This is a genomic window from Pantoea sp. R13S299, assembly GCF_048515925.1.
Lineage (GTDB): Bacteria > Pseudomonadota > Gammaproteobacteria > Enterobacterales > Enterobacteriaceae > Pantoea.
This window is the reverse complement of the sequence record NZ_JBLYEF010000006.1, coordinates 114,572-228,254: the sequence shown is the minus strand read 5'-3', so window position 1 is coordinate 228,254 and position 113,683 is coordinate 114,572. Positions and strand designations below refer to the sequence as shown.

The window sequence follows — 113,683 nt, the reverse complement described above, 5'->3', positions numbered from 1 at the left end:
ACCACGAAATGACTGACTCAAACGTTATCGATAAAGTTGCTCTGGTCTATGGCCAGATGAACGAGCCGCCGGGTAACCGTCTGCGCGTCGCACTGACCGGTCTGACCATGGCGGAAAAATTCCGTGATGAAGGCCGCGACGTTCTGCTGTTCATCGATAACATCTACCGTTATACCCTGGCCGGTACAGAAGTTTCTGCACTGCTGGGTCGTATGCCATCTGCGGTAGGTTACCAGCCAACGCTGGCAGAAGAGATGGGTGTGTTGCAGGAGCGTATTACCTCCACTAAGACTGGTTCAATCACCTCCGTACAGGCCGTTTACGTCCCTGCGGATGACCTGACTGACCCATCACCAGCAACCACCTTTGCGCACTTAGACTCAACGGTAACGCTGAGCCGTCAGATCGCCTCTCTGGGTATCTACCCGGCCGTTGACCCGCTGGACTCTACCAGCCGTCAGCTGGATCCGCTGGTTGTCGGTCAGGAACACTATGATGTTGCGCGTGGCGTTCAGTCACTGCTGCAGCGTTATCAGGAACTGAAAGACATCATCGCCATCCTCGGTATGGATGAGCTGTCTGAAGAAGACAAACTGCTGGTGGCACGTGCGCGTAAGATTCAGCGCTTCCTGTCTCAGCCGTTCTTCGTTGCGGAAGTATTCACCGGTTCACCGGGCAAATACGTTACGCTGAAAGACACTATCCGTGGCTTTAAAGGCATCATGGAAGGTGAGTTTGACCACCTGCCAGAGCAGGCCTTCTACATGGTTGGCGCCATCGAAGAAGCCGTGGAAAAAGCGAAGAAACTGTAATAACGGTTTCCCGGGAGGAAGATTATGGCTATGACTTATCACCTGGATGTGGTCAGCGCAGAGGAGCAGTTGTTCTCTGGTCTGGTACAGAAAATTCAGGTGTCAGGCAGCGAAGGTGAGCTGGGGATTTTCCCTGGCCATGCGCCGCTGCTGACTGCCATTAAGCCTGGAATGATCCGTATCGTGAAACAGCACGGCGAAGAGGAGTATATCTACCTCTCTGGCGGCGTGCTGGAAGTGCAACCAGGCAGCAGCACCGTTCTGGCCGATACCGCGATTCGCGGTACCGATCTGGACGAAGCGCGTGCTCTGGAAGCAAAACGCAAAGCAGAAGAGCACATGAACAGCAGCCACGGCGACGTGGACTATGCTCAGGCCTCTGCCGAGCTGGCGAAAGCCATTGCTAAACTGCGCGTGATCGAACTGACCAAAAAAGCGATGTAATCCAGCTTTATGCGTCACGAAATGCCAGCCCTCGGGCTGGCATTTTTTTTGTCTGCCACGCCCGATCTGCCTGTCCGCCTAATTTCGGCCTGAGAAAAATGTAGTAATCTCAACCTCAAACCGTTTTACTTTCACCCGTAAAAATTCACTCAGGATAGTTATGTCTAACAGTGCGATGAGTGTGGTGATCCTTGCTGCTGGCAAGGGCACCCGTATGTATTCCGATCTGCCTAAAGTTCTGCATACGCTGGCAGGCAAACCGATGGTTCAGCACGTGATCGATGCCGCCAAAGGGCTGGGCGCACAACAGGTGCATCTGGTTTACGGACACGGCGGCGATCGCCTGAAAGCGACCCTCACTGATAGCACGCTTAACTGGGTGCTGCAGGCTGAACAGCTCGGCACTGGCCATGCGATGCAGCAGGCCGCGCCTGCCTTCGCCGATGATGAAGATATCATGATGCTCTATGGCGACGTGCCGCTGATCACTCAGGCGACATTACAGCGCCTGCGTGAAGCAAAACCGCAGGGCGGCATTGGCTTACTCACCGTGGTACTGGATGACCCTACCGGCTATGGCCGTATTGTGCGTGAGAATGACACCATCACCGGCATTATCGAACAGAAAGATGCCAGCCCGGCGCAGCTCACCATTAAAGAGATCAATACCGGCATCCTGATCGCCAACGGCGGCGATTTAAAACGCTGGCTGGCGCAGCTCACCAACAACAATGCGCAGGGTGAGTATTACATCACCGATATTATCGCGCTGGCGCATCAGGAAGGACAGGTGATCAACGCGGTCCATCCGGCTCGCATCAGTGAAACCGATGGCGTGAATAACCGGCTGCAGCTGGCGACATTGGAGCGCACTTACCAGTCTGAACAGGCGGAAAAACTGCTGCTGGCCGGCGTGATGCTGCGCGATCCGGCGCGTTTTGACCTGCGCGGGACGCTGACGCATGGACGGGATGTCGAAATCGACACTAATGTCATTATTGAAGGCCAGGTCACGCTGGGTTCGCGTGTCAAAATCGGCGCGGGCTGCATCATCAAAAACAGTGTGATTGGCGATGATTGTGAAATCAGCCCGTATACGGTGATCGAGGATGCTAATCTCGCCACCGCCTGCACCGTCGGGCCATTTGCCCGTCTGCGTCCTGGCAGCGAGCTGGCACACGCCGCCCACGTGGGCAATTTCGTCGAAATGAAGAAAGCGCGTCTGGGTAAGGGATCGAAAGCGGGTCACCTCTCCTATCTGGGTGATGCGGAGATTGGCGACAACGTGAACATTGGTGCAGGCACGATCACCTGCAACTACGACGGCGCGAACAAATTCAAAACCGTGATTGGCGATGACGTGTTTGTCGGCTCAGATACGCAGCTGGTGGCCCCGGTGAGCGTTGCGTCAGGCACCACCATTGCGGCGGGCACCACCATCATGAAGGATGTGACTGAGGCCGGTCTGGTCTATAACCGTAAAGAGCAGAATCACAAAGCGGACTGGCAGCGTTCGGTGAAGAAAAAATAAATTTTTTAACGGCCCGCTTTATGCGGGCCGATGCAGTGCAGTGCCAAAACTATAATCCCCACTCTCTACAAGGCTCGGGGAACCGGCAAAGCCGGATATCAGGTCGCATGACAACAGAAGTGGCGAAAAGCCATGTAGTCAGGAAAACATCATTATGTGTGGAATTGTTGGTGCAGTAGCGCAACGCGATATCGCAGAGATTCTGCTGGAAGGTCTGCGTCGTCTTGAATATCGCGGATATGATTCGGCCGGTCTGGCCGTGGTCGATCGTCAGGGGCACGTCACGCGCCTGCGGCGGTTAGGAAAAGTGCAGAAACTGGCGGAAGCCGCTGAACAGCAGCCGCTGATCGGTGGCACCGGCATCGCGCACACGCGCTGGGCAACCCATGGTGAGCCGTCGGAAGCGAATGCGCATCCGCACATCTCTGAGCACATCATCATCGTGCACAACGGCATCATTGAAAACCATGAGCCGTTGCGCGCAGAGCTGATTGAACGCGGCTACGTCTTTGCCTCTGAGACCGACACCGAAGTGGTCGCGCATCTGGTTCACTGGGAGCAGAAGCAGGGCGGTTCGCTGCGTGAAGTCGTGCTGCGTGTGATCCCACAGCTGCGCGGTGCCTATGGCATGGTGATCATGGACAGCCGCGATCCGTCACTGCTGGTGGCGGCCCGTTCCGGCAGCCCGCTGGTGATTGGCCGTGGGATGGGTGAAAACTTTATCGCCTCGGATCAGCTAGCCCTGCTGCCGGTGACCCGTCGGTTCATCTATCTGGAAGAGGGTGATATCGCCGAGATCAGTCGTCGTGATGTCACGATTATTGACCGTGAAGGCAACACCGTGACGCGTGCCGAAATCGAATCGAACCTGCAATATGATGCCGGTGATAAAGGCATTTACCGTCATTACATGCAGAAAGAGATCTACGAGCAGCCGATGGCGCTGAAAAGCACTCTCAGCGGCCGGTTCAGCCAGGGACAGGTTGACCTCAGCGAACTGGGCGCGGGCGCAGAAGCGTTGCTGAGCCAGGTAGAGCATATCCAGATTATCGCCTGCGGTACCTCCTACAACTCCGGCATGGTGTCACGCTACTGGTTTGAGTCGCTGGCCAACCTGCCTTGTGATGTGGAGATCGCCTCGGAGTTCCGCTATCGCAAGTCAGCGGTGCGCAAAAATAGCCTGCTGATCACTCTGTCACAGTCGGGTGAAACGGCAGATACCCTGGCGGCGCTGCGCCTCTCTAAAGAACTGGGCTACCTGGGTTCGCTGGCGGTCTGTAATGTGGCCGGTTCGTCACTGGTGCGGGAATCTGACCTGGCACTGATGACCAAAGCGGGCACCGAAATCGGCGTCGCCTCTACTAAAGCGTTCACCACCCAGTTAGCGGTGCTGCTGATGCTGGTGGCGAAACTGGGCCGTCTGAAAGGCATGTCTGCCGAGAAGGAGCATGAGATCGTTCATGCCCTGCAGGCGTTGCCGAACCGTATTGAGCAGATGCTGGCGCAGGATAAGCTGATTGAGAATCTGGCAGAAGGCTTCTCTGACAAGCATCACGCGCTGTTCCTGGGCCGTGGCGATCAATACCCGATTGCTATGGAAGGGGCGCTGAAGCTCAAGGAGATCTCCTATATTCATGCGGAAGCCTACGCCGCAGGCGAGCTGAAACATGGCCCGCTGGCGCTGATTGATGCTGACATGCCGGTGATCGTGGTGGCGCCTAACAACGAACTGCTGGAGAAGCTCAAATCCAACATCGAAGAGGTGCGCGCACGCGGCGGTCTGCTCTATGTGTTTGCCGATCAGGATGCAGGCTTCAGCGACAGTGACGGCATGAAGATTATTCCGTTGCCGCATGTCGAAGAGGTGATTGCACCTATCTTCTACACCGTACCATTGCAGCTACTCTCCTATCACGTCGCCCTGATCAAAGGCACCGACGTCGATCAGCCTCGTAACCTGGCAAAATCGGTTACCGTAGAATAACCTGGTGGGCCCCGTCGCGGGCCCACTTCATTCTGGCCCTCTGTCATATAACTGTCATATTTCGTACATTTCACTGTCATCAAACTGTCCTATTTTCCCTCCTGCAGCAATCACAGACTCTTACTAAAACGGCCCCGAGCCTGACTTTTCTCCCCTGGAGGGAACATGACACTGATGCGTAGCACCGTAGCCCGAATCCTCGCCACCACCTTCGCCGTAAGCGCGGTATCTGCTTTTGCGGCCACCGATCTGACTGGCGCAGGCGGGACGTTCCCGGCGCCGGTTTATGCCAAGTGGGCAGCAGAGTATCAGCAAGCCACCGGTAGCAAAATTAACTACCAGGGCATCGGTTCATCTGGCGGCGTGAAACAGATCATCGCCAAAACTGTTGATTTCGGTGCGTCCGATGCGCCAATGAAAGATGAAGATCTGCAGAAAAATGGCCTGTTCCAGTTCCCTACCGTGATCGGTGGCGTGGTACTCGCGGTTAACCTGCCAGGCATCAAGTCAGGCCAGCTGACGCTGGATGGCAAAACCGTCGGTGATATCTACCTCGGCACCATCAAAAAGTGGAATGACCCGGCGATCGCCAAACTTAACCCGGGCGTAAAACTGCCAGAGACCAACATCAACGTGGTACGTCGCGCGGATGGTTCAGGCACCTCATTCGTCTTCACCAGTTATCTGGCGAAAGTGAACCCGGACTGGAACAGCAAAATTGGTAAAGGCAACACCGTTAACTGGCCAGTGGGTCTGGGCGGTAAAGGCAACGACGGCGTCGCCGCGTTTGTTCAGCGTCTGCCAGGTTCAATCGGCTACGTGGAATATGCCTACGCCAAACAGAACAACCTGACCTACACCAAACTGGTTGATGCCGATGGTAAAGCGGTCGCACCAAGCGAGACCAGCTTCAGTAATGCCGCGAAAGGCGCTGACTGGAGCAAATCGTTCGCACAGGATCTGACCTTCCAGAAGGGCGCGGATGCCTGGCCAATCTCCTCAACCACCTTCATTCTGATCTACAAAGATCAGGCGAATGCGGCCAAAGGCGCTGAAGTGCTGAAGTTCTTCGACTGGGCTTACAAGAAAGGCAGCAAAACCGCCACTGCGCTGGATTATGCTGCGCTGCCAGAGAGCGTGACCGAGCAGATTCGCGCCGCCTGGAAAGCCAATATCAAAGACAGTTCTGGTAAAGCGCTTTATCAGTAATTGACCGACCCTGACCGGACAGCGGTCCGGTCAGACCCAACGGGCGGCTCATGCCGCCCTGATAACTTCTGAAGACTGAGACTTCTATGGCTGCAACGAAGCCGGCATTCAAAGCCCCAGGTAAACAAGGTGACAAGATTTTTGGCGCGCTGGTCAGGCTGGCTGCGCTGATTGTGCTGTTACTGATGGGCGGCATTATTGTCTCCCTGATCATCTCCTCGTGGCCCAGCATCCAGAAGTTTGGTTTCGCCTTTTTGTGGACCAAAACCTGGGATGCGCCCAACGAACAATTTGGCGCACTGGTACCGATCTACGGCACCCTTGTGACCTCTATCATCGCCCTGATTATCGCCGTGCCGGTGAGTTTTGGTATCGCGCTGTTCCTGACCGAACTCTCACCCGCCTGGCTGCGTCGCCCGCTGGGTACCGCCATTGAGCTGCTGGCGGCTATCCCGAGTATCGTTTACGGCATGTGGGGGCTGTTTGTCTTCGCGCCGCTGTTTGCCGAATATTTTCAGACGCCGGTTAACGACGTGATGTCGGGCATTCCGATTGTCGGCGAACTCTTCTCCGGCCCCGCTTTCGGTATCGGTATTCTCGCGGCGGGTGTGATTCTGGCAATCATGATCATCCCGTACATTGCCTCGGTCATGCGCGACGTATTTGAGCAGACCCCAGTGATGATGAAAGAGTCAGCCTACGGTATCGGCTGCACCACCTGGGAAGTGATCTGGCGCGTCGTACTGCCCTTCACCAAAAATGGCGTGATTGGCGGCGTGATGCTGGGACTGGGTCGTGCGCTGGGTGAGACCATGGCGGTGACCTTTATCATCGGCAACACCTACCAGCTCGACAGCCCGTCGCTGTTTATGCCGGGTAACAGCATTACCTCCGCGCTGGCCAACGAATTCGCTGAAGCGGAGTCAGGCGTGCATGTTGCCGCGCTGATGGAGCTGGGACTGATCCTGTTTGTGATTACCTTTATCGTGCTGGCAATTTCAAAGCTGATGATTATGCGACTGCAGAAAAGTGAAGGAGCGCGCTCATGACCACCATTGAAATTCAGGCGCGCGCCGAACTGGACGCATCACGCCGTAAAATGCAGTCCTGGCGCAGCACTAAAAATAAAATTGCGCTGTCGCTGTCGCTGCTGACCATGGCGTTTGGCCTGTTCTGGCTGGTGTGGATCCTGTTCACCACCGTTACGCGCGGCGTGGATGGGCTTTCCTGGTCCCTGTTCACCGAATCAACGCCACCGCCGAATACGGCGGGTGGCGGTCTGGCGAACGCCCTGGCCGGCAGTGGATTACTGATTTTCTGGTCTACTTTCTTTGGCACACCACTGGGCATTATGGCGGGCATCTACCTGGCGGAGTATGGGCGCAAATCGGCCCTGTCAGAAATCATCCGCTTTATTAACGACATTCTGCTTTCGGCCCCCTCCATTGTGGTCGGCCTGTTCGTCTACACACTGGTGGTGGCGAAGATGCAGCACTTCTCCGGCTGGGCCGGGGTGATTGCGCTGGCGCTGCTGCAGGTGCCGATTGTGATTCGTACCACCGAAAACATGCTGCGTCTGGTGCCCGACAGCATGCGTGAAGCGGCTTATGCGCTCGGCACGCCCAAGTGGAAGATGATCTCGGCCATCACCCTGAAAGCCTCCGTCTCAGGAATCATCACCGGCGTGCTGCTGGCGATTGCCCGCATCGCAGGTGAAACGGCCCCGCTGCTGTTTACGGCACTGTCGAACCAGTTCTGGAGCACCGACATGATGCAGCCGCTGGCGAACCTGCCAGTCACCATCTTCAAGTTCGCCATGAGCCCGTTCGCCGAATGGCAGAGCCTGGCCTGGGCAGGCGTGTTGATTATTACCCTCTGCGTGCTGCTGCTGAACATTGTGGCGCGGGTGATTTTCTCCAAAGGTAAACACGGTTAACTTCCGGCGCGGCCCTGTGCGGCGCCGTATAAGAGAGATGAATTATGAGTATCGTGACAGCATCAGCCGATAAAATTCAGGTCCGTAATCTGAACTTCTATTACGGCAAGTTTCATGCGCTGAAGAACATCAATCTGGATATCGCTAAGAATCAGGTCACCGCGTTTATCGGGCCATCGGGCTGTGGTAAGTCGACCCTGCTGCGTACCTTCAATAAAATGTACTCACTTTATCCGGAGCAGCGGGCTGAAGGTGACATTCTGCTGGATGGCGAAAACATTCTGGCGACCCAGCAGGATATCGCGCTGCTGCGCGCCCGCGTCGGCATGGTGTTCCAGAAGCCGACGCCGTTCCCGATGTCGATCTATGACAATATCGCCTTTGGCGTACGCCTGTTTGAAAAGCTGTCGCGTGCCGATATGGATGAGCGCGTACAGTGGGCGCTGACCAAAGCGGCGCTGTGGAATGAAACCAAAGACAAGCTGCATCAGAGCGGTTACAGTCTCTCCGGCGGCCAGCAGCAGCGTCTGTGCATTGCGCGCGGTATCGCCATTCGCCCGGAAGTGTTGTTGCTGGATGAGCCCTGCTCCGCGCTGGATCCTATCTCGACCGGCCGTATTGAAGAGCTGATCACCGAGCTGAAGCAGGATTACACCGTGGTGATTGTGACGCACAACATGCAGCAGGCGGCACGCTGCTCTGACCATACCGCTTTCATGTACCTGGGCGAGCTGATTGAGTTCAGCGACACCGACACGCTGTTCACCAAGCCCGCGCAGAAGCAAACCGAAGACTACATTACTGGCCGCTACGGCTGATCTGACAGGAGATCGACATGGATAATCTGAATCTGAATAAGCACATCTCCGGTCAGTTCAATGCCGAACTGGAGCATATCCGTACCCAGGTGATGATCATGGGCGGCATGGTCGAGCAACAGCTGACCGATGCCATTACTGCGATGCATAATCTGGATGGTGAACTGGCGCAGCGGGTGATCGACGGCGACCAGAAGGTCAATATGATGGAAGTGGAGATTGATGAAGCCTGCGTGCGCATCATCGCCAAACGTCAGCCGACCGCAATCGATTTGCGACTGGTGATGGCGATCATCAAAACCATTTCCGAGCTGGAGCGAATTGGTGACGTGGCCGAGAAGATCAGCCGCACGGCGCTGGAGAAGTTTGGTCAGCAGCATCTTCCGCTGCTGGTGAGTCTCGAGTCGCTGGGGCGTCACACCGTGCAGATGCTGCATGATGTGCTGGATGCCTTTGCCCGCATGGATCTCAATGAAGCGATCACTATCTACCGTGAAGATAAAAAGGTGGATAAAGAGTATGAAGGCATTGTGCGTCAGCTGATGACCTACATGATGGAAGATCCGCGCACGATTCCCAGCGTGCTGACGGCACTGTTCTGTGCTCGCGCCATTGAGCGCATCGGCGATCGTTGCCAGAACATCTGCGAAATCATCTTCTATTTCGTCAAAGGTCAGGATTTCCGTCACGTTGGCGGTGACCGTCTTGATGAATTACTGTCGGGCGACGACGGCAGCAACAAACCTTCCTGATCCCTGGCTTTCCTGCGCCTGATTGGCGCAGGGATAAGCCTTTTCAATTGGTCACATCCTGAACTCTCTTTATAATTGCGGCACTTTACTCTCTGAGGTGCGCAATGATGTCCCCTTCTCCCCAATCTAAGCCGGGCGTAACGCCGGGCAAAGCGATGCTGGCTGCGGTCAGCGGTTATGCCATGGATGGATTTGACCTGCTGATACTTGGCTTTATGCTGCCGGCTATCAGTGTTTCGCTGGCGCTCAATCCATCACAGGCGGGATCGCTGGTGACCTGGACGCTGATTGGCGCGGTTATCGGTGGCATCGTCTTTGGCCATCTCAGTGACCGTTATGGCCGCATCCGTATGCTGACCGTCACGATTCTGGTCTTCTCGGTCTTTACCGGCCTGTGCGCAGTGGCGCAGGGTTACTGGGATCTGCTCGCCTGGCGCACGCTGGCAGGTGTGGGTCTGGGTGGCGAATTTGGTATCGGCATGGCGCTGATTGCCGAGGCCTGGCCTGCGGAAAAGCGTAATCGCGCGTCAGCGTGGGTCGGTATCGGCTGGCAGCTTGGGGTGCTGATGGCAGCCTTTATCACGCCACCGCTGCTGAATATCATCGGCTGGCGCGGCATGTTCCTGGTCGGTTTGTTGCCTGCGCTGGTCTCGTTCGCCATTCGTCGCGGCATGGGCGAACCGGAGGCCTTTCAGCGGCAGGTTAAACATGTGCCGTCACTCTCGTTTCCGGCACGCCTGAAGCTGCTGGTGCGCGATCGCGCCACTGCCAAAGCCAGTCTGGGTATTTTCATCCTCTGCTCAGTGCAGAACTTTGGTTACTACGGGCTGATGATCTGGATGCCAAGCTACCTCTCTTCCAGCTTTGGCTTCAGCCTGACGAAGTCCGGCCTCTGGACAGCGGTAACGGTGGTGGGGATGACTTTTGGCATCTGGCTGTTTGGCGTGCTGGCCGACCGCTTTGCGCGCTGGAAAATCTTCCTGCTCTATCAGTTTGGTGCGGTGGTGATGGTCGTGGTTTATGCTCAGCTGCGCGACCCGAACATCATGCTGTTTACCGGCGCAATCATGGGGATGTTTGTTAACGGCATGATTGGCGGCTACGGTGCATTGATTTCCGATACCTTCCCGCCGCAGGTGCGAGCCACCGCGCAAAACGTCCTGTTCAACCTGGGTCGTGGCGTGGGCGGCTTCGGTCCGGTAGTGATTGGTCTGCTGGCGAGCCAGTTCTCGTTCACGGCGGCGATTACCCTGCTGGCGCTGATTTATCTGCTGGATATTGCGGCGACGCTGTTCCTGCTGCCGAAGAAACAGAGTCAGGAAGATACGCTGGGCGCAATTGGCTGATGCTGTAATAAGAGTGGCGCTGGGATGCGTGTGATCCCAGCGTTTACGAATCTGAAACCCTCTCCACTTACTTTATTGATCACATCAATGCCTGACATAATGTGCCCGATAAGCATCAGCTATGAATTTAACCTGAAAAGTTATGCTTTAACGCGATGACGTTCAGAGGAATTGTATTGCGAATTACTGCTCTAGAATGGAGCAGAGGATAAATGCTTTTAATTCACAGATATCAGTAAAAGGAGAGTTTAAATGAGGAGTGAAATTATTATGAGGGTTGAATCAGGTTGTTATAGTCAGCCTATAACAACCTTAATTATCAGTATTATCACTCAGGAAATACTGATGATTTCTTTATTGTGCTGCTGTGTTAAATGAAGACAGGAAATTATACAGACCTGTCATATGACCAGAAGCGATGTTCAGGCCAAATTGCTTATGGCTCAGGCCGATGGTCTGACCGGTGCTGGTTGAAGCCTCAAGCGCTGTGGTGGTGTCAGTCAGTGCAGTGTCAACATGGCTAATCGCCTTATTAAGACCAGCCAGAAACTCAGTCAGACCTGCGCCGCTTACCATTTCGATTTCATTTGTATTTAAAGTTTTCATTGTTACGTCCTTATTTACGTTAACTCCCCTGTGTGGGGTGGCTTATTTATAGCGCAATGAGAAAATAAGTAAACAGTAAATAAATAAAGCTTAAGGACGTCAGCATGAATTGCTAATTAATCAGAGGTGAATTGGTAAAAAGTTCCTTTTTAAAGGTCGCGCTGCACAGATATTTTAAATTAAGTCAATCTTTCTTGCCTGACACATTTAGCCCTGAGTACAGAACTGTGAAAATGTTAACGCTTTCTTAGAAGGAAAGGAATTATTTAATTTTATTTTTTCAATTCTCATAAATAAACGAATTACCTGTTTACGACAGGCTTTTTTCAACAGAACAAGCTGCAAGAGCCGGACGCTATGCCACGCAAAGCCTGTTATCATGCAGAGCATCCGGGCCTCTTTACTTCATCAGCGGCAGCAGCTGCTGATACAGGGTCGCAAAGGTCGCCCGACGCGACTGGTAATGCGCCAGCCTGGCCGGATCCGGCTGATGTCGCTGCACCAGAACCGGCGTCGGGACAGTAACTGCGGGATCCAGCGCCTGCTGCGCCAGCCTTGCAGCCCCCAGTGCCGGACCCACTTCACCGCCATGGCAATAATCCAGCGTCTGGCCACTGATATCCGCCAGCATCTGACGCCACAACGCGCTGCGTGCGCCGCCACCGATCAACATAATGCTCTCCGGCTGAACGCCACAGTCATGCAGCACGTCCATGCCCTGTGCCAGAGCAAAACCCACGCCTTCCAGCACCGATCGTGCCAGTTCGGGACGGCCATGCTGGTGGGTGAAGCCAAAGAAAGCGCCCACAGCATTGGGGTTGTTATGCGGCGTGCGCTCACCGGAAAGATAGGGCAGAAACCACAGGTCGGGCACGTCATCGCGCGCACGCTCGGCTTCAGCCAGCAGCTCAGGAACATCTTTGCAACCGGTCAGCGTTGCAGCCCAGTCGAGACAGGAGGCCGCGCTGAGCATCACCGACATCAGATGCCAGCGCTGCGGCAACGCATGGCAGAAGCTATGCACCGCGCGTTCCGGATTGCTGAGATAGCCGTCGCTCACCACGAAATAGACGCCCGACGTTCCCAGCGACAGCATTCCCTGGCCCGGTTCAGTCATGCCGACACCAATCGCACCCGCAGCATTGTCGCCTCCGCCCGCCGCCAGCGGCACCGCGTTCATCTTCCAGCGTGCGGCCAGTCCGGCATGTAAAGTACCGGTCAGGGCATTGCCTTCATAGAGTTGCGGCATCTGATCGCGGCTGAGGTCGCAGGCCTGGAGCATCACATCGCTCCAGTCGCGCTGCGCCACATCCAGCCACATTGTGCCTGCGGCATCTGACATATCGGTGGCGAAGTCGCCACTCAATCGCCAGCGCAGATAATCCTTGGGCAGCAGCACGTGCGCAATCTGACTGAAGATGGCCGGTTCATGCTGCTGCACCCACAGCAGTTTGGGGGCCGTGAAGCCCGGCATCATCAGGTTACCGGTGATCGACCGTGAATCGGGCACCTTCTGCTCCAGCTCACGGCACTGCGCCTCGCTGCGTCCATCATTCCAGAGCATGGCCGGACGTAAGACCTGGTTAGCGCTGTCGAGCAGCGTAGCACCGTGCATCTGTCCGCTCAGCCCGATGGCCTGCACCGCGCGCAGATCCTGCTGCGCGCTCAGCGCCTGCATGGACAAATCCAGCGCCTGCCACCAGCTTTCGGGATCCTGCTCACTCCACAAGGGCTGCGGACGCGAAACCTGCAGTGGCGACGTCTCTGTCGCCACCACGTTGCCTTGTGCATCCATCAGCACCACTTTGACGCCAGAGGTGCCTAAATCGATCCCGATAAACATGCTCTGCTCCTGAAGGGTTAGAAATCAAACAGGTAGTGATTCACCAGATTTTCCAGCTGCTCCTGACGTCCGCTCTGATGCTTCGGATTGAGCTGCTGCTGCTGAGCATGCGCCGCAAGGGCTTCCAGTGAAAACTCACCTTTCAAAATTTGCTGGCCGAACTCACCATTCCAGCCGCTGTAGCGCTGCGCCACACGCTTATCGAGTTCCCCATCGCTGATCATGCGGGCCGCCACTTTCAGTGCCAGCGCCATGGTGTCCATCGCACCAATATGGCCGTAGAAGAGATCATATTTATCGGTGCTCTGACGACGTACTTTGGCATCAAAGTTTAAGCCGCCGGTGGTAAAGCCGCCCGCCTTGAGGATTTCGTACATCACCAGCGCATTCTCTTCCACGCTGACCGGGAACTGATCGGTATCCCAGCCGCACTGCGGATCGCCACGGTTGGCATCCACGGAACCGAAAATACCCAGCGCGATGGCGGTCGCAATTTCATGATGGAAAGAGTGGCCGGCCAGCGTGGCGTGGTTCGCCTCAACGTTAACCTTGATCTCTTTCTCCAGCCCGAACTGTTTCAGGAAGCCATAAACTGTCGCGACATCATAGTCATACTGATGTTTGGTCGGCTCCTGCGGTTTGGGTTCGATCAGCAGCGTTCCCTGGAAGCCAATTTTGTGTTTGTGCTCGACCACCATCTGCATAAAGCGGCCAATCTGCTCGCGTTCCTGGCGCAGGTCGGTATTCAGCAGGGTTTCATAGCCTTCGCGCCCGCCCCACAACACATAGTTCTCGCCGCCCAGGGTTTTGGTCGCCTGCATTGCGCTGCAGACCTGCGTCGCGGCCCAGGCAAAGACCTCTGGATCGGGATTGGTAGCAGCGCCCGCACCGTAGCGCGGATGGGTAAAGCAGTTTGCCGTGCCCCAAAGCAGTTTCACGCCGGTTTCCTGCTGTTTCTCCAGCAGTTTATCGGTCATGACAGCTAAGTTTTCTTTGTAGCTGTGCAGCGAATCGCCTTCCGGTGAGACATCAACGTCATGGAAGCAGTACCACGGCACATTCAGCTTGTGGAAAAACTCAAAGGCCACATCCGCCTTCAGTTTTGCCTGCTGCAGCGCATCTCCGCTTTTCTGCCACGGACGATCAAAGGCGCCAACACCAAACATATCCGCGCCATTCCAGCAGAAGGTGTGCCAGTAACAGGCAGCAAAGCGCAGATGCTCCGCCATGGTCTTGCCGAGGATGACCTCATCAGGATTGTAGTGGCGGAAAGCGAGAGGATGAGTCGACTGGGTGCCTTCATAACGAACCCGATCGATCTGATCGAAATAAGCGTGCATGGTTTGCTCCTTAGCATCAGTACCCGAATGGTCTGCGTAGAAGCAATATTCAATATGGGCTGCTGCCTCAGCTCAATTACGATATTTCATTCCGGGTATCAGATAATTATTATTTGTGCGCTAGCTCGCAAAATAATGTTATTTGCGGGGCGGTTTATCATTATCACTCTCTTGTCCTAAAAAGATGAAAGCTCGATCGCGCTCATAAAAAATGAAATAAACCAAAAAACGTAATAGCCGGATAAAAATCAGTAATTGCTGTAATACGAAAAGAAGGGCAACAATTCATCCGCCTGGTTTATCGGCCTGCGATAACAATAGCCTCAACCTACAGGATGATCACAATGAAGATGAAACATGCACTGTTAGCCGCCTGCGCGGCGCTGGCGCTGTTCAGCCAGACCAGCGTGGCAAAAGAAGTGAAGATCGGCATGGCGATTGACGATTTGCGCCTTGAGCGCTGGCAGAAAGACCGCGATATTTTCGTTAAACAGGCGGAAACACTGGGCGCTAAGGTGTTTGTTCAGTCAGCCAACGGCAACGAAGAGACTCAGATGTCGCAGATCGAAAATATGATCAACCGCGGTGTCGATGTGCTGGTGATAATTCCCTACAACGGTCAGGTATTGAGTAACGTTGTCGCTGAAGCGAAACGGGAAGGCATTAAAGTGCTGGCTTATGACCGAATGATAAATAATGCCGATATCGACTTTTATATCTCTTTCGATAATGAAAAAGTGGGCGAGCAGCAGGCTGAAAGCATTGTAAAACAGGTGCCTAAGGGCAACTATTTTTTAATGGGCGGATCGCCAGTGGATAATAACGCTCGTCTGTTCCGCGCCGGACAGATGAAAGTGTTAAAACCTTATATTGATAATGGCAGCATTAAAATTGTCGGCGATCAGTGGGTCGATGCCTGGCTGCCAGAAAATGCCCTGAAAATTATGGAAAACGCCCTGACCGCTAACAGCAACCACATCGATGCGGTCGTCGCCTCTAACGATGCCACGGCAGGCGGCGCGATTCAGGCGCTGAGTGCGCAGGGGCTGGCCGGAAAAGTGGCGATCTCCGGACAGGACGCCGATCTGGCCGCGATTAAACGTATCAAAGCGGGCACGCAGACCATGACGGTTTACAAACCGATCACTGAGCTGGCCACCGAAGCGGCGAAAATTGCCGTCGAACTGGGCGAGGGCAAAACGCCTGCCAGCAACAGCAAGCTGAATAATGGCCTGAAAGATGTGCCGTCCCGACTGCTGAAGCCGATTCCGGTCAACAAAGACAATATCGAAAGCACCGTGGTGAAAGACGGTTTCCACAAACAGAGCGAACTCTGACCGCGCACAGCGTGAGGGAGAACAGTCGATGCTGCTGGAAATGAAAAACATCACCAAGCGTTTCGGTGCGGTGAAGGCGCTGAATGATGTCAGCCTGCAACTTGAGGCGGGCGAAGTGATGTCGCTGTGCGGTGAGAATGGATCGGGCAAATCGACGCTGATGAAAATCCTGTGCGGACTTTATCCGCACGGTGATTTTGAGGGGCAGATTCACTTCTCTGGCGACGACATTCAGGCGCAGACCATTCGCGATACGGAGCGTAAAGGCATTGTGATTATCCATCAGGAGCTGGCGCTGGTGCGGCAACTGACGGTGATGGAGAACATCTTCCTCGGTGCCGAACTGAGCCGTTTCGGTATGGTGGATGATGAAACCATGACCCTGCGCTGCCAGCAGCTACTGGCGCGGGTCGGGCTGAACGTCTCTCCCGCAACCCGCGTGGGTGAGCTAGGCCTGGGCCAGCAGCAGCTGGTGGAGATTGCCCGCGCCCTGAACAAACAGGTCCGGCTGCTGATTCTGGACGAGCCGACCTCTTCCCTGACGGAGCAGGAGACGGATGTGCTGCTGGGCATCATCCGTAATCTGCGCGAACACGGTATCGCCTGCATCTATATCTCGCACAAGCTGAATGAGGTTAAGGCGATCTCCGACACCATCTGCGTAATCCGTGACGGTCAGCATATTGCCACCCGTCCGGCGGCAGGCCTGAGCGAAGATGACATCATCACCATGATGGTGGGACGCGAGCTGACCGCGCTCTATCCCCACGCGCCGCATCAGATTGGCGATGTGATACTCAAAGTGGAGAACCTCACCGCCTGGCATCCGGTTAACCGCCACATCCGCCGCGTCAACAATGTCTCATTCACGCTCAGACGCGGTGAAATCCTTGGCATCGCCGGGCTGGTGGGCGCAGGCAGGACTGAAACGGTGCAGTGTCTGTTTGGCGTCTGGCCAGGACGCTGGCAGGGCGATATCTGGATCAATGGCAAACAGGTCAACATCATCGATTGCCGCGCCGCCATTGCGCACGGCATCGCGATGGTGCCGGAAGATCGCAAAAAGGATGGCATCGTGCCACTGATGGCGGTGGGTAAAAACATTACCCTGGCGGCGCTGGACCAGTTCAGCCATCGCCTCTCTACGCTGGATGAAGCGCAGGAGCAGCAGGCGATCAACGACGCAATTAGCCGGCTGCGGGTGAAAACCTCCTCATCGGAACTGCCGATTGGCCGCTTAAGCGGTGGCAACCAGCAGAAAGCGATTCTGGCGAAGTGCCTGCTGCTCAATCCAAAAATCCTGATTCTGGATGAACCGACGCGCGGCATCGATGTGGGTGCCCGTCAGGAGATCTACCTGCTGATCAATGCGCTGGTTCAGCAGGGTATCGCGGTGATTGTGATTTCATCTGAGCTGCCGGAAGTGCTGGGCCTGAGCGATCGGGTGCTGGTGATGCACGAAGGGCAGATCAAAGCCGACTTGATTAACGATAACCTGACTCAGGAGCAGGTGATGGAAGCTGCCCTGCGGAGTGAACATTATGCTTAAAAGTGAAAGTACCCAAAGCCGCCTCTCCGGCACGCCGGGCAAACCCTCACCGGGCAGGTTCACGCTGCCTAATCTGCAGGTGCTGGTGATGCTGGGCGCGATTGTACTGATTGCGCTGTTCTTTACCTGGACCACCGATGGTTCGTGGCTCAGTGCGCGTAATGTCTCCAACCTGCTGCGCCAGACCGCCATCACCGGCATTCTGGCCGTGGGTATGGTGTTCGTGATTATCTCGGCGGAGATCGACCTGTCAGTGGGTTCTATGATGGGCCTGCTGGGTGGTGCGGCGGCAATATTCGACGTCTGGCTCGGCTGGCCGCTGCCGCTGACCATCGTGGTGACGCTGGTGATGGGGCTGCTGCTCGGCACCTGGAATGGCTGGTGGGTGGCCTATCGTAAAGTGCCATCGTTTATTGTGACGCTGGCGGGGATGCTGGCGTTTCGCGGCATTCTGGTCGGGATTACGGATGGCACCACAGTTGCGCCAATCACGCCTGGCATGTCGCAGATTGGACAGAGTTATCTGCCGGGCGGCGTCGGTTTCGGCTTTGGCGTTGTCGGTCTGGCGCTGTTTACCCTGTGGCAGTGGCGGCTGCGGCTGCGTCGTCAGCAGCTCGGTCTGCCTCAGGGTGCCGCCAGCGGCACCGTGGGACGTCAGGCGATCACCGCAATCATAGTGCTCGGTGCCATCTGGTTACTCAACGATTATCGCGGCGTGCCGACCCCGGTGTTACTGCTGGCCGTGCTGTTGCTGGCGGGCATGTTTATGGCAACCCGCACCGCATTTGGCCGTCGTATCTACGCCATCGGCGGCAATATTGATGCTGCCCGCCTGTCTGGCATAAACGTGGCACGCACCAAGCTGGCGGTGTTTGCCATCAACGGCGTGATGGTGGCGATTGCCGGGCTGATACTCAGCTCACGTCTTGGTGCAGGTTCGCCGTCGGCGGGTAATATTGCGGAACTCGACGCTATCGCCGCCTGCGTGATCGGCGGTACCAGCCTGGCAGGCGGTGTGGGTTCGGTTGCGGGTGCGGTAATGGGAGCCTTTATCATGGCCTCGCTGGATAACGGCATGAGCATGATGGATGTGCCGACTTTCTGGCAGTACATCGTCAAAGGCGCAATTCTGCTGCTAGCGGTGTGGATGGATACCGCAACGCGGCGTCGGGTGTAATCGCGCGGGCGATCACATTGTGGCGCACACAATTTTTTTGCCCCTTTCAGCCGTGTTATGCAATGCGCTGAGGATTTAAGGGAACGCGCCACCATGCATGAGAAACGTTATCGCATTACGCTGTTGTTTAACGCCAACAAAGTCTATGACCGTCAGGTTGTGGAGGGCGTCGGTGAGTATTTACAGGCGTCGCAGACTGACTGGGATATCTTCATCGAAGAAGATTTCCGCTGCCGCATCGACAACATCCGTGAGTGGCTGGGCGATGGGGTGATCGCCGATTACGACGATCGCTCCATCGAGACCCTGCTGTCGAATGTTTCTGTCCCGATTGTCGGCGTTGGCGGCTCCTACCATCGGCAGGAAGATTATCCCCCGGTACATTACATCGCTACGGACAACGCCGCGCTGGTGGAAAAAGCTTTTCTGCATCTGAAAGAGAAGGGCATCAACCGCTTCGCCTTTTATGGTTTACCGGCTTCCAGCGGCAAGCGCTGGGCGCAGGAGCGGGAACAAGCGTTCCGCCAGCTGGTGGGGCGTGAACGCTATCAGGGCGTGGTCTATCAGGGCATGGAAACCGCGCCAGAAAACTGGCAGCACGCCCAGAACCGACTTGCCGACTGGCTGCAGACGCTGCCGCCGCAAACCGGCATCATCGCCGTGACGGATTCGCGGGCGCGACATCTGCTGCAGGCGTGCGAACACCTGAAAATACCGGTGCCTGAGAAGCTTACGGTGATCGGGATTGATAATGAGGAGCTGACCCGCTATCTGTCACGCGTGGCGCTCTCGTCCGTGGCGCAGGGCTCCCGACAGATGGGCTATCAGGCAGCCAAACTGCTGCACAGGCTGCTGGATAAGCAGCCCCTGCCGCTTCAGCGCATTCTGGTGCCGCCGGTGAAAGTTATCGCCCGACGCTCTACCGACTTCCGCTCGCTGCGCGATCCGGCAGTGATTCAGGCGATGCACTACATCCGCTTCAATGCCTGCAAAGGGATTAAAGTGGAGCAGGTGCTGGATGCGGTCGGGCTGTCGCGCTCTAACCTGGAGAAACGCTTCCGGGATGAGACCGGCGACACTCTTCATGCGATGATCCACCGCGAAAAACTCGAAAAAGCCCGCGAACTACTGGCTTCTTCGTCGCTCAACATCAATGAGATCTCGCAGATGTGCGGCTATCCTTCGCTGCAGTACTTCTATTCCGTCTTCCGCAAAAGCTACGACACCACACCGAAAGAGTATCGCCAGCATTTTGGGGAGAATTTGTTGTAGGGGGAAAGGTTGAGTCTGGCGTGGAGTGAGACCGGATGACCCTGTGCGCCTGACCGGCTAGATCATCCGCTGCTCACTCTGCTCCAGCACCGCCAGCGCCAGCCCGTTAGCCGGGTCAATGCGGTTCTCCGGGAAGTGCAGCTGGGTATGTGCGGCGGTAAAGGCCAGCGCGTTGCCGTGAGCCGTATCGCGTACCGCCTTGCAGAAGACCTCACTGGCGCTCCACGGGCAATCAATAATGATGGTAGCGGGATTGAGCAGCAGCATAATCTGACTCAATGCTGCACCCAGATAGCCACCCGCCTGCGCCATCACCTCATCCACTATGCGGGGCGCGCTATCGCGATTCTCCCAGCTCAGGCCAGGCTGGCGCTGCGCCAGTTGCTGCTTAATCGCAGGCTGGCTGACCAGCACTTCCAGGCAACCCCGGCGGCCGCAGCTGCAACGCGGTCCTTCGGGCTGCACAACCAGATGTCCCGCTTCGCCCGCTGTCCAGCTGTGCCCGGTAAACACTTCGCCATGCTGTACCAGCGCGCCGCCAATTCCTTCTGAAATTCGCAGATAAAAGTGGCCGCTCTCCACGGATAATCCACGCTGCTCCACAGCCAGCAGCGCAGCGGCTTTAACATTGTTCATAATGCGAATGGGCAGACGGACGTGTTTGCGTAGCGCGCTCAGCAGGTCAACATCCTGCCATTCAAGTGGCAATGAAATGTGCATCCAGCCGCGGCGGGGATCGACGATACCGGGGAAGCCCAGGCCAATGCCGAGCAGATCGGGATAGTGTTCTATCAGTTCCCGGCACAGCATGGCCAGCTCAGCCAGCAGTCGCGTTGGGTTACTGGTATCGGTGCGCAGCGTCGCTTCAGCCAGCACCTGAGAAAAGTAGTCGCAGACCCGCCAGTGGATAACGTTACGTTCCACCATGATACCTGCGCTCTTGAGTTTTTCCGGCCGAAGAGTAATCCCGATTTTAGGCCGTCCGGCGGCCGCGACGCTGACCGGCCCCAGCTCCACTATCAGGCCCTGTTCCAGCAGGTCATCAATGATTAACGAGACGGTGTTTTTGCTGAGTGTCAGCGCTTCTGCCAGATCCTGACGCGACGTCACGCGCAGCTTACGCAGCTGAGTCATCACCCGTTTCTGGTTATTCAGTCTCAGTAGTGCAGGGCCTTTGCCGTTTGTTTTCATCACGGGTTCACTCAACAGAGGAGTAAGAATTGAGTGTATCAGGCCACACGTTTTCCACATCCCACACTTTGCGTGCTGTTTCACACAACCCGATCGACTGTGTCTGAGATCGTGACGGCGATCAGATCGCCGGATTAACGCCGGGTTTTCCGCAACACCGGCGGCCCGATGAGCGCAATGACCTGGCGTTGCCTCTGATTAATATTCGTCGCCGCGAACCCGGCTGCGATAGCTTTCCCAGTCGAAACGCACCCACAGGCTGTTGCCGAGGCGCATACGATCCATAACGCGTTCGCCCAGCAGCGTATTCATGCCCGCATGGTCGAGGTTGGATAACATGCCGGTCGGGCGCTTCGACGAAGAGCGGCGATCGACAATCTGGTTGATGATCACTTTTTCGTACCGCGATTCGCTCTGCATACCGATCTCATCAATCACCAGCAGATCAACACTGCTGAGATCCTGAATCAGCCGCTCTTCGGTAATACCGCTGCTGCCGCTGAATGTGCCTTTCATGCTCGACATCAGATCGGCGACCGTCACGATCAGCACGCTTTTACCGCGCAGGATCAGGTCATTGCCAATCGCGGCGGCCAGATGGTTTTTACCGGTGCCAGGGCGGCCTGAAAAGACAAAGCTGGCGATGCTGCCATCAAACTCAGCAGCGTATTGACGTGCCAGCTCCAGCGCTTTGCGCTGTCCCTCGTTCTCAACCCGGTAATTATCAAATGAGCAGTTCATGTGCAGCTCGCGAATGCCGGAACGGCCCATCACGCGCTGCATTTTCATTGCGCGGTTCTCACGCACAATCGCCTCTGAACGCAGGCGACCCTGCTCCTGATTCCACGCCAGCAGCTCTTCACCATTGGCAAATTTTGGACGGGTGCCCGCAGGCATCATTCTTTTCAGACGGTTAAAGAGATCATCTGGCGTTTTCATCATTCACCTCGGAAACCATCGGGAATGGTACGGTCAGGATCAGGCAACTGCGTGATATCACGCTTCGGTTGCCCGCCATTTGCGGCGCGGTTCATCTGAATGCTGCGCGCCAGCTTCTGTTGCCACTGCACATGATGGAACATCCGGCCTTCTGCCTGCCAGTAAGCCACAAAGGCCGCCAGCTCGCTGGGAGTCACCGGTTCACTCAGCGCCACGCCCCAGATAGCGGCCTGACGCGTAAAGTCGGCATCCGGCTGCCAGCCCTGATACATGGCGAACTTGCCTGCCGGTGTATGAATCGCGGCGGGCGCATCATCATAGAGGCTGTCATCCAGCGCCACATCATTTGGCTGCCGGGCGGCGGCTTCCAGCGCCAGCAGCTCAGCCAGACGCGCCGGCGTGATGGCGTACATCACCGGCGCATAATTATCTAACACCGCCAGCGTGCCCTTTTCCGCCTGCTGCAGGGCAGTCAGCGGATCCTGTCGGAAGGCATCCAGGCCAATGAGCGTTGAAGTTAAGATTTTAGCTGACATGAAAAGACCTGAGGTTAACGAACACCTTGCGTCGGGAACCCGTCGCCGACGCAGAAGTGTTTATTGTACCTGTTTTAAGGGTGCGGATCGCTTAAAAAGGGTCGCCTGGAAGGACCCGGATAGCGATGTAATGATTAGTACCATCAATAACCTGCTTAACCGCCAGGTGACAACATTTTCGTATATGGAATGGCTTAGGCGCTGCCAGAGCATAAACAGGTAGTAAGTGGTACACCTTAAAGGAGAAATTACAGAGTTAAAATCATCTCTTTAAAACATTAAATAACCACTAATACAGGCAGTTAAGAAAAATTAATAACTATAAAACGACGAAAAACACCTCGTCATGTCGCTGGTTGAGTATTTATCAGTACCATTAATAAATATGAATTTTTGGGTTAAGTCATGATTAAGGTATGATGCGCTTACTTAATAGCCATAAAGTTCATGAGGGATTATGACTGAAGGATTCTTTTTATATCACCTGGATAAAACCACCTGCGGCGGACGGATTCTTAGCGGCGCGTCTGATGAAACGTACACTATCGGCGGCATCGAGCGCCAGCAGGTCCGGGAGGGCGATCCGGTGACCTGCGGAAAACATGAAGGGCGGTTTCGCGTCTGTGGGGGGATGGGGGACACCTATGAGGTGAATGGTGTCCTGAAAGAGTGGGCGGGTTCTCTTCACAGTTACAGCTCCTGCCCCTGTCGTGCCCGTTTTACTCCCTCCGTCAGCACGCACACTTACGAGATCGACTGCAACGCTGGCCGTGCAGCCGAACGGGCTGAGGCTGCTGAGAGAAAAGCACAGCAGTCAGAGCCAGAACAGCGTGCACAGGCAGTGAAGAAGAAACAGGAAATCACGCTCACCATCGGTGTGTTCTTTGATGGAACGGGCAACAATGCGAATAACAGCGGCGCTCGGCAGGCCGCTTGTTCCGGTGAACATTTCGGGATGAATGATGCGGAGGCTACGTCTGGATTAGAGCAGTGCCTGAGACTGAATCAAGGAGTCAGCGGTACCGCAGCTGGAAGCTATCTTAGCTATTACAGCAACGTATACTGGCTCAATTCGCTTTATAGCCCGGATGTGAGGCCCGATACGGGAACAGGCCAGTATGCCATTTATATTGAAGGTATCGGTACAGAGGACGGCACGGGCGACAGCACTTACGGTATGGGTACCGGTCGGGGTGATACCGGCGTAGTGAGAAAAACAGATAAAGCTGTTGCCATACTGGCTGCCGCGATTCAGGGGTATTTCAACAGACATGCCGCTGCGCGTACCTGTGTCATTAAAGAGCTGCAGTTTGATATTTTTGGCTTCAGCCGTGGAGCCGCGGCGGCGCGGCATTTTGCCAACCGGGTATTCAGCCAGGACAGGACCATTGTCTCGGCAATTAAGATCGGGCTGGGTGATGTCGAGTTCTCCGGTACGCCCGGCGGTAAAACCCGATTTCTGGGGATTTTCGATACCGTGGCGGCCATCGGAACGCCGGTTAATGGCATGAACCCGCATAGCGCAGATACAGGTGAGGTGAATCTGGTACTGCGTCCGGGCGTGGCGGAAAAGGTATTTCATATCACCGCGCAACACGAATGCCGCTTTAACTTTGCGCTGAACAGTGTCAAACCGGCATGGCCTGAGCTGGCTCTTCCCGGTGCGCACTCCGACATTGGCGGAGGTTACAATCCTGAAGAACACGAAGCCTGTTTCCTTACCCGGCCAGAGTTTGAAACCGTACCAATCTCAACTCCCGATACAGAAACGCGGATTTATCGGCAGACCTGCGCGCAGCTTAAAACGATGGATGGCTATCCGGCGATAGCGCCGCTGCTGAATGCGGTGGAGGTCAATGCAGATGTCTGGCATGACGACAGAATGCCAGCCGATCATTACGGAACACTACAAAAGCGCAGTGGAGCGGCGCTGGTTATTGACAGACTAACCCGCAATGACTGGTCTAAGGTGGTGCTCCGGGTGATGCTTGATGCGGCACAGGATGCCGGTGTGATCTTCGATCCTATCAGGGACACTAATAAAGAGTTAAGAGTTCGCTCAGAACTCAATAGCTTGTGTGAAAAAGCGATAATAATGGGACGGGCCACAAGAAGTGGAATTCCTGGAACTGTCTTTACTACATCGGAAATTCTGATGCTGGCCGGGAAGTATATCCACTGCTCGGCTAACTGGAACAGCGTACTTAGAGACAGTGAGGGAAGGGTCAGCGGTGCGGTCAGACCGGCGAAGCTGATGACCTTCACTAACCGGCCGGACGAATGCTGGCAGCGTACGGTTTACGATATGGACGGGAATAAAATATGGAAATAAAATGTATGGCAGGGCTCCTTACTATTCTGCTATTGACTGGCTGTCAGGGAGAAGCACACACAAATGATTCTCCTCAGAATGGTGCACCGGCAGAATGGACGTTTGATTTTTTCACGCCTAAAGCATTACCCGCATTGGTGACGTATGTAGTAGTTCAGGATACCGATAATAAAGTTTATGAGTTTAACACTCTGAACCGTACATCTGCTCTGCCTGGCGTTATCGGGCAGTGGAATGACAAAGATCGTGCTTCCGGTGGCTACTGGAATCACGTTGAGCGCCCGCCAAGGCATATTATTTTCTGCTGGGACTCAATTATCGATAAAAAAGTGTATCAGACCACTCTGACTATTCCTAAAGCCATTCTGGAGAAAATGCTCAGGCCGGCCGGGCAGAAAGACTATTGGGGGAGAACAGCATATTACGACAGAGTACAGATAGGTCTGGCTCCGGAGGGAAAGGTAGCTGTCTGGCTGCAGGGGATCCGCTCTGAGCCTAATTATCGTGTTACGCCCTCAATTCTGAAAACCGTCTCAGGAGATAAACTAGATATCTGTAAAGGAATAACGAAAAGTGACTTTAATTATGGATATGACCAGGACATAAAAGATTTTATCAAAGGAAAAAAATACCCTTACGGCCGATGGTAACGATCCCGCTATTTAATTAATTGGCTGAAAGATATTCATTCCAGCCATTTTAAAAGGGTGATTAGTGAAACTGTTAAAGAAGAATCAGCAGTGCAGTCAAACCGGCAAAGCTTGTGACATTTACTAACCGGCCGGACGAACGCTGGCAGCGTACGGTTTACGATATGGGCGGGAATAAAATATGGAAATAAAACGCGTGGCAGGGCTTCTTACTATTCTGGTATTGACTGGCTGTCAGGGAGAAGCACACACAAATGATTCTCCTCAGAACGGTGCACCGGCAGAATGGACCTTTGATTTTTTCACCCCAAATTCGCTACCGGCATTAGTGACGTTCGCTGTTGTACAAGATGCGGAAGGTACGATTTATCGCTTTAACACGCTGAACAGCACACCCGATCTGCCTAAAGTTATCGGTGGATGGAACGACAAAGATCGTGCGCCTGGCGGCTACTGGAATCACGTTGAGCGCCCGCCAATGCATATTATTTTCTGCTGGGACTCAATTATCGATAAAAAAGTGTATCAGACCACTCTGACTATTCCTAAAGCCGATCTGGAAAAAATGCTCAGGCCAGCCGGGCAGAAAGACTATTGGGGGAAAACAGCATATTACGACAGAGTACAGATAGGTCTGGCTCCGGGGGGAAAGGTAGCTGTCTGGTTGCAGGGGATTCGATCTGAGCCTAATTATCGTATCACGCCGTCAATTCTGAAAACCGTCTCAGGAGATAACCTGGATATCTGTAAAGGAGTAACCAAGCATCCAAATGGATATAAATATTATGGAGATACACCTGATTTTATCAAAGGAAAAAAATACCCTTACGGCCAATGGTAACGATCCCGATATATTTAGTAACTGGCTGAAAAGATATTCAATTCAGCCATTTTAAAAAGGTGGTTAGTGAAACTGTTAAATAAGAATCAGCAGTGCAGTCAAGCCGGCTAAGCTGATGACATTCACCAACCGGCCGGACGAACGCTGGCAGCGTACGGTTTACGATATGGACGGGAATAAAATATGGAAATAAAACGCGTTGCAGGACTTCTTACAGTGCTGGCGTTGACAGCCTGTCAGCGAGAAACAGACTACAGCAACGCTTCTCAGAACGGCGCACCGGTAGAATGGACGTTTGATTTCTTCACGCCTAAAGCATTACCCGCATTGGTGACATATGTAGTAGTTCAGGACGCAGATGATAAAGTTTATGAGTTTAACACTCTGAACCGTACATCTGCTCTGCCTGGCGTTATCGGGCAGTGGAATGACAAAGATCGTGCTTCTGGTGGCTACTGGAATCATGTTGAGCACCCGCCAAGACATATTATTTTCTGTTGGGACTCGATAATCGATAAAAAAGTGTATCAGACCACTCTGACTATTCCTAAAGCCGATCTGGAGAAAATGCTCAGGCCGGCCGGGCAGAAAGACTATTGGGGGAAAACAGCATATTACGACAGAGTACAGATAGGTCTGGCTCCGGGGGGAAAGGTAGCTGTCTGGTTACAGGGGATTCGATCTGAGCCTAATTATCGTATCACGCCGTCAATTCTGAAAACCGTCTCAGGAGATAACCTGGATATCTGTAAAGGAATAACCAAGCATCCAAATGGATATAAATATTATGGAGATACACCTGATTTTATCAAAGGAAAAAAATACCCTTACGGCCAATGGTAACGATCCCGATATGTTTAGTAACTGGCTGAAAAGATATTCATTTCAGCCATTTTAAAAAGGTGGTTAGTGAAACTGTTAAATAAGAATCAGCAGTGCAGTCAAACCGGCTAAGCTGATGACATTCACCAACCGGCCAGACGAGCGCTGGCAGCGTACGGTTTACGATATGGACGGAAATAAAATATGGCAATAAAACGTATGGCAGGGCTTCTTGCAATGCTGGCGTTGACAGCCTGTCAGGGAGAAACACACTCCATTAACGCTCCTCAGAACGATGAGCCAACAGAATGGTGGTTTAATTTTTTCACGCCTAAAGCGTTACCGGCATTAGTGACCTTCGCGGGTGTTCAGGATGCGGAAGGTAAAGTTTATGAGTTCAATAGACTGGATAGTACAAGAGCGCTCAATGGTGTAGTCGGTCAGTGGAACGATAATGCACGAACGCTTAACGGTCACTGGAATCACGTTAAACGGCCTCCCAGACATATTATTTTTTGCTGGGACTCAATTATCGATAAGAGGGTATATCAGACCACTCTGACCATTCCTGAACCCGTTGTGGATAAAATGCTCCGGCCCGGGGTAAATCAAGACTATCCGGGGAAAGGGAAGTATTACAACACTATACAAATTGGTCTGGCTCCGGAGGGAGAGGTAGCTGTCTGGTTAAGTGGCGTTGCCCGGGGCGAACCTGGTTACCGTATAACGCCGTCCGTCCTGAAAACTTTATCCGGAGATAAGATGGATATCTGTAAAGGGATTACACGTTTTTCACACGGCTATGAACATGGTAAAGATACTGAGATTTTTATCAAAGGAAAAAAATATCCATATGGCCAATGGTAGCGCTCCTGATACTTTTAATACGGATTGAAGATATATTCATTTCAGCCAACCTGAATAGCGTATTTATAGGAAATCAGGGAAGTGTCAGCAGTGCGGCCAGACCGGCGAAGCTGATGACCTTCACTAACCGGCCGGACGAACGCTGGCAGCGTACGGTTTACGATATGGACGGGAATAAAATATGGAAATAAGACGCACGGCGGGATTTATTACACTCCTGATACTGACTGGCTGTCACGGTGCAGGCCAGACGGCTCCGGCAGTGGTCAAAACTGATGTTCCTTCAGAATGGAAATTCAATTTCTTCACGCCCAAAGGGTTACCTGCTCTGGTGACATTTGCCGTCATTCAGGGTGCTGATGGGACGATTTATCGCTTTAATACACTGAACAGTACTTCTGCACTGCCTGAGGTTATCGGTAAGTGGAATGATAAAGATCGTGCTTCGGGTGGATACTGGAATCATGTTGATCGCCCCCCTAAACATTTTATCTTTTGCTGGGACTCGGTAATTGATAAGAAAGTGTATGAGACCCATCTGACTGTCCCTGATGTCATTGTAAAAAAGATGAACAGTGCCAGTGGGAAAACGGATCCTTATAATAATACCTATGACACCATTCAGATTGGCCTGGCTCCGGAGGGGAAGGTAGCGGTATGGCTAAAAGGTATCGGGTTTGAGCCTAATTATCGCATTACACCGTCCGTCCTGAAAACTTTATCCGGAGATAAGCTGGATATCTGTAAAGGGATTACACGTTTCTCTGACGGCTATGAATACGGCAAAGATACTGAGATTTTTATCAAAGGAAAAAAATACCCATACGGAATCTGGTAGCCAGAATTTTAAGCTCTAAAGGATCTTCCTGAATCCTTAAGAGCCTATTTATCATTTAAAAATCCTCAATATAAGACAGGTTAAAGCCAGGAATTGCCAACGTCTCCTTTCTCCGAACTAACCACTTAAAAAGCAAGACTGCAGGTCAGTGCGACGTGACCGGAGAAGAGGCGTGGCGGGTTGATGCCGATTCGGTGGCGCGTACGCTGACAGTGGCAGCGGCCGGACGGGTCTGCCATAAATAGCGCACCGAGGCGAGCCAGCAGAGGCTGTATCCCAGAAGCTCGGTACCCTCTTCAGCCATGTTTTTCACCACGCGGTTGTAATCCCCCAGCATCAGATGCTGCCACAGCGCATGCACACCAAACAGTCGGGAGAAGACCAGCACCACTAAAAAGCCGGAGGCCATCACCGGCCAGCTGCGGTGCAGCAGCAGATTAGCCAGCGCATGCAGGGTTTTCTTCGGCGTCCGCAGCGCAACGGCCAGCGAGCCCGCCGTAACCGCCAGTGCAAACCAGACCCAGCTGCCGTGCTGGATGGTATCAAACACGAAGTCGAGTTCGCGGATCAGCATGCAGCTGTAAAAGCCCGCCACCAGGGTCAGCGCCCCGCGCTGGGCGGGACGGCGTTGAGCCGCAATGAAAAACAGCGCGGCGATCATCGCCAGCATGCATTCCTGGGTGGTTTCAGTAAAAGAGGTTTCGTGAAGTGCATCGTTCATCCAGGCCACATCAATGTAGACCGGAACGATAGTCAAAGCGAGAACCAGGGCTGCCAGGAGGAAGACCGCTATTTCGCGGCCAATAATTGTCAAATCGTTGCGCATAGTGTTACCAGTATAATGATTAGCGGACTCATTATATTTTAAACGCCCGATTCCCTTTCTCTTTTTATGCCCCGCTAGAAGCTGGCGCTGAAGCCAAAGGTATAAAGTTGCTGATCCTGATTATTCAGCGCTTCGCTTTGTGAAAACGAGGCAAAAGCCGCCAGATTATCGTTCAGTGGCATTTGCGCACCGATGCTCACATCGATGCCGTTGGACTGATCTGTGCCGTTCGTCGTCTCATGGCGTGGATTCTGCGGCGAATCTGCCATCAGATAGTGGTAACTCAGCTGCGCCCAGGGCGATATCCATCCCTGCTGCGAATCGATGCGCCAGCCAACGCTGGCGCTCTGCTCCCGGCTCTGCTGATCGCTGTAATCGCATTGCAGACAGTTCATCTGCTGCGGATCAACCGCATACTGCGCCACGGGTCCGGTGGTCAATGACGGAGCAATGGGCATATCAACGCCAGCGCGATAGCGTTTGCCCAGCGGCGTGGTGCCTACGCTGCCGGTTTCACTGTGCAGGGCGATGGGAGATGCGGTCGGTGAATTAATGGCAGCTTCAAACAGGGCGCGGCTCTCATCGCTGAAGGCGAGTGGGGTCAGGGCAATCTTCTCCGCCAGAATCGTGTCGTAGTCGGGAAGAAACTCAGGATGTTGAGGCGCAGAGGCGCCACCGCGGGCAAAAGTCGGTTGCGTAAAGATGAACAGGCATACAGCACAGCAGGTCCGCAGACCTTTCCAACTGCTTCTCGGCAACATCGATTCTCCGGGCAAAACTGAAGTTATTATCCGGCGTCTGAATTAAATTTTCGGCCCGTCTCTGTTATTTAACCGCTGATCGTTTAACTATCAACCCATTAATTCTAAGATCAAGCGGACCGCTAAAATATTCTCGATATTTAAGGAACAAAGCGATGCAACGATGTGGTTGGGTAACGCAGGATCCCCTCTATCTGGCTTATCACGACAGGGAATGGGGTGTGACGCAGCGGGACAAGCGTGCGCTGTTTGAGATGCTCTGTCTGGAAGGACAGCAGGCGGGATTATCCTGGATCACTGTGCTGAAAAAACGGGAAAACTATCGTGCGGCGTTTCACCAGTTTGACCCGCAGGCGATTGCGCAGATGGATGCTGCAGATATCGACACGCTGATGCTCAATAGCGGTATTATCCGCCACGCCGGTAAAATCGCTGCCATTATCACTAACGCCCGCGCTTATCTGGAGATGGAGGCGAAAGGAGAGGATTTCAGCCACTTCGTCTGGCAATTTGTCGATAACGAGCAAATCGTTCATCATTATCCTGACTACAGTCAGGCGCCCACTACGTCAGAGCAGGCTATTGCGCTCTCGAAGGCACTTAAGACGCGTGGTTTCAAATTCATCGGCCCGACAATTTGCTATTCGTTTATGCAGGCCTGCGGGTTGATAAACGATCATCAGAGCAACTGTTTTTGTCATCCTGAGAATCAAAAGGCCTGATTCCCGGTAAATCAGGATTTTTCCTCACTACATTCGCAGTCACCAGGCGGCATAATCGTGCCACTTATGGGAAAGGTTTTCCCCTGTGTGTGGAATGTAAGGGAACAAAAATGCAGAAGAAATTAATCGCCATCACCTTGTTATTAAGCGGCAGTCTGGCCCTGCCAGGTTGTACTACCAATCCTTATACCGGCGAATCTCAGGCGGGTAAGTCAGGCGTAGGCGCGGGCCTGGGCGCATTAGTGGGTGCCGGTGTCGGCGTGCTCTCTTCGTCGAAGAAAGATCGTCGTAAAGGTGCGCTGATTGGTGCCGCTGGTGGTGCTGCACTGGGCGGTGGCGTGGGTTACTACATGGATGTGCAGGAAGCGAAACTGCGCGACAAAATGCGCGGTACCGGCGTCAGCGTGACCCGTAACGGCGATAACATTGTTCTGAATATGCCAAACAATGTCACCTTCGACTCCAGCAGCAGCAATCTTAAACCTGCCGGCGCGAACACCCTGACCGGTGTTGCAATGGTGCTGAAAGAGTATCCAAAAACTGCGGTAAACGTGGTGGGTTACACCGACAGCACCGGCAGCCGCGCGCTGAACATGCGTCTGTCACAGCAGCGTGCTGAAAGCGTCGCCAGTGCGTTGATCGTGCAGGGTGTTGCCAGCGACCGCCTGCGTACGCAGGGTGCAGGCCCGGATAACCCGGTTGCCACCAACAGCACCGAAGCAGGCAAAGCACAAAACCGTCGTGTTGAGATCACGCTCAGCCCGCTGGGATAATCGCGGTCGCCCCCGCCCGGGGGCGCCTTTTTTCTGTAAAGCGTCGCGCCAGAAGTATCAGTAATGTTTCTGCTAATAGAGCCAGCAGAGGCTTTATGGTAGGCTGATCAAAAATTGATCAACGGACTCCTCTCCCATGTCTCTTAAAGCCATCGCTGCGGTTTTAGGTCTTTCCGTGACGACAGTCAGCCGCGCCCTCAATGGTTATCAGGATGTCGCTCACGAGACGCGTAAACGCATCGAAGAGGAAGCGCAGCGGCGTGGCTACCGGCCCAATGCGGCGGCGCAGCGTCTGAAAACCGGGCGTGCCAACGCGGTGGGACTTGTCTACCCGATCAATTCATCCCCTCTGAGTGGCAGCGACTTCAGTGACATGTTGCTGGCGCTGGATCATCACCTTGCCCGTTATGAGATTAACCTGCTGTTGCTGGCGGATAAGCAGCAGCAGAGTCAGTCGACCCTGACACGCCTGCTTCGCAGTGGAGCCGTTGATGCCCTGATCATCGGGCACACTACACCTGAAGACAGTCGGCTACACGCTCTGCTCCAGACCAATTTCCGCTTTCTGGCGCTGGGCCGCAGCGATCTGCCATCCACCTATGCCTGGTTTGATGTTGATCACCTTGCCGGTTCACAGCTGGCGGTGAGCTGGTCGCTGGCGCAGGGACGGCAGCGGATAGCCTGGCTCGGCAGTCATGAAAACAGCACGCGGGTGCGTGACCGTCGTCAGGGTTATCTGACGGCGCTGGGGGACGTTGCGCCTTATGCGATGGCGTCTGTCACGCCGTCGCGCCGTGCTGGCTATCACCAGACCCGCGAATGGCTGGCAGAGGCTCCTGCGCCGGAAGTGATTATCACCGACTGCGCTGTGCTGGCTGAAGGCGCCGCTCTGGCGCTGCAACAGGCGGGACGCGCAACGGGCGAGGGTGCCATTCTGCTGGCAGGCTGGGAAGGATTACCGCGGGATGCGATTCTCGATCATCCCATTGTCGCTATTCGCCAGGCGACGCCGCATCAGGCTGGTGAACAGGTGGCTGAAATGGTGATGCAGTTAATCAATGGCGCGCCGCCGGAAACATTACAGACCCTGTGGCAACCCTGGCTGCAATTACCGGCGTAGCACTTTTTGCGGTGGGCTTTGCTTGTGCTAGTCTCTGCCAGGTTTCTTATTTCGCAGGATATCTCATGAAAATCAGGCCGCCTCGCGCCACCATTAGCGATGTTGCTCACGCGGCACGAACCGGTAAAACCAGCGTTTCACGTTATCTCAATGGTGAACTGCATCTGCTTTCTGCCGGTTTAAAAGCGCGGATTGAACAGGCGATTGCTGATCTTAGCTATCGCCCAAGCCAGATGGCGCGCGGCCTGAAGCGCGGACGTACCCGCCTGATCGGGCTGATTATCGCCGATATCACCAATCCCTATTCCGTCGATGTCATGAGCGGTATTGAAGCCGCCTGCCGCGAGCAGGGCTTCACGCTGCTGATGTGTAACACCAACAACGAAGTGGATCTGGAGCAGCATTATCTGCAACTGCTGAGCAGCTATCAGGTCGAGGGCATTGTGGTAAACGCGGTCGGGATGCGTGAAGAGGTGCTGAACCACCTGCAACAATCCCTGCTGCCGATGGTGCTGATTGACCGTAAAATCCCCGATTTTCCCTGTGATGTGGTGGGCCTGAACAACGCCGAAGCGGCCGAAACGGCAACACGCCATCTGATTGATAACGGCTACGACGCGCTGCTGTTTCTCAGTGAGCCGCTGGGCAGCGTGAACACACGCCGCGAGCGTCTGCACGCCTTCCGCCAGCTGCTGGCGGCGCATCCGCAGGTTAAACATGAGAATACCGAAGTGGCGCTGCATCAGCCCGATGCGCTGGACCAGGCGCTGCTGGCCTTCCATCAGCGTCACACCGGTAAACGCTGTGCGGTGATGGTCGCCAACGGCGCGCTGACGCTGCAGGTGGCGCGATCGCTGCAGCGACTCAACCTGCACTGGGGCCGCGATATCGGCCTGCTCGGTTTTGATGAACTGGAGTGGGCGGCGCTGGCCGGTGTCGGTATCACCACGCTGAAACAGCCGACCTGGCAGATTGGCTTTAGTGCGCTGGAACGGCTGATTGCGCGCATTGAGGGCAGCGAATTGCCGGTTGCCGAGCAGGTCTTCTCTGGCGAACTCATCGTTCGCGGCTCCAGCCAGCCTCTGGGCTGAATTTCAGATTTGTTTTAACATCAACGGAAATTGCCCACAGGAATAACGAGAGGCTGAGCGGGCAGAGCATTTAACTCATGAAAGAAGCCCATACAGGATGGGCTTCCTGTCGGAACTAAAAACGGAAACCAGGGATATAATATCCACCTGGGAACATGATGATTGATGGTGTGCCTGGTTTCCAGCAGACGTTTGCTGCATCAATCCATGATCCTTGATTGACTCCATTAAGATTAATGGTGTTCATTGACTCTCTTAAACCGTTTAAATTAATGGCACCAGTAACGAGTTGTGTTTGTTTATTCTCTAAGTCTTTCATTTTTAAATATCCTTTATTTGCATCCGTGTAATATTATATTCCCAATAACCTTTCCTAAAGGTTCCTGTTTGAGTATGTCGCCAGTTATTATGGTGACGCTCAAGTCTGTATACTCTTTTTTTATTTCTATTTTGTCTAACTTTTTTTTCGCCCAAAGGCCGCATGCGGCATAGGCCTTGGCTTCAGGAGTGGAATCGGCGGATTCCATCACATTTTGGAAAATCGATAAAGAATTGTTATCTGATAATGCTTTTTCGTATATTAATTGTTGCGGCATTTTCTTCGCGATAAACCCATTAAAACCAATTGAAAATAGATTTACGGAGAAGAGTTCTTTTTCTATTTCTTGATTGGATCGGGCTGAGATTGTTGTTAATGCTAAAAACAACAACAAGAGTATTGAACTCCATTTCATTTGGTGAAGCTCCGTTGGTTATCATATTGCCGACTATAAAGGCAATTTAATAATAATGGAATGGAAACTTATGGCACGAATTTAATGACAGCATTACATTCTGGGGTTTTTTAATTTTATCCGGCTCGTCACTGAGTTAATCCAGTTACCTGATTTTAAAAGCTGATAAACTGATGGAGACTAAAATCAATGCTAACCTAATTAAATTCCTCATTTTTTCGTTCACCGAATTTCTTCTCAATCCACTTAGCGTACAATCCCGCCCTTTTGTGCTTCAGAGCCTGTTTACATGCTCGCTTCGTGAGCACGATCATAATTTCACAGTTTGCTCCTTTGCTTTGGAACCGGTTCCATTTAGGGTTTTTGTATTCGTTATCGACAGAACCCTGCCATGGAGTAGAACATGAAACCTGACATCATCGTGGTGACCGCCGCTTATGGCCACGCGCAGATCGCCGCACTCGGCGGTCAGCGTGCGCTGCTGCCGATCATTCAGCTGGCGGGCGCTGACGGGGTCGAAATCCGCCGCGAACTGCTTGATGACGCGGCGCTGGCCGATCTGCCAGCGCTGGCCCAGACGGTGGCGCAACATCAGCTGCACACCAGTTATTCGGTGCCCGATACGCTGTTTTGTGACGGCGGCGAAATCAATCCACGCATAACCCACTACGTTGAAGAAGCACGTCAGTTAAATGCTCAGCGGCTGAAAGTGGCGCTGGGAGACTTTACTGGTGCGCTGCCTCGCGAAACGTTGCAGGCGCTGCTGGCGGATCTGCCTTTTCAACTGACCGTTGAGAACGACCAGACCGAACATGGCCGACTGGAACCTTCAGTCGCGTTTTTCACGGCGGTCAGGGAAGCCGATCTACCCATCACTATGACCTTTGATATGGGCAACTGGTGCTGGACCGGCGAGGATGCCGATCAGGCGGCGCAGCAGCTGGCCGCGCAGGTGGGCTACGTGCATGTCAAAGCGGCCGTGCCGCACCAGAATAGCTTCCGGGCGATTGCACTGGATGAGGCTGACGACCACTGGCGCTCACTGCTGCAACAGCTGCCCGCACAGGCACCGCGCGGTATCGAATTTCCGCTGGAAGGCGACGATCTGACAGCGGTGACACGCCACTATGTGTCGCTGCTGCGTAACGTGTAAGGAACAGATATGACGCACATTAATCATCACAACGGTCCGCTTGATGTTGTCACTATCGGTGAAGCGATGGCGATGTTCATCGCCCGCGAGACTGGCGACCTGGCCGCAGCAGAGACCTTTGTTAAACGCGCGGCAGGTGCAGAACTCAATGTAGCGACCGGTCTGGCACGTCTTGGCCTGAAAGTCGGCTGGGTCAGTCGTATCGGCGATGACGCTTTTGGTCGGTTTATCTGCCAGCAGCTGGAAAAAGAGGGTATCGATCACGCCTGTGTGACGGTCGATAAGCGCTATCCCACCGGTTTTCAGCTCAAGTCCAAAGTCGATGACGGTTCCGATCCGCTGGTGGAATATTTCCGTAAAGGCTCGGCGGCCAGCCATCTGTCTGTTGACGATTTTGACGCGGACTATTTCGGCTCGGCGCGCCATCTGCACCTGAGCGGTGTGGCGGCGGCGCTGTCAGAGAGTTCGCTGGATCTGCTGAAGCACACCGCTAAAGAGATGCGTGCGCGCGGCAAAACGATTTCGTTTGATCCTAACCTGCGGCCGGTGCTGTGGCGCAGTGAAGAGGAGATGCGTAAGCAGCTCAATCTGCTGGCGGAGTATGCCGACTGGGTGCTGCCGGGCGAAAAAGAGGGGCTGATTCTGACGGGTTATCGGCAGCCGGAAGCGATCGCGGATTTCTATCTCGACAAGGGTGTGAAAGCCGTCGTGATTAAAACCGGCTGTGACGGTGCCTGGTATAAAACGGCGCAGGGCGAACAGGGCCGGGTTGAGGCGATCAAGGTCGATAACGTGGTGGATACCGTGGGTGCCGGTGACGGCTTTGCCGTTGGCGTCATCAGCGCACTGCTGGAAGGTCAGTCGCTGCCGCAGGCGATTCGTCGCGGTAACAAAATTGGTTCGATGGCGATTCAGGTCATTGGTGACAGCGAAGGTCTGCCGACGCGTCAGCAACTGGGCGACGTGTAGTTCGCGCCCCTCTACAGACACAGGAGTTCCCGATGAAAAAGCAGACAATCGCGCCAAAACGCTGGTGGTTCATCATGCCCATCGTGTTTATCACCTACAGCCTGGCGTATCTCGATCGTGCAAATTTTAGCTTCGCTTCTGCTGCCGGGATTAATGACGATCTCGGCATCACCAAAGGCATGTCCTCGCTGCTGGGTGCGCTGTTCTTCCTGGGTTACTTCTTCTTCCAGATCCCGGGTGCAATTTACGCTGAACGCCGCAGCGTCAAGAAACTGATCTTCGTTTGCCTGATTCTGTGGGGCGGCTGCGCCTCGCTGACCGGCGTGGTCAGCAACATTCCGATGCTGGCAGCGATTCGCTTTGTGCTGGGCGTGGTGGAAGCCGCCGTGATGCCCGCGATGCTGATTTACATCAGTAACTGGTTCACCAAATCCGAACGTTCACGCGCCAATACCTTCCTGATCCTGGGGAATCCGGTCACGGTACTGTGGATGTCGGTGGTGTCGGGTTATCTGATCGAATCCTTTGGCTGGCGCGAGATGTTTATCTTTGAAGGGATTCCGGCGGTGGTCTGGGCGATCGCCTGGTGGTTCCTGGTGCAGGATAAACCCGCGCAGGCGCGCTGGATGAGCGATGCCGAGAAAGCGGCCCTGCAGGCTGAACTGCAGAAAGAGCAGGAAAACATCAAAGCAGTGCGCAACTACAGCGAAGCGTTCCGTAATCGCAACGTGATCATTCTCTGCCTGCAATATTTTGCCTGGAGCATCGGCGTGTATGGCTTTGTGCTGTGGCTGCCGTCGATTCTGCGTAACGGCACGCAGATGGGCATGGTCGAAGCGGGCTGGCTGTCAGCGGTGCCTTATCTGGCGGCGACCATTGCGATGGTGATTGTCTCCTGGGCGTCGGACAAAACCCAGAACCGTAAGCTGTTTGTCTGGCCACTGCTGCTGATCGGCGCGCTGGCGTTCCTCGGCTCGTATCTGGTGGGATCGAACCACTTCTGGATGTCCTACACCCTGTTAGTGATTGCCGGTGCGGCAATGTATGCGCCTTACGGACCGTTCTTCGCCATTATTCCTGAGATGCTGCCGCGTAATGTCGCCGGTGGCGCAATGGCGCTGATCAACAGCATGGGTGCGCTGGGGTCGTTTATCGGTTCATGGATTGTCGGCTATCTTAATGGAGCCACCGGCAGTCCATCCGCCTCGTACATCTTTATGGGATCGGCCCTGCTGGTTTCGGTATGGCTGACGCTGATCGTGAAACCGGCGCAGAACAAAGCGCCACCGCTGCAGGGTGCTAAACCGGCCTGAAAGCGTAAACGTTAGCCTCTATTTCTTCGGGCGGCCTGCAAGCCGCCCGCAACTTATTGACCGGGAGCCACCGAATGAAACCCGCTGTAATTCTTTATAAAAAATTGCCTGACGATCTCTATGCACGCCTGGCTGAACAGTGTGACGTGACGGAAATCAGCGATCTTTCGCCAGAGAACCAGCAGGAATATGCTGCGGCTTTCCGGCAGGCAGAAGGTCTGCTGGGATCGGGCGGTAAAGTGAATGGCGAGCTGCTGGCGAAAATGCCTAATCTGCGCGTTTGCTCCAGCGTCTCTGTGGGCTACGACAATTTTGATGTAGACGCACTGAATCAGCGTAACGTGGTGCTGATGCACACGCCGACCGTGCTGACCGAAACCGTGGCCGACACCATGATGGCGCTGGTGCTGAGCACCGCACGCCGGGTGCCAGAACTGGATGCCTGGGTTAAAGCGGGCAACTGGCAGAAGAGCATCGGTCCGGCGCAGTTCGGCATCGACGTGCATCATAAAACGCTGGGTATTCTGGGCATGGGGCGTATCGGGATGGCGCTGGCACAGCGCGCCCACTTTGGCTTCGGCATGAAAATTCTCTACAACGCCCGCCGTGAGCATGAAGAGGCGCAGTCGCGCTTTGGTGCGCAGCGCTGTGAGCTGGAGGCGCTGCTGAAGCAGAGTGATTTCGTCTGCATCAGCCTGCCGCTGACCGAAGAGACACACCATCTTATCGGTGCCGCCGAGCTGGAAATGATGAAGCCGGATGCCGTGCTGATCAACGCCGGTCGCGGGCCTGTGGTGGATGAGAAGGCGTTAATCGCCGCGTTGCAGGCGGGCAAACTGCATGCCGCCGGGCTGGATGTGTTTGAGCAGGAGCCGGTTTCTGCCGACTCTCCGCTGCTGTCGCTACCGAATGTGGTGACGCTGCCGCACATCGGTTCTGCGACTCACGAAACCCGTTACGGCATGATGCAGGATGCGGTAGAGAATCTCATCGCCGCACTTGGCGGAAGCGTTGAGAAAAACTGCGTTAACCCGCAGGCGCTGAAGTAATCCCCACGCCTTCCCATTGCGCCCGCCGATGGCGGGCGTTATGGTGGACCCCCGATTCGCTATCACAAATATTTAACCGCTATGTCCTTTTCTCAGTTCGGCGACAAATTTACCCAACATTCCGGCATCTCACGTCTGATGGAAGATATGGGCGCGGGCCTCCGCACGCCCGGCACCATCATGCTGGGTGGCGGTAATCCGGCGCAAATTCCGGCCATGAACGACTACTTTCAGCAACTGCTGCAGCAGATGCATGAGGAAGGCAAACTCAGCGAAGCGCTGTGCAATTACGACGGTCCGCGTGGCAAAGCGACGCTGCTGGAGTCGCTGGCTGAATTGCTGCGTGAACAGCTTGGCTGGCCGATCACCGCAGAGAACATCGCGCTGACCAACGGCAGCCAGAGCGCCTTCTTCTATCTGTTTAACCTGTACGCCGGTCGCCGGGCCGATGGCAGCAAGAAGCGTGTGCTGTTCCCGCTGGCGCCTGAATATCTTGGCTATGCAGATGCCGGTCTGGAAGAGGCGCTGTTTGTCTCGGCGAAGCCGAACATTGAGCTGCTGCCGGAAGGCCAGTTTAAATATCATGTCGATTTCGAGCATCTGCCGATGAACGATGATGTCGGGCTGATCTGCGTCTCGCGCCCGACCAACCCTACCGGCAATGTGATTACTGATGATGAGCTGATGCAACTCGATGCGCTGGCACAGCAGCATGACGTTCCGCTGCTGATCGACAATGCCTATGGCGTGCCGTTCCCCGGCATCATCTTCAGCGAGGTGCGCCCGCTGTGGAATCCCAACATCATTCTCTGCATGAGTCTGTCGAAGCTTGGCCTGCCGGGTGCGCGTTGCGGCATTATTATCGCGGACGAGAAGACCATTACTGCGCTGAGTAACATGAACGGCATCATCAGCCTGGCGCCAGGCAGCATCGGACCGGCCATCGCTAATGAGATGATCCGTCGTGGCGATCTGCTGCGGCTCTCCGAAGAGGTGATCAAGCCGTTCTATCAGCAGAAGGTGCAGCAGACCCTCGCGATCCTGCGGCGCTATCTGCCGGAAGAGCGTTGCCTGATCCACAAACCGGAAGGGGCGATTTTCCTCTGGCTCTGGTTCCGCGATCTGCCAATCACCACTGAATTGCTTTATCAGCGGCTTAAAGCGCGTGGTGTGCTGATGGTGCCAGGCCACTTCTTCTTCCCGGGACTGGAACAGGCGTGGCCGCACACCCACCAATGTATGCGGATGAACTACGTGCCGGATGCAGAGAACATCGAGCGAGCGGTACAGATTCTGGCGGAAGAGGTTGAGATCGCCTGGCGCGACAGCTAAACCTGCTCTTCCTGTGAATCGGTTAACGACAGCTGGCACCACTGTGCCAGCTGCTTAATGGCCTGTTCCACTTCATCATTCCAGCCGAAACCGGCATTCAGCCGGAAACAGTGGTCGTAGCGCTGATCGGTGGCAAAAATGTGGCCCGGCGCAATCCCGATGCCCGCATTACGCGCTTTCAGAAACAGCTCGCGGACGTTCAGCGCCGCTCGTGGCATCTCAACCCACAGCACATAACCGCCCTCTGGATCGGACACCCGCGTGCCCGCCGGAAATTCCCGCAGCACCGACTGACGCATCTCACGGATTTGCCGCGCCAGCTCGCGCCGCAGCTTGCGCAGGTGAGCATCATAGCCGCCGCTGCGCAGCAGCTCCGCCACCGCCGCCTGCGACAGCACCGAGGTGCCCATCGTAGAGGTATATTTCAGTGAGGCGATTTTGCGCATGTAGTTGACGCTGTGAACCCAGCCAATACGAATGCCCGGTGCCACGGTTTTAGAGAAGCCGCTGCAGAGAATGGCGTTAGGGCTGAAGGCGCGCATCGGGAACGGACGTCGCTCACCAAAGGCGGTATCGCCAAAAATGTCGTCCTCAATGATCACCACATCGTTCTCATCTGCCTGCCGCGCAATATAGGCTTTATGCTCGTTGGGAATACTCTTGCCCAGCGGATTATTGACGTTGCACAGGGTGAGAAAGACCCGCACCGCCTTGCGCTGAAACAGGCCGGTCAGCTTCGCCACATTCACATACCCTTCCGGACCGGCTTCCACTTCAATCACCCGTAAATTGAGGTTATGCAGCATCTGCAGCAGCACGAAATAGCAGGGTGACTCCACCGCCACCACGTCGCCCGGCTGGGTAGTGGCGCGCAGCGATAGCGAGATCGCCTCAATGCAGCCATTGGTGATCAGAATATCGTCGGCGCTGATATTGCAGCCGTAATCGACCGCGCGGCGGGCAATTTCAGTTTTCAGCGGCGCATAGCCGGTGCCCTTGACCGTATTGCCGAGCAGGGCCGGTTTGCTGTAGCCCATCTGGCGCATCAGCAGGCCGATGCGTTTGACCGGATAGAGCCCGCTGTCGCCGTTGGCCAGATCGAGACGCACCCGGCAGTCTGAGCCGAGCATCGCCAGATGCAGTTCTGTCTGCTCATCCAGCGGCGCGATAGCGCGCGGCTGTTCATTGACGGCGGGGAGCTGACGCGAAGCGGGCCGCTGAGGAGCAACAAAAAAGCCCGATTTAGGGCGGGCGACGGCGTAGCGCTCATCTTCCAGCGTGCGCAGTGTTTTCAGCGCGGTGGTGAGGCTGACATTGTACTGTGTCGCCAGCGTCCTGACCGACGGCAGGCGGCTGTCGGGAGCCAGTGAACCAGCGTGAATGGCCTGCTTAATCTGTTCTGCGATCTGGCGGTAACGACTGCTCTGACTCTCCTGTTCTCCGATAATCTCGGCCATCTGTTCCACCCCATATCGCGCTGATCTGTGCATATTCAACAGAGTACATTCAAAGTAGTTTAGGCTGCATCTCTTAATTATTCATGACGCTAAACGGCACGGCGACCCTGCCAGCCGCCCGGCTTCAGGCCATAACGTGATTCTGTTCACCTGAGGGAAACGTGAAAAATGAATAATCTGCCCGCCATGATGAAGGAGATTGAAGCGTATCTGTCACCCGCCATCATTGAGTCGGCTCAGCGCTGTGCTGTTCGCCTGCTGGCGGCGCTGCCGGATCAGCAACAGCTGGAGAACAACCGTGTGCTGCTCGCCTACGGCGGCGGAAAAGACAGCAGCTACATGGTGGCTTACGTGCGTTACATTCAGGGACTGATCTGGCTGCAGCAGGGCAGCACGTTTCATCTGCGGGTCAGCACTAACCGTCATGCGGCGATGAATCAGAGTGTGATGGAGAATATCCACCGCGTTTATCAGTCGCTGGCGATGCATGACGATGAGCGGGCGGAATGTCTGGTGGTGGATGGCCTGCTGATCCGGCCATTTGCCCGCGACCTGCCGATGCCGGAGAGCGTGCGGCAGCAGAACCGCAATGACGTGCTGATGAATGGCCACCGCTTTCGCGCCGATGCGCGCTCGACCTTCTGCAACGCCTGTAATCTCAGCATGGTGAACTCCTTTGGCCTGGCGGCTGACTACAACGGCGGCGTGGATCTGATTATCACCGGCGACTCGCCGCAGGAGCAGGCTGCCTATGTTGCCTGGGCACGGCACCTTTCCCGGCTGTTTGATGCGCCGGTGGCTGACAAAAGCCGGGGCTTCAGCGGGTTTCTCCAGACGCTCGACGGCGTTGCTGTGCGCTACTTCAGCGATGTTTACGGTGCCGATCAGCTGACGCCCGCGCACCGCATCACCCACCAGCTGGCGCGCGACCCGCTGTTTTTCAACATCTATCAGGACACCGCCTATGAAGCGGGCGCGCACTGGGCACTGCTCAGCGAATTTATGCGCTTCCGGTTTGATGAACTGATGTTCAGCTTTTCTGAGTCCGACTGCGGTAATCCGACGCTGATGGCGCACCTGCGCGGACTGCGGGCAGAAACCCTGCTGCAGCGCCACTATGCCGAAGGGATCCGCGAGTATGTGCGCTTTGCGCTGGGGCTGATGGTGAAGAAGGATTTTCCGCCCGCGCTCATCGATGAGATGGCGGTGCGCTATCAGGATGACGACGCCATCCGGCAGCAGCGGCAGCGCGCAGCAGACTTCGCCATGCAGGCGTTTGACCTCAGCGAAGATCAGCTGATCTGCATGATCTACTCACCGTTCCTGGCGCAGGGCGCGCAGCTCGGAGACTGGCTGTCGCAGCAGCAGATTACGCTGGAGGAAGCTGCCATTCGCGACCTGCTTGAGCAGCGCAGTGAGGATCTCGCACTGGCACAACAGTTAATGCAGCTCTCCGGTATGACGCTGACGCAGATGCGCCACTGCTGGCAGAGTAAACCGGTCAGTTCGCTGCTGGAGGGCAAAAGCGCCGATCCGCTGTCGCGCGTGCTGCGTTTTGATCCCCACAAAGCGGTGATTCAGGTCAATAACGGTGTGCTGAATGACATCGTGACAGAAATCATTTCCGGGCGTTAACCCGGTAAGGCGAGGCGATGAAAAAGATTTTCCTGCAAATTGGCGCCACCCGCGACGGACAAAACCCTTACTGTGCGGTGGCAAAGCGCGATGGCTATTTCACCGTGCTGGCGGAGATGGGTGACTTTGTCGATTACCAGTCCATCAGCCTGGCGCTGCCGTTTGATCTGATCATCCGCCTCGACCGCCCTGAGAATCCGTGGGAGGTCATGCAGGCCTATCTGCACGCCGGTTTGCTGGCGCATCCGCTGGTAGTGCTGGCGGGATTTGAAGCCTACAACGCCAGCGCCGGACGACTGCGCGAGATGCTGGCCGGGCCGGACGCGCCCGCCGCCTTTATTCCGCTGGATAAATATGCGCAGCGCATGGCGCTGAAAAAAGCCTGGCCACGCTTCCCGCAGCCGGAGTTTCGCTTTTTCGCCTCGCCGCTCAGCATTCTTGATGCGGAACAGGCGCTGATCTATCCCTGTGTTGTGAAACCGGTGGATGGCGGCGGCGGCCTGGGTATCTGGCTGGTTGAGCGTGCCGATCAGCTGCACAGCGTGGTGAAACAGCTGGTGCAGACCATGAACTACGGTGGACGTGGCTTCAGCGGTTTCATTGTGGAAAGTGCCCTGATTGGCGAGGAGTTTTCGCTGCAGGGCGTGGTGCATCAGGGTCATCCCCAGGCGCTGACCTGCTGCCAGAAGGTCATTGAACAGCATCGTGATGCGGAGGGCTGCGTCAGTTTTTATGAGTCGGGCCATGTGGCGATGGCAGCGGCGGCCCTGCCGGCGTCATTCAGCAGCCTGATGACCTTCTGCTGCGAAACCTTCGGCTATCGTCAGGGCGCGTTTCATATCGATTTCATTGTGGTCAACGGCGTGCCGCATTTCCTGGAGATGGGGTTCCGGCTCTCCGGCATGGGCGTCGCGACGCTGGTGCAGGAGGCGACGGGCATCAACTGGGCGGAAGTCACCTTCCGGCTGGAAGCGGGCGGCGCATTGCCCGCCTTTGCCTTCACCCTACCCGGTGCGGTCGGTCAGCTGCGGTTACGGCAACCGGCGCAGCTGCAGGCGGCTGAACGCTGGATCGATCAGCATCAGCAGGGCGCGCTGTTACCACCCCTCAGGTTGCCTGTACTGCAGGTTTCGCCGCGCTCATCCCTCTATGCCGATCTGACCCGTCATGCGGGCATTCTCGCTACCTTCAGCCTGGCGGCCACGGCACGTGAGCCGATCATGACCACATTTCAGCAGGTGATTGCCGCGCAGTCAGTCACCGCGGGGAGAGACAAAGTATGTGCAGAATGATTCTGGCGCATGGCCGGTTCGACAGCGCACAGATTTTAGAGGCGGCGCGCGCCATGAGCTGCGGTGAAGGCGCTGAACATGATGGCCCGATCAAATCGCATCCCAACGGCTGGGGCTGTCTGTGGCTGGAAGAGGGCGAGATTCGCACCCTGCACGGCACCGGCCCGTTCGCAGACGCCCTGCCGGGCATAGATGTGGATCGCCTGCGCAGCCGCTTTCTGGCGGTGCATGTGCGTCACGCCACGCTGAGTAAAAATCAGGGGATCGAATTTTCGCATCCGCTGTGGCGCAACAGTGCCGGACATCAGTGGTACATGATGCATAACGGTTTTCTGCCGACCATTTACCGCCAGCTTGGCCTGGCGGAATCACGCTTCGATTCCGAAGAGTATCTGCGCTATCTGGTGGATCAGACTACGCCCGCCGATTTTACCCGCGACTATCTGCGCGCAAAGATGGCGCAGGTTGAACCGGGCGGCAGCGCAGGCAATGCCATTTTCGTCACCCGCGACAAAGCCTGGGCGTGGCAGTGGTACCCACACGACACGTCCTGGCCCGACTATTTTACGATGCATTTTCGGCAACAGGACGGTTGCACGCTGATCGCCTCTGAACCCGTGGCAATACCAGGCAGCGCCGGCAGCTGGCGGCGAATGAATAATCATGAACTCTATGAAATACCGTTTAGGGAGTGATAAACATGGCAATTTTCAATCAGTTCCGCGTGATTAATCCCAACATGTTTGTGGAATCGACCTGGCTGGATGACATCGTCACCGCACGGGTGCCGCTGCTGGTGCTGCGTAATTTCCTGACGCCCGAGGTGCGGCAGGCGGTAGTGGCTGACCTGCAGAGCTGCCGGGAAAAGATCCGTGTCTCTCACTATCCCAATGGCGCGCTGACCACGCTTGGCCCTTATCTGGCACGCCATACGGCGGCACCCGATAACTACTTTACCGAACTGCGCGATATCCAGCCTGCGTTGCCGCCCTCGCTGAACCAGCTGCGCGAACAGATTTACGGCTGGGTGCAGCATGCGCTGCGGCTGGAAAGTTTAAACATTGCCCACGAACCGGGCCGTGGTGACTACGGCGGTTCAATCGTGCGCTTTCACGCCGATGGCGTCGCAAACCCGCTGCACAACGACAATATCGTGCGCGACGCCGCAGACACATCACTAGTGGTGACGCAAATCCTGCATCAGCTCAGCTGCGTGGTCTGCCTCCAGGAGTGCAATGCGGGCGGGGCGCTGCGGATCTACAACAAAAAGTGGACGCCGGAGGATGAGCAGTTCAAGACCGCCGGTGAGCTGGGTTATCGCAGTGGGGTGCTCAATCACAATGAGATCTGTGAGTTTTCACCACGCAGTGGCGATATCTATCTGTTTAATCCTGCTTTTTATCACGAGATCGACCGTGTCGAAGGCGATACCCGCATCACCATGGGGTTCTTTTTCGGGCTGACCGATAAAAAGATGAAACACGCTATCGCCTGGAGCTAAGCCGGGTTGTGCCAGAAAAGGAGAAGGGAATGACGACATTTGAAAAGATTACTGCGCTGCTGGATCAGCATCAGGCCAGCTACCGTGTGGTGGAGCATGAGGCGGTAGGGCAGACCGATCAGATTAGCCAGATACGCGGCAACGCGCTCGGCCAGGCGGCCAAAGCGATGGTGCTGGAGGTCACTATGCCGGACGGTGCGCCGTCGCGACAGCTGCTGGCGATTGTGCCAGGTGACTGCCGGATCAATTTCAAAAACGCGGCGCGCGTCATCGGCGGCAAAAAATCCTCTTTCGCCGCGCCTGAGCTGGCGCAGGCGCTGACCGATTGTGTGATGGGCGCGGTGCCGCCGTTTAGTTTTGATGACCGGCTGGCGCTGCGGGTGGATACCCGGCTGCAACAGGTCGGCACGTTATGGTTTAACGCGGGCGAGCTGGAGAAGTCGATCGCGCTGGCTGCAGATGATTATTTTCGCATCGTGGGTGAAGCGTGCTGTGCTGATATCGCGTCCCCGATTGCGATCACCGCCTGACGGCGGGACAAGGAGTTTCTGATGTCGGTAAAAGATATGCTGTTAGCGCTGTGCGTGGTGGTGGCGTGGGGCGTGAATTTTGTGGTGATTAAGCTGGGGCTGCAGGGCATGCCGCCTTTTTTACTCGCCGGACTGCGTTTTTCTCTGGTCGCCTTTCCCGCCATTTTCTTTGTGCGTCGTCCGCCGATCCCGCTGCGCTGGCTGGTGGTTTACGGCATGACCATCAGTTTTGGTCAGTTTGCGTTTCTGTTCCTGGCGATCAAGCTCGGCATGCCAGCCGGTCTGGCCTCACTGGTGCTGCAGGCGCAGGCGTTCTTTACGCTGTTGCTGGGCGCGCTGTTGCTGGCGGAGAAGCTGCGCTGGAATCATATCGTCGGGATTATTATCGCCACACTTGGGATGTTTATGCTGGCGACGGCAGGGATGGAAGGGCAGACCAGCGCTGGTATTACGCTGACCACTATGATGCTGACGCTGTCGGCGGCGCTGTCATGGGGGCTGGGGAATATCACCAATAAGATCATCATGCGAAACCGTAGCGTGCCGATCATGTCGCTGGTGGTCTGGAGCGCGCTGGTGCCGATCATTCCTTTCTTTGCCTGTTCGCTGCTGTTTGATGGCCAGGCCGCTATCGTTAATAGTCTGCTGCATATCGGCCTGCAGACCGTGCTGGCACTGATCTATCTGGCGTTTGTCGCCACCATTGTGGGCTACGCCATCTGGGGGAATTTGCTGAGTCGCTACGAAACCTGGCGTATCGCGCCGCTATCGCTGCTGGTGCCGGTGGTGGGGATTATTACCGCTGCGCTGGTGCTGGATGAGCGTCTTTCCGGGCAGCAGATGCTAGGGGCGGTGGTGATTATTCTGGGGCTGCTGGTCAATGTGTTTGGTGGCGTGCTGGGTCAGCGTTTAGCGATGCGGACGCAGCTGTAAGTTAAAAATCTCCGCTGACGCGGCCTTTGTAAGCGTTATAGCTCAGAGCGCAAAACAGCGCTGGCGCTGCCCTCTTTTTCAGGCAGCTCATAAATTCAAAGCGATGGGAGCATATGCCTGTAGCAAAGCATCGCGGGCCAGGGACAAAAACGCCGGGAGCGTTTTTGAACAACGCGAAGCGTTGGCCCGGCTACGGGCGCACCTCAGGGATGAGGTGCGTAATCGCCCGCGCTGAGCCGCCATGGATGGCGCTTTTGCGTCTTTGCGAAAGGCGTATGCTCCCTAAGCCTGTGCTCCCACTGACATCAAAAACGAAAAACGCCGCATTAGCGGCGTTTGTCAGGATGACTTCAGAATCTGAATATTACTTCAGAATCTCAATACGGCGTGGTTTCGCCTCTTCCGGCACCAGTCGTTCAAGATCGATGCTCAGCAGACCATTTTCGAGACGGGCATCGCGCACCACAATGTGGTCGGCGAGCTGGAATTTACGCTCGAAGTTACGCTCGGCGATTCCCTGATACAGGTATTTACGCTCGGCCTGCTCTTCAGGATGGGCACCCCGCACGATCAGCACGTTGTCGTGCGCCGTGATATCCAGTTCACTCTGCGAAAAACCGGCCACCGCAATGGTAATGCGATAGTGATTTTCATCGACCAGTTCTACGTTATAAGGAGGATAGCCGCCGTTGCTCTGATTCTGATTAGATTCGAGCAGGTTAAACAGGCGATCAAAACCGATAGCAGAGCGATAAAGTGGGGTGAGATCAAAATTACGCATATTAAGACTCCTGAAGTTCAGCAAGTTTTGGCAACCTTCCACTATTGGACAGGCTGGATACGGCACCTCACTGTCCCTTGCGGCAACGGTGAGTGCGTCCGTAAACTAAAAATGGGTGTCAGAAGAGGATTTTCAAGAGGGCGAAATGCAATTTTTTTCGCCATATTGCGGAAATGACATACACTCAGGACTACATTTGCCAGACCCGAACGGACTTCGCCCCAGAGTGTTGACGTTGTCTGGCAAGCAAACTCAGCCAGGCTGATGCCATGACTGAAGGGATGATGATGATGAAATTAATGAAGACCTTACCTCTGGCTGGAATGGTGTGCTGCGCAATGGCAACAACCGGCTGTTCCAGCGTGATGTCTCACACCGGTGCGAGTCAGGGTTACTATCCCGGCACCCGTGCCAGCGCTGACATGCTGGCCGATGGTGATACCAGCTGGGCACTGAAGCCGCTGGCGTTAATCGATCTTCCTTTCTCTGCCGTGCTGGATACGCTGCTGCTGCCGTGGGACTACTACCGTAGCGACAAAGATAAATCTCTCGATTCCCCACGTGAACGCATCCTGCAGAGTGAAAGGCTGGCGCATACTAACGAAAGCCTGGCGCAGGCGCAGCCTATGCCCCCTATGCGGTCACAGCCGCAACCGTAAAGAGTTGCCGCCAGCCATTAACCTCACGCATAAAAGCAATCTTTGTACCATCAGGCGACCAGACCATCGCGTCACCTGATGGTGCCTCTTCCGTTCTACGGGTCAGACGCTGACACGCGCCGCTCTCAACGTCACATCGCATCACGCTGTTATCGCAGATAAAGGCGATCGACTGGCCGTCAGGATGCCAGCTAAACGCAGACTGAATACTGTGGCTGAGCTGGGTGACCTGACGCGGTTCGCCGCCGTTGGGACACACCGTCCAGAGCTGAATGACCTCTCCGGCATCCGCCATCAGAAACGCGATCTGGCTGCCATCGGGTGCTGCACGCAGCCAGTGACGCGGTTGCAGAGCCACGCCACGGCTGTGGGTCAGGCGACGCTGCTGCACGCCCGCCGGTGGCGCAGGTAACTGCTGGCTGCTGCCCTCCAGCGGCATCTCTCCGGCGCGGGCGTAATCCTCCAGCGCGTCAGGCAGATCAACAATAAAAACTTCAGGCCGTTTTTCGCCCTGCGCTGTCACGGTGTCGCCAATAAAGGCGATGGCCCAGCGCTGCCAGCTGCCGTCCGGTTTCTGATAGCCGCGCTCACCCACCCAGCACTCTTCATAGGCACGATTGATCTGGTCACTGCCAGGCTGCGGTTCCGCATGCGTCTGGCTCACCAGCAGGCAGAAATAGCTGCCGTCATACTCGCGCGGATGCTGTTTAACCGGCGTCACCGCGTGAAGTGGCACCGCGATGCCGACGTTGCGCAGATCGAGGCGACTATCGAGCTCATGCATCACGTGGTCATTGTAGGTAAAGCTCAGGCGTGAACCGTCGGGGCTGAAAACGTGTACATGCGAACCGCCGCGCAGCGCGCCTGGGGTAAAGGGCGGCGTAATATCGCAGGCATCCAGATTGACCGCCGCGCCGTTCTGAACGATTACACCGCGCCGGTGATGGAAGTCATACTGCCAGCTGGCATCGGGATGTTCCGGGCCATGAATGCAGACGTAGCGCGGAGGCAGATCGGGGCTGACCGTGACGACACCGACGTGGGCACCGTGCCGGGCCTGATAGAGTACCTCCACCTCGCCGGTCATCACATTGACCCGCTCAATGGTCTGGCTGGTAAACGACGCGCCCGAGGGACGGACGTCAAACGCCAGCCACTGGCTGTCGGCAGTCCAGACATTGATATTGGTGAGCTGATGCTGACGGGCAGCAAAGGTGATCTGTTTTTCTGACATGATGAAACCCGCGGAGAAAGAGTTGCCCGACAAATTACGCGATTCTGTTTTGCGGTGCAGCTTTTTTGCCGGGTTAAGGGAGCCGGGCCAGTGCGGCCCGGCAAGAGAACAGGACCGTTACAGCACTAACTCTTCGATGGCATGTGCGACACCATCTTCCATATTGGTTTTGGTGATGAACTGCGCGATTTTTTTAACCGAATCAATGGCATTTCCCATGGCGACGCCGGTTCCGGCATATTCGATCATCGCCAGGTCATTCTCCTGATCGCCAATCGCCATAACCTCTTCCTGCTTCAGACCGAGCTTCTCAGCCAGCATTTTGACACCCTGACCTTTATTCACCCGACGATCGAGGATTTCCAGATAGTAAGGCGCGCTCTTCAGGATGGTATATGTCTGATGAGCGTGTTCGGGCAGACGGGCAATTGCCGCGTCGAGCAGGTCTGGCCGGTCGATCATCATCAGTTTCGGGAAGCGCGTGGTGCGATCCATCTCTTCCACGGCGCGATAACGTACCGGAATGCCGGTCAGGCTCGCCTCATGGATGGTGTATTCGCTGATGTCTTTATTAGGGGTGTAGAGATGGGATTTATCGAACGCCTGGAAATGCACGCCAAGCTCGCGCGCCAGATTCTCGATGTAGAGGTAGTCGTCAAAAGTCAGCGTGACTTCCGCCACGCACTCGCCATCTTCGGCCTGATGAACCAGCGCACCGTTGTTGCTGATCGCATACTGACCGGGTGCCTGCATATCCAGTTCCATCAGATAGCGCTGGATACCCACAAATGGCCGGCCGGTGGTCAGCACAATCGACACCCCTTTCTGGCGGGCGCGATCCAGGGCGGATTTCACTCCCGGCGTGATCTCATGTTGCGGGTTGAGCAGGGTGCCATCCATGTCGATAGCGATCAATTTAATAGCCATAGAGTCCTCGTAGCGTCTGGGTTTTGTCCAATGCTAGCGCGATTCAGCGCACATTGACCAGTTCCATGGCAGGCGTGAACGGCCAGCAAAGCGCCAGATTCAGGCGGTAAAGAGATCGCGGTGAATTTTAATCACGGCTTTTCGGATAGTTGCGGGTTCGCCTGGCGCGCAGCAGGGACGATGAATATCATGCGGGAAAAAGAGCGCGAACATACCGGGCATCAGTGTAATCACTGACTCATTTAATATCTTCTGATAAAAAACGACGTCACGCTCCTGGGCGAAATCTTCAGTGATGCGCTGGTCGGGATGAGCGCGGGCCACGCCGATATTTTCGCTGCCTGCCAGCAGATACTGAATATCGATGTAATTGAAGTGGGACTCCGCACGACGCGCGCTGACCGGTTCGGTCATCATCTCCTGCACCAGACAGAACATCTTATTGTCGGGCAGGATCTCATATTTACCGGTTTCCAGCTGGCTGAAGTCTGTGTTGGCAATCCAGCTTATCGCCTGATCGACCACCGGATGAAAGGCGTGCCGTTCTCTGTCCCAGTCGTGACGATCGCAAACAATCATGGTGTAACTCCCTGTAATCACTAGTGCGCCGGAATAGCGCAAAGAGAGGCAAGAGTAAGGGAGCTGACCGGGTTAAAACGTGATCGGGGTCGCAGCATACGGCCAGGAGGTCGCACCCAGGCGGGTTTCCGCCCGTACGGCACAAAAAAAAGGCCATCACCTGAGTGATGGCCTGTTACGTCCGCTGCCGGTTAAATATCGATATTGGCGGCTTTCAGCGCATTCTCTTCGATGAAGGCGCGGCGCGGTTCAACCGCATCGCCCATCAGCGTAGTGAACAGCTGGTCAGCGCCAATTGCATCTTTAATGGTGACGCGCAGCATACGACGGCTGTCTGGGTCCATGGTGGTTTCCCACAGCTGATCCGGGTTCATCTCGCCCAGACCTTTGTAGCGCTGGACGGAGAGGCCGCGCCGCGACTCTTTAACCAGCCACTCAATCGCCTGTTCGAAGCTGGCCACGGGCTGACGGCGCTCGCCACGCTCGATGTAAGCATCTTCTTCCAGCAGACCACGCAGTTTGCCGCCCAGGGCGCAGATTTTGCGGTACTCAGGACCCTGAATGAAATCAGCATCCAGCGGATAGTCAGTATCCACACCGTGGGTACGGACGCGCAGCACCGGCTCGAACAGGTTCGATTCGCGGTTTTCACGCACCTGTGCCAGATAGGTGCTGCCGTGCGCTTCGCGCTCGGTCAGATAGCTCACCAGACCATTCAGCCAGGTGGTGACTTCTGCTTCGTTGCTCATGTCGCTCAGCGTGTCGTGATAAATCATCGCACGCAGCATAGCCATCGGATAACGGCGCTCCATACGCTTGATCATCTTCTGGGTGCTGTTGAAGTCAGAGACCAGTGTTTCCAGCGGCTCACCGCCCAGCGCCGGAGCGCTGGCATTGGTGTGCAGCGTCGCACCATCAAGCGCGATAGCGATCTGATATTGATCCATCGCCTCGTCATCTTTGATGTACTGCTCCTGCTTGCCTTTCTTCACTTTGTAGAGCGGCGGCTGGGCGATATACACATGGCCGCGCTCAATGATTTCAGGCATCTGACGATAGAAGAAGGTCAGCAGCAGGGTACGGATGTGTGAACCATCGACGTCGGCATCGGTCATGATGATGATGCTGTGATAGCGCAGCTTGTCCGGGTTGTACTCATCGCGACCAATGCCGCAGCCCAGCGCGGTGATCAGCGTAGCGACTTCCTGAGAGGCGAGCATCTTGTCGAAACGCGCTTTCTCAACGTTCAGGATCTTACCTTTCAGCGGCAGAATCGCCTGGTTTTTACGGTTACGGCCCTGTTTGGCCGAGCCGCCTGCGGAGTCACCCTCCACCAGGTAGATTTCAGACAGCGCCGGGTCGCGCTCCTGGCAATCCGCCAGTTTGCCTGGCAGACCAGCCAGATCCAGCGCGCCTTTACGGCGGGTCATTTCACGGGCGCGACGCGCTGCTTCACGGGCACGGGCGGCGTCGATGATTTTACCAACCACGATTTTAGCGTCTGACGGGTTTTCCAGCAGATATTCTGCCAGCAGTTCGTTCATCTGCTGCTCAACCGCTGTTTTCACCTCGGAGGAGACCAGTTTATCTTTGGTCTGCGAGGAGAACTTAGGATCCGGCACTTTCACCGAGACCACAGCGATCAGGCCTTCACGGGCATCATCACCGGTGGCGCTGACTTTGGCCTTCTTGCTGTAACCCTCTTTTTCCATGTAGGCATTCAGGGTACGGGTCATCGCTGAACGGAAACCGGCCAGGTGGGTACCGCCGTCACGCTGCGGGATATTGTTGGTAAAGCAGTAGATGTTTTCCTGGAAACCGTCGTTCCACTGCAGTGCTACTTCCACACCGATGCCATCTTTCTCGGTAGAGAAATAGAACACGGTAGGGTGAATTGGAGTTTTGTTTTTGTTCAGGTACTCAACAAATGCCCGGATGCCGCCTTCGTAATGGAAGTGATCATTTTTGCCATCACGCTTGTCATCCAGACGAATTGACACACCTGAGTTCAGGAATGAGAGTTCACGCAGGCGTTTCGCCAGGATGTCATACTCAAATTCGCGCACGTTGGTGAAGGTTTCGTGGCTCGGCCAGAAACGCACGCGGGTACCTGTCACCTCGGTCTCACCGGTCACGGCCAGCGGTGCCTGCGGTACGCCATGGACGTAAACCTGCTGATGCACTTTGCCTTCGCGACGGATGGTCAGTTCCAGCTTCTGTGACAGGGCGTTAACCACGGAGACGCCCACGCCGTGCAGGCCGCCGGAGACTTTATAGGAGTTATCATCGAACTTACCGCCAGCATGCAGCACGGTCATGATCACTTCAGCGGCAGAGATGCCTTCTTCTTCGTGAATACCGGTTGGAATGCCACGTCCATCATCCTGCACTGATACGGAGTTGTCCGCGTGGATGGTGACCACAATGTCACTACAGTGACCAGCGAGCGCTTCGTCGATTGCGTTATCCACGACCTCGAATACCATGTGATGCAGACCGGTACCGTCATCGGTATCGCCGATATACATGCCCGGGCGTTTGCGTACCGCATCAAGTCCTTTCAGGACTTTAATACTTGAGGAGTCATAAGAATTCGACATCAACGTTTCTCGCTCATTTTAATCTTCAGGTTGAACCGCTATTTTACCCTGTTCCACGCGGAACATCTTGCCCTTTTCGTCGGTCATGTCGATTACATGTCCGGCAGAAATTGCGCTGACAAACACCTGAGCCTGAGTGGCTTTTAACCGGTCCGCCAGCAGGCGTCGGCGGCTCTCATCCAGCTCAGAAGCAAAGTCATCAATGAGGTAAATACAGCGGCGTCCGCTCTGGCTTGTCAGGAACTCGCCCTGTGCCAGACGCAATGCACACATCAGCAGTTTTAACTGCCCGCGTGAGAGTAAATCTTCAACCGGCGTCCCTTCAGCCCGAATACGAAAATCGGCTTTATGGGGGCCGCTGGCGGTATAGGTCAGCGCGCGATCGCGCTCGAAGTTACGTTCCAGCAGTTCGGCGTAGTCGCTCTCTTTGTCCCAGCCACGCTGGAAAGAGAAGCGCAGCTCAAACTCTGGCAGGAACTGGCCACAGGTGGCGGTGATCTCCGCCGAAATCGCCGTACTGTATTCAGCACGCCACTGGCTGATCTGTTCAGCCAGCGGGACCAGCTCCTGATCCCAGGGACGAATCTGGCTGTAACGTGAGACCTGGCGCAGCGCCGCGTTCCGCTGTTTAAGCAGGCGACGCATGTTGTTCCAGGCGTTAAAGAAGCCGGGCGTGTTATGGAAACAGCCCCAGTCGACATAGGCCCGGCGGTATTTGGGGCCGCCATTCAGCAGGCTAAAGCCTTCCGGGGTGATTAGCTGCATCGGCAGCAGCTGCGCCAGCTCTGCGACCTTGTGACCGTCGCTGCCATCAATGCGCACTTTGCTGTCACCGGCCCGGTTTTTGGTCAGCCCGACGGAGATTTCCCGCTCTTTGTTTTCCAGACGTCCGTGCAGCACAAACGCTGCCTCGTCGTGACGGATCACGCGCCCCGCCTGCAAGCTGCGAAACGAGCGGCCATGCCCCAGCGTATGGATCGCCTCTAAAACGCTGGTTTTCCCACTGCCATTGGCACCCACCAGGAAATTAAAACCGGGAGCCAGCTGCAGGTCAGCCTGCTCGATATTACGAAAATCTTTGATAAGAAGGCGGGTTAAAGCCATGAATCAATCCAGCGTGAAGGGCAATAATCGGGATGAAATGGTAAAAATTCAGGACTTACCTTTAACGATCCAGAGCGTCGACGTCGAAGCAGGTTTGCCCGACATCCCAGTCACCAGGCCGTCGGCGTCGCAGCTACGTTGCGTCCCGCCAGCGCACAGCCACCGGAGCGTACTGAAGTACGTGAGGATGGCGAGCACTGCCGGGGTGCAACGTAGCAAGTAAGCCAGGCCGATATGTAACACCTACAAGCGCATGGGCATCACGACATAGGCCGCTGCAGGACTCGCCACATCCTCAATCTGCACGCTCGACACCGAATCCGTCAGCAGCAGGCGAACGTTTTCGCACTTCAGCGCGTTCAGCACATCCAGTACGTAACTGACGTTGAAGCCAATCTCTAGTTCCGTGCCGTTGTAGCTGACATCCAGCATCTCTTCCGCTTCTTCCTGTTCAGGGTTATTAGCGGTGATTTTCAGCTGATTTTCGGTGATATAGAGGCGAACACCGCGGAACTTCTCGTTAGAGAGGATGGCTGCACGGGCAAAAGCCTGTTTGAGCAGATCACAGCCCGCCTCCAGCGCTTTGTCGGGATTCTTCGGCAATACGCGGCGATAATCGGGGAAACGACCATCAACCAGCTTAGACGTAAAGATGTAGTCGCCGACGTGTGCACGGATATTGCTGCCGCCAATCCGGACCTGCAGCGGCGTATCGCCGCCATCCAGCAGACGCAGAAGCTCAATCACGCCTTTACGCGGCACGATCACCGAGTGACTCGGCAGCGCCTGACCAATCGGCATCGAGCAGACAGCCAGACGGTGACCGTCAGTGGCCACGGTCCGCAGCTCTTCCCCTTCGGTTTCAAACATCATGCCGTTGAGGTAGTAACGCACATCCTGATGGGCCATCGAGAACTGGGTCGCTTCGATCAGCCGTTTCAGGGTCGCCTGCGGCAGGGTGAATTCAACTTCACTCTGCCAGTCGTCAAGATTCGGGAAGTCACTGGCGGGCAGGGTCGACAGCGAAAAACGGCTGCGGCCAGAGCGGACCAGCATGCGATCGCCTTCCAGCGCCAGCGTGATTTCTGCGCCATCCGGCAATCCGCGACAGATATCGAGGAATTTTCGCGCCGGAACGGTGGTAGAGCCAGGCTCATGCGGCTGAGTCAGCGCCACGCGCGCGACCATCTCCATTTCCAGATCGGTACCGGTCAGCAACAGCGAACCTTCTGTTACCTGCAGCAGCAGGTTTCCGAGGATCGGCAGTGTCGGACGACCACCCAGGGGGCCACTTACTTGTTGCAGCGGCTTCAGCAGCTGCTCACGTTCAACAATAAATTTCATAGCGTCAGGAAGATAATGTTCTGATGAGATTAGAGAAATCTTCTTTGATATCGTGGCTCTCTTCACGCAGCTGCTCAATCTTGCGGCAGGCATGAAGCACCGTTGTGTGGTCGCGACCCCCAAAAGCATCGCCAATTTCTGGCAAGCTGTGGTTCGTCAACTCTTTCGCCATCGCCATCGCCATCTGGCGCGGACGCGCTACCGAGCGCGAACGGCGCTTGGAAAGCAGATCCGCCACCTTAATCTTGTAGTACTCAGCCACGGTCTTCTGAATATTATCGATGGTGACCAGCTTTTCCTGCAGCGCCAGCAGATCGCGTAACGCTTCGCGCACGAAGTCGATGGTGATTGCCCGGCCGGTAAAGTTGGCGTTGGCGATCACGCGATTCAGCGCGCCTTCCAGCTCACGCACATTAGAGCGTAAACGCTTGGCAATAAAGAAGGCGACTTCACCCGGCAGACGGATGTCGTTCTCATCCGCTTTTTTCATCAGGATCGCCACACGCGTTTCCAGCTCAGGCGGCTCGATCGCCACCGTTAAACCCCAGCCGAAACGTGATTTGAGACGATCTTCCACCCCATTGATCTCTTTTGGATAGCGATCCGAGGTGAGGATGATCTGCTGGTTGCCCTCTAACAAGGCATTAAAGGTGTGGAAGAACTCTTCCTGAGATCGCTCTTTATTAGCAAAGAACTGAATGTCATCGATCAGCAGCGCATCGACAGAACGGTAATAGCGTTTGAACTCTTCAATCGCATTGTTCTGGAGCGCTTTAACCATATCCTGCACAAAGCGCTCGGAGTGCATGTAAACCACTTTGGCATTCGGTTTACGGGCAATGATGCCATTGCCGACCGCGTGCAACAGGTGCGTTTTACCGAGACCGGTGCCGCCATACAGAAACAGCGGGTTGTAAGCGCCGCCTGGATTATCCGCCACCTGACGTGCCGCCGCGCGCGCCAGCTGGTTGGATTTACCCTCGACGAAGTTATCGAAGTTATGACGGTTATTCACATTCGAGCGATAGGTGACGTCGGCCGGTGCCGGGACATTATCCCAGCTGGGACGCATGATCTGCGTCGGGGCCGGACGAACATGGCTCTGCACGGGCATCACATGCGCGCTGACGCTCGCCATGACCGGCTGGCTGACCGCTGCCGCCTGCTGCTGAACCGGACGCGTACCCACTTCAAAACGCAGTGCTGGCACGTTTGGACCGCAGAATTCATTCAGCAGTGCATTGATACTATTAAGGTATTTGTCCCGAACCCAGTCGAGTACGAAGCGATTTGGAGCATACAAGGCAAGCGTATTGTCGTTTAACTCAGCCTGCAGTGGACGGATCCACATGCTGAATTCGGTGGCAGGAAGCTCATCCTGCAAACGGGCAAGACACTGTTGCCAAAGCGTAAGTGACACGGCGGACTCCACTCGTACAAATTCGAAAAGAATAGTAGGCGTTACTCTAAGAAACGTTCATTTTTGACACAGACGCTAAGAAAGCGCCTGCGACCGCTATCAGCGGTTTTCCGTCCTGCAATCACCGGAGGATCGTCAGCGGAAGGGCGGATCATAGCGCAAAGCGAGGCAGAGATCTTCCCTTTCTACACAGTTTTGATCCTTTTTATCCACAGGCCTGAGACGCGCAAAGAAGTTTACGCCAGTTGCGGGAAAAACCAGCAGGGATCTGACGCAATGCATTAAATTTTTGGGCGACATCTCATTTTATCCCCAGGATCCGGCAGGCCGATCACAATAAGATCCCGTACGATCCTTGCGCTTTAGTACGGAGCCCGTATAATCCTTCACCCGACATTATGCTGTAAGGCGCAACGTCGGGACTCAGCGGGCTGTATGCGGGTTTTCAGGTACTACAACACGCGAAGTAAATTGACTCGGGACTGTACAATTATTACAATCCCGCCTCTTTATTAAAGACACATTGAGGCGTAGGTCGATTTATTGGCCCGAAACGCGTCATCCAGTGAAAATTTTCAAGTTTAGGTAGAAACCGCCATGAAACGCACTTTTCAACCGTCCGTACTGAAGCGCAACCGTTCACACGGTTTCCGTGCTCGTATGGCAACAAAAAATGGTCGTCAGGTTCTGGCACGTCGTCGTGCTAAAGGCCGTTCTCGTCTGACCGTTTCTAAGTAATAAAGCAAGCCCTGATGGGTAAGCTCGCATTTCCCAGGGAGTTACGTTTGTTAACTCCCACTCATTTCACTTTCGTCTTCCAGCAGCCACAACGGGCTGGCACGCCGCAAATTACTATTCTCGGCCGCCTTAACGCGCTGGGGCATCCCCGCATCGGTCTCACCGTCGCTAAAAAACATGTGAAACGCGCTCATGAACGCAACCGGATCAAGCGATTGACCCGCGAAAGCTTTCGTCTGCGTCAACATGAACTGCCGTCGATGGACTTCGTGGTGGTCGCGAAGAAGGGGGTTGCCGATCTGGATAACCGTATGCTGGCGGAAGCGTTGGAGAAATTATGGCGTCGTCACTGTCGCCTGGCGCGCGGCTCCTGATCGTCCTGATACGCGTCTATCAACGCGGTATCAGTCCATTACTGGGACCACACTGTCGGTTTCACCCGACCTGCTCTCATTACGGAATTGAGGCGTTACGCAGGTTCGGCCTGATAAAAGGCAGTTGGTTGACATTAAAACGCGTATTAAAATGCCACCCTTTGAACCCGGGTGGTGACGATCCTGTGCCGCCAAAAACCTTTGATACCAGAGAACATTAACGATGGATTCGCAACGCAATCTCTTTCTCATCGCTTTTCTGTTCGTGACCTTTATGATCTGGCAAGCCTGGCAGACGGACCACGCTCCGCAGCCACAGCAGACGCAGACCACACAAGGCACGAACAGCGTAGCGGGTGATACCGCCAGTCAGGGTGTACCGGCCAGCGGTCAGGGCCAGACGATCACCGTTAAGACTGATGTCCTGTCATTGAATATCAACACCCGAGGCGGTGATGTTGAACAAGCACAGCTGCTGACTTTCCCGGACAAACTGGGTTCCGACCAGCCGTTCCAGCTGCTTGAAACAACGCCAGCGTTCCTTTATCAGGCACAGAGCGGTTTAACCGGTCGTAATGGTCCGGATAACCCGAACAACGGCGCGCGTCCGCTGTTCAACGCTGCGCAGAACCACTTCGAGATGGCTGATGGCCAGTCCGAACTGCGTGTGCCGATGACCTATACCGCTGAAAATGGCGTGGTTTACACTAAAACCTTCATCTTCAAGCGTGGCGAATATGCCGTTAATGTCGATTATCATGTCAACAACACCACCCAGCAACCGCTGGAAGTGTCGCTGTTTGGCCAGCTGAAGCAGACGATTGATCTGCCTAAGCATCGTGATACCGGCAGCAACAACTTTGCTCTTCACACCTTCCGTGGCGCGGCCTACTCCACCAGCGAGTCGAAATATGAGAAGTATAAATTCGACAATATCGCGGATAACGAGAACCTGAACGCGACCACCAGCAATGGCTGGGTGGCGATGCTGCAGCAATACTTTGCGACGGCGTGGGTTCCACGCACCGAAGGCACCAACACCCTTTACACCAGCAACCTGGGTAATGGCGTAGCGGCGATTGGCTATAAATCTGCACCGGTCACCATTGCCGCGGGCGCACAGCAGAATCTGGGTGCAACGCTGTGGGTCGGCCCGGAAATTCAGGACAAGATGGCAGCGATTGCGCCGCACCTTGATCTGACCGTGGATTACGGCTGGTTGTGGTTTATCTCTCAGCCGCTGTTCAAACTGCTGAAATTTATCCATAGCTTCATCGGTAACTGGGGCTTCTCCATTATCGTCATCACCTTCATCGTGCGCGGCATCATGTACCCGCTGACCAAAGCGCAGTACACCTCGATGGCTAAGATGCGCATGCTGCAGCCGAAGATTCAGGCGATGCGTGAGCGTCTGGGTGATGACAAGCAGAAGCAGAGCCAGGAAATGATGGCGCTTTATAAAGCAGAGAAAGTGAATCCGCTGGGTGGCTGTCTGCCGCTGGTGATTCAGATGCCAATCTTCCTGGCGCTCTACTATATGCTGTCAGGCTCGGTTGAACTGCGTCATGCGCCATTTATTCTGTGGATCCATGACCTGTCAGCGCAGGACCCGTACTACATCCTGCCGATTCTGATGGGTATCACCATGTTCTTCATTCAGAAGATGTCACCGACCACCGTGACCGATCCGATGCAGCAGAAGATCATGACTTACATGCCGGTGATTTTCACCGTGTTCTTCCTGTGGTTCCCGTCAGGTCTGGTGCTGTACTACATCGTCAGCAACCTGGTCACCATTCTCCAGCAGCAGCTGATTTATCGCGGCCTGGAAAAACGTGGTCTGCATAGCCGCGACAAGAAGAAAGCGTAAGCGATCCAAAGCGGGAGTAATCCCGCCTTAAAATAGTCTATTCTCAGGCGGTCAAAGCGACCGCCTGTGTTTTTTGTAGCGAGAGAAAATTTATGAGCCACAGCGATACCATTGTTGCCCAGGCGACGCCACCCGGACGCGGCGGCGTAGGCATTCTGCGCGTCTCTGGCGCGCAGGCGGCAGAGGTCGCCCGCCAGCTGCTGGGTAAACTGCCTAAGCCACGCTATGCCGATTATCTGCCGTTCACCGATAGCGACGGTAGCGTGCTGGATCAGGGCATTGCGCTGTGGTTTCCCGGTCCCAACTCCTTTACCGGTGAAGATGTGCTGGAGCTGCAGGGCCACGGCGGCCCGGTGATCCTCGATCTGCTGCTGAAGCGCATCGTGGCGCTGCCGGGCGTGCGTATCGCTATGCCGGGTGAGTTTTCAGAGCGTGCGTTTCTGAACGACAAGCTCGATCTGGCGCAGGCCGAGGCGATTGCTGACCTGATTGATGCCAGCTCGGAGCAGGCAGCACGTTCAGCGGTTAACTCGCTGCAGGGCGCCTTCTCCACCCGTATCAATCATCTTGTGGAAGCACTCACTCACCTGCGAATCTATGTCGAAGCCGCTATCGACTTCCCGGATGAGGAGATCGATTTCCTCTCTGATGGCAGAATCGAAGCGCAGCTGAATACGGTGATCGGGGACCTGGATGCGGTCCGTGCTGAAGCGCGTCAGGGCAGCCTGCTGCGTGAAGGGATGAAAGTGGTGATTGCGGGCCGGCCCAATGCGGGTAAATCGAGCCTGCTGAATGCGCTGGCGGGCCGCGATGCCGCCATCGTCACAGATATTGCGGGCACCACCCGCGACGTACTGCGTGAGCATATTCATATTGATGGTATGCCGCTGCATATCATCGACACCGCCGGTCTGCGTGAGGCCAGCGACGAAGTTGAACGTATCGGCATTGAACGCGCCTGGCAGGAGATCGAACAGGCCGATCGCGTGCTGTTTATGGTCGATGGCACCACCACCGATGCTACCGAAGCGGCGGCGATCTGGCCCGATTTTGTCTCCCGTCTGCCACCGGCACTGCCGATTACCGTGGTACGCAACAAGGCGGATGTCACCGGTGAGTCTTTAGGCCTGACAGAAGTAAATGGTCACTCACTCATTCGTCTGTCGGCACGTACCAGCGAAGGCGTTGATGAGCTGCGGGATCACCTGAAACAGAGCATGGGCTTCGCGGGCAACATGGAAGGCGGCTTCCTGGCACGTCGCCGTCATCTGCAGGCGCTGGAGCTGGCGGCAACGCACCTCGAGCAGGGCAAAGAGCAACTGCTCGGTGCCCGGGCGGGTGAGTTACTGGCAGAAGAACTGCGTGTCGCTCAGCAGGCGTTAAGTGAGATCACCGGCGAGTTCACCTCTGACGATCTGCTGGGTCGTATCTTCTCCAGCTTCTGTATCGGTAAATAGCCTTACAGGCCTGACGGCAACGCGCTGTCAGGCCTGAATTCCCGCCACGCTGCCTCCTCTGTTATTCCCGCATCCGCGTTGATTCTTGCTGATATGTTATTTTGCGACGGCACCGCTTTGACGTATAACGGTTGATGCGCCGATCTGACCTGCGGGGATGAATTGCGGTGAGTGAATCCCGCCTCATCCCGCTGCGTCCGGCCAGACGCAAACCCACTACGTGAACACCCTTGGGCGAACCTTTTCGCCTGAAACAGGAGAGTTGCATGAGTACACCGCTCGACACTGCCGCACTGGACACGCTGTTTAATGATGCCCGCACCCACAGTTACTGGCAGGCTAAGCCCGTTGATAACGCCCTGCTGGAGCAGCTCTATGCCTTAACGGCGCTGGGCCCCACCTCGGCCAACTGCTCGCCAGCGCGTTTTGTTTTCGTCACCTCTGCGGAAGGCAAAGAGAAGCTGAAACCGGCACTCTCTTCCGGCAATCTGGATAAAACCATGAGCGCGCCGGTCACGGTGATTGTGGCCTGGGATCGCGAGTTCTATGAGCAGCTGCCCGCGCTGTTCCCGCATGCGGATGCGCGCAGCTGGTTTACCGGCAGCCCGGAAGCGGCGAAAGAGACCGCTTTCCGTAACAGTAGCCTGCAGGCGGGTTATCTGATCCTGGCGGCCCGTTCGCTGGGTCTGGATGCCGGTCCGATGTCTGGTTTTGATCCGGCCAAAGTTAATGATGCCTTTTTCCCTGACGGTCAGTATCAGGTTAACCTGCTGATCAACCTCGGCTACGGTGAGGCATCAAAACTGCATCCGCGTCTGCCGCGCCTGAGCTTTGAGCAGGCGAGCCGCTTCGCCTGATGCTGCCCGCGTCGCGATTCGATTCGCGGCGCGGATTACCTTATCAACAGCGTGTCACAGCGGTGCAGCATTTTCTGCAGGCGTCCCCTGATGAAACACCATTCGCCAGTTCTGACCCTCGCGCAGCCAGTGTGACGCTCGCATTGCGGCCCGACTGCCATCGGCATCACAGCTCTGGTAAAGCAGTATCAGACTCATCTCGCCCGTGCTCACCAGCTGAAAGTCTCTACTGAGCATTTCAGGCAGCGTTTCTTCTTTTATCAGCGCCGCAATGGTCTGCGCGCGAGTGACCAGGTGACCTGAACGGGTTATCTCACAAAAGTCAGGATGGAGAATCTGCTCCAGCCACGCCAGCTCCCGTCGCCTGGCACCGTGCAGGCTGCGCTCTCGTTTCACCATCTCGTCCAGCAGCATGAGTTATCCTCTTCTTATTCAGTGTGACAGACAGCGACCATAATTCCGTTAAGGCCTTGTGACGGCCCTGTCCAGTCTCTGCTATCCCTCGCGACTCCGCTCATCCTATTCCGAATTTAACTTAATCGGTGCGTTGCCGGGTGCATTCAGGTAAGAAAATTCCTACAATGCGTCTGATGATTATCTGACCATTTTCACGGAGCGACAGATGGCTGGTCATTTTGTACGCTGGACGGGCGATCCCGGCTTCCCGGCTAAAGAGTTGTGCATTCCCCAGGCTATTACCGACACGGCCCAGCAGTTTGCTGACAAACGCCGTGGGCGGTTCCTTGCCGCGCGTACGCTGCTGGCACAGCTGATGCTGCGGGTTTATGGCATTCATGAGCTGCCGCCCCTGATTATCCAGAGCAACGGACGCCCGGTGTTTGCTGACAGCGATCTGCCCGATTTCAGCATCGCCTATGCGGGCAATACGGTGGGGGTGCTGCTGGCCGAGGAGGGTGGACGTGCCGGTCTGGATATGGAGATCGTGCATGCGCGGAGCCGTCAGACTCAGGAGCAGCTGATTCAGGCATTAACCTCGGGCGAGATCGCATGGATCAATGCCCAGCAGGATGCCATGGAAGCGGTGGCGCAGATCTGGACGTTGCGCCAGAGCATCCTCAAGCTGACGGGAGAGGGCGATCGGGGACTGGATTCGCTGCGCCTGTTGCCGGGAGCGGGTCGGCTGCGATCGTCACTCTATCCCGACATTCAGGTGGTGTGTGATGCGGAGCCTGTGCTGGTCTGGTCTTGCGCGCTGTCGTCTGCGACGCAGCGCCTGCACCTGTGGGAGATGGATAGCGACTTTCAGTGGCGCGCATTACGTGAAATTGAGATGGGTAAGCCCAACATCGGGCCTCATGCCCTGCGGCTGACCAGCCTGCCCAGCGAGCGCAGCCTGCATCCTGAAATGTAAAAAGCCGCAACCCGGAGGTTGCGGCCCTGAATACGCTTAGTGTCCGTCGATAAAGACAATCTTCAGCACAAACAGCAGGGCAACAATCACCACGCAGGGGCTGATTTCACGCCAGCGGCCGGTGCCCAGTTTCATCACGCAGTAAGCGATAAACCCCAGCGCAATGCCTTCGGTAATGGAAAAGCTGAAGGGCATCATGGCGGCGGTCACAAATGCCGGAACGGCTTCGGTTAAATCATCCCAGCGTACGCGCGACAGGCTGGCGGTCATCAATACCCCAACGTAAATCAGCGCGCCCGCGGCGGCGTAGGATGGCACCATTGCCGCCAGCGGTGACAGGAAGGTCACCAACAGGAACAGCAGGCCTGTTACCACGGCCATCAGCCCGGTACGGCCACCAATCGCCACGCCCGAGGTGCTCTCAATATAGGCGGTCACGGATGAGGTGCCCGCCAGCGCGCCACTCACCGAACTGATGCTGTCGACATAGAGCGCCTGCTGCATCCGCGGGAAGGTGCCGGTTTCATCGGTCAGTCCCGCTTTATCGGTGACGCCGATCAGCGTGCCGGAGGAGTCGAACAGATTGACCAGCATAAAGGAGAAGATCACACCCGCCATGCCAATGTTAAACGCACCTTTGATATCGACCTGACCGACCACAGACGTAATGGAAGGTGGCGCAGAAAACAGGCCGACAAACTTCACGTCGCCCAGCATCCAGCCAATCGCCGTGGTGACGACCATCGAGATCAGCACTGCCGCGTGAATATTGCGTGATGCCAGAATGGCAATAATAAAGAAGCCGAGTGCGCCCAGCAGCACGCTGTGCGAGGTCAGATTACCGACCGCCACCAGAGTATCGGGATTAGGCACGATAATACCGGCGTTCTTCAGCCCCATCATGGCGATAAACAGGCCGATACCGGCAGTGATACCGACGCGCAGGCTCAGCGGGATATTGGCAATCATCCAGTAGCGAACCCGCAGCAACGTCAGAATCAGCAGGCCGATCGCACCCCAGAAGATCGCGCCCATACCGACCTGCCACGAATAACCCATCGCCCCGACCACCACAAAGGCGAAGAAGGCGTTCAGCCCCATTGCGGGTGCCAGCGCCACCGGCAGATTGGCAAACAGCCCCATCAGAATGCTGCCAAAGGCGGCAATCAGACAGGTGGTCACAAACACCGCCTGGGTATCCATGCCGGCGACGCCGAGGATCTGCGGATTGACGAAGACGATATAGACCATCGTCAGAAAAGTGGTGATACCCGCGATCACTTCGGTGCGCACCGTGGTGCCATGTTCCTGCAGCCTGAAGATGCGCTGCAAAACGCCTTGCTTGCTCATGCCATCCATCCAGAAGAAAAAATCATCGGCGCGTATCCTGGCGATTTTACCGGGCCAATACAATGATTTTTCGCAACCGATTGCCAGTCTCGCAATCTGCGCTGAGTGCGGTAGAGTGTGGAGCACACCCCTGAATCGAAGGATAGAGTCTGATGTCAGTTGAATGCGTCTTTTTTGATTGCGATGGCACGCTGGTGGACAGTGAGTTGCTCTGCACCCAGGCCTACGTCAACACCTTTGCCCGTTACGGCCTGGAGTTGTCGCTGCAGCAGATGTTTGAAAAGTATAAGGGCGTCAAACTCTACGACATCATTCGTGACGTGGGCGACGCGCATCAGGTGTCGCTGCCGATGGAAGAGGTGGAAACGGCTTACCGCGCGGAAGTGGCAAGACTGTTTGATCTGCAACTGCAGCCCATTCCGGGCGCGAAAGCGCTGGTTGAGCAGATAAAGGTGCCGATGTGCGTGGTCTCAAACGGGACGGTAAAAAAGATGCAGCACTCGCTGGGCTTAACCGGCATGCTGCCGCTGTTTGAGGAGCACCTCTATAGCGGCTATGACATTCTGCACTGGAAGCCCGATCCGGAACTGATGTATCACGCGGCGGAACAGATGCAGGTGCCGATTGAGCGCTGCATTCTGGTGGATGACTCCGAAGCGGGTGCCCGCGCCGGTATCGCCGCCGGGATTCCGGTCTACTACTACTGCGCTGACCCGCACAACCCTGAACTGGATCATCCGCTGGTGACGCGCTTCGACGACATGGCGCAACTGCCTGCGCTGTGGCGCGCCCGTGGCTGGGATCTGGTGTAGCGCGGGCCAGCATGACATATACCGTCTGGTTTTTAACCCTGCCTGGCGTGATGGCGCTGGATCTGGCCGGCCCGGCCGAGACGCTGAAGCTGGCGGGCGATCGCTTTTCGCTGCGCTACATCGGCCCGCAGCCGGAGGTGGTCTGCTCCACCGGCATGACGATTGGTGGCATCGAACCCTTACCGGAACAGTTGCCCGCCGGCAGTCTGCTGGTGGTGCCAGGCGTCTATGACTCGCAGATCTGTTACGCCACACCGCAGGCCGCAGAAGCACGCGAATGGCTGAGGCGGCAGCACGCCGCGCTGCGCGAGCAGACCTTTATGCTGGTCTGCGTCTGCTCGGGTGCGCTGCTGGCGGCGCAGGCGGGCATGCTCGACGACGTGTCCTGCACCACTCATCATGATGTGATTGCCCGCCTGAAAGCCGCGGCCCCGCGCGCACGGGTGCAGGAGAATCGGGTATTTGTCGGGCATGAGAATATCTGGACCAGCGCAGGCATCACGGCGGGCATCGATCTGGCGCTGCATCTGATCACTCAGCTCTGTGATACGCATACAGCGCTGGCGGTGGCGCGGGAAATGGTGGTCTGGTTCCGCCGCGCCGGTGACGATCCACAGCTTTCACCCTGGCTGCGTTATCGTAACCACATGCATCCGGCCATTCATCGGGCGCAGGATCTGATGATTGCTCATCCTGAGCATGGCTGGACGCTGACCGAACTGGCCGGACGTACGCACGTCAGCAGCCGCCATCTGGCGCGGCTGTTTCGTCAGCATCTGGGGATCAGCGTGCGGGAGTACCATGAGCAGCTGCGGGTTGGCGTGGCGCGCCAGCGTCAGCAGCAGGGTGAATCTGCCGAAAAGGCGGCGCTGGCGGCGGGATTTTCATCGGCTCGCCAGCTACGACGCGCCCGCCAGCGCGAAACCGATCAGCTGACGAAGTGACGGGTATCGACGCGTTTCAGCGCCATCCCCAGCAGCAGGCTGCCGCCCAGCGTCAGCCCGAACACCCAGGGCAGGTCGAGCCACGGACGCGACATATCATCGTAATGATGCGTGCGCAGATAGTGAATGAACAGCGCGTGGAAGCCGTAGATCGGCAGTGAATAGCGCGCAATCACCGTTAAACCGGGCAGCGTGCGCGCATTCAGGCTGTTTTTAAACACGATCAGCAGGCTGATCGCTGCAATGAACACCAGCGGTCCGCAGTAGAGATACCAGGTATCGTTAAACGCTCCGTTGACGATAAGCGCCTTTTTAGTCCCTAACGTAATGCCAATCACGCAGGCGATAAACAGCCCGGCAGCCAGCGGCGTCAGGCCGCGCCGGTTTGTCTCCATGGTGCCGATAGCCCGTCCCAGCAGCGCATAGAGCAGGTAGTAAATGCTGTCACCACTGACATAGAGATTCACCGGCAGAAAATGGAACGGGCCCAGCGACTGGCTGACCGTATTCGGATTCGCGAGCACCGCCAGCACCAGCACCAGCAGCGCCACGTACCGCGCCTGCACGGTTTTCACCTGAATCAGCGGCGACATCAGATAGATGCCAATCAGCGCAAAGAAGAACCACAGGTGATAGAACACCGGCTTCTGCAGCATCTTCAGGATCGAACGTCCTTCGCTGATCGGCGTCAGCCAGGTGATATAGGCTAGCGAGACCGCGCTGTAGAACAACAGACAGAGCACCAGCCGGAGCATATGGCGCGGCTGGGCGCTGCGTTCGCCGAAAAACAGATAGCCGGAGATCATAAAGAACAGCGGAACACAGACGCGTGATGCCGAGTTCAGCAGATTCGCCACATCCCAGGTAGTGCCGGTCACCGCCATCGGTCCGGTGATATACCAGGTGGTGGTGTGAATCACGATCACCATCATGCAGGCAACCGCGCGTAAATTGTCGATCCAGTAAATCTTCTGCGGCATGGCGTCCTCTTGCGCATAGCTCCGTGCGCAAAAGGGTAGCCAAATGCGACCAGAGCAACAACTGCCGCCAGCAGGATTCGGAGCCATCTGTATGTCAGCGCCCGTAATTACCGCGAAAACGCGCCGGAACCGTCTGGGATTTACGGCTGCACATCGCGCGGTCAAAGGGTATACTGTCGGCCTCTTTTTTTAATCTAACCGAAGCGCGTGCACACTCAACATGCAAAAGTTTGATACCAAAACCTTTCAGGGGCTGATCCTGACCTTGCAGGATTACTGGGCGCGTCAGGGCTGCACCATTGTCCAACCGCTGGACATGGAAGTGGGCGCTGGCACTTCACACCCGATGACTTGTCTGCGCGCACTCGGCCCGGAGCCGATCGCCGCCGCTTACGTGCAGCCATCACGCCGTCCTACCGATGGCCGCTACGGTGAAAACCCGAACCGTCTGCAACACTATTACCAGTTCCAGGTGATCATCAAACCGTCACCGGACAACATTCAGGAGCTGTATCTCGGCTCGCTGAAAGAGCTGGGTATGGATCCGACGGTGCATGACATTCGCTTCGTGGAAGATAACTGGGAAAACCCGACGCTGGGTGCCTGGGGACTCGGCTGGGAAGTGTGGCTCAACGGCATGGAAGTGACTCAGTTCACCTACTTCCAGCAGGTTGGCGGCCTGGAGTGTAAGCCGGTGACCGGTGAGATCACCTACGGCCTGGAGCGTCTGGCGATGTATATCCAGGGCGTCGACAGCGTTTACGATCTGGTCTGGAGCGATGGCCCGCTGGGCAAAACCACTTACGGCGACGTGTTCCATCAGAACGAAGTGGAGCAATCCACCTATAACTTCGAATACGCCGACGTCGATTTCCTCTTTACCTGCTTCGAGCAGTACGAGAAAGAGGCGCAGCATCTGCTGGCGCTGGAAAAACCGCTGCCACTGCCCGCCTACGAACGCATTCTGAAAGCGGCACACAGCTTTAACCTGCTGGATGCCCGTAAAGCGATCTCGGTAACAGAGCGTCAGCGCTATATTCTGCGCATTCGTACCCTGACCAAAGCCGTGGCTGAAGCTTACTATGCCTCTCGCGAGGCAATGGGCTTCCCGATGTGCAATAACAAAAAGTAAGAGGCAGCCATGACTGAACAAACCTTCCTGGTGGAGATCGGCACCGAAGAGCTGCCACCAAAAGCCCTGCGCAGCCTGGCAGAAGCCTTTGCCGCGCAGGTCACCGCTGAACTGGATGCTGCCAACCTGAGCCACGGCGAGGTCAGCTGGTTTGCTGCACCGCGTCGTCTGGCGCTGAAAGTCGCCAACCTGAGCGCCTCACAACCCGATCGGGAAGTGGAGAAGCGCGGTCCGGCAGTCGCTGCGGCATTTGACGCAGACGGCAACGCCACCAAGGCCGCCGAAGGCTGGGCGCGGGGTAACGGCATTACTGTCGATCAGGCTGAACGCCTCGCCACCGATAAAGGCGAATGGCTGGTCTATCGCGCCCAGGTTAAAGGCGAAGCGGCCCAGGCGCTGCTGCCGGCGATGATTGCGACCGCACTCAGCAAACTACCGGTGCCCAAACTGATGCGCTGGGGCGACAGCGATGTACAGTTCGTCCGTCCGGTTCACACCGTGACGATGCTGCTGGGCGATGAGCTGATCCCTGGCACCATTCTGGGCATCGCGTCAGACCGGATTATCCGTGGTCACCGCTTTATGGGTGAAAGCGAAATCACGCTCGAAAGCGCCGATCACTATCCTGATGTGCTGGAAAAACGCGGCCAGGTCATTGCCGACTATCAGGTCCGCAAAGCGATGATCAAAGCCGATGCTGAAGCGGCTGCACGCCGTTTAGGCGGTACTGCTGATATCAGCGACAGCCTGCTGGAAGAGGTAACCTCGCTGGTGGAGTGGCCGGTCGTTCTGACCGCGACCTTTGAAGAGAAATTCCTCAAGGTGCCTGCGGAAGCGCTGGTCTACACCATGAAAGGCGATCAGAAATATTTCCCGGTGTATGACAATGACGGCAACCTGATGCCGAACTTCATCTTCGTCACCAACATCGAATCCAGCGATCCGCGCCAGATTATCTCCGGCAACGAGAAAGTGGTGCGTCCACGTCTGGCCGATGCGGAGTTCTTCTTTAATACCGACCGCAAAAAGCGTCTGGAAGATCACCTGCCGCGTCTGGAGACCGTCCTGTTCCAGAAAGAGCTGGGCACGCTGCGCGATAAAACCGATCGCATTCAGACCCTGGCGGGCTGGATTGCCGGTAAAATCGGCGCCGATGTCAATCACGCCACCCGCGCGGGCCTGCTGTCGAAGTGTGACCTGATGACCAACATGGTCTTCGAGTTCACCGATACGCAGGGCGTGATGGGCATGCACTACGCGCGTCATGACGGCGAAGCTGAAGATGTGGCGGTCGCGCTGAACGAGCAGTATCAGCCGCGCTTTGCCGGTGACGCTCTGCCATCCAGCCCGGTCGCCTGTGCGCTGGCGATTGCCGATAAAATGGATACGCTGGCCGGTATTTTCGGCATCGGACAGCATCCAAAAGGCGACAAAGATCCGTTCGCACTGCGTCGTGCGGCGCTGGGCGTGCTGCGTATCATCGTTGAGAAGAACCTGCCGCTCGATCTGCAAACGCTGACTGAAGAAGCCGTGCGTCTGTATGGCAGCAAGCTGAGCAATGCCCGCGTGGTCGATGATGTGATCGACTTTATGCTGGGTCGCTTCCGCACCTGGTATCAGGAAGAGGGTCACAGCATCGATACGCTGCAGGCAGTCCTGGCGCGTCGTCCGACCCGTCCGGCTGACTTTGATGCACGTATGAAAGCGGTGTCGCACTTCCGTACGCTGGAAGCAGCCGCAGCACTGGCAGCGGCGAACAAGCGCGTCTCTAACATTCTGGCGAAATCGACTGAAACGCTGAATGAGAGCGTGCAGGCATCGCTGCTGAAAGAGAACGAAGAGATCCAGCTGGCGACGTTTGTCACCGCGCTGAGCAGCAAGCTGCAGCCTTACTTCGCTGAAGGCCGCTATCAGGATGCGCTGGTCGAACTGGCCCAGCTGCGAACTGCGGTAGATAACTTCTTCGATAAAGTGATGGTTAACGCCGACGACCAGGCCGTGCGGGTCAATCGCCTGACGCTGCTGTCGAAACTGCGTGAGCTGTTCCTGCAGGTCGCGGATATCTCGCTGCTGCAGTAATGCTCTTAGCGTAGTGCGAAAAAGGGACGAGCAATCGTCCCTTTTTTATGGGATTTTTCAGGCCGGGATGTCCTCCCGATAGCATGTTTATTCAAAGCACCTGCCGTAATGCTCAGCTCTGGCTGACGACTGCAGATGAATCAGGTTGCCTGCGTTTTAGTTGTGCTAAAGATCTCTGAATTCCTCATTAATCTGTATGTTTTTACCCTGTCCGGTAATGACCGTGGCTGAACCGCTGGTAAAATGCGCTAGCGCGTTGTTGAAAACCGGATACCTGCAACGACATCTGTAAATATCCGATTTCTGAGAGAGTCACTCCGCAGGGTATGAAACTGACAGCTGCCAGAAAGGTGAGTATGATTAAATCCTATCAGGCAGAGGAAAGAGGTTACCCATGAGAACAACACAGCAGATGAGTATCACACTGCCAAATGAAATGGCAGCGCAGGTAAAAGCGCGCGTTGCCAGCGGCGAATATGCGTCGGAAAGCGAAGTCATCCGTGAAGGTCTGCGTGCGCTAATGGCACGGGATCATGCTGTAGAGCAATGGTTGCATGAAAAGGTAGTGCCTGCCTGGGAAGCACTTCAAAGTGGTGAAACAGAAAGCCTGAGCGCTAACGACCTCAGGAAAAGACTGAAGGCGGAACACAGGAAGGTGAGCGGGGAGGAGTGATGATTTACAGGGTGGTCTTCGCACCGGAAGCGCAGGAACAGCTGGCAGAGCTTTACCGTTATATCGCGCAAGAGGCGACACCCTATACCGCTCTGAACTTTACAGAAAACATCATCGATTATTGTGAATCTCTTGCACAGTTTCCACAGAGAGGAAACTGTCGTGATGATCTTCTGCCAGGGCTGAGAATCACAAATTACCGCAAGCGGACAATAATCGCCTTCATGCTTTCTGAGAAAACGGTAACTGTATTAGGCATATGGCATGGCGGGCAGGATTATGAAAATGACCTGTCCGGGGACGAAACTGACTGAAATGTCAGAGCAGCCAGCCAGGTCGACCCATTTTTTCATATGAAACCTTAGCAATGTGGTCCCAGATGCGCATGCTAAAGACGAAGTATGACCTCAGTTCGCCACTACGCCACAGGCGGCGAGCGCGATCGTAATAACGACCATTTTTTTAATGTGCAAATGAATGCGCAAAAGTGCTTAAAAAGGCTTTGAAGTCATTCCGCTGCGTTAGAGATTATTTTTTCATCAGCATCATGCCGGTTTTTTTCTCATTAAATATCATGGGTTTGTTTGTATTCTCAAACCGATTACCGTATTACGCTCTTTCGTAAATCCGCAGGTTAAGAAACCGCCCGAAAAATAGCTCGCCCCCTTGTTTTTGCCCTTTTCAGATGGATAATCCGCCGAAAGTTACACCCCGTTACAGTTAGTGAAATGGAATTTTCATGAAAAGGACTTTTTTGTCGCTCTGGCACCCGTCAGAACGTCTGCTCGCCATAATGGCGGGTGCGCTATTTTGCTCAGCTTTTCCACTGATGGCAGCCTCGCCAGCCGAGACTCCCCGCGAAGCAGGCCAGGCGATTGATGCCCGCGAGCAACTGCGCCAGCAAACGCGCGAGCGCGTGCTGCAACAGCAGAATGCGCCGCAGGTAAATGAACACCTTCCGCGTCCTGATAGTCGATTGCCCGGTTATCCGGCTAATGAGCAGCCCTGCTTTACCATCGATCGGATCGCCCTGACGGGCGAGGCAGCCAGCCGTTTTCAGTGGGCGCTCGACGCGGCTGAAGACGCTACTGGTCGCTGCCTGGGCGGACAGGGCATCGTACTGGTCATCAACAAAGTGCAGAATGCGATTCTTGCCAAAGGCTATGTCACTACCCGCGTTATGGCACAGGAGCAGGATCTGACGAAGGGTGTGTTGACGCTGACGTTGCAGCCTGGCCGTATCAGCCAGATCCGCTTCGAAGAACCTGTTTCATGGCGCGGACGGCTGTGGAATGCCGTTCCGGCGTCATCGGGCGATATTTTGAATCTGCGGGATATCGAGCAGGGTCTGGAGAACTTTAAGCGAGTGCCTAGCGCCAGTGCTGACATTAAAATCGTACCGGGCGAGCAGGAAGCGACCAGCGATCTGCTGGTCAACTGGCACGAAGGCAGACCGGTGCGGCTCAGTCTGGGACTGGATGACAGCGGCTCTAAAAGTACCGGACGCTACCTCGGTTCCGCCACGCTGGCCGTGGATGCGCCCTTTGCGCAAAACGACCTGTTTTACGCCAACATCGGCAAAAATCTGTTTGAGCATGGGCCGTTCGGTAACCGCTCGCATACCCTGAATTACTTTTTCCCGATCGGGTACTGGGCTGTTTCTGCCAACTACAACGACTACACCTATCACCAGAACATCCCCAACGCCAATGAGGTGCTGCGCTACAGCGGTAAAAGCGACAATACCCAACTCACGGTCTCCCGCCTGCTCTACCGCGACCAGTCCAACAAAACCACGCTGAATCTGCGGGGCTACCGCAAACACTCCACCAACGCCGTCAACCATATCGATATCGGGCAGCAAAAGCGACGCACCGCGGGCTGGGAGCTGGGCCTGAATCAGCACAGCTATTTTGGCAGCAGCACGCTGGACGCCAATATCGCCTGGCGGCGCGGCACCGGGGCGTTTAATGCGCTTCCTGCACCGGAAGAGGCGCGTCATCAGGGTAGCGCGCGAACCGGCATACTGCTGGGCGACCTCGGCATCAACCATCCTTTCGCCCTGGGCGAGCAGCCCTGGCGGGTCTACAGCAGCGTGCGGGGACAATGGAGTCAGAATGCGCTGACGCCGCAGGAGCGTATGGCGATTGCCGGGCGTTATACGGTGCGCGGCTTCGACGGTGAACAGATGCTGTCAGGCGAAAAAGGTCTGCTGTGGCGCAACGAAATCGGCTGGAATCTTTTCTCACGCGGACATGAGCTTTACCTGGCCGCCGATTATGGCCGGGTGAGCGGGCCTGGGGCCCGGGATCTGGTCGGGCATCAGCTGGCAGGCAGTGCCATCGGCGTACGCGGCTCACTCTGGAGTCGCTTCAGCTACGACCTGTTTGCGGGCGTGCCGCTCTATAAGCCCTCGGGTTTTCATACATCAGGCGCGACAGCGGGTTTCAGCGTTAACCTGGAAATCTGACCCACTAAGCGGGCGATCCCGCTATCTGAACCTCTGACTTTCACACGGATGTGACCCATGAATAAACATTGCTATCGCATTATCTTCAGCCGCACCCATGGTGAACTCCGGGTGGTGTCAGAACTTGCCCGCAGTTGCAGCACTGAACCGGGCCAGAGCCGTGGCGACGGCGCGCCGCGTCTCTGGGTCACTTTACGTCGCGCGGCGTGGCTGCTCGGACTGGCTCTGTTTGCCGGGCCTGTCATGGCGAACGGCATTGTGGCAGATAGCAACGCTACACCAGGCCAGCGGCCGGAGGTCATCGCGACCCAGAATGGGCTGCCGCAGGTCAATATCACCGCGCCCAATCAGGCGGGCATCTCGCATAACCAGTATCAGCAGTTCGACGTCGCGCAGAACGGCGCCATCCTGAATAACTCTGCAGTGATGACCTCCACGCAGCTGGCCGGAATGATTCAGGGCAACCCTAATCTCAACCCAAACGCCCCAGCGGCGCGGGTGATCCTAAACGAAGTGAACAGCAACAATCCCAGCCAGCTACGCGGTTATATGGAAGTGGCGGGCGGACGGGCGCAGGTGATCGTGGCCAACCCGGCCGGCATTGTCTGCAACGGATGCGGCACTATCAATGCCGGACGGATGACGCTGACCACCGGCAAACCGCAGCTCAACGCTGACGGTAGCCTGGCGGGTTATCAGGTTGAACGTGGCGTGGTGCGGATTGAAGGCGGCGGACTTAATGGCGATCCCCGTCATGATACTGAATACGTTGACGTGCTGGCCCGCGCGGTGGAAATCAATGCGGGCGTCTGGGCCAAAAAGGAGCTGGCGGTGGTGGCCGGTCGCAACCGCGTAAGCGCAGACGCGCAGACGGTCACACCACTGGCTGACGACGGCAGCGCCAGACCTGAACTGGCGATCGACATGGGTCATATGGGCGGCATGTACAGCGGCCAGATTCGCATGATGGGCACCGAAGCGGGCGTCGGCGTGCGCAATCAGAACGCCCAGGTGCAGGCGGGTAAAACGCTGGTGGTGAGCAGCGAAGGTAAACTTGTCTGGCAATCGGCGGCACAGGATGGCGTTACTCAGGCCGGAGGCGACATCAGCCTGGCGGCCAGGGACAGCGTTGATTATCAGGGCAAACTTCACAGCGGCGGTCAGCTGACGGTTCAGAGCCGCGAAGGTGGAATTACCCAGTCCGGCACGCTGGCGGCGGCTGGCGACGTAAGGCTGACGGCAGCCCGCAGCATCCAGAGCAGTGGAAACCTGCTGGCGGGCAGCGATGCCAGCAGCCAGATTGTGCAGGAAGCCAGTCTGCATCTTGAGAGCCAGGATGCCATTCGCGCCAGCGGCAGCCTGTTGAGTAAAAAAGAGGTCAGCGCGCGCGGACGCCGGGTCGATCTCAGTGGCGCTCAGATCGCCGCCAGCCGCGCAACGCTGACTGCTCAGGAAGAGGGTGTTGCTGTGCGTCAGTCGGTGATTAATGGCACGGAGCTGGTGATTAACACCTCAGGTGATATCGACGCGCAGCAGGCACAGATTAGCGCCCGACGCTGGCAGATCGATGGACGCAGCCTGTTCAGCCAGCAGGCGGGCTGGTCGCAGACCGGAAGTGGCGAAAGCCGCTTTACGTTGTCTGGCGGGCTGGACAACAGCGACGGCTCGATTGAGAGCCAGCAGCTCAGTTTGCGGGCCGTCTCGCTGAACAACCAGCGTGGCCGGATGGTTGCACTCGATAACGCGGCGCAGCACTGGCGGGTTGATGGACTGCTCGACAACACCTCGGGTGAACTGGGCAGTAACGGCGATCTGACGCTTGAGACAGGCAGCCTGAATAACCAGGGTGGCTCCGTCAAAACCCAGGCGTCGCTGGCTATCACTGCCCGCGATGCGGTTAACAACAGTCAGGGTAATCTGCTGGCCGGTAATGCGCTCACGCTTAGCGTGGGCGGTGATCTGGATAATCACGCGGGCACCCTGAACGGCGGCCAGCTGTCGCTGACCGCGCAGCATCTGAACAATGCGCAGGGTGAGATTATCAGCCAGCGCGATCTGAACCTGACGGCGACACAGGAGCTGGACAACAGCGGCGGCTGGATCGAAGCGGGTCATTATCTTTCGCTCAACAGCGGCGGACTCTGGCAGAACAGCGGTGGGACGGCGCAGGGCGGTGAACGGGTCACGGCGACGGCAGAACAACTCAATAACGCCAGCGGCCGGTTGCAGTCTGGCGGTGATCTGGACCTGACCAGCCGTGGCGATATCCTCAACCAGGGCGGCAAACTCACGGCGCAAAACGCCCTCGCGATCCATGGCACCTCCGCGACACTATTTGATAACGATGGCGGGTCGCTGCAAAGCGGCGGCGATCTGCTCCTGCAGGGCGGCGCGCTAAACAATCGCCAGTCAGGGCAGGTTCTTAGCCAGCAGGCACTGACGCTTAACCTGGCGGGTGACTGGGACAGCGGTGTGTTGCAGTCAGCCGCCGGGCTGGCGTTGCGCGTTGCGCAGGAGATCAACAACCTGGCCGGTAAGGTTTCTGCTCAGCAGCAGCTGACGGTTCAGGGTCAGACCGAAGGCAGCCGCACTGGTAACATTAACAATGCGGGCGGCCAGTGGCTGGCTGGTGAGGGGCTGACCTCGCTACCGTGATCGGCGATGAAGTCACCGTGCATGGTCGGGTTATCGACAATCACGGACAGCCTGCGGTCATTGCCGCAACGCAAAGCCTGACGCTGCAGGCCAGCGAGCGGCTGAGCAACAAAGATGGCGCACTGCTCTACAGCGGCGATCGCCTGTCATTGCACAGCGATGACCTGATCGAGAACCGGGCGAGTTTTATCGAAGCAGACGGTGATATGACGCTGGAGGCGCGGCGGCTCGACAACCTGCGTGAAGGACTGGTGATTGAGCGCGAGGCGGAGAGCAGCGACTACAGCTGGCATCGTTATAATTATTACTGGCGCTCTTACGGCTCAGCAGTAAGCACCGATCTCAGCACCATGGCGTCGACCACTCAGCAACTGACCTTCCAGGATGAGGCGGCCGCGCAGAGTAATCCTTACGGCACGCTGCTGGCGATTGACGCTGCAGGCAAACGCGCCCAGGTCCGTGTCATGAACAATCAGGGCGTGCTGACCGATCTGTGGGTTAACTATCTGGCGCTCAATCCTAATGCCGACGGCACCTATGCCATGACGTTTTATGAAACCCGCGGATTCCGGCAAAATGACGTACCCACTCCCTATCAGAACACGGTATGGCGCGAATTCAACCGTGGACGTCTTGAGCAGTGGGATCCCGAAAAACATATCGACATCGACAATGCGCCTTTCGTCACCGATTACAACAATTTCCGTGAACGAACTGCAACCGGCACCGTGACGCGTGATCGGCTGGTCAGCGAAGGTATCGGCGCGCGCATTCTGGCGGGTGGCAACATGATGTTGCGCATTACCGGCAACTTGCTCAATGACGCCAGCGTGATCACGGCCAACGCCGATCCCCGAACAGAATAAAGATGATCTGGCGTATTTAGCGCTGAAAGGGAAAGAAGCTCAAGAAGCAGCTAAAAATCTAGGTTTTGATCGTAGGATTCCACCCCAAAAGGCACCGTTCGATTCACATGGTCAACCTGTGTTTTACAATGGAAAAAATTACATCACTCCTGATGTTGATAGTCATAATGTTTCTGATGGTTGGAAATTATTCAACAGCAAAGGTAAACGAATTGGCACTTACGATAGTGAGCTAAATAAAATTAAGGACTGATATATGTTTGGTATCTTCCCTGAGGATAAGCAGATTGACATTGAGGGTGCGCTTTTTGCACCGGCGTCAATCGTTATAGGCGACTTTACAGAATCTATGAATATTCCCTTAACTTACTGGAATATTAATGATTATAAAAAAAGTTGGTTGAAGTCACTTGACGAGGGATTAACAAAGAAAAACCATGCAGCTCTTGCTGTCTCAATGTATGAGCCTGAGCTAGCAAATTTTGTTTTTGTTTGGGCCTTATACTTTAAGGCTGAAATAGTTCATGTGCAAAATAGTATTATCTTTCTTGAGGAGCACAAAAAATTTTCTCCGGAGAAGATAAACGAATTTATTGATGAGCGAACTACTCATGATGAAGATGGTATGAAAATATCTGAATGGAGTACGAATCTAGATAGTGTTTTAGATTTTTATAAGAGCCTGAAAAGTTAAATGACAAATCCCGGCCACCGCCGCCGGGATTTTTTCGCCTATTCTTCGACAAGGAGAAAGAGCAGAACCGGCTGAAGGCGGCGCAGCTCATTGGAGAAATCGGGGCGCAGGCGGGTGATATTGCGCGGACGCAGGGCCAGATAATCGCGACGAAGGCCGCAAACGATAAGATGTCCGGCGCCACGCAGGCCGACCGCGACAGGGCGCTGGCGGAACTGAAAGCGAAGGACCCGGAGAAGCAGTACAGCGAAAGCGACGTTAATAACCAGGTTTACAGTAATTTTTATGATAAGGCGTTCGCCGACAGCGGATTCGGAACGGGCGGTAAGGTGCAGCGTGCCATCAGCGCGGTAACGGCGGCGGTACAGGGCCTGTCGGGCGGCAACGTTGCGCAGGCGCTGAGCAGCGCGGCCGCGCCGTATGTGGCGGAAAAGATACATGAGCTGACGACGGACGCGAACGGTAAGGTGAATACCGAAGCGAACCTGATGGCGCACGCGGTGCTGGGTGCGGTAACCTCATATGCGGCGGGCAACTCGGCACTGGCTGGCGCTTCGGGTGCGGCGATGGGCGAGTATATCGCGCAGCAGCTGTATCCGGGCGTTAAGCGTGACGACCTGACCGAAGAGCAGCGGCAGACGATAAGTGCGCTGGGGACATTAGCGGCGGGGCTGGCAGGCGGCGTGGTTGGTGACAGTACCGGTAATGCTGTGGCGGGGGCACAGGCGGGTAAAAATGCGGTTGAGCAGAATCACCTGCATGTGTCGGAGAAGACCGAGCTGGAGCTGGCGAAGCAGAAACTCCAGAACAGCAAAGATCCGGCAGAGCGTGAACAGGCTCAGCAGAAGATAAACGAGCTGAACGAGCTGGATATCAGCCGCGATAAGAAGGTGCTGGATGCCTGTGGCAACGGCAATGCAGGAAGCGCAGCCTGTGCCGGTGCAAGGCTGGAAGTTATCGCAGTCAAAGGCGAGTACGAAACCGGTCAGTACAATAACAAAGTCAGTGATATGTATGCTGACGCTTACGGCCAGATAGTAAACCTGCTGAATATCACCAGCGTTGACGCGCAGAATCAGCAGCAGGTGAAGGATGCGATGGTGAATTACGCCATGGTGCAGCTCGGAGTCGATAAGACTACTGCTGAACAGTATGTATCCACTTATGATGGAATGAAGATCGTTGCAGCCTCAATGTCTCCGGTGCTAGGAGCGACAGCGGCTAATAAGCTAAGCTCGATGGTTAAAGAGGCTAATATTTATCCTGAGGGGATTAGCTTTAAAGTTAATCAGCCGGAGCATATGGCAACGGTAGAAAAATATAGCCAACAAAAAGGTATTACAGGAGGCCACAACGCGGATGCCTTCTACTCAACAGTAAGTGAGAAAAATGTGAAAATTGTCGGTGAAACTCAAACTGGCGTGGAGGGGATAACAGAAGTTCAATATCAAATACCTTCTTACGATCGTGCTGGTAATGTTACAGGCTATAAAGAGAAAGTATTTGCCAAAACAATCTATGACCCTAAAGTTTTTTCTGACCAGAAAATACTAGATTTGGGACAAAAAGCTGCAAGTGCTGGCTACAAAGCAGCTATAGCATCAGGGCAAAGAGAGTATACGGCAACAGCCGGTGGGGTAATGTTCCAGGTTTATTTGGATCAAAAAACAGGAATGGTAGAAAACTTCTATCCGATGGTAAAATGATGAACGAATATATTTTTAATAACACAGACTATGAGAGTGATCCTGAATGGGTCGTTAGAGATTATTTTAATTCAATGAATTTACAAGGTAAGTTCATGTGGATGTTACCATATCTTATAAATAAGATTGGTTGCGGTGTGAATGAAACATATTGTTCGTTTCCTGATTTTGAAGATTCAGATCCAGAATGTCATTTTAATGGAATAATGTTTGGTGTTTGGGGTGCGGAAATGATTGTTCCTGAATCTGTAGGGTTTAAATATACTCGTTTAGCCTGCGAGAAATATCTTCAATTGCATCCTGAAGATACAGATAAAGTAAATGAATTACTTACTAAGCTTCCATCCTAAAATAAGAAATCCCGGCCAGCTTGAAGTGAGCCGGGATTTTAATTTATCAGTCGGTTACCCTTCAGTCGCCAGCCGGATGATCAACTGTCCCGGCCCGGTGATCACCTCGATCTTCTGTCCGGTCGTAAAGCCTAGCGCCTCCAGCCTGCGGCCTTTAATGGTCAGCTGCGGCAGCGGGTTCGGCTGGCCCTTATTAGGCCGGTATCCCACTTTGTAATAATGCGCCTGCGATTCGCTGGCGGCGGTTGTGGGCGTGCGGGTCTCTGACTTATGATGCGTGTCAGCCATGATCAACTCCTGTTTAGTTGCTTATGGTCAGCGGGCTGTCGGTGTTGCATCACCCTCAGTCCGCGCTAAAAAATCTCTCGTTACGTTCTCCCGGTCCTTTTTTTTCATGTTTAAATATACACCTTCTGAGGTGTAAACCCGCTGAAAGCTAAGTAATAAACTGCGAAGCATCTCTGAAAATGGATTGTTTTTTCGGTCAGTACTTCGTGTCTTTTTCTTCTTTTATGCCCTCTGCAAACGCGCTTGTTTTTCATACTAAGAATCCATGCTAATCAGCCTTCAATTTATCTCCAAAATCACGGGCGCATCATTACTTTAACCAGTAATGACAGGGTCTGCAGGGTTGTTAAAATGCGTCAGCCTGCTGAGCGGCGAAAGCGTCATGGTCATTGCCGGACGCGACCTGACGGTGACAGGATCGGCGGTGGCTGCCGATCGGGATGTCAGCCTGCAGGCCGGGCGCGACGTCGAGATAGTCCCTGCTTTTGGTGAAGCTGGAGGAGGCATTCAGATTCTGCCTAATATGCAAGAGCGTGTGAATGTTGAATGGCTGCTGAAAAATGAATAGATCCGTGAGGTTCACTAATATGCTAAGTATTGAAGAGCTGCAAAAAAAAGTTGATGAACTGATTTTTAAAGCAGGCCTGCCAAGGCTTTCAGTTAATCTTAGTACAGCTCCTATTGGTGATGGAACTCCTTATATTTCATTTAAGAACGAAAAGTATAATTACATCTGTTCTGAAAGAGGATATGTGTTCTCCAGAAAAATTACAGATTCAACAGAGGAGCTACTTTATTGGATTATGTCAGAGCTTGCTTATAAGATCGCATTTCAATATGAGTTAGAAAATCGTATTGGGGATAGAGATGGAAGGCGTATTGCTTTTCCAAAGTATATTGAGCTAATGGCAAAAATGAATTCCTTATGGAAATCAAAAGCAGAAGCTGAAATTGAAAAAACTCTTGCTGTCAGTCCTTACGACGATAGCCTCTACCTGTAATTTTAACTCAATAAATCCCAGCCAACCGGCTGGGATTTTGCTTTAATCAGTCAGTTATACTTCAGTCGTGAGCCGGATGATCAACTGTCCCGCCTCAGTGATACCGAAACCGGTCAGCCAGCTACCGCCGATAATCACCTCGTCGTTTTCCCGCACCCAGTCTGGCCCAGACCCTGCCACTGCTGGCTGGGTTCGCAGAGTGCTTTCAACTCCGCTTCATCGGTCACGGTTGTTACCGAAAGCGTGTTATCAAGCAGCACCAGCCGGATCGGCGTGTCGGTGGTAAATCCGAGCACGGCCAGCTAGACGCCCGTGATGGTCAGTTCCGGGACGGGTTCCTGAATAAAGGTGATGTTCATACGTTCTCCTCCGTGGTGGGCATGAGGCGGATAATCAGCTGACCCTGTTCGGCAATGATGCTGACCGGCTGGCCTTTAATAAATCCCCACTGTTCCAGCCATCGTCCTTTGATGGTCAGTTGAGGCAAGGGATTGGGTCTGCCGCCGTTGGGGCGATATCCGACGATGCTTTTGCGTGCTTGGGGTACAGCGGGTTCTGACGTAGAATCTTTTCCAGCCATAGTAACTACCTCTATTAGTTGCTTGTGGTCAGCGGGCTGTTGGTGTTCCACCACCTTCAGCCCGCGCTAATAATCTCTCGTTACGCGCTTCTTGTCCTGTTTTCTCCTGTTCAAATATACACCGTCCGCTTTGTAAACTCGCTGAAAGCTAAGTAATAGATTGCGAGGCGTCTCTTAAAAACAGATTGTTTTTCCATTTACCATTTCGTTTGCATCCTCTTCCCAATATGCTCTTCAGCATCCGTAATCCGCTATTTAGTTCTATTAGCGTGGCGATTTCCGGCATCGCATAAGAGTGAAATGGAGATGACAGAGAAAGGGATGACAGGCATGATGACACCACAAACGACACCACGTGAGAGTCAGGCTATGAGCACTATCCACTTCAGGATTGATGACGACGTTAAACGACTTGCCATGCAGGCAGCCGAGCGCCAGAAGAAGACGCTGACTGAGGTTATGCGTCAGCGAGCGGAAGAGCTGGCTGCTGAAGAGCGGCACTATCAGGACAGTAAACATGATGCATGGCTGGAAGAGCAGATAGCGGCGGCATTCAGTCGTTATGATGCCGGTGAAAGTGAGTTCATCAGTAACGATGAAATGAATACCCGCATGGAAGAGCTTAAAGCGCAGGCCGCGCAAGGAACATTGTGATAGCAGCCGTTCAATGGGAAAAACAGGCGCAGGCGGACAGGGAAACAATATTTCGTTATCTGTATCGTGAGGCTGGCCTGCTGGTAGCCAGTGCAACAGACGATAAGTTTACCCGGTTGGCCAGTCTGCTTAGCGAAAACCCGCGGGCTGGCACTAAAGTCGGAACAGAAAAACAGCTTAAACTGGTGGTGCCACGCTTACCGTTCATCATCATCTATGTAGCTGAAACAGATGCGGTTCGCATCCTGCGTATACTGCACACATCCCGGAAAATATCGGGCCGCTATCAAAGATAGTCAGCCCATTCAGCCTGCGTCAGATTGTCAGGATCATGAGCTACTGCAGAGAGAGCGGTGCGCTCAGGAGGCCGATGAAATCATCAGCCCCAGCCACCACATCCATCACGCCGCAGGCGGCGTCGTCCGCGCAAAGCTCTCGCGCTGAAACAGTGTTTCCGCCAGCTTCACCAGTGTCGGACGCTCAACACACCAGTTGGGTACCACGCGGCGGAAATTGAGGTAGCCGATCATACATCCGGTGGCGATATCCGCCAGATTGAGCTGACCGTTGTTGAGCCATTTGCCCTCTGCGGCCTTTGCTTCCAGCATGTCGAGACTGCGCTGAATCTTTTCACGATTACGCAGCAGTACCTCTTCCGACTGCAAATCACCCGGTCGCATCTGTTCACGCACGATCACCAGCGCGGCATCACAAACGCCATCCGCCAGCTTTTCAAGCTGACGGATATTAAGCGACGCAAGTGGATCGGCAGGCAGCAGAGCCGGCTCCTCGCCGCGCAGTTCCAGAAATTCGGCGATGATGCTGGAGTCGAACCAGATTTGCTTATCGTCAGCAACCAGCGCCGGGACTTTGCCCAGCGGATTGTAGTGCGGCACGTGGCTGTCATCGCTGTAAGGCGATGCGTTAACGAATTCAAAAGTAATGCCTTTTTCCAGCATGATAATCGAAATCTTACGCACAAACGGGCTGGTATAGCTGCCAATCAGTTTCATCGGGTTCTCCGGATTCAGTGACTATTCGCCAGGAAACATAAAGGGATTGAGACTGCTGCGCGCGAAGCCTTCCTGCTCCATTTTGGCATCCAGTATCAGCGACGCCAGGTCATCGGCCACCGGTTCAATCGCCGGATCTTTCTCCTGATAGAGCATCTTCAGGTAGGTGCCGCAGTCGCCACAGCTCTCCGCCTTGACCGCCGCCTTTTCGCTGTCGAGCGACCAGTAGTGCAGATCACGGGACTGTTCGCACTGGGTACATTTGCTGCGTACCACATGCCATTCACTTTCGCACAGATTGCAGTGCAGATAGCGCGCGCCTTCATGACTGCCCATGTGTACCACGCTGGCGACCGGCATACTGGCGCAGACCGGACAGAACTGACGCTGATCGCCCATCTCAGCGCGTGCTTTGCCTGGTATCAGGGCCGCCATCTGCGCCCAGTAGAGCGAAAGCGCCGCCCAGATAAAGGGCGCTTTATCGCTGCTGACCAGCGCATATTCGCCGGTAAACAGCGCGCTGGCCAGCGTCTCCAGCTCGGTGGCAGAGGCCTTCTCCAGATTCTCCAGCACCGCCAGCGCCTGCCCGCTCATCTCCGGCTTCAGTTCGGCAATCAGCGAGTGCAGCAGCCGTTGCCAGTGCGGATCGCGTGGCAGGGTGTGGATGTTCAGTGGCGGCTTGCCCTCGCTGGCACTCTGCGTCAGTCGGGCATGCAGGTCAATATGCAGGGGATGGTCGTACAGCACAATCTCCTGCGCTTCAGCGATCACCGCCGCAAAGCGCAGATAATCGCCGAGTGGATTTTTCGCCGCCAGGTCGCGCAGTCGCGCAGCACGGCGGCTGTATAAATTTTTCAGCCGTGGAAAAAGTAACGGCGGAATCATCTCCGCCGTTGTCTTTTCGCCTTTCTCCAGCTGGTCCTGCGGGATTATGCGAATACTCATCAGGGGCGTTTTTCCTGTTTTATTGGCGGATTACGCTGCTCACGATACCAGCGAGGATGATGCTGTCTGGCCCATTCAGAGCTGACCCAGCCTTCCACCATCGCGGTCAGCGTGCCTTTGACCCACAATGCAGCATAAATATGCACCATAATGACGATAATCAGCGCCACCGCTGACACCGAATGCACAATCAGCGCCAGACGAATCAGCGGAATGGCAAAGGCATCAGCAAAGTAAGGTCGCCAGATGACAATGCCACTGGCAAGCAGCAATACTAAGCTGATGATAGCAGCCCAGAACACACACTTCTGACCAAAGTTATATTTACCGGTATCTCCCACCTCCTCATTCATCGCAATCCGGTGGATATTTCTGGCCCAGTAAAGGTCATCGCGATTGATCAGGTTGTGTTTCCAGTAACGCAAAAACATCAGCATAAAAGCGGCAAACATCACCACGCCGACAAAAGGATGCAGAATACGCGCCAGTTGTGGCGTGCCAAATATCTGCATCAGCCAGTTAAAAGAGGGAAAGAAAAACCCTAACCCGCTTAACGCGGCCATGACAAAGCAAATCGCGACAATCCAGTGATTGATGCGTTCAGGTGCGCGATAACGCACCAGATGATCGGGCTTTTTCATTATTTGCGCTCCTCAGGCTGATCGTCGTTGTCGTCGTGCTCTTCAGTGACGCGATTCGGGCCAACGCCAACATAATGGAAGATTGAGGCGGCGAACGTCGCGGCAAAACCTACCGCCGCCAGCGGTTTCCAGATCCCCTTCCAGAAGGTCACGGTCGGGCTGATGCCCGGATTAGCAGGCAGCCCGTGATAGAGCTGAGGCCTGTCAGCATGATGCAGCACATACATCACGTGAGTGCCGCCCACGCCTTCCGGGTTGTAGAGGCCAGCCTGCGCAAACCCGCGTGACTTCAGCTCCGCCACGCGTTCCTCCGCCAGCGTCAGCATGTCGCTTTTGCTGCCGAAATGAATGGCTCCGGTCGGACAGGTCTTCACACAGGCGGGTTCCTGACCAACGCTGACGCGATCCACGCACAGCGTGCATTTGTAGGCGCGGTTATCTTCTTTATTCAGCCGTGGCACATTGAATGGGCAGCCCGCGATGCAGTAGCCGCAGCCGATGCACTGCTCCGACTGAAAATCGACGATGCCGTTGGCGTACTGGATGATGGCACCTGCCGACGGACAGGCTTTCAGGCAGCCGGGATCGGCGCAGTGCATACAGCCATCTTTGCGAATCAGCCAGGCCAGCTTGCCGTTCTCTTCCACTTCCGAAAAGCGCATCACCGTCCAGGATTTGGCGGTCAGATCGGTAGGATTGTCATAGACCCCGATGTTGTGGCCGACTTCATCGCGGATGTCGTTCCACTCGGAACAGGCGACCTGGCAGCCTTTGCAGCCGATACAGGTGGTGACGTCGATAAGCTTCGCCACTTCGCGCTGGTGATCGCGCGCCTGCGGCGGCGGGGTAAAACCATTGGTCGCAGAGCGACGGATAATATCTTGTGATTGATAAGCCATTGTCATCTACCGTTACGCTTTTTCCACTTTCACTAAAAATCCCTTGTACTCCGGGGTCTGCGAGTTGGCATCGCCAACCGAAGGCGTCAGCGTATTGGCGAGGAAGCCTTTACGCGTGGTGCCTTCAAAGCCCCAGTGGCAGGGAATGCCCACGGTATCAACCGGCTTGCCGTCAATCATCAGACGCTGCAGACGACGCGTCACCACCGCTTTGGCTTTGATATAGCCGCGACGTGATGTGACCTTAACGGTGTCTCCGGCCTGAATGCCTTTCTCCTCAGCCAGCTCGGTGCCGATCTCGACAAACTGCTCCGGCTGCGCGATTGCATTCAGCAGGGCATGTTTGGTCCAGTGGCGGAACAGTTCGGTGATGGAATAGGTAGTGGCGACGCAGGGATAGTCGGCGGCCTCGCCCAGTTGCGCGGCGTCGCTGCTGAACAGACGGACCACCGGGCTGTGACGCTGCTGCGGATGCAGGGGATTGTCGGCGAGCGGGCTTTCCATCGGTTCGTAGTGTTCCGGGAACGGGCCGTCGGCCATTTTATCGAGCGCAAACAGGTGACCGAGGCCATCGGGCTGCATGATAAACGGACCGGCCTGTTTCTGCGGCGATAGCGTTACCGGATAATCCGGTACGTCGATGCCGTGCCAGCGTGCGCCATCCCACTCAATCAGGCGGCGCTGTGGATCCCAGGCTTTCCCCTGCGCATCAGCGGAGGCGCGGTTATAGAGAATGCGGCGGTTAGCGGGCCACGCCCAGGCCCAGCCTGAGACCGCGCCCAGTCCTGAAGGATCGGCGTTGTCGCGTCGTGCCATCTGATTGCCTTCCGGCGTCCAGCTGCCGCTGTAGATCCAGCAGGCGCTGGCGGTGGTGCCGTCGTTACGCAGCTCAGAGAAGCCGTTGAGCTGCTGGCCTTTTTTCAGCAGCAGCTTGCCGCTGGCATCGTAAATGTCGGCCAGCGCCTGACCGTTGTTCTCCTGCGCCACTTCTTCAGGCTCAGGATTGTACGGATCGCGGTAGTCCCAGCGCATCGCCATCAGCGGCTCAGGGGTTGCACCGCCTTCCAGCCGATAGAGCGCGCGCAGACGCATAAACAGATTGCCGAGTATTTTACCGTCGTGCAGCGCTTCCGCTGGTGGCTCGGCAGCCGCCCAGTGCCACTGGAGCCAGCGTGACGAGTTCGCTACCGAACCCGACTCTTCGGCGAAGCAGGAAGAGGGCAGACGGAACACTTCGGTCTGGATGGTCGACGGATCGACGTCGTTGAACTCGTCGTGATGCTGCCAGAAGCTGGCGGTTTCGGTACGCAGTGGATCGATCACCACCATATATTTGAGGCGGGAAAGTGCCCGCACCGCTTTGTTTTTGTCCGGGAAGGCGGCCAGCAGGTTGAAGCCCTGGATCAGGCAGCCGTTCAGCGCACCCTGCTCCATCATCTCCGCCTGCGCCATGCAGTCGTAGGCCTTGTCCCACTTCGGCAGCCAGTCGTAGCCCCACTGGTTCTCCGCCGTGGCGTTATCACCATAGAAACTCTTCATCAGGCTGACAAAAAACTTGTCGGTGTTCTGCCAGTAGTTGACCTGGTCCGGCAGCGCCGCAACCGGCGTGGCCTGCTGCAGGTAGTTCGCCAGCGTAGTCACCTTCTCGGACGGCAACGGCAGATAACCCGGCAGGCTCTGCGCCAGCAGTCCGAGGTCGGTATAGCCCTGTACGTTGGAGTGACCGCGCAGCGCATTGATACCGCCACCCGGCATACCGATGTTGCCCAGCAACAGCTGGATCATGGCTGCCGTGCGGATAATCTGCGAACCGTTGGTGTGATGGGTCCAGCCCAGCGCATAAAGAATGGTTGCGGTGCGATTGGGCACACAGGTGGAAGCGAGCTGCTCGCACACCGCAATAAAGGATTCCTGCGAGGTGCCGCACAGGCGCGTTACCATTTCCGGGGTGTAACGGCTGGCGTGGGTTTTCAGCAGGTTGAGCACGCAACGTGGATGAGCAAAGCTGTCATCGCGTCGCGCATGCCCGTTTTCATCCATCTCATAGTGCCAGCTCTGGCGATCGTACTGACGGGTTTCAGCATCGTAGCCGCTGAACAAACCGTCGCTGAAGCTGAAGCCTTCGCTGACAATCAGGGCAGCATTAGTGAAGGCGCGAACATACTCCTGCTGAATCAGATTGTGTTGCAGCAGATAGTTGATCACCCCCATCAGGAACACCACATCACTGCCCGCACGCAGCGGCGCGTAGAGATCGGCGACCGCCGCAGAGCGGTTAAAGCGCGGATCGACCACGATAACCTGCGCATTGTTATGGGTTTTGGCTTCAATCACCCATTTAAAGCCAACCGGATGCGCCTCGGCGGGGTTGCCACCCATGATCATCACCACGTTGGCGTTTTTGATGTCATTCCAGTTGTTGGTCATTGCACCGCGACCAAAGCTTGGGGCCAGGGCGGCCACGGTCGGGCCGTGACACAGGCGTGCCTGGTTTTCCAGCGCCAGAATACCCAGCGCGCGGGCAAACTTCTGATCGAGCAGGCCGGTTTCATTACTGGCGGCAGAAGAGCAGAGCATTGAGGTGGTCGGCCAGCGGTTTACCGTCACGCCAGCCGCGTTGATGGCCTGGAAATTAGCATCGCGATCCTGCTTCATCAGGCGGGCAATACGCTTAAAGGCCTGTTCCCAGCTGATGCGCTGCCATTTACTGGAACCTGGCGCACGGTATTCCGGATACTTCAGGCGCTGTTCGCTGTGAATGAAGTCGAGCACGCCTGCGCCTTTTGGGCAGAGCGAGCCGCGGCTGACCGGATGGTCAGGATCGCCTTCAATATGGTAAATCGAGGCGCTGGCATTTTTAGCGCCATCTCCCAGACTGTAAATCAGCATGCCGCAGCCGACTGAACAGTAGGTGCAGTTATTGCGTGTTTCTCTGGCGCGAATGAGTTTGAATTCTCTGACGCTGGCTAACGCTGTGGTGGGGGCAAAGCCGAGTAACGCCGCGCTGGTGCCCGCCAACCCGCCAGCACAGATTTTGAAAAAACTCCGTCTGTTAATTTGCATTTTATCGTTCTTCTTTATTGGCTCCATTGCGAAGCCTTGCAAAATAGCAGCCCTATTTGCCTGTAAGTTGACCAGGGTCAACAGGTTAGTCATTAGTAATTCTTTTTCTAAATTTTGTTAAATACCCTCGGCGGTGGATTTGCGCTGCAAGCAGATTTTCAGACAGCGCAGATAATTACTGTTGTTTTATGCTTACCGATGTTAACTCGTAAAAAAGAACCATTCGTATTGTGCCCGCCAACAGGCGTGGCTACGCCTTTCGGGGGAGAAAACCGCATGAATTGCCCCGCTGTTTATTTGCGCTGCCAGGGGCTAAGGGGCAGAATCAGAGCGCGTCAGTGCTTTGCCGACCCGGGCACTGAATTACATAATTTATTAACAACAGGTCATACTTTTTGAAAGCTATCCAGCCTGACTCAGGCGAAGATTTAACAATTCAGGCCGGCGTCAGCAGGACGCAGGTGTGGCAGCGTAAAGACCTGACCGATGCACAGGATGACTGGCTGGCGGACGAAGTTCCGGTGGCGCTGGTCTTTAACGGCATCTCGCACGTGGTGATGATGACCACGCCCAAAGATCTGGAGGCGTTTGCGCTGGGTTTTTCGCTGTCAGAAGGCATTATCGATGCGCCCGGCGACATTTTCGGCATGGACATCGTGCCGGGCTGTCATGGCATTGAGGTTCAGATCGAGCTGTCCAGCCGTCGTTTTATGGCACTGAAAGAGCAGCGTCGCGCGCTGGCGGGCCGGACCGGATGTGGTGTGTGTGGCGTTGAACAGCTGGACCAGATTGGCAAGCCGCTCTCTCCGCTGCCGTTTACCCAGACCTTCGCGCTGGACCAGCTGGATCGGGCGCTGGGTCAGCTGAAAGATTATCAGCCGGTCGGACAGAAAACCGGCTGCACCCATGCGGCCGCGTGGATCCAGCCCGATGGCCAGCTGGCCGGTGGCTGTGAAGATGTGGGTCGCCATGTGGCGCTGGATAAGCTGCTGGGGTATCGCAGCCAGTCAGAATGGGGACCGGGCGCGGTGCTGGTCTCCAGCCGCGCCAGCTATGAAATGGTGCAGAAGTCCGCGATGTGCGGCGTCGAGATCCTCTTTGCGGTTTCAGCCGCGACCCGTCTGGCGGTTGAAGTGGCTGAGCGTTGCAATCTGACGCTGGTCGGGTTCAGTAAACCAGGGCGCGCCACGGTCTACAGCCATCCTCAGCGACTGCGTTAAACCACTATCACCTCTGGCAGCGTCTGCTGCAACGCCTCAAGGGCGGCACTGTTGTCGCCGCCGCTGTCGGTAATCAGCAGAGAGATTGTCTGCGGCGGAGCATAAACCGTGCGGCTGACCACGCCGAGTTTAGTGTGATCGGCCAGCAGATAGCAGGCAGCGGATTGCTGCACCATCGCTCTGGCAATAGCCGCTTCATGCAGGTGAAAACTGCTGGCACCGCAACCCGCTTCAATGCCGACCGGCGACAGCAGTGCCACATCAGCGCGATAGCGGATGATCTCGCCCACGGTGATTTCGCCGCGCGTCTGTTGCGCACCCGCCGACATCGTCCCGCCCAGCAAAATGATCTGATTATTCAGCGGCTGATCTTCTTCTCCGGCGCTCAGCGCCAGCGCGGCCTGCAGGCTGTTGGTTACTATCGTCAGGCCGGAAAGGCCGTGCAGCTCCTCTGCCAGCAGCGTGGTGGTGCTGCCCGCATCCAGAAACAGCGTCTGTCCGGGCTGCAGCAACTGCGCAGCGGCACGGGCGATGGCGCGCTTCTCGCGGGTCTGGGTGCTGCGGCGTTCTGTTAACGGCGGTTCAGCCGCCGTTTCAATCGCCACTAATCCGCCATGAACACGGCGCGCCAGACCCAGCGCTTCCAGCTCAATGATATCGCGGCGCGCGGTTTCGCGAGACACCCCCAGCTCCCTGATAATGCGCTCGGTACTGACCTGATTAAGCCGGGTCAGTAAGGCACGGATGCGATGAAGGCGCGTTTCCTGCAGCATAGAGGTTTCCTTATAAAGCGCGAAGAGCACGGATGATACGCCACAGAAGCGAAAGATTCCGTCTGAATCAGAGGCAAGCTTAGCGCGGGGATCGGCCTGCGTCATGTGTATTTTATTGTATTTGTGTATTTAGTTGCATTTTAGATTCAGGCAGGCATGATACAGGGGTCAGCTCTTCCTCCTTCATCCTTGTCACGGGAGTCATTATGGCCACGCGTTCCACCATTATGGATACCAACAGTTTCCGCGCCGAACATGCCGATGCGCTCGACAGCGAGACGCGCAAACTGACCGATAAACGCAGCAAAGTGCTTGGCGAATCCTATCGCCTGTTCTATCGCAAACCGGTTCATCTGGTGCGGGGTGAAGGGCAATATCTGTGGGACGCGGCGGGCGATAAATATCTCGACGTCTACAACAACGTAGCGAGCATAGGCCATTGCCATCCGGCCGTGATTGAGGCGGTGACGCAGCAGATGAAAATGCTGAACACTCACACCCGTTACCTGCACGAAACTATTCTGGATTACAGCGAAGCGCTGCTGGCCACCACGCCAGCGGCGATCGATCGCGCGATGTACATGTGCACCGGCTCGGAAGCCAATGACCTGGCGATCCGCGTGGCGCGCGCTTTCAGCGGCGGTACCGGGATTATTGTCAGTAAAGAGGCCTATCACGGCACCAGTGAACTGACCTCCGGCGCTTCTCCGGCGCTGGGCAGTGGACAGCCGCTGGCGCCGACCACGCGGCTGGTAATGCCGCCGGATGCTTATCGTGTGGATGCGCCGGACCTGGGCGACTGGTTCGCTGATCAGATTCAGCAGCAGATTGATGATATGGCGGCGCACGGCATTAAATTCGCTGGTTTCCTGGCGGACTCGATCTTCTCGTCAGACGGGGTTCTGCCCAATCCACGTGGCTTCCTGAAAAAAGCGGTCGATGTGGTGCATGCCAACGGCGGTATCTTTATTGCTGATGAAGTCCAGCCTGGCTTTGGCCGTACCGGCGACGCGTTCTGGGGCTTTGGCCGCCACGATGTTGTGCCTGATGTGATTACCACCGGCAAGCCAATGGGCAATGGCATTCCGGTTTCCGGGCTGCTGGCAAAAAGCGACGTGCTGGCCGCCTTCAGCGACTCAATTCCCTACTTCAATACCTTTGGTGGCAATCCGGTGGCGATGGCGGCGGCGCAGGCGGTTCTGAAAGTGATCACTGAAGAGGGATTACAGGAACACAGCCGCGTGGTCGGTGCGAAGCTGCTGGCTGAGCTGCGAACCCTGATGGATCGCTATGAGTGCGTGGGCGATGTACGCGGTGCCGGGCTGTTTATCGGCTTTGAACTGGTCACCGATCGTCACAGCAAAACGCCGGACAAAACCCTGGCGCTGAACCTGATCGAGAAGCTGCGTGAACATCGTGTGCTGACTTCCGTCGCCGGCCCGTATGGGAATGTACTGAAACTGCGTCCGCCATTGGCTTTCCAGGAAAGCGACATCGACTGGCTGGTTGGCGCACTCGACAACTCGCTGCGCGAGCTGGGTCAGTAACGCGGAGGGCAGGGCAGACGCGGCGTGCGGGCGGGAGCTGAACTGGCTGGTGGCCTGGTCTCAGCACACCGCGCGCCTTGCCGGAGAGGGCAGAAAAGGCAGAGTCAGCAACAGCACACTGAAAAAACAACGGGTTGCTAATACCGGGTTTCGCAAATCCTTATGGTTAATAGGGCATTGATTACCCTTTTACGCTACATGAATTTAACTATAATGATTCGACTGCTTACGCGGCACGTCCCGAATTCGTCGTGCTGCTCAAACTAAATGGAGAGGAAGAACATGAGTTATTCACTGCCATCCCTGCCTTACGCATACGACGCACTGGAACCGCATTTCGACAAGCAGACGATGGAGATCCATCACACCAAACACCACCAGGCCTACGTTAACAACGCGAACGCGGCGCTGGAAGGCACTGAATTTGCTAATCTGCCGGTAGAAGAGCTGATCACCAAACTGGATCAGCTGCCAGCAGACAAAAAAGGCCCACTGCGTAACAACGCAGGCGGTCACGCTAACCACAGCCTGTTCTGGAAAGGCCTGAAAACCGGCACCACGCTGCAGGGCGACCTGAAAGCGGCTATCGAGAAAGATTTCGGTAGCGTGGAAAAATTCCAGGAAGAGTTCGAGAAAGCCGCTGCGACCCGTTTCGGTTCTGGCTGGGCATGGCTGGTTAAGAAAGGCGACAAACTGGCTGTGGTTTCTACCGCAAACCAGGACAACCCGCTGATGGGTGAAGCGGTTGCCGGCGTTTCTGGCTTCCCGATCATCGGTCTGGATGTGTGGGAACACGCTTACTACCTGAAGTATCAGAACAAACGTCCTGACTACATCAAAGCGTTCTGGAACGTGGTTAACTGGGACGAAGCGGCAGCCCGCTTCGCTTCTGCTAAATAAGTTAACCAAAAGTAAACGCAATGAAGATAAACCGGTAAAATTTATTTCGCCGGTTTTTTTTATCTCTATTTTGTGCACTGCCAGATTGAACCAGGGATAATGAGGTATCAGTTTTAATGTTATGGGGCATTAACCTGCCGTTGATATTGGCTATGTTATTTTCAGTGACATTCCTGCTTAACTCAATGTGTGTCGCTGACTATGTCTATTATAACTACTCACGAAAATACGACCGATTCCTCTGCTTCACTTTTTTTTCAGTTAATTAGTGGGAAATACGTTCCGGATAAACTCTGGAGAAGTAAACGTTTTCGCCTGAAATTTGTGTTAAGAACGTTAATATCGCCGCTGACGACGCTGCGTTATCTGAATGAGTTGTCGCATTTACCACAACTTCCCTTGCTGATGAGCACGCAGGGATTGCTGCCAGCCAAGCTGCACCGGCCTTATCTGCGTTCAGGCATGAGCATTGCTGCCCGTGCGCAGGCGATACTCGATCATTACAGCCTGATGAACAATCTGGAAAATCCCATTCTGCGTCAGCTGCTGCAGAGTGCTACGGATAATCCACTGGCTACGCTGACTGGTAAAAATGGTGAGGCTTTTATCCTCTCCTGCAGTTCCGGTTATTTCGATCGGGAAGGTGAAGTAACGCTGGTATTGCGTTATAACGACGAAATTATTGCGTCGCTCTCATTTTCTATTCTTAACGAGAATAACCAGCGCACTCTGTTAATTGGTGGATTACAGGGACCGCGTAAACATATTAATAATGAGATGATCCGTGAGGCAACTAAAGCGGCTCACGGTCTCTTCCCGAAACGCCTGTTAATGGAAGCGGTGTTTATTGTTGCGAAGCAGTGTGGCGTGGAAAGTATTCAGGCGGTGGGCGATGATACCCATGTATTCCGCAGCCTGCGTTATCGTCACAGCAAAGGAGATAAGTTCTTTGCCAGCTACAGTGAATTCTGGCTGTCGCTGAGCGGTGAAGCGCGCAAAGATGGGATGTTTGTACTGCCGCTGAGCCTGCCACGTAAAACGCTGGAGGAGATCGCCAGTAAGAAGCGGGCAGAGTATCGCCGCCGCTATGAACTGCTGGATGCGCTGGCGGAGCAGGTGTATGCCGCCGCCGGCGAACGCAAAGCCGATGTCGATCAGGCTGCTGCCTGATCGACGCCGTCAGAATGCGGTTTTAGCGAAGCCGGTCATCGCTGTCAGACCCATCTCACGTCCCAGCGCGGTCATTGGATGCACCACCACCAGGCCGCGCACGCTTTTCTTCAGCGCGCCCAGATTTGCCTGCTCTTTCTTGGTAATTTCGCGGCTGAAGCCCATTTTTTGCAGCTTCTGCGCTTCAACACTGAGTTTTTCAACTCGCTGACCGCGCAGACGCTCAATCTCAATGACCAGCGCTTCTTTCTCTTTCAGCAACGCGCCCAGTTTCTCGACATCACCCGATTCGAGTAACTGTGGCTCTTTGCGGTTCAATGCGTCCAGCTTATCGCTGAGAAGTTTGATTTCGTTCTTTTCTTGCTCTTTCATGACAACAACTCGTTGAGGAAAACAGGCCAAGGATACACCAAATCCGGTGCAGTTTCCCGCTCAGGTTGAGACGAAAAAAGGCGCCGTGATGGCGCCTGACAGGATCAGCTGCCGGACTTTTTAAACGCCTGCTTCATACTGATGCGGGCGATCAGCTCGGTGAGCGACAGGACCATGGTGGATCGCACCATCTGCAGATAGCGCTGCTGCTGCATGCTGCGCAGCTCGGCATCTTCGGTGTGAAACACCGGCGCGGGTGGCCAGGCGGTGACGCAGTGCAGTTCACCAAACGGGCCGAGGATCTCATCGTCGGTAAAACGATAATCGCCGTGGTCATGATTCAGCTCTTCGCGCAGTGCCAGCAGCAGTTCACCATCTTCATATTCGTGGCGACTGATCACGCCAAGTCCGTAAATCAGCTTCAGGCGAACCGAGAGTTCGCCCAGAGGACCATTGCCCAGCAGCAGCGGCTCTACGGCATATTTCACCGCATAGTCATCTTTGCGGAACACCTGCAGCACCAGCAGATTGACAGCTTCAGCCAATAGCTCAACGGCGGCGATCAGAAAGCTTCTCACCGAACGACCGGCGTTCAGGCGCTCAAGCACCCGGTTCTCAAAAGCCTGCTTCTCTTCCATTATTGCCTGCATGGGTTCTATACCGCCGTTGGGCGCAGGCGAACTGCGCCCGGCTTGCGTCACTAACACGCGCGCATTATGCCATAGCGTGCCAGGCGCTCACCACAGAAGCCACGACTTCGCTGTTGGCATCCAGTCCTGAAATCTCAGCCAGCGTCGCCTGTGGGCCTTTTTCTGCCAGCAGCGCGGCCAGCTCCTGCGCCTGTGGGTCCTGATCGCTGCGATAGTGCATCGCGGCGGCAATCCCCTGCACCAGGCTGGCGTGCGGTAAACTATATTCCAGCGTACCCAGCGTCGGCTTGATCAGGCGATCGCCCGCGCTGAGTTTACGCAGCGGCTGACGGCCTACGCGCTCAACATCATCTTTCAGATACGGATTTTCAAAACGGCCCAGAATCTTGCGGATGTAGGCCGCATGTTTCTCCGCATCAAAACCGTAACGCTTAATCAGCACTGCGCCACTCTCTTCCATTGCGCCTTTCACCACGGCCCGGATTTTTTCATCGAGGATGGCGTCACGAATGGTCTGATGACCGGCCAGCTGGCCGAGGTAGGCGGTAATGGCGTGACCGGTGTTCAGGGTGAAAAGTTTACGCTCCACAAAGGCCATCAGATTATCGGTCAGCTCCATACCTGGAATGGTCGGCAGGTCGCCTTTAAACTGGGTTTTATCGACGATCCACTCGCTGAACGTCTCAACGGTCACTTCCAGTGGATCGGTGCTGCCTGCTTCAGAAGGGGGCACGATGCGATCGACAGCGGAATCCACAAAGCCGACATGCTGCTCCAGCCAGGCGTGATACTGCTCCGGCAGTGCCTTCAGCACGTGCTGTTTCAGCTGGCTGGTGCCGCGCACCATGTTCTCGCAGGCAATGATATTTAACGGACGGGTGTTACCGTCGTCGCTGCGTTTTGCCAGACCTTTAGCCACACTGCCGGCAATACGCTCCAGAATCTGCGGACCCACGGCGGTAGTGACCAGATCGACTTCAGAGACCAGGGTGATGATCTCATTGCTGGTGCTGTTGACCGCACTGACGCCTCTGACGGTTTCCACTTTGGCCTGCTCGCCAACCACATGAACGGGATACTCATGACGCGCGTTCAGTGCATCCAGCACCGTCTGATTCACATCAGCAAAAACCAGTTCGATACCTGCATCAGCCAGTAATTTGCCGATAAAGCCGCGACCAATGTTTCCTGCTCCGAAATGTAACGCTTTCATAATTTTTGACCCATATCAAATGACGATGGGGCGGGCAAACCCGCCCCAGGAAATCGGGACGGGCATGACCGCCCCAGGGAAAATAATTGCTCTGAATTATGCGACTGCTGGCTTACCTGACAGCAGATCCAGCACTTCCTGCACGCTGGTGGTGTTCGCCAGCTTCTCAATCACGCTGTCATCATCCAGCGCATTGGTCAGGCTGGTAATCACCTGGATGTGCTCGTTGTTACGGGCAGCAATACCAATCACCAGGCGCGCGACATCGTCCGGTTCTTCGCCGAACAGGACGCCAGCCGGATACTGACAGAACACTACGCCAGTTTTCAGCACGCGATCTTTCGCTTCGACCGTGCCGTGTGGCACCGCAATCGACTCACCGAGGTAGGTCGGCGTCAGTTTTTCACGCGCCAGCATCGCTTCAACATATTCAGGCTCGACGTAACCGCCTTTCACCAGCTGCTCACCGGCAAAGCGAATCGCCTGCTCTTTGTTACTGGCGGTCAGGCCGAGGAAGACGTTATCCGCACCCAGTTTAAACAGGTGTGCGTTGCCTTCATCGTAGCTGTCAGAGAGCGCGGTGTTTACCGTTTCACGATGCACGTCGCTGCGGTTAGCCGCCACCAGACGCTCGGTCAGGGTGCTGTAGAGCGCGCTGTCGAGGAAGTTGTTCAGCGAGATATGCTGCGCATGCGGAGCCTGGCGGATGGCGCGCTCAGTCAGGTCACGGTGGGTAATCACCAGATCGACATCACCCGGCAGGGCATTGATCGCGGTATTGGTCACCGATACATTGCTCAGCCCGGCGTCCTGCACTTTCTTACGCAGTACACCTGCACCCATCGCGCTCGAACCCATACCGGCATCACAGGCGACGATGATTTTACGTACGTGATGCAGTTCAACGCTCATGGCATCGCTGGCGACTGGGGCACCCGCGCCGCTCTGGCCTTTAGACTGCGCTTTCATCTCATGCATGCGCTGGGTCGCGGCCTCGATATCGTCATCTTCTTTGACTTTGCTGGTTTTCAGCAGGATAGCGGACACTACGAAGGAGACGGCGAAGGCCGCAGCGATAGCGGCGATGTTCGCGAAGTAGGCACCTTTTGGCGTCATTGCCAGCACCGCAAGGATTGAACCCGGTGAGGCAGGAGAGACCAGGCCACCGTTCAGCACCGTCAGCGTGAAGACGCCGGTCATACCGCCAAGGATAACCGCCAGCAGCAGGCGAGGAGCCATCAGCACATACGGGAAGTAGATCTCATGGATGCCGCCAAGGAAGTGGATGATTGCCGCACCGCCCGCAGACTGTTTAGCACTGCCACGACCAAAGAACATATAGGCCATCAGCACGCCCATACCCGGACCCGGGTTGGCTTCGATCAGGAAGAAGATCGACTTGCCGGCTTCGCTCGCCTGCTGGATACCGAGCGGCGAGAAGATACCGTGGTTAATGGCGTTGTTCAGGAACAGGATTTTCGCGGGTTCGACGAAGATCGAGGTCAGTGGCAGCAGGTTGTTCTGCACCATCAGATTCACGCCCGCGGCGAGAATGTGTGACAGACCTTCTACCAGCGGACCGATCGCCAGGAACGCCAGCAGTGCCAGTATCATCCCGATAATACCGGCCGAGAAGTTGTTGACCAGCATCTCGAAGCCGCTTTTGATTTTGCCATCAATCGCCCGGTCAAACGACTTGATTGCCCAGCCGCCCAGCGGACCGGCAATCATCGCGCCGAGGAACATCGGCATATCAGCACCGACAATCACACCCATGGTGGTAATGGCACCGACCACGCCGCCGCGATCGCCGCCCACCAGACGCCCACCGGTGAAACCGATCAGCAGTGGCAGCAGGTAGGTGATCATCGGGCCAACCAGTTTGGCCAGCGTTTCGTTAGGGATCCAGCCAGTTGGAATAAACAGTGCGGTGATGATACCCCAGGCGATAAACGCCCCGATGTTTGGCATCACCATATTACTCAGAAAGCGACCAAAGCTTTGTACTTTGACCTTCACTGATGAGGACATAAACCCACCCCTTATTGAGACGCGCTGCAATAGGAGAGCGCGCTTGTTTTTGTTTAGCCACCCCGACTCAAAGCCGGTGGTATTACTGTATGCACGCGGACTCTATCACGCGAATTTGACGCTGCGTAGCGTGCGGGGTAAGTGTGATCTACATCACTGATTTGGGGTGGTGGCAGGGGTGAATAGCGTGATTTTGATCACACTTTAAAGCGTGGCTCAGGCTCTTTTGGCTGATTTTTAGACGGGGTGGCCGGTTATCTGTGAGGTGAATCACACTTGTCTGACGTTGATTTGTTATATATCTGTGACTTAGATCACAAACTATTTTTGGTCGAAAATGCGCCAGATCACACTTCATTCAGTGGGCGATTGGGTGGGAGGAGAAAAGGAAGTGTGACGGGCAGACGATTAGCGCCTGCCCGTTAAGCGGGTTTACTGCAGACCACCCTGGACGGCAGCCTGTGCCTGAGGAAGCGCCTGCGAATTGGCGGATAAAGTGCTCATCAGCGCGTTATATTGCGAAGCCTGATCCTGAGTCGGGAACTGCACGCCGCCATCATTGAAGCTGACACGGGTTCCCTGCGTTTGCAGGAAATCGCCGGTCTGCACTGCACCCTGGCTCAGCGCCTGGAGTTTTGGCAGCAGAGGAATCAGCTGATTGGCAGGCACCGTCACCACTTTGTTATAGGCGGTGTCGTAGACTTTTTTCAGGTCATCCGGCTGCTTCAGGGCCGCTTTGCTGCTATCCGCCTGCATTTTGGCGCTTTCAATCTGCTGGGTGACGATCACCAGTGCGCTGGTCGCCTGACGCAGGGAATCACGACGGCTGAGATAATCCTGCGGAACGCGAATAGCAGAAAGCTCATCCACCACCGGACGCATACCCTGTTCAACCGCTTTGTTCGCCTGCTGCGAGAAGCCATACATGATGGCGTAATCGCTGGCGAAGTTGCCAAAGCTCTGCTTCTGGTTTTCGCTGAGGCTGGGCAGATGCTCGCCGCTGCGCATCACAGTGTTCTGGAGAAAATCGATAAATGCTTTGCGCTGCTCGCCTTCTTTATCACCGCATGCGGTGAGTTGCAGCACGATCAGCGCGCCAGCGAGCATAATGCCGCCGCGTGCCATAAGGCGTGTAAGTCCTGAAGCCATAGGGTCAACTCCTGTCGGTGATACTGTCAGATGTCCAGGTAGGAATGGCCTAAAGAATAGAACAAACCCGAGCCACGGCACAACGTGAAACCACCTGTGAAACAGATGCTTTCTGAAACGCCGGTTACAGAAAGGAGCCGCCAGCGCCTCAGGGCGTGCTGCGTTCCCTTTCATTACAGGCTTCAGCGCGCAGAGATGAAGGAGGGGCTGAGCAGCCTGACGCTCACTTCTGCGACCTTAAAACACCACCGCCTGACCATCTTTGCGACTCTCACTGGCCGCAATGTAGAAGCCCTGCGGGTCGCGCACTATCGCCTGCGCGCCACCAAAGTTGTAATTGCTCAGAGGATCTTCCAGTACCACGTTGTGGCCCATGCGGCGTAGTGTGCTCAGCGTATTGCGATCGAGTGTGGATTCAAACACCACCTCGCGGCCCTGCACCACGCGCCAGCGCGGCGCATCGATGGCGGCCTGCGGATTCTGCCGGTGCAGCATAATCCGCAGCGCCAGCTGGACATGTCCCTGCGCCTGCATCGGGCCGCCCATCACGCCAAATGCCATCAGCGGCTGGCCCTGCTGATCCCGCGCAAAAGCCGGGATAATAGTATGAAACGGCCGCTTACCGCCCGCCACGACGTTGGGATGGTCTGGATCGAGTGAAAAGCCCGCGCCCCGGTTCTGCAGGCTGATGCCGGTATCGGGTACCACCACGCCGGAGCCAAATCCCATGTAGTTAGACTGAATGAATGAGACCATCATGCCGCTGGCATCACCGGCGGCGACATACACTGTGCCGCTCTGCTGCGGTGATCCAAAGCGGAAATCTCCCGCCTTGTCAGGATCAATTAACGCTGCCCGCTGGCGGATATAGTCGTTGCTGAGCAGGTGTTCCGCCGGAAATTCGAGATGATCTTCATCGGTGACATAACGGTCCAGATCAACCAGCGCCAGTTTCATTGCCTCGATGGAGAGATGCAGCCACTGCGGCGAATCCGGTGCATAGCAGTTGATTTCCCACTCTTCCAGAATGCCAAGTGCAATTAAGGTCGCAATGCCCTGACCATTCGGCGGCAGCTCCTGCACCGATCCTCCGGCAAACGGACGCGACAGCAGGGTAACCCAGTCGGCACGATGGTTTTTCAAATCCTCCAGCGTCAGGGCCGCGCCATGCTCACGGGCGAAGGCTGCCATCTTTTGCGCCAGTGCGCCGCGATAAAAGCTTTCGCCCTGAGTCTCAGCGATTTCCTGCAAGGTGCGGGCCTGAGCCGGGTTGCGGAACAGCTCGCCAGCACGCGGCGGACGACCCTGCGGCGCAAAGCAATCGCTAAAGCCAGGTTGATCCCGCAGCTTGTCATAGCCGCGCTGCCACAGCTGACCAATCAGCGGTGATACCGGAAAGCCGTCGCGCGCATAGTCAATTGCCGGTTGTGCCAGGGTGGTCAGCGGTAAGGTACCAAAGCGCTGTGCCAGTGTGACCCATGCCGAGACGGCCCCTGGCACGGTGACTGACTCCCAGCCGGTTTCAGGCATCGCACTAAAATCGGCAAAGCGTTCGGGATGCCACGCGGCTGGCGATCGGCCTGAGGCGTTTAACCCATGCAGCTCGCTGCCATCCCAGACAATGGCAAACGCATCGCTGCCGATGCCGTTTCCGGTTGGCTCCAGCACGGTTAAGGCGATGGCGGTGGCGATAGCTGCATCCACGGCGTTACCACCCTGTTGCAGCATCCGTAAACCCGCCTGCGCCGCCAGCGGTTGAGAGGTTGCGACAGCATTACGACCCATCATCGGTACACGATGAGAAGGGTATCCGACGTTAAAATCTGTTTCTCGCATCGCTTCTCCTTACAGAGGTCAGGTATGGGTTTTGCCCGTCGTCAGCGCGACATCACGGGGCTGCACTTTTACCGCGCATCAGGTCGAGGGTTGCCGGGTAACTGCACCGGCATGAGGCATCAGCCGTTTCGTTAAGATGACTGTTGATTAATCTGGCAACAGAGCGCCGTTAAGAATAAAAGATTTACCCGCTCTGCACTGTGAGCCGCCGCGCGCCAGGCCTCAGGCCCCAACCAGGACTATTCTTAAATTAATCAGAACTGTGAATATAAGTGTTCATGAAGTAAACCATTGGCGTATATTTTGCAATCACTACCTGAACAGGTGTAGTGCTCACAGAAATGAGAATATGCCAGCCAAAAGCTTGATGGCATCCACATAAATCGCAAACATCATTTGATTTTTTTGCCCGCCATGTCAGCACAAAAATCAACTGCCTCAGCAGGTTAGAGGCGCTGGAACTTTTCCGGCTAACAATAGTTAAAAAAATAATTATAAATTGCGCGGCAAATAGTCAGGTCTCTATCCATACTTAGTCTCCCGGCATTTGTTGCATTGTTCTGACACCTTTTAAGCAGTGCACCGCAGGCTGTGTCCCGTAATGGTTTTTCTCATAACAAAAACAAACCCTTGCGGGATCCAGCCTGAACAGGCCCGGTTTCAGAGTCCTGAGTTCAGGCTCGTACCTCTCTACTTTCACGTGCTTCATAGCGAGTTTTTAAGGAGTTCTCTATGGAATTAAAAGACCCGATGTTTGAATTGCTCAGCAGCCTTGAGCAGATTGTTTTGACACGTGATGATCGCGCCGCCGAGTTACTTATTCAGCGTCAGCAACCCGCCCAGCCAGAGCCGCAGCGTCTGCGTGAAATGACCGGCATGCAGGTTGATGAGTTTGCAAAAGTAATGGGCGTGAGCGTTTCTTCCGTGAAAAGCTGGGAAGCCCGGCGTACCCGTCCTTCCGCGACGGCGCAGAAATTGATGAAGTTATTACATGCCAATCCCTATCTGGGACGGCAGTTGCTTGAATAAACCGGTATCACGAAAAGAACCCGCCGCTGGCGGGTTTTTTATTAGCGCAATTCGCTATATTTAGCCGCCTGTCTGGCAAACCAGCTCTCCGGCACGCTATAGGGCGGCTCCCGCAACTGTGCGAGCCCGCTTTCAATAATCATTGAAGCCTGCTGCCATAACTGCACATCTCCCTGCTTCAGCAACTCAATCTGTATCTGCTTTTCAACCAGGTAGACCCGCGCAAAGTCGGGATCAAACCGCACAATCGCGCGGGTGTTATCAATGATGTCAGCCAGTTTGATGGTTTGTGCCTCTGGACTGGCGCTGGCTGTATGGCGGAAGTGCGCCAGTTTACGGGCCGTCCGATTTTTTGCCGCAGCGGGCGCGCTGTTGGTCAGCATCTCAACCAGGCTTGCCACGCGCGTACCAAAGTGGGCTTCGATATCGCTCTGTGTGGTTGCGGTATCTTCCACGGTATCGTGCAGCCAGGCTGCCGCTAACAACGCATCGTCATGGCTGACGCTGCGCACCAGTTCCACCACCGCGGCCGGATGAACAATATAAGGCTCATCGGTATATTTGCGGCGCTGACCGGCACTGGCATGTGCCTCGGTGGCGAAGCGACGCGCCTGTTCTTCCAGTGAATCCTGCATGCCTTTCCCCCCTGACAAAAAGTTTGCTTGCAATTATCTAGCGCGCTATCTATATTGTTTCTTATGAACTGTGATCAAGATGACAAAAAAGTGAAACCGATGCCACTGTTGGTCGATCAGCAACTCTGCTTTGCGCTTTATTCCGCCAACCTGGCGATGAATAAAGTCTATCGTAAAATGCTGAGCCAGCTCGACATTACCTATCCGCAATATCTGGTGATGCTGGTGTTGTGGCAGAAAGATGATGTTACGGTGTCCGAGATTGGGGAGCAGCTTTTTCTGGACTCCGCCACATTAACGCCACTGCTGAAGCGGCTGGAAAGCGCAGGTCTGATTAACCGGCAGCGCACCCGTCAGGATGAACGACAGGTTGCGGTAACGCTGACCGAGGCTGGCCGCGCACTGCGCATTAAGGCTGAAGCGATTCCTGAAGCGGTGAAGTGTGCCACCGCCTGTGATGATGACGCCCTGCTGGCGCTGAAATTACAGCTGGATGGGTTACGGGATAACCTGAATCAATCCCGATAAACATTGCTGACGGGTGCGCTGCACCCGTTGAACCTCACCGCCTGATTACGGTTAAATAAGTAGCGGGCGATTAAATAGCGTAACGGAGAAATGTCATGTCTTTAGAACAAGTAGTTTACCGCGCCAAAGCCAAAGCAACCGGTGGTCGTGATGGTCGTGCAACCTCTTCTGACGGTGTACTGGACGTGAAACTGGGCGTGCCAAAAGAGATGGGCGGTGCAGGCGGCGAAGTGACTAACCCTGAGCAGTTGTTTGCTGCGGGTTATTCTGCCTGCTTCCTGGGCGCAATGAAGTTTGTGGCGGGCCGTGACAAAATCACCATGCCAAAAGACGCCTGGATCGAAGGTGAAGTGGGTATCGGCCCTATCCCTGATGGCTTTGGTATTGAAGCGACCCTGAACATTCATCTGCCAGAGATGGATGAAGCTGAAGCGCAGAAGCTGGTTGATGCGGCGCACATCGTGTGTCCTTACTCAAATGCTACCCGCAACAACATCGACGTCACGCTGAACATCATTCGCTAAGCGTACTGCGGGCCTGACACGATCAGGCCCGCACTTTATCCCTTCAATAAATCCTTTCACAACACACTCTCTGCGCCAGTACGTCCGGCCTCTGCCCTTCGATGTGTACAAAAAATGTGCTAATCAGGTCGACAATGATTATTTTCTGGTCTATCAATCGCGACCATGTTTTACTGAGCCACCTCGCGTTATAGCCTGTAAATCCGTTCAGAATTTTCCTTCATCTTGTCCGGTCCGCTTATTCAGCGAACTCTGCCGCGTTTAAGCAGTCACATAAAAGATTTGGTCAAGCGCTTCACTCCGGAGAAACACCTTTTTTCATGAATTACATTAAAACCCTGACTCAGCAGAAGTTATCGCTATTGCTGGCGCTCTATCTCGGTATCTTATTGAATTTACCGATTTTCTATCGTCGCTTTGATGGTTTTCTCAAACACTCTACGATAACAAACTGGCTGACTGCCGCTACCGAAGTGGTGGCCATTGTGCTGCTGACTTTCTTCCTGATGCGGTTGTTGTCGCTGGGTGGAAAGTGGTTTTATCGCGTGCTCGCCACGCTGATTGTTCTGATTTCTGTTGCCGCCGCCTATTACATGGCGTTTTTTAACGTTGTGATTGGTTACGGCATTGTGGCTTCGGTGATGACCACCGATACCGATCTCTCTAAAGAGGTGGTTGGCTACCATTTCATTCTGTGGATGGTGCTGGTCAGCGCGCTGCCGCTGCTGATGATCTGGCGCAATAAGCTGAGCATGACGCTGAATGAACAGCTGCGTACGCCGGGACAGCGACTCAAACCAACGGTGATCATGCTGCTCTGTGTGGCGCTGGTCTGGCTGCCGATTCGTTTTCTGGACAAGCTGCAGAAGCATAACGAAGAGATTACCAACGTCGATCTGCCGAGCTACGGCGGTGTGGTGGCGCACTCTTATCTTCCTTCGAACTGGCTGGCAGCTGTAGGCCTGTTTGCCTGGACCCGCGTGGATGAGTCGCTGAACAGCCATGAACTGCTGGATCCGGCGAAGAAGTTTACCTACGTCGCGCCTGCCGGGCTGGACGACACTTATGTGGTGTTTGTGATTGGCGAAACCACCCGCTGGGATCACATGGGGATGCTGGGTTACGAGCGTGACACGACGCCAAAGCTGTCGAAAGAGAAGAACCTGGTGGCGTTCCGGGGTGAGTCCTGTGATACCGCGACCAAGCTTTCGCTGCGCTGCATGTTCGTGCGCGAAGGCGGCACCATGGATAACCCTGGCCGCACGCTGAAAGAGCAGAACGTGTTTGCGGTGATGAGAGAGCTGGGCTTCACCTCAGAGCTGTTTGCGATGCAGAGCGAAGTCTGGTTCTACGACAATATCAATGCCAACAACTTTGCCTTCCGTGAGCAGATTGGTTCAGAGAAGCGTAATCAGGGCAAATCGGTGGATGACATGCTGCTGGTGCCAGAGATGAAGGCATCGCTGGATCGGTTCCCGAAAGGTAAGCATCTGATCGTGTTGCACACCAAAGGGTCGCACTACCTCTATTCACAGCGTTATCCGCGCAGCTTCGCGAAGTATCAGCCGGAGTGTATGGGCGTCGATGAGACCTGCAGTAAAGCGCAGTTGATCAACGCTTATGACAACTCGGTGCTGTATGTCGATAGCATGCTGGACAGCGTGCTGGACCAGCTGCGTGATAAGAAGGCGATCGTCTTCTACGCCTCAGATCACGGTGAGTCGATCAGCGAAAATATGCATCTGCACGGCACGCCGCGTGAGATGGCGCCGCCTGAGCAGTTCCGCGTACCGATGATGGTCTGGGCGTCAGATAAGTATCTGGAAGACAGTCAGAACCGCAGCAACTTTGAGCGCCTGCAGGCGCAGCAGCGTGTAGGCCGTACTCATCGTCACGTTGAGTTGTTCGATACCATCCTGGGCTGTCTGGGTTATACCTCGCCAGATGGCGGCATTAACCCGGCGAACAACTGGTGTCAGGCCCCGGCTAAAGATCAGGTTAAAGCGCTGTAATAGTGAGCGAAAAGGGCAGGGCAGGCGGTTAATTTCTGGTAACCGCGTGCTTTCCAGGCGATTGGCGGCAAAAGCATAAAAAGCGGTTGACGCTGATCGGGGGGAGCAGTAACATGCGCCCCCATCGGCGAGTAGCGCAGCTTGGTAGCGCAACTGGTTTGGGACCAGTGGGTCGGAGGTTCGAATCCTCTCTCGCCGACCATATTTAAGAAAGCCTGTCTGAAAAGACAGGTTTTTTTTCGTCTGTAGAAAAGTCATGGGTAGGCAAAAAAATTAGCGGTGTGCGGGCTTCAGGGAGCATACGCCTTCCGCAAAGACGCAAAACCGCCATCCCTGGCGGGCTCTGCGCGGGCGATTACGCACCTCATCCCTGAGGTGCGCCCGTAGCCGGGCCAACGCTTTGCGTTGTTCAAAAACGCTCCCGGCGTTTTTGTCCTTGGCTCGCTATGCTTTGCTACAGGCGTATGCTCCCTTCGCTTCACGTCTGGCAGACGCATTTGAAACTTACAGAAGCACTTCAGACGGCTGAAAGATTTAAACTCGGGTGAATCTGACCGCAGCGCATAAACTCAAGGCGGAGGGAACACGGGCAGAGGAGGAAAGCGTCCCACGCCATGGACGGCGTGGGCCGAGCGTCCAGGGATGGTTTAAGCGCCTTTCCGATCGGCCCGTGTTCCCAAAGCAGTCTCGATCTGACCGCAATTGATAACAAACCCTCTTCCCTGAAACTTTCCCGTTTTCAGCCTATGGCTATTTCTTTCCAGAAAGTTCCAGTAAACCCCATCCGCCGCGCGTTCCGCTTACCAGCCCCTGTTATTGTCATTTTCCCGCTGGCAGGCCTTGCCATATAAGAGATGCGATCATAATTCGCGACACATTCTTCTTATGACTGAAAGCGGCAACATGCTGATTTCTTATGCTTCTTTACCAGCATATTCCGCTGGATGAACGTCATAACGCACGGTGAATCGTTCAGTTATTCAACATTTGCCGGTAAAAGTTTTAAGTTTTTTAGCGGTGAGAATCACTAGCGATAGACCGGCCATCCAGCACAAAGCACGGAAATCAGGCCAGCTGCGCTGTGCATTGTATGGCTTTTGGGCTGAAAGGGTTTTTATTACCGTTGCATGCTATCCCTCACACTCTGTGTAAATAAGTAACCGTTGTATTGACGTTCTTTGCAACTGTTGACAAATTGATGCGTCAATAAACACGCAGTTACGGAATTTTCTGAATGTATAAATTGCATCAGGAAAAACAAAAAATGTAGCGCGTGTTAACCACCTGTTCGGTGGTACGCCTGAACCGCATAAAAAAATCAGAGGTCAGGCAATACACACAACATCACATCACAATGGAGCAAAAGCATGATCAACTCCCTGGCTAAATCCGGGATGCTGAAGGTCGGTCTGAGCCTGATTGCTATGACTGTCGCCGCCGGTGTTCAGGCAAAAACCCTCGTTTACTGTTCAGAAGGTTCTCCGGAAGGCTTTAACCCGCAGTTGTTCACCTCGGGCACTACCTACGATGCCAGCTCACGTCAGATCTACAACCGACTGGTTGAGTTCACTATCGGCACCACCGAACTGCACGCTGCACTGGCAGAGAAGTGGGATGTCAGTGAAGACGGTAAAACCTACACCTTCCACCTGCGTAAAGGCGTGAAGTGGCAGACCACCAAAGATTTCAAACCGACACGCGACTTCAACGCGGATGATGTGGTGTTCACCTTTGAGCGCCAGCTGGATAAAAACAACGCCTATCACGGCGTCTCTGGCGGCAGCTACGAATATTTCGAAGGCATGGACATGCCTAAGCTGATCAGCAAAATTGAGAAAGTAGACGACAACACCGTTCGCTTCGTGCTGACCCGCCCTGAGTCGCCGTTCCTTGCCGACCTCGGCATGGACTTCGCCTCGATTCTGTCGAAAGAGTATGCAGATAACATGCTGAAAGCGGGCACTCCGCAAAACGTCGACCTGAACCCGGTCGGTACCGGCCCGTTCCAGCTGCTGCAGTACCAGAAAGATTCGCGCATCCTTTACAAAGCTAACCCGGATTACTGGGGCACCAAGCCAAAAATCGATCGCTTAGTCTTCTCCATCACCCCGGATGCGTCAGTGCGTTACGCCAAGCTGCAGAAGGGCGAATGTCAGGTCATGCCTTATCCGAACCCGGCTGACATCGCACGTATGAAGCAGGACAAAAACATCAACCTGTATGAGCAGGCTGGCCTGAACGTCGGCTATCTGTCATACAACGTTGAGAAAAAACCGCTGGATAACCTGAAAGTGCGTCAGGCACTGACCATGGCGGTCAACAAAAAGGCGATCATCGACGCCGTTTATCAGGGCGCAGGTCAGCCTGCTAAAAACCTGATCCCACCAACCATGTGGGGCTATAACGACGACGTGAAAGACTACGCTTACGATCCTGAGAAAGCCAAAGCCCTGCTGAAAGAAGCGGGCATGGCGGACGGTTTCTCAATCGACTTGTGGGCGATGCCGGTTCAGCGTCCGTACAACCCGAACGCACGCCGCATGGCTGAAATGATTCAGAGCGACTGGGCGAAGATTGGCGTTAAAGCCAAAATCGTGACCTACGAGTGGGGCGAATATCTGAAGCGCGCCAAAGCGGGCGAGCACCAGACCGTCATGATGGGCTGGACCGGCGACAATGGGGATCCGGATAACTTCCTGGCCACCCTGTTCAGCTGTTCAGCGGCCAAAGATGGCTCTAACTACTCGCGCTGGTGTGATAAATCCTTCGAGGATCAGATTCAGCCCGCTCGCGCTACGGCCGATCAGGCCAAGCGTATCGAGTACTACAAACAGGCACAGGTTGTGATGCATGACCAGGTACCGGCGCTGATGATCGCGCACTCAACGGTATACGAACCGGTCAGCAAGAAAGTCTCCGGGTACAAAGTCGATCCGCTGGGCGGACACTACTTTGCTCAGGTAGACATCAAAGAATAATTGTCGCCTTTTCCGGGGCGGCTGCGCTGCGCCCCGGCTTTATCTCCCTGTTTTACTGGAAACGGTAGAGGCGCAGCCTGTCTGCGTCGCGGTCGGGCCTACCCGATCGTCAGATGTAAGCAATAACAACCCTCGCGGCGACGGTCGCGCGGACAAGAGAGAACCCGGATTATGCTGCAGTTCATACTCCGACGTCTGGGCCTTGTCATCCCAACGTTTATCGGTATTACATTACTCACCTTCGCGTTTGTTCATATGATCCCCGGCGATCCGGTGCTGATCATGGCGGGCGAGCGCGGTATTTCTCCTGAACGTCATGCACAGTTAATGGCACTATTAGGGCTGGATCAGCCGCTGTGGAAACAGTACCTGCACTACATTAACGGCGTATTACATGGCGACCTGGGCATTTCACTCAAGAGCCGCATCCCGGTCTGGGATGAGTTTGTTCCGCGCTTCAAAGCGACGCTGGAACTCGGCATCTGCGCCATGATATTTGCTGTGGCCATTGGTATCCCGGTTGGGGTCATGGCGGCGGTGAAGCGCGGTTCGATTTTCGATCACACCGCTGTGGGTATCTCACTGACCGGCTACTCCATGCCGATCTTCTGGTGGGGCATCATGCTGATCATGCTGGTCTCGGTTCACTTCAACCTGACACCGGTTTCAGGGCGTGTCGGCGACACCGTCTTCCTGGATGACACCCTGCCGCTGACTGGCTTTATGCTGATCGACACCTTCTTCTGGGGTGAGCCGGGCGACTTCCACGATGCAGTGATGCACATGATTCTGCCTGCCATCGTGCTGGGCACCATTCCGCTGGCGGTCATTGTGCGTATGACGCGATCGGCGATGCTCGAAGTGCTGGGGGAAGATTACATCCGTACGGCACGCGCCAAAGGACTGACGCGCATGCGCGTAATCGTGGTGCATGCGCTGCGAAACGCCATGCTGCCAGTCGTGACGGTGATCGGCCTGCAGGTCGGCACGCTGCTGGCCGGCGCGATTCTGACCGAAACCATCTTCTCGTGGCCGGGTCTGGGTCGCTGGCTGATTGAAGCGTTGCAGCGCCGTGACTATCCGGTGGTGCAGGGCGGTGTGCTGCTGACGGCAGTACTGATCATTGTGGTCAACCTGCTGGTTGATCTGCTGTATGGCGTGGTTAACCCGCGCATACGTCACAAGAAATAAGGGGGCATCATGTCTGTTGTTGATCCCGGCAGCGTTACCGTTGCACCCAAGCCGATGACCCCATTCCAGGAATTCTGGCACTACTTCAAACGTAACAAAGGCGCCGTCGTGGGCCTGGTCTACATCATCATTGTATTGCTGTGCGCCATTTTTGCCGATGTGCTGGCCCCGCATGCGCCTGCTGAGCAGTTCCGTGATGCGCTGCTGCATCCGCCGGTCTGGCAGGAAGGCGGAAACTGGAGCTACATTCTGGGCACCGACGACGTAGGCCGCGATGTGCTGTCGCGTCTGATGTACGGTGCGCGCCTGTCGCTGCTGGTGGGCTGTCTGGTGGTCGTACTGTCACTGATTTTCGGCGTGATCTTCGGCCTGCTGGCTGGTTATCTCGGCGGCGTGGTCGATGCCATCATCATGCGCGTGGTCGATATCATGCTGGCGCTGCCAAGCCTGCTGCTGGCTCTGGTACTGGTCGCCATCTTTGGTCCCTCAATCGTCAATGCCTCCATCGCGCTGACCTTTGTGGCGCTGCCGCACTATATCCGTCTGACCCGCGCGGCAGTGCTGGTGGAAGTGAACCGCGACTATGTGACCGCCTCCGGCGTGGCTGGTGCCGGTATGCTACGCCAGATGTTTGTGAATATTCTGCCTAAC

At 55.4% G+C, this 113,683-nt stretch carries 105 protein-coding genes, 1 tRNA gene and 3 pseudogenes (2 of these 109 cut by a window edge); 71 read left to right on the top strand and 38 right to left on the bottom strand.

The features are described 5' to 3' along the window. The 10 genes from atpD to ACN1CO_RS21445 form a co-directional block, all read left to right on the top strand. Window positions 1-812, top strand: partial view of a F0F1 ATP synthase subunit beta gene (gene atpD, locus ACN1CO_RS21490; protein WP_008926373.1) — the 3' portion only. The gene continues 586 nt to the left of window position 1, outside the view; 812 of the gene's 1,398 nt are visible here — the last part of the coding sequence; the start codon falls outside the window, past its left edge; its stop codon occupies window positions 810-812. Window positions 813-836: 24 nt separating this feature from the next. After that, window positions 837-1,256, top strand: coding sequence for a F0F1 ATP synthase subunit epsilon (locus ACN1CO_RS21485; protein ID WP_008926374.1), 420 nt, complete (start codon window positions 837-839; stop codon window positions 1,254-1,256). A 160-nt stretch (window positions 1,257-1,416) separates the two neighbouring features. After that, on the top strand, window positions 1,417-2,787 hold the full coding sequence (gene glmU, locus ACN1CO_RS21480) for a bifunctional UDP-N-acetylglucosamine diphosphorylase/glucosamine-1-phosphate N-acetyltransferase GlmU (RefSeq protein ID WP_419140612.1): 1,371 nt from the start codon (window positions 1,417-1,419) through the stop codon (window positions 2,785-2,787). A gap of 154 nt (window positions 2,788-2,941) precedes the next feature. Then, complete coding sequence (gene glmS / locus ACN1CO_RS21475) at window positions 2,942-4,771, top strand: glutamine--fructose-6-phosphate transaminase (isomerizing) (RefSeq protein WP_419140611.1); 1,830 nt, start codon at window positions 2,942-2,944, stop codon at window positions 4,769-4,771. 165 nt (window positions 4,772-4,936) lie between these two features. Beyond that, a complete protein-coding gene (gene pstS, locus ACN1CO_RS21470; RefSeq protein WP_419140610.1) occupies window positions 4,937-5,980 on the top strand; it encodes a phosphate ABC transporter substrate-binding protein PstS in 1,044 nt (347 codons plus the stop codon). Window positions 5,981-6,066: 86 nt separating this feature from the next. Continuing rightward, on the top strand, window positions 6,067-7,029 hold the full coding sequence (pstC, locus tag ACN1CO_RS21465; RefSeq protein WP_003849546.1) for a phosphate ABC transporter permease PstC: 963 nt from the start codon (window positions 6,067-6,069) through the stop codon (window positions 7,027-7,029). Next, the gene (pstA, locus tag ACN1CO_RS21460) at window positions 7,026-7,916 is read left to right on the top strand and encodes a phosphate ABC transporter permease PstA (RefSeq protein WP_419140609.1); all 891 of its coding nucleotides are present in this window, start codon (window positions 7,026-7,028) and stop codon (window positions 7,914-7,916) included. The genes pstC and pstA overlap by 4 nt, the downstream gene beginning before the upstream one ends. A 44-nt stretch (window positions 7,917-7,960) precedes the next feature. Continuing rightward, entirely contained in the window at window positions 7,961-8,734 is a 774-nt protein-coding gene (gene pstB, locus ACN1CO_RS21455) for a phosphate ABC transporter ATP-binding protein PstB (RefSeq protein ID WP_419140608.1), read from the top strand. A gap of 17 nt (window positions 8,735-8,751) precedes the next feature. Further along, window positions 8,752-9,486 (top strand): phosphate signaling complex protein PhoU, encoded by a 735-nt coding sequence (gene phoU, locus ACN1CO_RS21450; protein ID WP_003849553.1) that lies wholly within the window; start codon window positions 8,752-8,754, stop codon window positions 9,484-9,486. Window positions 9,487-9,590: 104 nt separating this feature from the next. Next, a complete protein-coding gene (locus tag ACN1CO_RS21445; RefSeq protein WP_419140607.1) occupies window positions 9,591-10,832 on the top strand; it encodes an MFS transporter in 1,242 nt (413 codons plus the stop codon). Between the two features lie 354 nt (window positions 10,833-11,186). Here the strand turns inward: ACN1CO_RS21445 and ACN1CO_RS21440 are convergent, their stop codons facing one another. From ACN1CO_RS21440 to xylA, 3 genes are all read right to left on the bottom strand, one after another. Continuing rightward, window positions 11,187-11,438, bottom strand: a complete 252-nt coding sequence (locus tag ACN1CO_RS21440) for a hypothetical protein (protein WP_419140606.1) — start codon at window positions 11,436-11,438, stop codon at window positions 11,187-11,189. Between the two features lie 400 nt (window positions 11,439-11,838). Further along, a complete protein-coding gene (gene xylB / locus ACN1CO_RS21435; RefSeq protein WP_419140605.1) occupies window positions 11,839-13,281 on the bottom strand; it encodes a xylulokinase in 1,443 nt (480 codons plus the stop codon). Between the two features lie 17 nt (window positions 13,282-13,298). Beyond that, entirely contained in the window at window positions 13,299-14,621 is a 1,323-nt protein-coding gene (xylA, locus tag ACN1CO_RS21430; protein ID WP_419140604.1) for a xylose isomerase, read from the bottom strand. Between the two features lie 344 nt (window positions 14,622-14,965). Here xylA and xylF point away from each other — a divergent pair, with 344 nt between their 5' ends. The 4 genes from xylF to xylR all read left to right on the top strand — a co-directional run bounded on the left by xylF (window position 14,966) and on the right by xylR (window position 19,956). Further along, entirely contained in the window at window positions 14,966-15,958 is a 993-nt protein-coding gene (xylF, locus tag ACN1CO_RS21425) for a D-xylose ABC transporter substrate-binding protein (protein WP_419140603.1), read from the top strand. Window positions 15,959-15,986: 28 nt separating this feature from the next. Then, window positions 15,987-17,507 (top strand): xylose ABC transporter ATP-binding protein, encoded by a 1,521-nt coding sequence (locus ACN1CO_RS21420; RefSeq protein ID WP_419140602.1) that lies wholly within the window; start codon window positions 15,987-15,989, stop codon window positions 17,505-17,507. Beyond that, a complete protein-coding gene (gene xylH, locus ACN1CO_RS21415) occupies window positions 17,500-18,684 on the top strand; it encodes a xylose ABC transporter permease XylH (protein ID WP_419140601.1) in 1,185 nt (394 codons plus the stop codon). The genes ACN1CO_RS21420 and xylH overlap by 8 nt, the downstream gene beginning before the upstream one ends. Window positions 18,685-18,777: 93 nt before the next feature. Continuing rightward, window positions 18,778-19,956, top strand: coding sequence for a D-xylose utilization transcriptional activator XylR (gene xylR, locus ACN1CO_RS21410; protein WP_419140600.1), 1,179 nt, complete (start codon window positions 18,778-18,780; stop codon window positions 19,954-19,956). Between the two features lie 57 nt (window positions 19,957-20,013). Here the strand turns inward: xylR and ACN1CO_RS21405 are convergent, their stop codons facing one another. The 3 genes from ACN1CO_RS21405 to dnaT form a co-directional block, all read right to left on the bottom strand. After that, the gene (locus tag ACN1CO_RS21405) at window positions 20,014-21,147 is read right to left on the bottom strand and encodes an ROK family protein (protein ID WP_419140629.1); all 1,134 of its coding nucleotides are present in this window, start codon (window positions 21,145-21,147) and stop codon (window positions 20,014-20,016) included. A 198-nt stretch (window positions 21,148-21,345) separates the two neighbouring features. After that, complete coding sequence (gene dnaC / locus ACN1CO_RS21400; protein ID WP_419140628.1) at window positions 21,346-22,086, bottom strand: DNA replication protein DnaC; 741 nt, start codon at window positions 22,084-22,086, stop codon at window positions 21,346-21,348. Further along, a complete protein-coding gene (gene dnaT / locus ACN1CO_RS21395; protein ID WP_313700777.1) occupies window positions 22,086-22,622 on the bottom strand; it encodes a primosomal protein DnaT in 537 nt (178 codons plus the stop codon). Before dnaT ends, dnaC begins: the two co-directional genes overlap by 1 nt. Before the next feature lie 457 nt (window positions 22,623-23,079). Here dnaT and ACN1CO_RS21390 point away from each other — a divergent pair, with 457 nt between their 5' ends. The 6 genes from ACN1CO_RS21390 to ACN1CO_RS21365 all read left to right on the top strand — a co-directional run bounded on the left by ACN1CO_RS21390 (window position 23,080) and on the right by ACN1CO_RS21365 (window position 28,972). Next, window positions 23,080-24,954, top strand: a complete 1,875-nt coding sequence (locus ACN1CO_RS21390) for a phospholipase effector Tle1 domain-containing protein (protein WP_419140599.1) — start codon at window positions 23,080-23,082, stop codon at window positions 24,952-24,954. Next, window positions 24,945-25,604, top strand: a complete 660-nt coding sequence (locus ACN1CO_RS21385) for a DUF2931 family protein (protein ID WP_419140598.1) — start codon at window positions 24,945-24,947, stop codon at window positions 25,602-25,604. The genes ACN1CO_RS21390 and ACN1CO_RS21385 overlap by 10 nt, the downstream gene beginning before the upstream one ends. 181 nt (window positions 25,605-25,785) lie before the next feature. Next, on the top strand, window positions 25,786-26,445 hold the full coding sequence (locus tag ACN1CO_RS21380) for a DUF2931 family protein (RefSeq protein ID WP_419140597.1): 660 nt from the start codon (window positions 25,786-25,788) through the stop codon (window positions 26,443-26,445). Window positions 26,446-26,628: 183 nt separating this feature from the next. Continuing rightward, a complete protein-coding gene (locus ACN1CO_RS21375; RefSeq protein ID WP_419140596.1) occupies window positions 26,629-27,288 on the top strand; it encodes a DUF2931 family protein in 660 nt (219 codons plus the stop codon). A gap of 183 nt (window positions 27,289-27,471) precedes the next feature. Then, the gene (locus ACN1CO_RS21370) at window positions 27,472-28,134 is read left to right on the top strand and encodes a DUF2931 family protein (RefSeq protein WP_419140595.1); all 663 of its coding nucleotides are present in this window, start codon (window positions 27,472-27,474) and stop codon (window positions 28,132-28,134) included. Between the two features lie 181 nt (window positions 28,135-28,315). Next, the gene (locus tag ACN1CO_RS21365; protein ID WP_419140594.1) at window positions 28,316-28,972 is read left to right on the top strand and encodes a DUF2931 family protein; all 657 of its coding nucleotides are present in this window, start codon (window positions 28,316-28,318) and stop codon (window positions 28,970-28,972) included. Window positions 28,973-29,117: 145 nt separating this feature from the next. Here the strand turns inward: ACN1CO_RS21365 and ACN1CO_RS21360 are convergent, their stop codons facing one another. After that, complete coding sequence (locus ACN1CO_RS21360; RefSeq protein ID WP_419140593.1) at window positions 29,118-29,798, bottom strand: hypothetical protein; 681 nt, start codon at window positions 29,796-29,798, stop codon at window positions 29,118-29,120. Window positions 29,799-29,872: 74 nt separating this feature from the next. Continuing rightward, window positions 29,873-30,559, bottom strand: a complete 687-nt coding sequence (locus tag ACN1CO_RS21355; protein ID WP_419140592.1) for an autotransporter — start codon at window positions 30,557-30,559, stop codon at window positions 29,873-29,875. A 155-nt stretch (window positions 30,560-30,714) separates the two neighbouring features. Here ACN1CO_RS21355 and ACN1CO_RS21350 point away from each other — a divergent pair, with 155 nt between their 5' ends. The 4 genes from ACN1CO_RS21350 to ACN1CO_RS21335 all read left to right on the top strand — a co-directional run bounded on the left by ACN1CO_RS21350 (window position 30,715) and on the right by ACN1CO_RS21335 (window position 34,265). Then, the gene (locus ACN1CO_RS21350; RefSeq protein ID WP_419140591.1) at window positions 30,715-31,281 is read left to right on the top strand and encodes a DNA-3-methyladenine glycosylase I; all 567 of its coding nucleotides are present in this window, start codon (window positions 30,715-30,717) and stop codon (window positions 31,279-31,281) included. A gap of 110 nt (window positions 31,282-31,391) precedes the next feature. Then, window positions 31,392-32,054, top strand: coding sequence for an OmpA family lipoprotein (locus ACN1CO_RS21345; protein ID WP_090966601.1), 663 nt, complete (start codon window positions 31,392-31,394; stop codon window positions 32,052-32,054). A gap of 136 nt (window positions 32,055-32,190) precedes the next feature. Beyond that, a complete protein-coding gene (locus ACN1CO_RS21340; protein ID WP_419140590.1) occupies window positions 32,191-33,174 on the top strand; it encodes a LacI family DNA-binding transcriptional regulator in 984 nt (327 codons plus the stop codon). Between the two features lie 65 nt (window positions 33,175-33,239). Beyond that, window positions 33,240-34,265 (top strand): LacI family DNA-binding transcriptional regulator, encoded by a 1,026-nt coding sequence (locus tag ACN1CO_RS21335; RefSeq protein WP_419140589.1) that lies wholly within the window; start codon window positions 33,240-33,242, stop codon window positions 34,263-34,265. 115 nt (window positions 34,266-34,380) lie between these two features. On the opposite strand, the gene ACN1CO_RS21330 is transcribed toward ACN1CO_RS21335, so the two are convergent. Further along, the gene (locus ACN1CO_RS21330) at window positions 34,381-34,584 is read right to left on the bottom strand and encodes a hypothetical protein (RefSeq protein ID WP_419140588.1); all 204 of its coding nucleotides are present in this window, start codon (window positions 34,582-34,584) and stop codon (window positions 34,381-34,383) included. A 13-nt stretch (window positions 34,585-34,597) separates the two neighbouring features. Then, window positions 34,598-34,999: an MchS3 family protein gene (gene mchS3, locus ACN1CO_RS21325; RefSeq protein ID WP_419140587.1), complete on the bottom strand. Its 402-nt coding sequence runs from the start codon at window positions 34,997-34,999 to the stop codon at window positions 34,598-34,600. Window positions 35,000-35,402: 403 nt separating this feature from the next. Here mchS3 and ACN1CO_RS21320 point away from each other — a divergent pair, with 403 nt between their 5' ends. The 5 genes from ACN1CO_RS21320 to ACN1CO_RS21300 all read left to right on the top strand — a co-directional run bounded on the left by ACN1CO_RS21320 (window position 35,403) and on the right by ACN1CO_RS21300 (window position 40,815). Further along, window positions 35,403-36,152 (top strand): sugar phosphate isomerase/epimerase, encoded by a 750-nt coding sequence (locus ACN1CO_RS21320; protein ID WP_419140586.1) that lies wholly within the window; start codon window positions 35,403-35,405, stop codon window positions 36,150-36,152. Window positions 36,153-36,161: 9 nt separating this feature from the next. Next, entirely contained in the window at window positions 36,162-37,121 is a 960-nt protein-coding gene (locus ACN1CO_RS21315) for a sugar kinase (protein ID WP_419140585.1), read from the top strand. A 32-nt stretch (window positions 37,122-37,153) separates the two neighbouring features. After that, a complete protein-coding gene (locus ACN1CO_RS21310; protein ID WP_419140584.1) occupies window positions 37,154-38,434 on the top strand; it encodes an MFS transporter in 1,281 nt (426 codons plus the stop codon). A 74-nt stretch (window positions 38,435-38,508) separates the two neighbouring features. Further along, window positions 38,509-39,483 (top strand): glyoxylate/hydroxypyruvate reductase GhrB, encoded by a 975-nt coding sequence (gene ghrB / locus ACN1CO_RS21305; RefSeq protein ID WP_419140583.1) that lies wholly within the window; start codon window positions 38,509-38,511, stop codon window positions 39,481-39,483. Between the two features lie 81 nt (window positions 39,484-39,564). Then, a complete protein-coding gene (locus ACN1CO_RS21300; RefSeq protein WP_419140582.1) occupies window positions 39,565-40,815 on the top strand; it encodes a valine--pyruvate transaminase in 1,251 nt (416 codons plus the stop codon). On the opposite strand, the gene ACN1CO_RS21295 is transcribed toward ACN1CO_RS21300, so the two are convergent. Beyond that, window positions 40,812-42,272, bottom strand: a complete 1,461-nt coding sequence (locus ACN1CO_RS21295) for a PLP-dependent aminotransferase family protein (RefSeq protein ID WP_419140581.1) — start codon at window positions 42,270-42,272, stop codon at window positions 40,812-40,814. The genes ACN1CO_RS21300 and ACN1CO_RS21295 overlap by 4 nt on opposite strands. Window positions 42,273-42,440: 168 nt before the next feature. Here ACN1CO_RS21295 and ACN1CO_RS21290 point away from each other — a divergent pair, with 168 nt between their 5' ends. Genes ACN1CO_RS21290 through ACN1CO_RS21265 form a run of 6 tightly spaced genes read left to right on the top strand, consistent with a single transcriptional unit; the run spans window position 42,441 to window position 48,163 of the window. Beyond that, complete coding sequence (locus tag ACN1CO_RS21290; protein ID WP_419140580.1) at window positions 42,441-43,907, top strand: hypothetical protein; 1,467 nt, start codon at window positions 42,441-42,443, stop codon at window positions 43,905-43,907. Window positions 43,908-43,924: 17 nt separating this feature from the next. Then, window positions 43,925-45,199, top strand: a complete 1,275-nt coding sequence (locus ACN1CO_RS21285) for an ATP-grasp domain-containing protein (RefSeq protein ID WP_419140579.1) — start codon at window positions 43,925-43,927, stop codon at window positions 45,197-45,199. Continuing rightward, window positions 45,187-45,894: a class II glutamine amidotransferase gene (locus ACN1CO_RS21280; protein WP_419140578.1), complete on the top strand. Its 708-nt coding sequence runs from the start codon at window positions 45,187-45,189 to the stop codon at window positions 45,892-45,894. The genes ACN1CO_RS21285 and ACN1CO_RS21280 overlap by 13 nt, the downstream gene beginning before the upstream one ends. A gap of 5 nt (window positions 45,895-45,899) precedes the next feature. Next, a complete protein-coding gene (locus ACN1CO_RS21275; protein ID WP_419140577.1) occupies window positions 45,900-46,700 on the top strand; it encodes a hypothetical protein in 801 nt (266 codons plus the stop codon). A gap of 29 nt (window positions 46,701-46,729) precedes the next feature. Continuing rightward, on the top strand, window positions 46,730-47,230 hold the full coding sequence (locus ACN1CO_RS21270; protein WP_419140576.1) for a YbaK/EbsC family protein: 501 nt from the start codon (window positions 46,730-46,732) through the stop codon (window positions 47,228-47,230). 21 nt (window positions 47,231-47,251) lie between these two features. Next, complete coding sequence (locus tag ACN1CO_RS21265) at window positions 47,252-48,163, top strand: EamA family transporter (RefSeq protein ID WP_419140575.1); 912 nt, start codon at window positions 47,252-47,254, stop codon at window positions 48,161-48,163. A gap of 364 nt (window positions 48,164-48,527) precedes the next feature. Here the strand turns inward: ACN1CO_RS21265 and ibpA are convergent, their stop codons facing one another. Continuing rightward, complete coding sequence (gene ibpA, locus ACN1CO_RS21260) at window positions 48,528-48,944, bottom strand: small heat shock chaperone IbpA (RefSeq protein ID WP_003849623.1); 417 nt, start codon at window positions 48,942-48,944, stop codon at window positions 48,528-48,530. Between the two features lie 290 nt (window positions 48,945-49,234). Between ibpA and ACN1CO_RS21255 the strand changes: the two genes are divergently transcribed. Continuing rightward, on the top strand, window positions 49,235-49,603 hold the full coding sequence (locus tag ACN1CO_RS21255) for a YceK/YidQ family lipoprotein (RefSeq protein WP_419140627.1): 369 nt from the start codon (window positions 49,235-49,237) through the stop codon (window positions 49,601-49,603). Here the strand turns inward: ACN1CO_RS21255 and ACN1CO_RS21250 are convergent. From ACN1CO_RS21250 to dnaA, 7 genes are all read right to left on the bottom strand, one after another. Continuing rightward, on the bottom strand, window positions 49,578-50,837 hold the full coding sequence (locus ACN1CO_RS21250) for a DUF3748 domain-containing protein (protein ID WP_419140574.1): 1,260 nt from the start codon (window positions 50,835-50,837) through the stop codon (window positions 49,578-49,580). The two genes, ACN1CO_RS21255 and ACN1CO_RS21250, sit on opposite strands and share 26 nt — an antisense overlap. A gap of 117 nt (window positions 50,838-50,954) precedes the next feature. Then, entirely contained in the window at window positions 50,955-51,764 is an 810-nt protein-coding gene (gene yidA / locus ACN1CO_RS21245; protein ID WP_419140573.1) for a sugar-phosphatase, read from the bottom strand. 99 nt (window positions 51,765-51,863) lie between these two features. Then, window positions 51,864-52,343 (bottom strand): YhcH/YjgK/YiaL family protein, encoded by a 480-nt coding sequence (locus tag ACN1CO_RS21240; RefSeq protein WP_419140572.1) that lies wholly within the window; start codon window positions 52,341-52,343, stop codon window positions 51,864-51,866. Between the two features lie 191 nt (window positions 52,344-52,534). Continuing rightward, the gene (gene gyrB, locus ACN1CO_RS21235) at window positions 52,535-54,943 is read right to left on the bottom strand and encodes a DNA topoisomerase (ATP-hydrolyzing) subunit B (RefSeq protein ID WP_419140571.1); all 2,409 of its coding nucleotides are present in this window, start codon (window positions 54,941-54,943) and stop codon (window positions 52,535-52,537) included. Between the two features lie 18 nt (window positions 54,944-54,961). Next, window positions 54,962-56,047 carry a DNA replication/repair protein RecF gene (recF, locus tag ACN1CO_RS21230; RefSeq protein ID WP_419140570.1) on the bottom strand — a complete coding sequence of 362 codons (1,086 nt, stop codon included), beginning with the start codon at window positions 56,045-56,047 and terminating at the stop codon, window positions 54,962-54,964. A gap of 243 nt (window positions 56,048-56,290) precedes the next feature. Then, window positions 56,291-57,391 carry a DNA polymerase III subunit beta gene (gene dnaN / locus ACN1CO_RS21225; RefSeq protein ID WP_090966562.1) on the bottom strand — a complete coding sequence of 367 codons (1,101 nt, stop codon included), beginning with the start codon at window positions 57,389-57,391 and terminating at the stop codon, window positions 56,291-56,293. A gap of 4 nt (window positions 57,392-57,395) precedes the next feature. Next, window positions 57,396-58,811: a chromosomal replication initiator protein DnaA gene (dnaA, locus tag ACN1CO_RS21220; RefSeq protein ID WP_419140569.1), complete on the bottom strand. Its 1,416-nt coding sequence runs from the start codon at window positions 58,809-58,811 to the stop codon at window positions 57,396-57,398. A 597-nt stretch (window positions 58,812-59,408) separates the two neighbouring features. Between dnaA and rpmH the strand changes: the two genes are divergently transcribed. The 6 genes from rpmH to ACN1CO_RS21190 all read left to right on the top strand — a co-directional run bounded on the left by rpmH (window position 59,409) and on the right by ACN1CO_RS21190 (window position 64,107). Continuing rightward, window positions 59,409-59,549 carry a 50S ribosomal protein L34 gene (gene rpmH, locus ACN1CO_RS21215; RefSeq protein ID WP_003849659.1) on the top strand — a complete coding sequence of 47 codons (141 nt, stop codon included), beginning with the start codon at window positions 59,409-59,411 and terminating at the stop codon, window positions 59,547-59,549. 14 nt (window positions 59,550-59,563) lie between these two features. Further along, entirely contained in the window at window positions 59,564-59,923 is a 360-nt protein-coding gene (gene rnpA, locus ACN1CO_RS21210) for a ribonuclease P protein component (protein WP_008926396.1), read from the top strand. Further along, on the top strand, window positions 59,887-60,144 hold the full coding sequence (gene yidD / locus ACN1CO_RS21205) for a membrane protein insertion efficiency factor YidD (RefSeq protein WP_008926397.1): 258 nt from the start codon (window positions 59,887-59,889) through the stop codon (window positions 60,142-60,144). The genes rnpA and yidD overlap by 37 nt, the downstream gene beginning before the upstream one ends. Window positions 60,145-60,146: 2 nt before the next feature. Further along, window positions 60,147-61,793: a membrane protein insertase YidC gene (gene yidC, locus ACN1CO_RS21200; protein WP_419140568.1), complete on the top strand. Its 1,647-nt coding sequence runs from the start codon at window positions 60,147-60,149 to the stop codon at window positions 61,791-61,793. Window positions 61,794-61,885: 92 nt separating this feature from the next. After that, on the top strand, window positions 61,886-63,250 hold the full coding sequence (gene mnmE / locus ACN1CO_RS21195; protein ID WP_419140567.1) for a tRNA uridine-5-carboxymethylaminomethyl(34) synthesis GTPase MnmE: 1,365 nt from the start codon (window positions 61,886-61,888) through the stop codon (window positions 63,248-63,250). A 266-nt stretch (window positions 63,251-63,516) separates the two neighbouring features. Next, the gene (locus ACN1CO_RS21190; RefSeq protein ID WP_090966549.1) at window positions 63,517-64,107 is read left to right on the top strand and encodes a malonic semialdehyde reductase; all 591 of its coding nucleotides are present in this window, start codon (window positions 63,517-63,519) and stop codon (window positions 64,105-64,107) included. A gap of 54 nt (window positions 64,108-64,161) precedes the next feature. On the opposite strand, the gene ACN1CO_RS21185 is transcribed toward ACN1CO_RS21190, so the two are convergent. Then, window positions 64,162-64,521 (bottom strand): DUF4440 domain-containing protein, encoded by a 360-nt coding sequence (locus ACN1CO_RS21185; RefSeq protein ID WP_419140566.1) that lies wholly within the window; start codon window positions 64,519-64,521, stop codon window positions 64,162-64,164. Window positions 64,522-64,729: 208 nt separating this feature from the next. Between ACN1CO_RS21185 and ACN1CO_RS21180 the strand changes: the two genes are divergently transcribed. Next, on the top strand, window positions 64,730-65,479 hold the full coding sequence (locus ACN1CO_RS21180; RefSeq protein WP_419140565.1) for a 4'-phosphopantetheinyl transferase family protein: 750 nt from the start codon (window positions 64,730-64,732) through the stop codon (window positions 65,477-65,479). 36 nt (window positions 65,480-65,515) lie between these two features. On the opposite strand, the gene ACN1CO_RS21175 is transcribed toward ACN1CO_RS21180, so the two are convergent. Continuing rightward, window positions 65,516-66,829 carry an NCS2 family permease gene (locus ACN1CO_RS21175; protein ID WP_419140564.1) on the bottom strand — a complete coding sequence of 438 codons (1,314 nt, stop codon included), beginning with the start codon at window positions 66,827-66,829 and terminating at the stop codon, window positions 65,516-65,518. A 152-nt stretch (window positions 66,830-66,981) separates the two neighbouring features. Between ACN1CO_RS21175 and yieH the strand changes: the two genes are divergently transcribed. Together yieH and ACN1CO_RS21165 are read left to right on the top strand one after the other, a co-directional pair. After that, the gene (gene yieH / locus ACN1CO_RS21170) at window positions 66,982-67,641 is read left to right on the top strand and encodes a 6-phosphogluconate phosphatase (protein ID WP_179898954.1); all 660 of its coding nucleotides are present in this window, start codon (window positions 66,982-66,984) and stop codon (window positions 67,639-67,641) included. Between the two features lie 11 nt (window positions 67,642-67,652). Further along, window positions 67,653-68,585 (top strand): GlxA family transcriptional regulator, encoded by a 933-nt coding sequence (locus ACN1CO_RS21165; RefSeq protein WP_419140563.1) that lies wholly within the window; start codon window positions 67,653-67,655, stop codon window positions 68,583-68,585. On the opposite strand, the gene ACN1CO_RS21160 is transcribed toward ACN1CO_RS21165, so the two are convergent. Continuing rightward, window positions 68,570-69,565: an acyltransferase gene (locus ACN1CO_RS21160; protein WP_419140562.1), complete on the bottom strand. Its 996-nt coding sequence runs from the start codon at window positions 69,563-69,565 to the stop codon at window positions 68,570-68,572. The two genes, ACN1CO_RS21165 and ACN1CO_RS21160, sit on opposite strands and share 16 nt — an antisense overlap. 220 nt (window positions 69,566-69,785) lie before the next feature. Here ACN1CO_RS21160 and glyQ point away from each other — a divergent pair, with 220 nt between their 5' ends. The 10 genes and pseudogenes from glyQ (at window position 69,786) to cdiI (ending at window position 82,190) form a co-directional block, all read left to right on the top strand. Then, complete coding sequence (gene glyQ / locus ACN1CO_RS21155; RefSeq protein WP_003849680.1) at window positions 69,786-70,697, top strand: glycine--tRNA ligase subunit alpha; 912 nt, start codon at window positions 69,786-69,788, stop codon at window positions 70,695-70,697. 9 nt (window positions 70,698-70,706) lie between these two features. Then, the gene (glyS, locus tag ACN1CO_RS21150; protein WP_419140561.1) at window positions 70,707-72,776 is read left to right on the top strand and encodes a glycine--tRNA ligase subunit beta; all 2,070 of its coding nucleotides are present in this window, start codon (window positions 70,707-70,709) and stop codon (window positions 72,774-72,776) included. Window positions 72,777-73,170: 394 nt separating this feature from the next. Continuing rightward, a complete protein-coding gene (locus ACN1CO_RS21145; RefSeq protein ID WP_419140560.1) occupies window positions 73,171-73,449 on the top strand; it encodes a type II toxin-antitoxin system ParD family antitoxin in 279 nt (92 codons plus the stop codon). Further along, entirely contained in the window at window positions 73,449-73,763 is a 315-nt protein-coding gene (locus tag ACN1CO_RS21140) for a type II toxin-antitoxin system RelE/ParE family toxin (protein WP_419140559.1), read from the top strand. Before ACN1CO_RS21145 ends, ACN1CO_RS21140 begins: the two co-directional genes overlap by 1 nt. A gap of 425 nt (window positions 73,764-74,188) precedes the next feature. Then, entirely contained in the window at window positions 74,189-75,919 is a 1,731-nt protein-coding gene (locus tag ACN1CO_RS21135; protein ID WP_419140558.1) for a ShlB/FhaC/HecB family hemolysin secretion/activation protein, read from the top strand. Between the two features lie 57 nt (window positions 75,920-75,976). Next, window positions 75,977-79,425: pseudogene (locus ACN1CO_RS21130) on the top strand (filamentous hemagglutinin N-terminal domain-containing protein); the annotation flags it as partial. Next, window positions 79,418-79,693, top strand: a pseudogene (locus tag ACN1CO_RS21125) (toxin C-terminal domain-containing protein); the annotation flags it as partial. The pseudogenes ACN1CO_RS21130 and ACN1CO_RS21125, both read left to right, overlap by 8 nt. Window positions 79,694-79,696: 3 nt before the next feature. Next, window positions 79,697-80,134 carry a hypothetical protein gene (locus tag ACN1CO_RS21120; protein ID WP_419140557.1) on the top strand — a complete coding sequence of 146 codons (438 nt, stop codon included), beginning with the start codon at window positions 79,697-79,699 and terminating at the stop codon, window positions 80,132-80,134. A 44-nt stretch (window positions 80,135-80,178) separates the two neighbouring features. Next, a pseudogene (locus ACN1CO_RS21115) lies at window positions 80,179-81,840 on the top strand (VENN motif pre-toxin domain-containing protein); the annotation flags it as partial. Continuing rightward, window positions 81,837-82,190 (top strand): ribonuclease toxin immunity protein CdiI, encoded by a 354-nt coding sequence (gene cdiI, locus ACN1CO_RS21110; protein ID WP_419140556.1) that lies wholly within the window; start codon window positions 81,837-81,839, stop codon window positions 82,188-82,190. The pseudogene ACN1CO_RS21115 and the gene cdiI, both read left to right, overlap by 4 nt. Window positions 82,191-82,244: 54 nt before the next feature. On the opposite strand, the gene ACN1CO_RS21105 is transcribed toward cdiI, so the two are convergent. Beyond that, window positions 82,245-82,478: a SymE family type I addiction module toxin gene (locus tag ACN1CO_RS21105; RefSeq protein WP_419140555.1), complete on the bottom strand. Its 234-nt coding sequence runs from the start codon at window positions 82,476-82,478 to the stop codon at window positions 82,245-82,247. Between the two features lie 343 nt (window positions 82,479-82,821). Between ACN1CO_RS21105 and ACN1CO_RS21100 the strand changes: the two genes are divergently transcribed. Further along, window positions 82,822-83,046, top strand: a complete 225-nt coding sequence (locus ACN1CO_RS21100) for a hypothetical protein (protein WP_419140554.1) — start codon at window positions 82,822-82,824, stop codon at window positions 83,044-83,046. A gap of 19 nt (window positions 83,047-83,065) precedes the next feature. Next, complete coding sequence (locus tag ACN1CO_RS21095; protein ID WP_419140553.1) at window positions 83,066-83,479, top strand: Imm63 family immunity protein; 414 nt, start codon at window positions 83,066-83,068, stop codon at window positions 83,477-83,479. A gap of 134 nt (window positions 83,480-83,613) precedes the next feature. On the opposite strand, the gene ACN1CO_RS21090 is transcribed toward ACN1CO_RS21095, so the two are convergent. Together ACN1CO_RS21090 and ACN1CO_RS21085 are read right to left on the bottom strand one after the other, a co-directional pair. Further along, window positions 83,614-83,775, bottom strand: coding sequence for a hypothetical protein (locus ACN1CO_RS21090; RefSeq protein WP_419140552.1), 162 nt, complete (start codon window positions 83,773-83,775; stop codon window positions 83,614-83,616). Between the two features lie 59 nt (window positions 83,776-83,834). Further along, window positions 83,835-84,059, bottom strand: a complete 225-nt coding sequence (locus ACN1CO_RS21085; protein ID WP_419140551.1) for a SymE family type I addiction module toxin — start codon at window positions 84,057-84,059, stop codon at window positions 83,835-83,837. 369 nt (window positions 84,060-84,428) lie between these two features. On the opposite strand from ACN1CO_RS21085, the gene ACN1CO_RS21080 reads away from it, so the two are divergent. Both ACN1CO_RS21080 and ACN1CO_RS21075 read left to right on the top strand, forming a co-directional pair. Continuing rightward, the gene (locus ACN1CO_RS21080; RefSeq protein WP_150013409.1) at window positions 84,429-84,713 is read left to right on the top strand and encodes a damage-inducible protein J; all 285 of its coding nucleotides are present in this window, start codon (window positions 84,429-84,431) and stop codon (window positions 84,711-84,713) included. Next, on the top strand, window positions 84,710-85,009 hold the full coding sequence (locus tag ACN1CO_RS21075) for a type II toxin-antitoxin system RelE/ParE family toxin (RefSeq protein WP_107319197.1): 300 nt from the start codon (window positions 84,710-84,712) through the stop codon (window positions 85,007-85,009). The genes ACN1CO_RS21080 and ACN1CO_RS21075 overlap by 4 nt, the downstream gene beginning before the upstream one ends. 105 nt (window positions 85,010-85,114) lie before the next feature. On the opposite strand, the gene ACN1CO_RS21070 is transcribed toward ACN1CO_RS21075, so the two are convergent. The 5 genes from ACN1CO_RS21070 to fdnG are packed head-to-tail and all read right to left on the bottom strand — an operon-like array spanning window position 85,115 to window position 91,274. Continuing rightward, the gene (locus ACN1CO_RS21070) at window positions 85,115-85,726 is read right to left on the bottom strand and encodes a glutathione S-transferase (RefSeq protein ID WP_419140550.1); all 612 of its coding nucleotides are present in this window, start codon (window positions 85,724-85,726) and stop codon (window positions 85,115-85,117) included. A 21-nt stretch (window positions 85,727-85,747) separates the two neighbouring features. After that, a complete protein-coding gene (fdhE, locus tag ACN1CO_RS21065) occupies window positions 85,748-86,671 on the bottom strand; it encodes a formate dehydrogenase accessory protein FdhE (RefSeq protein WP_136198684.1) in 924 nt (307 codons plus the stop codon). Further along, window positions 86,671-87,312: a formate dehydrogenase cytochrome b556 subunit gene (gene fdoI, locus ACN1CO_RS21060; protein WP_315314256.1), complete on the bottom strand. Its 642-nt coding sequence runs from the start codon at window positions 87,310-87,312 to the stop codon at window positions 86,671-86,673. The genes fdhE and fdoI overlap by 1 nt, the downstream gene beginning before the upstream one ends. After that, window positions 87,312-88,211 (bottom strand): formate dehydrogenase subunit beta, encoded by a 900-nt coding sequence (gene fdxH, locus ACN1CO_RS21055; RefSeq protein ID WP_419140549.1) that lies wholly within the window; start codon window positions 88,209-88,211, stop codon window positions 87,312-87,314. Before fdxH ends, fdoI begins: the two co-directional genes overlap by 1 nt. Window positions 88,212-88,223: 12 nt before the next feature. Then, window positions 88,224-91,274, bottom strand: coding sequence for a formate dehydrogenase-N subunit alpha (gene fdnG / locus ACN1CO_RS21050; RefSeq protein ID WP_419140548.1), 3,051 nt, complete (start codon window positions 91,272-91,274; stop codon window positions 88,224-88,226). A gap of 395 nt (window positions 91,275-91,669) precedes the next feature. Between fdnG and fdhD the strand changes: the two genes are divergently transcribed. Beyond that, complete coding sequence (gene fdhD, locus ACN1CO_RS21045; RefSeq protein ID WP_419140547.1) at window positions 91,670-92,494, top strand: formate dehydrogenase accessory sulfurtransferase FdhD; 825 nt, start codon at window positions 91,670-91,672, stop codon at window positions 92,492-92,494. Here the strand turns inward: fdhD and ACN1CO_RS21040 are convergent. Next, entirely contained in the window at window positions 92,491-93,267 is a 777-nt protein-coding gene (locus ACN1CO_RS21040; RefSeq protein WP_419140546.1) for a DeoR/GlpR family DNA-binding transcription regulator, read from the bottom strand. The two genes, fdhD and ACN1CO_RS21040, sit on opposite strands and share 4 nt — an antisense overlap. 206 nt (window positions 93,268-93,473) lie before the next feature. Here ACN1CO_RS21040 and ACN1CO_RS21035 point away from each other — a divergent pair, with 206 nt between their 5' ends. From ACN1CO_RS21035 to ACN1CO_RS21025, 3 genes are all read left to right on the top strand, one after another. Then, window positions 93,474-94,814, top strand: coding sequence for an aspartate aminotransferase family protein (locus ACN1CO_RS21035; protein WP_283546636.1), 1,341 nt, complete (start codon window positions 93,474-93,476; stop codon window positions 94,812-94,814). Window positions 94,815-95,096: 282 nt separating this feature from the next. Beyond that, window positions 95,097-95,714 carry a superoxide dismutase [Mn] gene (gene sodA / locus ACN1CO_RS21030; protein WP_419140545.1) on the top strand — a complete coding sequence of 206 codons (618 nt, stop codon included), beginning with the start codon at window positions 95,097-95,099 and terminating at the stop codon, window positions 95,712-95,714. Between the two features lie 201 nt (window positions 95,715-95,915). Next, entirely contained in the window at window positions 95,916-96,884 is a 969-nt protein-coding gene (locus tag ACN1CO_RS21025; RefSeq protein ID WP_419140544.1) for a VirK/YbjX family protein, read from the top strand. Window positions 96,885-96,893: 9 nt separating this feature from the next. On the opposite strand, the gene ACN1CO_RS21020 is transcribed toward ACN1CO_RS21025, so the two are convergent. The 6 genes from ACN1CO_RS21020 to ACN1CO_RS20995 form a co-directional block, all read right to left on the bottom strand. Beyond that, complete coding sequence (locus ACN1CO_RS21020; protein WP_090966498.1) at window positions 96,894-97,256, bottom strand: YibL family ribosome-associated protein; 363 nt, start codon at window positions 97,254-97,256, stop codon at window positions 96,894-96,896. A 104-nt stretch (window positions 97,257-97,360) separates the two neighbouring features. After that, window positions 97,361-97,906 carry a mannitol operon repressor MtlR gene (gene mtlR / locus ACN1CO_RS21015; RefSeq protein ID WP_139229487.1) on the bottom strand — a complete coding sequence of 182 codons (546 nt, stop codon included), beginning with the start codon at window positions 97,904-97,906 and terminating at the stop codon, window positions 97,361-97,363. 64 nt (window positions 97,907-97,970) lie between these two features. Beyond that, window positions 97,971-99,119: a mannitol-1-phosphate 5-dehydrogenase gene (gene mtlD / locus ACN1CO_RS21010; protein WP_419140543.1), complete on the bottom strand. Its 1,149-nt coding sequence runs from the start codon at window positions 99,117-99,119 to the stop codon at window positions 97,971-97,973. Between the two features lie 96 nt (window positions 99,120-99,215). Next, window positions 99,216-101,150: a PTS mannitol transporter subunit IICBA gene (locus tag ACN1CO_RS21005; RefSeq protein WP_419140542.1), complete on the bottom strand. Its 1,935-nt coding sequence runs from the start codon at window positions 101,148-101,150 to the stop codon at window positions 99,216-99,218. A 432-nt stretch (window positions 101,151-101,582) separates the two neighbouring features. Then, the gene (locus ACN1CO_RS21000) at window positions 101,583-102,299 is read right to left on the bottom strand and encodes a DUF3053 domain-containing protein (protein WP_419140541.1); all 717 of its coding nucleotides are present in this window, start codon (window positions 102,297-102,299) and stop codon (window positions 101,583-101,585) included. 237 nt (window positions 102,300-102,536) lie between these two features. Then, on the bottom strand, window positions 102,537-104,135 hold the full coding sequence (locus ACN1CO_RS20995) for a gamma-glutamyltransferase family protein (protein WP_419140540.1): 1,599 nt from the start codon (window positions 104,133-104,135) through the stop codon (window positions 102,537-102,539). Between the two features lie 732 nt (window positions 104,136-104,867). On the opposite strand from ACN1CO_RS20995, the gene ACN1CO_RS20990 reads away from it, so the two are divergent. Then, entirely contained in the window at window positions 104,868-105,164 is a 297-nt protein-coding gene (locus ACN1CO_RS20990) for an HTH-type transcriptional regulator (protein ID WP_010257438.1), read from the top strand. A 41-nt stretch (window positions 105,165-105,205) separates the two neighbouring features. On the opposite strand, the gene ACN1CO_RS20985 is transcribed toward ACN1CO_RS20990, so the two are convergent. Further along, window positions 105,206-105,799, bottom strand: a complete 594-nt coding sequence (locus tag ACN1CO_RS20985; protein ID WP_419140539.1) for an HD domain-containing protein — start codon at window positions 105,797-105,799, stop codon at window positions 105,206-105,208. Between the two features lie 63 nt (window positions 105,800-105,862). Between ACN1CO_RS20985 and ACN1CO_RS20980 the strand changes: the two genes are divergently transcribed. From ACN1CO_RS20980 to dppC, 7 genes are all read left to right on the top strand, one after another. Then, complete coding sequence (locus tag ACN1CO_RS20980; protein WP_419140538.1) at window positions 105,863-106,327, top strand: MarR family winged helix-turn-helix transcriptional regulator; 465 nt, start codon at window positions 105,863-105,865, stop codon at window positions 106,325-106,327. A gap of 95 nt (window positions 106,328-106,422) precedes the next feature. Beyond that, complete coding sequence (locus ACN1CO_RS20975; RefSeq protein WP_010257431.1) at window positions 106,423-106,851, top strand: organic hydroperoxide resistance protein; 429 nt, start codon at window positions 106,423-106,425, stop codon at window positions 106,849-106,851. A gap of 320 nt (window positions 106,852-107,171) precedes the next feature. Beyond that, window positions 107,172-108,863, top strand: coding sequence for a kdo(2)-lipid A phosphoethanolamine 7''-transferase (gene eptB / locus ACN1CO_RS20970; RefSeq protein ID WP_419140537.1), 1,692 nt, complete (start codon window positions 107,172-107,174; stop codon window positions 108,861-108,863). 125 nt (window positions 108,864-108,988) lie between these two features. Beyond that, window positions 108,989-109,065: transfer RNA gene (locus ACN1CO_RS20965), tRNA-Pro, on the top strand. 1,165 nt (window positions 109,066-110,230) lie between these two features. Then, on the top strand, window positions 110,231-111,841 hold the full coding sequence (gene dppA, locus ACN1CO_RS20960) for a dipeptide ABC transporter periplasmic-binding protein DppA (RefSeq protein WP_419140536.1): 1,611 nt from the start codon (window positions 110,231-110,233) through the stop codon (window positions 111,839-111,841). A gap of 171 nt (window positions 111,842-112,012) precedes the next feature. Further along, on the top strand, window positions 112,013-113,032 hold the full coding sequence (gene dppB / locus ACN1CO_RS20955) for a dipeptide ABC transporter permease DppB (protein ID WP_419140535.1): 1,020 nt from the start codon (window positions 112,013-112,015) through the stop codon (window positions 113,030-113,032). Window positions 113,033-113,041: 9 nt separating this feature from the next. Then, on the top strand, window positions 113,042-113,683 hold the 5' portion of the coding sequence (dppC, locus tag ACN1CO_RS20950; protein ID WP_013359639.1) for a dipeptide ABC transporter permease DppC. 261 nt of this gene lie beyond the right edge of the window; only the first 642 of its 903 coding nucleotides appear in the window; the start codon lies at window positions 113,042-113,044; its stop codon lies off the right edge, out of view.

What these genes read in the sequence shown, in the direction of transcription:
- ACN1CO_RS21070 (WP_419140550.1), bottom strand. Translation starts at nt 85,726, where the DNA reads ATGAAACTGATTGGCAGCTATACCAGCCCGTTTGTGCGTAAGATTTCG.
- ACN1CO_RS21370 (WP_419140595.1), top strand. Translation starts at nt 27,472, where the DNA reads ATGGCAATAAAACGTATGGCAGGGCTTCTTGCAATGCTGGCGTTGACA.
- ACN1CO_RS21385 (WP_419140598.1), top strand. Translation starts at nt 24,945, where the DNA reads ATGGAAATAAAATGTATGGCAGGGCTCCTTACTATTCTGCTATTGACT.
- ACN1CO_RS21375 (WP_419140596.1), top strand. Translation starts at nt 26,629, where the DNA reads ATGGAAATAAAACGCGTTGCAGGACTTCTTACAGTGCTGGCGTTGACA.
- ACN1CO_RS21040 (WP_419140546.1), bottom strand. Translation starts at nt 93,267, where the DNA reads ATGCTGCAGGAAACGCGCCTTCATCGCATCCGTGCCTTACTGACCCGG.
- dnaC (WP_419140628.1), bottom strand. Translation starts at nt 22,086, where the DNA reads ATGAAAACGCCAGATGATCTCTTTAACCGTCTGAAAAGAATGATGCCT.
- ACN1CO_RS21280 (WP_419140578.1), top strand. Translation starts at nt 45,187, where the DNA reads ATGTGCAGAATGATTCTGGCGCATGGCCGGTTCGACAGCGCACAGATT.
- glyS (WP_419140561.1), top strand. Translation starts at nt 70,707, where the DNA reads ATGACTGAACAAACCTTCCTGGTGGAGATCGGCACCGAAGAGCTGCCA.
- ACN1CO_RS21080 (WP_150013409.1), top strand. Translation starts at nt 84,429, where the DNA reads ATGAGCACTATCCACTTCAGGATTGATGACGACGTTAAACGACTTGCC.
- fdoI (WP_315314256.1), bottom strand. Translation starts at nt 87,312, where the DNA reads ATGAAAAAGCCCGATCATCTGGTGCGTTATCGCGCACCTGAACGCATC.
- ACN1CO_RS21250 (WP_419140574.1), bottom strand. Translation starts at nt 50,837, where the DNA reads ATGTCAGAAAAACAGATCACCTTTGCTGCCCGTCAGCATCAGCTCACC.
- ACN1CO_RS21440 (WP_419140606.1), bottom strand. Translation starts at nt 11,438, where the DNA reads ATGAAAACTTTAAATACAAATGAAATCGAAATGGTAAGCGGCGCAGGT.
- sodA (WP_419140545.1), top strand. Translation starts at nt 95,097, where the DNA reads ATGAGTTATTCACTGCCATCCCTGCCTTACGCATACGACGCACTGGAA.
- ACN1CO_RS21290 (WP_419140580.1), top strand. Translation starts at nt 42,441, where the DNA reads ATGAATAATCTGCCCGCCATGATGAAGGAGATTGAAGCGTATCTGTCA.
- ACN1CO_RS21420 (WP_419140602.1), top strand. Translation starts at nt 15,987, where the DNA reads ATGCTGCTGGAAATGAAAAACATCACCAAGCGTTTCGGTGCGGTGAAG.
- xylA (WP_419140604.1), bottom strand. Translation starts at nt 14,621, where the DNA reads ATGCACGCTTATTTCGATCAGATCGATCGGGTTCGTTATGAAGGCACC.
- ACN1CO_RS21160 (WP_419140562.1), bottom strand. Translation starts at nt 69,565, where the DNA reads ATGCCGCAGAAGATTTACTGGATCGACAATTTACGCGCGGTTGCCTGC.
- ACN1CO_RS21380 (WP_419140597.1), top strand. Translation starts at nt 25,786, where the DNA reads ATGGAAATAAAACGCGTGGCAGGGCTTCTTACTATTCTGGTATTGACT.
- ACN1CO_RS21320 (WP_419140586.1), top strand. Translation starts at nt 35,403, where the DNA reads ATGAAACCTGACATCATCGTGGTGACCGCCGCTTATGGCCACGCGCAG.
- fdnG (WP_419140548.1), bottom strand. Translation starts at nt 91,274, where the DNA reads ATGCAAATTAACAGACGGAGTTTTTTCAAAATCTGTGCTGGCGGGTTG.
- ACN1CO_RS21025 (WP_419140544.1), top strand. Translation starts at nt 95,916, where the DNA reads ATGTCTATTATAACTACTCACGAAAATACGACCGATTCCTCTGCTTCA.
- yidC (WP_419140568.1), top strand. Translation starts at nt 60,147, where the DNA reads ATGGATTCGCAACGCAATCTCTTTCTCATCGCTTTTCTGTTCGTGACC.
- ACN1CO_RS21300 (WP_419140582.1), top strand. Translation starts at nt 39,565, where the DNA reads ATGTCCTTTTCTCAGTTCGGCGACAAATTTACCCAACATTCCGGCATC.
- ACN1CO_RS21145 (WP_419140560.1), top strand. Translation starts at nt 73,171, where the DNA reads ATGAGAACAACACAGCAGATGAGTATCACACTGCCAAATGAAATGGCA.
- ACN1CO_RS21345 (WP_090966601.1), top strand. Translation starts at nt 31,392, where the DNA reads ATGCAGAAGAAATTAATCGCCATCACCTTGTTATTAAGCGGCAGTCTG.
- ibpA (WP_003849623.1), bottom strand. Translation starts at nt 48,944, where the DNA reads ATGCGTAATTTTGATCTCACCCCACTTTATCGCTCTGCTATCGGTTTT.
- ACN1CO_RS20980 (WP_419140538.1), top strand. Translation starts at nt 105,863, where the DNA reads ATGAACTGTGATCAAGATGACAAAAAAGTGAAACCGATGCCACTGTTG.
- ACN1CO_RS21140 (WP_419140559.1), top strand. Translation starts at nt 73,449, where the DNA reads ATGATTTACAGGGTGGTCTTCGCACCGGAAGCGCAGGAACAGCTGGCA.
- fdhE (WP_136198684.1), bottom strand. Translation starts at nt 86,671, where the DNA reads ATGAGTATTCGCATAATCCCGCAGGACCAGCTGGAGAAAGGCGAAAAG.
- ACN1CO_RS21355 (WP_419140592.1), bottom strand. Translation starts at nt 30,559, where the DNA reads ATGTTGCCGAGAAGCAGTTGGAAAGGTCTGCGGACCTGCTGTGCTGTA.
- rpmH (WP_003849659.1), top strand. Translation starts at nt 59,409, where the DNA reads ATGAAACGCACTTTTCAACCGTCCGTACTGAAGCGCAACCGTTCACAC.
- phoU (WP_003849553.1), top strand. Translation starts at nt 8,752, where the DNA reads ATGGATAATCTGAATCTGAATAAGCACATCTCCGGTCAGTTCAATGCC.
- ACN1CO_RS21165 (WP_419140563.1), top strand. Translation starts at nt 67,653, where the DNA reads ATGACATATACCGTCTGGTTTTTAACCCTGCCTGGCGTGATGGCGCTG.
- ACN1CO_RS21095 (WP_419140553.1), top strand. Translation starts at nt 83,066, where the DNA reads ATGCTAAGTATTGAAGAGCTGCAAAAAAAAGTTGATGAACTGATTTTT.
- pstC (WP_003849546.1), top strand. Translation starts at nt 6,067, where the DNA reads ATGGCTGCAACGAAGCCGGCATTCAAAGCCCCAGGTAAACAAGGTGAC.
- ACN1CO_RS21240 (WP_419140572.1), bottom strand. Translation starts at nt 52,343, where the DNA reads ATGATTGTTTGCGATCGTCACGACTGGGACAGAGAACGGCACGCCTTT.
- ACN1CO_RS21340 (WP_419140590.1), top strand. Translation starts at nt 32,191, where the DNA reads ATGTCTCTTAAAGCCATCGCTGCGGTTTTAGGTCTTTCCGTGACGACA.
- ACN1CO_RS21485 (WP_008926374.1), top strand. Translation starts at nt 837, where the DNA reads ATGGCTATGACTTATCACCTGGATGTGGTCAGCGCAGAGGAGCAGTTG.
- xylF (WP_419140603.1), top strand. Translation starts at nt 14,966, where the DNA reads ATGAAGATGAAACATGCACTGTTAGCCGCCTGCGCGGCGCTGGCGCTG.
- cdiI (WP_419140556.1), top strand. Translation starts at nt 81,837, where the DNA reads ATGATGAACGAATATATTTTTAATAACACAGACTATGAGAGTGATCCT.
- ACN1CO_RS21275 (WP_419140577.1), top strand. Translation starts at nt 45,900, where the DNA reads ATGGCAATTTTCAATCAGTTCCGCGTGATTAATCCCAACATGTTTGTG.
- xylB (WP_419140605.1), bottom strand. Translation starts at nt 13,281, where the DNA reads ATGTTTATCGGGATCGATTTAGGCACCTCTGGCGTCAAAGTGGTGCTG.
- pstA (WP_419140609.1), top strand. Translation starts at nt 7,026, where the DNA reads ATGACCACCATTGAAATTCAGGCGCGCGCCGAACTGGACGCATCACGC.
- ACN1CO_RS21255 (WP_419140627.1), top strand. Translation starts at nt 49,235, where the DNA reads ATGAAATTAATGAAGACCTTACCTCTGGCTGGAATGGTGTGCTGCGCA.
- pstS (WP_419140610.1), top strand. Translation starts at nt 4,937, where the DNA reads ATGACACTGATGCGTAGCACCGTAGCCCGAATCCTCGCCACCACCTTC.
- mchS3 (WP_419140587.1), bottom strand. Translation starts at nt 34,999, where the DNA reads ATGAAATGGAGTTCAATACTCTTGTTGTTGTTTTTAGCATTAACAACA.
- ACN1CO_RS21120 (WP_419140557.1), top strand. Translation starts at nt 79,697, where the DNA reads ATGTTTGGTATCTTCCCTGAGGATAAGCAGATTGACATTGAGGGTGCG.
- ACN1CO_RS21445 (WP_419140607.1), top strand. Translation starts at nt 9,591, where the DNA reads ATGATGTCCCCTTCTCCCCAATCTAAGCCGGGCGTAACGCCGGGCAAA.
- ACN1CO_RS20975 (WP_010257431.1), top strand. Translation starts at nt 106,423, where the DNA reads ATGTCTTTAGAACAAGTAGTTTACCGCGCCAAAGCCAAAGCAACCGGT.
- ACN1CO_RS21365 (WP_419140594.1), top strand. Translation starts at nt 28,316, where the DNA reads ATGGAAATAAGACGCACGGCGGGATTTATTACACTCCTGATACTGACT.
- ACN1CO_RS21020 (WP_090966498.1), bottom strand. Translation starts at nt 97,256, where the DNA reads ATGAAAGAGCAAGAAAAGAACGAAATCAAACTTCTCAGCGATAAGCTG.
- mnmE (WP_419140567.1), top strand. Translation starts at nt 61,886, where the DNA reads ATGAGCCACAGCGATACCATTGTTGCCCAGGCGACGCCACCCGGACGC.
- ACN1CO_RS21000 (WP_419140541.1), bottom strand. Translation starts at nt 102,299, where the DNA reads ATGGCTTCAGGACTTACACGCCTTATGGCACGCGGCGGCATTATGCTC.
- ACN1CO_RS20990 (WP_010257438.1), top strand. Translation starts at nt 104,868, where the DNA reads ATGGAATTAAAAGACCCGATGTTTGAATTGCTCAGCAGCCTTGAGCAG.
- dnaN (WP_090966562.1), bottom strand. Translation starts at nt 57,391, where the DNA reads ATGAAATTTATTGTTGAACGTGAGCAGCTGCTGAAGCCGCTGCAACAA.
- ACN1CO_RS21335 (WP_419140589.1), top strand. Translation starts at nt 33,240, where the DNA reads ATGAAAATCAGGCCGCCTCGCGCCACCATTAGCGATGTTGCTCACGCG.
- ACN1CO_RS21315 (WP_419140585.1), top strand. Translation starts at nt 36,162, where the DNA reads ATGACGCACATTAATCATCACAACGGTCCGCTTGATGTTGTCACTATC.
- mtlD (WP_419140543.1), bottom strand. Translation starts at nt 99,119, where the DNA reads ATGAAAGCGTTACATTTCGGAGCAGGAAACATTGGTCGCGGCTTTATC.
- ghrB (WP_419140583.1), top strand. Translation starts at nt 38,509, where the DNA reads ATGAAACCCGCTGTAATTCTTTATAAAAAATTGCCTGACGATCTCTAT.
- ACN1CO_RS21190 (WP_090966549.1), top strand. Translation starts at nt 63,517, where the DNA reads ATGAGTACACCGCTCGACACTGCCGCACTGGACACGCTGTTTAATGAT.
- ACN1CO_RS21270 (WP_419140576.1), top strand. Translation starts at nt 46,730, where the DNA reads ATGACGACATTTGAAAAGATTACTGCGCTGCTGGATCAGCATCAGGCC.
- xylH (WP_419140601.1), top strand. Translation starts at nt 17,500, where the DNA reads ATGCTTAAAAGTGAAAGTACCCAAAGCCGCCTCTCCGGCACGCCGGGC.
- glmS (WP_419140611.1), top strand. Translation starts at nt 2,942, where the DNA reads ATGTGTGGAATTGTTGGTGCAGTAGCGCAACGCGATATCGCAGAGATT.
- dnaT (WP_313700777.1), bottom strand. Translation starts at nt 22,622, where the DNA reads ATGTCAGCTAAAATCTTAACTTCAACGCTCATTGGCCTGGATGCCTTC.
- dppA (WP_419140536.1), top strand. Translation starts at nt 110,231, where the DNA reads ATGATCAACTCCCTGGCTAAATCCGGGATGCTGAAGGTCGGTCTGAGC.
- ACN1CO_RS21405 (WP_419140629.1), bottom strand. Translation starts at nt 21,147, where the DNA reads ATGAAAACAAACGGCAAAGGCCCTGCACTACTGAGACTGAATAACCAG.
- ACN1CO_RS21350 (WP_419140591.1), top strand. Translation starts at nt 30,715, where the DNA reads ATGCAACGATGTGGTTGGGTAACGCAGGATCCCCTCTATCTGGCTTAT.
- ACN1CO_RS21185 (WP_419140566.1), bottom strand. Translation starts at nt 64,521, where the DNA reads ATGCTGCTGGACGAGATGGTGAAACGAGAGCGCAGCCTGCACGGTGCC.
- ACN1CO_RS20985 (WP_419140539.1), bottom strand. Translation starts at nt 105,799, where the DNA reads ATGCAGGATTCACTGGAAGAACAGGCGCGTCGCTTCGCCACCGAGGCA.
- ACN1CO_RS21180 (WP_419140565.1), top strand. Translation starts at nt 64,730, where the DNA reads ATGGCTGGTCATTTTGTACGCTGGACGGGCGATCCCGGCTTCCCGGCT.
- yieH (WP_179898954.1), top strand. Translation starts at nt 66,982, where the DNA reads ATGTCAGTTGAATGCGTCTTTTTTGATTGCGATGGCACGCTGGTGGAC.
- ACN1CO_RS20995 (WP_419140540.1), bottom strand. Translation starts at nt 104,135, where the DNA reads ATGCGAGAAACAGATTTTAACGTCGGATACCCTTCTCATCGTGTACCG.
- mtlR (WP_139229487.1), bottom strand. Translation starts at nt 97,906, where the DNA reads ATGCAGGCAATAATGGAAGAGAAGCAGGCTTTTGAGAACCGGGTGCTT.
- ACN1CO_RS21295 (WP_419140581.1), bottom strand. Translation starts at nt 42,272, where the DNA reads ATGGCCGAGATTATCGGAGAACAGGAGAGTCAGAGCAGTCGTTACCGC.
- ACN1CO_RS21085 (WP_419140551.1), bottom strand. Translation starts at nt 84,059, where the DNA reads ATGGCTGGAAAAGATTCTACGTCAGAACCCGCTGTACCCCAAGCACGC.
- ACN1CO_RS21005 (WP_419140542.1), bottom strand. Translation starts at nt 101,150, where the DNA reads ATGTCCTCATCAGTGAAGGTCAAAGTACAAAGCTTTGGTCGCTTTCTG.
- ACN1CO_RS21390 (WP_419140599.1), top strand. Translation starts at nt 23,080, where the DNA reads ATGACTGAAGGATTCTTTTTATATCACCTGGATAAAACCACCTGCGGC.
- pstB (WP_419140608.1), top strand. Translation starts at nt 7,961, where the DNA reads ATGAGTATCGTGACAGCATCAGCCGATAAAATTCAGGTCCGTAATCTG.
- xylR (WP_419140600.1), top strand. Translation starts at nt 18,778, where the DNA reads ATGCATGAGAAACGTTATCGCATTACGCTGTTGTTTAACGCCAACAAA.
- eptB (WP_419140537.1), top strand. Translation starts at nt 107,172, where the DNA reads ATGAATTACATTAAAACCCTGACTCAGCAGAAGTTATCGCTATTGCTG.
- dppB (WP_419140535.1), top strand. Translation starts at nt 112,013, where the DNA reads ATGCTGCAGTTCATACTCCGACGTCTGGGCCTTGTCATCCCAACGTTT.
- ACN1CO_RS21035 (WP_283546636.1), top strand. Translation starts at nt 93,474, where the DNA reads ATGGCCACGCGTTCCACCATTATGGATACCAACAGTTTCCGCGCCGAA.
- ACN1CO_RS21175 (WP_419140564.1), bottom strand. Translation starts at nt 66,829, where the DNA reads ATGAGCAAGCAAGGCGTTTTGCAGCGCATCTTCAGGCTGCAGGAACAT.
- ACN1CO_RS21105 (WP_419140555.1), bottom strand. Translation starts at nt 82,478, where the DNA reads ATGGCTGACACGCATCATAAGTCAGAGACCCGCACGCCCACAACCGCC.
- glyQ (WP_003849680.1), top strand. Translation starts at nt 69,786, where the DNA reads ATGCAAAAGTTTGATACCAAAACCTTTCAGGGGCTGATCCTGACCTTG.
- ACN1CO_RS21330 (WP_419140588.1), bottom strand. Translation starts at nt 34,584, where the DNA reads ATGAAAGACTTAGAGAATAAACAAACACAACTCGTTACTGGTGCCATT.
- ACN1CO_RS21285 (WP_419140579.1), top strand. Translation starts at nt 43,925, where the DNA reads ATGAAAAAGATTTTCCTGCAAATTGGCGCCACCCGCGACGGACAAAAC.
- recF (WP_419140570.1), bottom strand. Translation starts at nt 56,047, where the DNA reads ATGGCTTTAACCCGCCTTCTTATCAAAGATTTTCGTAATATCGAGCAG.
- yidD (WP_008926397.1), top strand. Translation starts at nt 59,887, where the DNA reads ATGGCGTCGTCACTGTCGCCTGGCGCGCGGCTCCTGATCGTCCTGATA.
- glmU (WP_419140612.1), top strand. Translation starts at nt 1,417, where the DNA reads ATGTCTAACAGTGCGATGAGTGTGGTGATCCTTGCTGCTGGCAAGGGC.
- ACN1CO_RS21135 (WP_419140558.1), top strand. Translation starts at nt 74,189, where the DNA reads ATGAAAAGGACTTTTTTGTCGCTCTGGCACCCGTCAGAACGTCTGCTC.
- ACN1CO_RS21265 (WP_419140575.1), top strand. Translation starts at nt 47,252, where the DNA reads ATGTCGGTAAAAGATATGCTGTTAGCGCTGTGCGTGGTGGTGGCGTGG.
- yidA (WP_419140573.1), bottom strand. Translation starts at nt 51,764, where the DNA reads ATGGCTATTAAATTGATCGCTATCGACATGGATGGCACCCTGCTCAAC.
- gyrB (WP_419140571.1), bottom strand. Translation starts at nt 54,943, where the DNA reads ATGTCGAATTCTTATGACTCCTCAAGTATTAAAGTCCTGAAAGGACTT.
- fdxH (WP_419140549.1), bottom strand. Translation starts at nt 88,211, where the DNA reads ATGGCTTATCAATCACAAGATATTATCCGTCGCTCTGCGACCAATGGT.
- ACN1CO_RS21310 (WP_419140584.1), top strand. Translation starts at nt 37,154, where the DNA reads ATGAAAAAGCAGACAATCGCGCCAAAACGCTGGTGGTTCATCATGCCC.
- rnpA (WP_008926396.1), top strand. Translation starts at nt 59,564, where the DNA reads ATGGGTAAGCTCGCATTTCCCAGGGAGTTACGTTTGTTAACTCCCACT.
- ACN1CO_RS21360 (WP_419140593.1), bottom strand. Translation starts at nt 29,798, where the DNA reads ATGCGCAACGATTTGACAATTATTGGCCGCGAAATAGCGGTCTTCCTC.